This window comes from Silvimonas amylolytica, from assembly GCF_014645555.1.
GTDB lineage: Bacteria > Pseudomonadota > Gammaproteobacteria > Burkholderiales > Chitinibacteraceae > Silvimonas > Silvimonas amylolytica.
Genome location: NZ_BMLY01000002.1, coordinates 483711 through 599053, shown reverse-complemented (window position 1 = coordinate 599053; position 115343 = coordinate 483711). Strand labels below are relative to the sequence as shown.

General features: G+C 59.0%; 97 protein-coding genes, 1 tRNA gene, 1 pseudogene and 5 riboswitches (2 of these 104 cut by a window edge). Of the genes and pseudogenes, 68 read left to right on the top strand and 31 right to left on the bottom strand.

Going from position 1 to position 115343, the window contains the following annotated elements:
- Nucleotides 1-1084 carry the 3' portion of a methyl-accepting chemotaxis protein gene (locus IEX44_RS09035; protein ID WP_188692062.1) on the top strand. The gene continues 527 nt to the left of window position 1, outside the view, so only the last 1084 of its 1611 coding nucleotides appear in the window; the start codon falls outside the window, past its left edge; it ends in the stop codon at nt 1082-1084.
- Here the strand turns inward: IEX44_RS09035 and IEX44_RS09030 are convergent.
- The 7 genes from IEX44_RS09030 to IEX44_RS09000 all read right to left on the bottom strand — a co-directional run bounded on the left by IEX44_RS09030 (nt 1081) and on the right by IEX44_RS09000 (nt 7811).
- Nucleotides 1081-1731 (bottom strand): tetratricopeptide repeat protein, encoded by a 651-nt coding sequence (locus tag IEX44_RS09030; protein WP_229678853.1) that lies wholly within the window; start codon nt 1729-1731, stop codon nt 1081-1083. The two genes, IEX44_RS09035 and IEX44_RS09030, sit on opposite strands and share 4 nt — an antisense overlap.
- A gap of 65 nt (nt 1732-1796) precedes the next feature.
- Complete coding sequence (locus IEX44_RS09025) at nt 1797-2777, bottom strand: Csu type fimbrial protein (RefSeq protein ID WP_188692058.1); 981 nt, start codon at nt 2775-2777, stop codon at nt 1797-1799.
- A 13-nt stretch (nt 2778-2790) separates the two neighbouring features.
- On the bottom strand, nt 2791-5139 hold the full coding sequence (locus IEX44_RS09020) for a fimbria/pilus outer membrane usher protein (protein WP_188692055.1): 2349 nt from the start codon (nt 5137-5139) through the stop codon (nt 2791-2793).
- 75 nt (nt 5140-5214) lie between these two features.
- Nucleotides 5215-5991, bottom strand: coding sequence for a fimbrial biogenesis chaperone (locus tag IEX44_RS09015; protein ID WP_188692052.1), 777 nt, complete (start codon nt 5989-5991; stop codon nt 5215-5217).
- Between the two features lie 43 nt (nt 5992-6034).
- Complete coding sequence (locus IEX44_RS09010; RefSeq protein WP_188692048.1) at nt 6035-6565, bottom strand: Csu type fimbrial protein; 531 nt, start codon at nt 6563-6565, stop codon at nt 6035-6037.
- Nucleotides 6566-6632: 67 nt separating this feature from the next.
- On the bottom strand, nt 6633-7166 hold the full coding sequence (locus IEX44_RS09005; protein WP_229678851.1) for a Csu type fimbrial protein: 534 nt from the start codon (nt 7164-7166) through the stop codon (nt 6633-6635).
- A gap of 102 nt (nt 7167-7268) precedes the next feature.
- Nucleotides 7269-7811, bottom strand: a complete 543-nt coding sequence (locus IEX44_RS09000; protein ID WP_188692045.1) for a Csu type fimbrial protein — start codon at nt 7809-7811, stop codon at nt 7269-7271.
- Between the two features lie 606 nt (nt 7812-8417).
- Here IEX44_RS09000 and IEX44_RS08995 point away from each other — a divergent pair.
- Nucleotides 8418-9335, top strand: a complete 918-nt coding sequence (locus tag IEX44_RS08995) for a TauD/TfdA dioxygenase family protein (protein ID WP_229678849.1) — start codon at nt 8418-8420, stop codon at nt 9333-9335.
- A gap of 80 nt (nt 9336-9415) precedes the next feature.
- Here IEX44_RS08995 and IEX44_RS08990 read toward each other — a convergent pair whose 3' ends face one another.
- Nucleotides 9416-10075, bottom strand: coding sequence for a Rossmann-fold NAD(P)-binding domain-containing protein (locus IEX44_RS08990; protein WP_188692043.1), 660 nt, complete (start codon nt 10073-10075; stop codon nt 9416-9418).
- 266 nt (nt 10076-10341) lie between these two features.
- Between IEX44_RS08990 and IEX44_RS08985 the strand changes: the two genes are divergently transcribed.
- The 11 genes from IEX44_RS08985 to IEX44_RS08935 all read left to right on the top strand — a co-directional run bounded on the left by IEX44_RS08985 (nt 10342) and on the right by IEX44_RS08935 (nt 21252).
- Entirely contained in the window at nt 10342-11403 is a 1062-nt protein-coding gene (locus tag IEX44_RS08985) for a purine-nucleoside phosphorylase (protein ID WP_188692040.1), read from the top strand.
- Nucleotides 11404-11509: 106 nt separating this feature from the next.
- The gene (locus IEX44_RS08980; protein WP_188692038.1) at nt 11510-12127 is read left to right on the top strand and encodes a DNA-3-methyladenine glycosylase I; all 618 of its coding nucleotides are present in this window, start codon (nt 11510-11512) and stop codon (nt 12125-12127) included.
- Between the two features lie 161 nt (nt 12128-12288).
- Complete coding sequence (locus IEX44_RS08975) at nt 12289-12798, top strand: DUF1993 domain-containing protein (protein ID WP_188692035.1); 510 nt, start codon at nt 12289-12291, stop codon at nt 12796-12798.
- 270 nt (nt 12799-13068) lie between these two features.
- Nucleotides 13069-13737 carry a cysteine hydrolase family protein gene (locus IEX44_RS08970; RefSeq protein ID WP_188692031.1) on the top strand — a complete coding sequence of 223 codons (669 nt, stop codon included), beginning with the start codon at nt 13069-13071 and terminating at the stop codon, nt 13735-13737.
- Between the two features lie 12 nt (nt 13738-13749).
- Entirely contained in the window at nt 13750-14601 is an 852-nt protein-coding gene (locus IEX44_RS08965; RefSeq protein WP_188692028.1) for an oxamate carbamoyltransferase subunit AllH family protein, read from the top strand.
- A 32-nt stretch (nt 14602-14633) separates the two neighbouring features.
- Entirely contained in the window at nt 14634-16169 is a 1536-nt protein-coding gene (gene fdrA / locus IEX44_RS08960; RefSeq protein ID WP_188692025.1) for an acyl-CoA synthetase FdrA, read from the top strand.
- Nucleotides 16170-16181: 12 nt separating this feature from the next.
- Nucleotides 16182-17609, top strand: a complete 1428-nt coding sequence (locus IEX44_RS08955; protein ID WP_188692021.1) for a YlbE family protein — start codon at nt 16182-16184, stop codon at nt 17607-17609.
- Nucleotides 17606-18577 carry a carbamate kinase gene (locus IEX44_RS08950; RefSeq protein WP_188692018.1) on the top strand — a complete coding sequence of 324 codons (972 nt, stop codon included), beginning with the start codon at nt 17606-17608 and terminating at the stop codon, nt 18575-18577. The genes IEX44_RS08955 and IEX44_RS08950 overlap by 4 nt, the downstream gene beginning before the upstream one ends.
- Nucleotides 18578-18611: 34 nt before the next feature.
- Nucleotides 18612-19007, top strand: coding sequence for an allophanate hydrolase-related protein (locus tag IEX44_RS08945; RefSeq protein WP_188692016.1), 396 nt, complete (start codon nt 18612-18614; stop codon nt 19005-19007).
- Nucleotides 19008-19042: 35 nt separating this feature from the next.
- Nucleotides 19043-20281, top strand: coding sequence for a cytosine permease (locus tag IEX44_RS08940; RefSeq protein ID WP_188692013.1), 1239 nt, complete (start codon nt 19043-19045; stop codon nt 20279-20281).
- Between the two features lie 62 nt (nt 20282-20343).
- On the top strand, nt 20344-21252 hold the full coding sequence (locus IEX44_RS08935) for a LysR substrate-binding domain-containing protein (protein ID WP_188692010.1): 909 nt from the start codon (nt 20344-20346) through the stop codon (nt 21250-21252).
- Nucleotides 21253-21262: 10 nt separating this feature from the next.
- Here IEX44_RS08935 and IEX44_RS08930 read toward each other — a convergent pair whose 3' ends face one another.
- Entirely contained in the window at nt 21263-21736 is a 474-nt protein-coding gene (locus IEX44_RS08930) for an Lrp/AsnC family transcriptional regulator (protein ID WP_188692007.1), read from the bottom strand.
- A gap of 570 nt (nt 21737-22306) precedes the next feature.
- On the opposite strand from IEX44_RS08930, the gene IEX44_RS08925 reads away from it, so the two are divergent.
- The 6 genes from IEX44_RS08925 (at nt 22307) to ydiJ (ending at nt 31750) form a co-directional block, all read left to right on the top strand.
- Complete coding sequence (locus tag IEX44_RS08925) at nt 22307-23269, top strand: GlxA family transcriptional regulator (protein ID WP_188692004.1); 963 nt, start codon at nt 22307-22309, stop codon at nt 23267-23269.
- Nucleotides 23270-23372: 103 nt separating this feature from the next.
- Nucleotides 23373-24593, top strand: a complete 1221-nt coding sequence (locus tag IEX44_RS08920) for an aspartate aminotransferase family protein (protein WP_188692001.1) — start codon at nt 23373-23375, stop codon at nt 24591-24593.
- Nucleotides 24594-24759: 166 nt separating this feature from the next.
- On the top strand, nt 24760-25797 hold the full coding sequence (gene astA / locus IEX44_RS08915; RefSeq protein ID WP_188691998.1) for an arginine N-succinyltransferase: 1038 nt from the start codon (nt 24760-24762) through the stop codon (nt 25795-25797).
- Nucleotides 25794-26822 carry an arginine N-succinyltransferase gene (astA, locus tag IEX44_RS08910; RefSeq protein ID WP_188691995.1) on the top strand — a complete coding sequence of 343 codons (1029 nt, stop codon included), beginning with the start codon at nt 25794-25796 and terminating at the stop codon, nt 26820-26822. Before astA (IEX44_RS08915) ends, astA (IEX44_RS08910) begins: the two co-directional genes overlap by 4 nt.
- Nucleotides 26823-26841: 19 nt before the next feature.
- The gene (locus IEX44_RS08905) at nt 26842-27885 is read left to right on the top strand and encodes a DUF1338 domain-containing protein (RefSeq protein WP_188691994.1); all 1044 of its coding nucleotides are present in this window, start codon (nt 26842-26844) and stop codon (nt 27883-27885) included.
- 820 nt (nt 27886-28705) lie between these two features.
- The gene (ydiJ, locus tag IEX44_RS08900) at nt 28706-31750 is read left to right on the top strand and encodes a D-2-hydroxyglutarate dehydrogenase YdiJ (protein ID WP_188691990.1); all 3045 of its coding nucleotides are present in this window, start codon (nt 28706-28708) and stop codon (nt 31748-31750) included.
- A gap of 40 nt (nt 31751-31790) precedes the next feature.
- Here ydiJ and IEX44_RS08895 read toward each other — a convergent pair whose 3' ends face one another.
- Nucleotides 31791-33578: a DUF885 domain-containing protein gene (locus IEX44_RS08895; RefSeq protein ID WP_188691986.1), complete on the bottom strand. Its 1788-nt coding sequence runs from the start codon at nt 33576-33578 to the stop codon at nt 31791-31793.
- A gap of 142 nt (nt 33579-33720) precedes the next feature.
- Nucleotides 33721-34197, bottom strand: a complete 477-nt coding sequence (locus IEX44_RS08890) for an Lrp/AsnC family transcriptional regulator (RefSeq protein ID WP_188691983.1) — start codon at nt 34195-34197, stop codon at nt 33721-33723.
- Nucleotides 34198-34335: 138 nt separating this feature from the next.
- Between IEX44_RS08890 and phhA the strand changes: the two genes are divergently transcribed.
- Together phhA and IEX44_RS08880 are read left to right on the top strand one after the other, a co-directional pair.
- Nucleotides 34336-35226, top strand: coding sequence for a phenylalanine 4-monooxygenase (gene phhA / locus IEX44_RS08885; RefSeq protein WP_188691980.1), 891 nt, complete (start codon nt 34336-34338; stop codon nt 35224-35226).
- A 10-nt stretch (nt 35227-35236) separates the two neighbouring features.
- Nucleotides 35237-35533 (top strand): 4a-hydroxytetrahydrobiopterin dehydratase, encoded by a 297-nt coding sequence (locus IEX44_RS08880; protein WP_188691977.1) that lies wholly within the window; start codon nt 35237-35239, stop codon nt 35531-35533.
- A gap of 63 nt (nt 35534-35596) precedes the next feature.
- Here IEX44_RS08880 and IEX44_RS08875 read toward each other — a convergent pair whose 3' ends face one another.
- Nucleotides 35597-44293: a glycoside hydrolase family 94 protein gene (locus tag IEX44_RS08875; protein ID WP_188691974.1), complete on the bottom strand. Its 8697-nt coding sequence runs from the start codon at nt 44291-44293 to the stop codon at nt 35597-35599.
- Between IEX44_RS08875 and IEX44_RS08870 the strand changes: the two genes are divergently transcribed.
- Nucleotides 44283-44504 (top strand): hypothetical protein, encoded by a 222-nt coding sequence (locus IEX44_RS08870; protein WP_188691972.1) that lies wholly within the window; start codon nt 44283-44285, stop codon nt 44502-44504. The genes IEX44_RS08875 and IEX44_RS08870 overlap by 11 nt on opposite strands.
- A 243-nt stretch (nt 44505-44747) precedes the next feature.
- Nucleotides 44748-45977 carry a phosphoglycerate dehydrogenase gene (gene serA / locus IEX44_RS08865; protein WP_188691969.1) on the top strand — a complete coding sequence of 410 codons (1230 nt, stop codon included), beginning with the start codon at nt 44748-44750 and terminating at the stop codon, nt 45975-45977.
- 3 nt (nt 45978-45980) lie between these two features.
- Here the strand turns inward: serA and IEX44_RS08860 are convergent, their stop codons facing one another.
- From IEX44_RS08860 to IEX44_RS08835, 6 genes are all read right to left on the bottom strand, one after another.
- A complete protein-coding gene (locus IEX44_RS08860) occupies nt 45981-46706 on the bottom strand; it encodes a GNAT family N-acetyltransferase (RefSeq protein ID WP_188691968.1) in 726 nt (241 codons plus the stop codon).
- On the bottom strand, nt 46703-47347 hold the full coding sequence (locus IEX44_RS08855; protein ID WP_188691965.1) for a 4'-phosphopantetheinyl transferase family protein: 645 nt from the start codon (nt 47345-47347) through the stop codon (nt 46703-46705). Before IEX44_RS08855 ends, IEX44_RS08860 begins: the two co-directional genes overlap by 4 nt.
- Before the next feature lie 212 nt (nt 47348-47559).
- Nucleotides 47560-47706: a hypothetical protein gene (locus IEX44_RS08850; RefSeq protein ID WP_188691962.1), complete on the bottom strand. Its 147-nt coding sequence runs from the start codon at nt 47704-47706 to the stop codon at nt 47560-47562.
- A 250-nt stretch (nt 47707-47956) separates the two neighbouring features.
- The gene (locus tag IEX44_RS08845; protein WP_229678847.1) at nt 47957-49321 is read right to left on the bottom strand and encodes a sigma 54-interacting transcriptional regulator; all 1365 of its coding nucleotides are present in this window, start codon (nt 49319-49321) and stop codon (nt 47957-47959) included.
- A gap of 2 nt (nt 49322-49323) precedes the next feature.
- Nucleotides 49324-49890 carry a hypothetical protein gene (locus IEX44_RS08840; protein WP_188691959.1) on the bottom strand — a complete coding sequence of 189 codons (567 nt, stop codon included), beginning with the start codon at nt 49888-49890 and terminating at the stop codon, nt 49324-49326.
- Nucleotides 49877-51304, bottom strand: coding sequence for a sensor histidine kinase (locus tag IEX44_RS08835; RefSeq protein WP_188691957.1), 1428 nt, complete (start codon nt 51302-51304; stop codon nt 49877-49879). The genes IEX44_RS08840 and IEX44_RS08835 overlap by 14 nt, the downstream gene beginning before the upstream one ends.
- A 316-nt stretch (nt 51305-51620) precedes the next feature.
- Here IEX44_RS08835 and IEX44_RS08830 point away from each other — a divergent pair, with 316 nt between their 5' ends.
- Nucleotides 51621-52823 (top strand): cation:proton antiporter, encoded by a 1203-nt coding sequence (locus IEX44_RS08830; protein WP_188691954.1) that lies wholly within the window; start codon nt 51621-51623, stop codon nt 52821-52823.
- A 98-nt stretch (nt 52824-52921) separates the two neighbouring features.
- Nucleotides 52922-54046, top strand: coding sequence for a YbdK family carboxylate-amine ligase (locus tag IEX44_RS08825; RefSeq protein ID WP_188691951.1), 1125 nt, complete (start codon nt 52922-52924; stop codon nt 54044-54046).
- A gap of 10 nt (nt 54047-54056) precedes the next feature.
- On the opposite strand, the gene dinB is transcribed toward IEX44_RS08825, so the two are convergent.
- Entirely contained in the window at nt 54057-55112 is a 1056-nt protein-coding gene (gene dinB / locus IEX44_RS08820; protein WP_188691948.1) for a DNA polymerase IV, read from the bottom strand.
- A gap of 150 nt (nt 55113-55262) precedes the next feature.
- Between dinB and IEX44_RS08815 the strand changes: the two genes are divergently transcribed.
- Nucleotides 55263-55967 carry a glutamine amidotransferase gene (locus tag IEX44_RS08815; RefSeq protein ID WP_188691945.1) on the top strand — a complete coding sequence of 235 codons (705 nt, stop codon included), beginning with the start codon at nt 55263-55265 and terminating at the stop codon, nt 55965-55967.
- Nucleotides 55968-55974: 7 nt separating this feature from the next.
- Here the strand turns inward: IEX44_RS08815 and IEX44_RS08810 are convergent, their stop codons facing one another.
- Entirely contained in the window at nt 55975-56598 is a 624-nt protein-coding gene (locus IEX44_RS08810; protein WP_229678845.1) for a putative metalloprotease CJM1_0395 family protein, read from the bottom strand.
- Nucleotides 56599-57058: 460 nt separating this feature from the next.
- Here IEX44_RS08810 and IEX44_RS08805 point away from each other — a divergent pair, with 460 nt between their 5' ends.
- The 10 genes and pseudogenes from IEX44_RS08805 to IEX44_RS08760 all read left to right on the top strand — a co-directional run bounded on the left by IEX44_RS08805 (nt 57059) and on the right by IEX44_RS08760 (nt 70328).
- The gene (locus IEX44_RS08805; RefSeq protein WP_188691940.1) at nt 57059-59431 is read left to right on the top strand and encodes a HAMP domain-containing protein; all 2373 of its coding nucleotides are present in this window, start codon (nt 57059-57061) and stop codon (nt 59429-59431) included.
- A gap of 46 nt (nt 59432-59477) precedes the next feature.
- Nucleotides 59478-59843 carry a response regulator gene (locus tag IEX44_RS08800; protein WP_188691937.1) on the top strand — a complete coding sequence of 122 codons (366 nt, stop codon included), beginning with the start codon at nt 59478-59480 and terminating at the stop codon, nt 59841-59843.
- 530 nt (nt 59844-60373) lie between these two features.
- Nucleotides 60374-60640: pseudogene (locus IEX44_RS21310) on the top strand (methyl-accepting chemotaxis protein); the annotation flags it as partial.
- A gap of 5 nt (nt 60641-60645) precedes the next feature.
- On the top strand, nt 60646-61206 hold the full coding sequence (locus IEX44_RS08790) for a hypothetical protein (protein WP_188691935.1): 561 nt from the start codon (nt 60646-60648) through the stop codon (nt 61204-61206).
- 130 nt (nt 61207-61336) lie between these two features.
- A complete protein-coding gene (locus IEX44_RS08785; RefSeq protein ID WP_188691932.1) occupies nt 61337-61489 on the top strand; it encodes a hypothetical protein in 153 nt (50 codons plus the stop codon).
- 129 nt (nt 61490-61618) lie between these two features.
- Complete coding sequence (locus IEX44_RS08780; protein ID WP_188691930.1) at nt 61619-62674, top strand: OmpA family protein; 1056 nt, start codon at nt 61619-61621, stop codon at nt 62672-62674.
- A gap of 372 nt (nt 62675-63046) precedes the next feature.
- Nucleotides 63047-64141 carry a non-hydrolyzing UDP-N-acetylglucosamine 2-epimerase gene (gene wecB / locus IEX44_RS08775; RefSeq protein WP_188691928.1) on the top strand — a complete coding sequence of 365 codons (1095 nt, stop codon included), beginning with the start codon at nt 63047-63049 and terminating at the stop codon, nt 64139-64141.
- A 15-nt stretch (nt 64142-64156) separates the two neighbouring features.
- Entirely contained in the window at nt 64157-66394 is a 2238-nt protein-coding gene (nfrB, locus tag IEX44_RS08770) for a cyclic di-3',5'-guanylate-activated glycosyltransferase NfrB (protein ID WP_188691925.1), read from the top strand.
- A complete protein-coding gene (locus IEX44_RS08765) occupies nt 66391-69432 on the top strand; it encodes an NfrA family protein (RefSeq protein ID WP_188691923.1) in 3042 nt (1013 codons plus the stop codon). The genes nfrB and IEX44_RS08765 overlap by 4 nt, the downstream gene beginning before the upstream one ends.
- A complete protein-coding gene (locus tag IEX44_RS08760) occupies nt 69432-70328 on the top strand; it encodes a DUF4434 domain-containing protein (protein ID WP_188691919.1) in 897 nt (298 codons plus the stop codon). Before IEX44_RS08765 ends, IEX44_RS08760 begins: the two co-directional genes overlap by 1 nt.
- 18 nt (nt 70329-70346) lie before the next feature.
- On the opposite strand, the gene IEX44_RS08755 is transcribed toward IEX44_RS08760, so the two are convergent.
- On the bottom strand, nt 70347-71477 hold the full coding sequence (locus IEX44_RS08755; protein ID WP_188691916.1) for a Card1-like endonuclease domain-containing protein: 1131 nt from the start codon (nt 71475-71477) through the stop codon (nt 70347-70349).
- Nucleotides 71478-71583: 106 nt separating this feature from the next.
- A riboswitch (yybP-ykoY riboswitch) is annotated at nt 71584-71801 on the top strand.
- Between the two features lie 2 nt (nt 71802-71803).
- On the opposite strand from IEX44_RS08755, the gene IEX44_RS08745 reads away from it, so the two are divergent.
- The 7 genes from IEX44_RS08745 (at nt 71804) to IEX44_RS08715 (ending at nt 79908) form a co-directional block, all read left to right on the top strand.
- A complete protein-coding gene (locus IEX44_RS08745) occupies nt 71804-72802 on the top strand; it encodes a sodium:calcium antiporter (protein WP_188691912.1) in 999 nt (332 codons plus the stop codon).
- Between the two features lie 221 nt (nt 72803-73023).
- A complete protein-coding gene (locus IEX44_RS08740; RefSeq protein WP_188691909.1) occupies nt 73024-74052 on the top strand; it encodes a LacI family DNA-binding transcriptional regulator in 1029 nt (342 codons plus the stop codon).
- A 34-nt stretch (nt 74053-74086) separates the two neighbouring features.
- Nucleotides 74087-75574 carry a sugar ABC transporter ATP-binding protein gene (locus tag IEX44_RS08735; protein WP_188691906.1) on the top strand — a complete coding sequence of 496 codons (1488 nt, stop codon included), beginning with the start codon at nt 74087-74089 and terminating at the stop codon, nt 75572-75574.
- On the top strand, nt 75555-76556 hold the full coding sequence (locus IEX44_RS08730) for an ABC transporter permease (RefSeq protein ID WP_188691903.1): 1002 nt from the start codon (nt 75555-75557) through the stop codon (nt 76554-76556). Before IEX44_RS08735 ends, IEX44_RS08730 begins: the two co-directional genes overlap by 20 nt.
- Nucleotides 76557-76648: 92 nt before the next feature.
- Nucleotides 76649-77611 carry a substrate-binding domain-containing protein gene (locus tag IEX44_RS08725; RefSeq protein ID WP_188691902.1) on the top strand — a complete coding sequence of 321 codons (963 nt, stop codon included), beginning with the start codon at nt 76649-76651 and terminating at the stop codon, nt 77609-77611.
- 72 nt (nt 77612-77683) lie between these two features.
- Nucleotides 77684-78733, top strand: a complete 1050-nt coding sequence (locus tag IEX44_RS08720) for a sugar phosphate isomerase/epimerase family protein (protein ID WP_188691899.1) — start codon at nt 77684-77686, stop codon at nt 78731-78733.
- Nucleotides 78734-78756: 23 nt separating this feature from the next.
- Entirely contained in the window at nt 78757-79908 is a 1152-nt protein-coding gene (locus tag IEX44_RS08715; RefSeq protein WP_188691896.1) for a Gfo/Idh/MocA family protein, read from the top strand.
- Nucleotides 79909-79925: 17 nt separating this feature from the next.
- Here the strand turns inward: IEX44_RS08715 and IEX44_RS08710 are convergent, their stop codons facing one another.
- Nucleotides 79926-80942 (bottom strand): bile acid:sodium symporter family protein, encoded by a 1017-nt coding sequence (locus IEX44_RS08710; protein WP_188691893.1) that lies wholly within the window; start codon nt 80940-80942, stop codon nt 79926-79928.
- Between the two features lie 107 nt (nt 80943-81049).
- On the opposite strand from IEX44_RS08710, the gene IEX44_RS08705 reads away from it, so the two are divergent.
- From IEX44_RS08705 to IEX44_RS08640, 14 genes are all read left to right on the top strand, one after another.
- Nucleotides 81050-81970 (top strand): LysR family transcriptional regulator, encoded by a 921-nt coding sequence (locus tag IEX44_RS08705; protein WP_188691890.1) that lies wholly within the window; start codon nt 81050-81052, stop codon nt 81968-81970.
- A 27-nt stretch (nt 81971-81997) separates the two neighbouring features.
- Nucleotides 81998-82070, top strand: a riboswitch (Fluoride riboswitch).
- Between the two features lie 75 nt (nt 82071-82145).
- Nucleotides 82146-83411, top strand: a complete 1266-nt coding sequence (locus IEX44_RS08700) for a voltage-gated chloride channel family protein (RefSeq protein ID WP_188691887.1) — start codon at nt 82146-82148, stop codon at nt 83409-83411.
- A 91-nt stretch (nt 83412-83502) separates the two neighbouring features.
- A complete protein-coding gene (locus tag IEX44_RS08695) occupies nt 83503-83958 on the top strand; it encodes a DUF1090 family protein (protein ID WP_188691885.1) in 456 nt (151 codons plus the stop codon).
- A gap of 179 nt (nt 83959-84137) precedes the next feature.
- A complete protein-coding gene (gene ssuE / locus IEX44_RS08690) occupies nt 84138-84731 on the top strand; it encodes an NADPH-dependent FMN reductase (RefSeq protein WP_188691881.1) in 594 nt (197 codons plus the stop codon).
- Between the two features lie 166 nt (nt 84732-84897).
- Complete coding sequence (locus IEX44_RS08685) at nt 84898-85830, top strand: sulfonate ABC transporter substrate-binding protein (RefSeq protein ID WP_188691878.1); 933 nt, start codon at nt 84898-84900, stop codon at nt 85828-85830.
- 13 nt (nt 85831-85843) lie between these two features.
- Nucleotides 85844-86776 (top strand): sulfonate ABC transporter substrate-binding protein, encoded by a 933-nt coding sequence (locus IEX44_RS08680; protein ID WP_188691875.1) that lies wholly within the window; start codon nt 85844-85846, stop codon nt 86774-86776.
- Between the two features lie 31 nt (nt 86777-86807).
- Nucleotides 86808-87962: an FMNH2-dependent alkanesulfonate monooxygenase gene (gene ssuD, locus IEX44_RS08675; RefSeq protein WP_229678843.1), complete on the top strand. Its 1155-nt coding sequence runs from the start codon at nt 86808-86810 to the stop codon at nt 87960-87962.
- An 87-nt stretch (nt 87963-88049) separates the two neighbouring features.
- Nucleotides 88050-88829, top strand: coding sequence for an aliphatic sulfonate ABC transporter permease SsuC (ssuC, locus tag IEX44_RS08670; protein ID WP_188691872.1), 780 nt, complete (start codon nt 88050-88052; stop codon nt 88827-88829).
- A gap of 18 nt (nt 88830-88847) precedes the next feature.
- On the top strand, nt 88848-89657 hold the full coding sequence (locus IEX44_RS08665) for an ATP-binding cassette domain-containing protein (RefSeq protein ID WP_188691869.1): 810 nt from the start codon (nt 88848-88850) through the stop codon (nt 89655-89657).
- A gap of 133 nt (nt 89658-89790) precedes the next feature.
- Entirely contained in the window at nt 89791-90006 is a 216-nt protein-coding gene (locus IEX44_RS08660) for a TOBE domain-containing protein (protein WP_184101788.1), read from the top strand.
- Nucleotides 90007-90205: 199 nt separating this feature from the next.
- On the top strand, nt 90206-91216 hold the full coding sequence (locus tag IEX44_RS08655; protein ID WP_188691866.1) for a sulfate ABC transporter substrate-binding protein: 1011 nt from the start codon (nt 90206-90208) through the stop codon (nt 91214-91216).
- Between the two features lie 168 nt (nt 91217-91384).
- Nucleotides 91385-92218 (top strand): sulfate ABC transporter permease subunit CysT, encoded by an 834-nt coding sequence (cysT, locus tag IEX44_RS08650; protein ID WP_188691863.1) that lies wholly within the window; start codon nt 91385-91387, stop codon nt 92216-92218.
- A 3-nt stretch (nt 92219-92221) separates the two neighbouring features.
- Nucleotides 92222-93088 (top strand): sulfate ABC transporter permease subunit CysW, encoded by an 867-nt coding sequence (gene cysW / locus IEX44_RS08645; protein ID WP_188691862.1) that lies wholly within the window; start codon nt 92222-92224, stop codon nt 93086-93088.
- Between the two features lie 26 nt (nt 93089-93114).
- Nucleotides 93115-94209 carry a sulfate/molybdate ABC transporter ATP-binding protein gene (locus IEX44_RS08640; protein WP_188691860.1) on the top strand — a complete coding sequence of 365 codons (1095 nt, stop codon included), beginning with the start codon at nt 93115-93117 and terminating at the stop codon, nt 94207-94209.
- 45 nt (nt 94210-94254) lie between these two features.
- Here IEX44_RS08640 and IEX44_RS08635 read toward each other — a convergent pair whose 3' ends face one another.
- The 5 genes from IEX44_RS08635 to gcvT all read right to left on the bottom strand — a co-directional run bounded on the left by IEX44_RS08635 (nt 94255) and on the right by gcvT (nt 100188).
- Nucleotides 94255-94722, bottom strand: a complete 468-nt coding sequence (locus IEX44_RS08635; protein ID WP_188691859.1) for a DUF1203 domain-containing protein — start codon at nt 94720-94722, stop codon at nt 94255-94257.
- An 89-nt stretch (nt 94723-94811) separates the two neighbouring features.
- The gene (locus IEX44_RS08630) at nt 94812-95144 is read right to left on the bottom strand and encodes a hypothetical protein (RefSeq protein ID WP_188691857.1); all 333 of its coding nucleotides are present in this window, start codon (nt 95142-95144) and stop codon (nt 94812-94814) included.
- 229 nt (nt 95145-95373) lie between these two features.
- Complete coding sequence (gene gcvP, locus IEX44_RS08625; RefSeq protein ID WP_188691855.1) at nt 95374-98232, bottom strand: aminomethyl-transferring glycine dehydrogenase; 2859 nt, start codon at nt 98230-98232, stop codon at nt 95374-95376.
- Nucleotides 98233-98509: 277 nt separating this feature from the next.
- A complete protein-coding gene (gene gcvH / locus IEX44_RS08620) occupies nt 98510-98896 on the bottom strand; it encodes a glycine cleavage system protein GcvH (protein ID WP_188691853.1) in 387 nt (128 codons plus the stop codon).
- Between the two features lie 209 nt (nt 98897-99105).
- Nucleotides 99106-100188, bottom strand: a complete 1083-nt coding sequence (gene gcvT / locus IEX44_RS08615; RefSeq protein WP_188691850.1) for a glycine cleavage system aminomethyltransferase GcvT — start codon at nt 100186-100188, stop codon at nt 99106-99108.
- Nucleotides 100189-100235: 47 nt separating this feature from the next.
- Nucleotides 100236-100339, bottom strand: a riboswitch (glycine riboswitch).
- 35 nt (nt 100340-100374) lie between these two features.
- Nucleotides 100375-100471: riboswitch (glycine riboswitch) on the bottom strand.
- Nucleotides 100472-101425: 954 nt separating this feature from the next.
- Nucleotides 101426-101494: riboswitch (S-adenosyl-L-homocysteine riboswitch) on the top strand.
- A 114-nt stretch (nt 101495-101608) separates the two neighbouring features.
- On the opposite strand from gcvT, the gene ahcY reads away from it, so the two are divergent.
- Together ahcY and IEX44_RS08605 are read left to right on the top strand one after the other, a co-directional pair.
- Nucleotides 101609-103027 carry an adenosylhomocysteinase gene (gene ahcY / locus IEX44_RS08610; RefSeq protein WP_268238886.1) on the top strand — a complete coding sequence of 473 codons (1419 nt, stop codon included), beginning with the start codon at nt 101609-101611 and terminating at the stop codon, nt 103025-103027.
- Between the two features lie 111 nt (nt 103028-103138).
- A complete protein-coding gene (locus IEX44_RS08605; RefSeq protein ID WP_188691848.1) occupies nt 103139-103621 on the top strand; it encodes a GNAT family N-acetyltransferase in 483 nt (160 codons plus the stop codon).
- Between the two features lie 62 nt (nt 103622-103683).
- Here the strand turns inward: IEX44_RS08605 and IEX44_RS08600 are convergent, their stop codons facing one another.
- From IEX44_RS08600 to mutM, 4 genes are all read right to left on the bottom strand, one after another.
- Nucleotides 103684-104301 carry a hypothetical protein gene (locus tag IEX44_RS08600; RefSeq protein ID WP_229678841.1) on the bottom strand — a complete coding sequence of 206 codons (618 nt, stop codon included), beginning with the start codon at nt 104299-104301 and terminating at the stop codon, nt 103684-103686.
- A 265-nt stretch (nt 104302-104566) separates the two neighbouring features.
- Nucleotides 104567-105325, bottom strand: a complete 759-nt coding sequence (locus IEX44_RS08595) for a copper homeostasis protein CutC (protein WP_188691846.1) — start codon at nt 105323-105325, stop codon at nt 104567-104569.
- Nucleotides 105326-105447: 122 nt separating this feature from the next.
- Nucleotides 105448-107457 (bottom strand): dynamin family protein, encoded by a 2010-nt coding sequence (locus IEX44_RS08590; protein ID WP_188691844.1) that lies wholly within the window; start codon nt 107455-107457, stop codon nt 105448-105450.
- Nucleotides 107458-107569: 112 nt separating this feature from the next.
- Nucleotides 107570-108385 (bottom strand): bifunctional DNA-formamidopyrimidine glycosylase/DNA-(apurinic or apyrimidinic site) lyase, encoded by an 816-nt coding sequence (gene mutM, locus IEX44_RS08585; RefSeq protein WP_188691842.1) that lies wholly within the window; start codon nt 108383-108385, stop codon nt 107570-107572.
- 227 nt (nt 108386-108612) lie between these two features.
- On the opposite strand from mutM, the gene IEX44_RS08580 reads away from it, so the two are divergent.
- The 9 genes from IEX44_RS08580 to IEX44_RS08540 all read left to right on the top strand — a co-directional run.
- Nucleotides 108613-110379: a tetratricopeptide repeat protein gene (locus IEX44_RS08580; RefSeq protein ID WP_188691840.1), complete on the top strand. Its 1767-nt coding sequence runs from the start codon at nt 108613-108615 to the stop codon at nt 110377-110379.
- Nucleotides 110379-110933: a lipoprotein insertase outer membrane protein LolB gene (gene lolB / locus IEX44_RS08575; protein ID WP_229678917.1), complete on the top strand. Its 555-nt coding sequence runs from the start codon at nt 110379-110381 to the stop codon at nt 110931-110933. Before IEX44_RS08580 ends, lolB begins: the two co-directional genes overlap by 1 nt.
- Nucleotides 110921-111823: a 4-(cytidine 5'-diphospho)-2-C-methyl-D-erythritol kinase gene (gene ispE / locus IEX44_RS08570; RefSeq protein ID WP_188691837.1), complete on the top strand. Its 903-nt coding sequence runs from the start codon at nt 110921-110923 to the stop codon at nt 111821-111823. The genes lolB and ispE overlap by 13 nt, the downstream gene beginning before the upstream one ends.
- Nucleotides 111824-111846: 23 nt before the next feature.
- Nucleotides 111847-111923, top strand: a tRNA-Gln gene (locus tag IEX44_RS08565).
- A gap of 63 nt (nt 111924-111986) precedes the next feature.
- Nucleotides 111987-112937, top strand: a complete 951-nt coding sequence (locus IEX44_RS08560; protein WP_188691835.1) for a ribose-phosphate pyrophosphokinase — start codon at nt 111987-111989, stop codon at nt 112935-112937.
- 151 nt (nt 112938-113088) lie between these two features.
- The gene (locus IEX44_RS08555; RefSeq protein WP_188691832.1) at nt 113089-113670 is read left to right on the top strand and encodes a 50S ribosomal protein L25/general stress protein Ctc; all 582 of its coding nucleotides are present in this window, start codon (nt 113089-113091) and stop codon (nt 113668-113670) included.
- 162 nt (nt 113671-113832) lie between these two features.
- Nucleotides 113833-114426: a hypothetical protein gene (locus IEX44_RS08550; RefSeq protein WP_188691829.1), complete on the top strand. Its 594-nt coding sequence runs from the start codon at nt 113833-113835 to the stop codon at nt 114424-114426.
- Between the two features lie 84 nt (nt 114427-114510).
- Nucleotides 114511-115119 (top strand): aminoacyl-tRNA hydrolase, encoded by a 609-nt coding sequence (pth, locus tag IEX44_RS08545; RefSeq protein ID WP_188691826.1) that lies wholly within the window; start codon nt 114511-114513, stop codon nt 115117-115119.
- Nucleotides 115116-115343, top strand: the start of a protein-coding gene (locus IEX44_RS08540) for a nucleotide-binding protein (protein WP_188691822.1). Its footprint extends 423 nt past the window's final position; only the first 228 of its 651 coding nucleotides appear in the window; the start codon lies at nt 115116-115118; the stop codon falls past the right edge of the window. The genes pth and IEX44_RS08540 overlap by 4 nt, the downstream gene beginning before the upstream one ends.

Genomic DNA, 115343 nt, shown 5'->3' with positions numbered 1-115343 from the left:
CAGTTTCTGGAACCAGGCCGGCGTAATGCTGGTGGTGGTATGTGTGGTGCTCGCTATCGTCGCGGCGCTGCTGATCAGTATGTCTCGCCGCATTATTGGCCAGTTGGGCGGCGACCCGGGTTATGCGGCGGAAATGGCCACCGCCATTGCCGCGGGCGACCTCACCCGCCGGATCAAGGTGGAGGGCCGCAGCGACAGTCTGCTTGGTGCCATGAGCCGCATGCAGGATGGCCTCAGGGATATGGCGCAGCGTTTCAACGACGCCGCCAGCAGTCTGGCGCAAGCCGCCTCCTCGCTAACTCAGCAGATGAACCAGATCAGTGAAGGTTCGCGCGCGTCCTCCGAGTTCACCGCCAGCACGGCTGCAGCGGTCGAAGAAATGACCGTCAGTATCAACCATGTTTCTTCCAACGCTGGCGACAGCGCGGGTAGCTCGCAGCACTCGGTCAAACTGGCGACCGATGGCGAGCGACTGGTGCATGAAGCTGCGGGCGAAATCCGCCAGATTTCGCAAAAGGTGGGCGATGCCACCGGCCAGATTCATGGCCTGGTTGAGCGCTCACGAGAGATCGACGGCATTGCCCGCGTGATCCGTGAAATTGCCGACCAGACCAACCTGCTGGCTTTGAACGCCGCCATTGAAGCCGCCCGTGCCGGAGAACAAGGTCGTGGTTTCGCCGTAGTCGCCGACGAAGTACGCAAACTGGCCGAACGCACGACAGGCGCCACCCAGGACATCACCCGGACCATCGAAGCGGTGCAACGTGATACCGAACACGCTGTGACGGGCATGACGCAAGTGACCTCTCAGGTCGAACATGGCGTCGGTCTGGCAGAACGTGCGGCCGCGTCGTTGCAGGAAATCAGCCAGGCCGCCGAGAACACACTGGACAAAATCCGTGAAGTTGCCGGCGCCACGCGTGAGCAAAGCGAGGCCAGCAACAGTATTGCCGGCCATATCGAACGCATTGCCCAGATGGTGGAAGCGTCGGATCACTCGGTCCACAGTGCGCTCGAATCAGTGCGCAAACTGGAAAGCCTGGCCCAGGAACTGCGCAGCACCGCCGGACGTTTCCGCGTTTAAGGCCGGGAAGCCGCCCCCGCCATTCGCAAGCGCTGGCCGAGATCGCGCGCGCGAATGGCGGCGGCGGGGTCGCCTTGCAGGGCGGCGGCTTCATACCAGCGCCACGCTTCTGCCAGGTCCTGGGGCTGACCATCTCCTTTTTCGTACATGGTTGCCACGATGTACTGTGCGCCCACATCCCCGCCTTCTGCCGCTTTGAGGTACCAGCGGGCCGCTTGCACCATATCCTTGGGCGCACCCCGCCCGAGAAAATACTGCGTTGCGACGCTGGTTTGGGCATCCGTATGGCCTTGCTGCGCAGCCAGTAAAAACCAGTGGGTCGCATCGGGTTGAGAGCGCGGTACATGCGCTCCGTTTTCGTACAGCAAACCCAGAGCGTACTGCGCTTGAGCAAGATGGCCGTCGGCCGCCTTGCGCAACCAGAGCACCGCTTCGTCACGCTGGACCGAGGTGCCCTCGCCCCGCCAGAGCATCATGGCGTAGTTGTACTGCGCCAGTGGTTTACCCTTTTGCGCCGCCGCGCGATAAGCCGGAAGCGCCTTGACGTAATCCCCTTTCTGATAGGCCTGCCAGGCAGCGTCATGGCCCGCTGCAACGGCGTGACCAGCCAGCAAGACCGCAACAATGGGCAGAAAAGAGATACGCACGAGACGAGATCCAGCCGGAACGTGATGCTTGCAGCATAGTGCCCGGCTCGTCCCGGTGCGACCCGTCAGAAACCGATATCCAGCGTCACCAGGTCTGTGTAGCTGCCTGTGGCCGGCGTCGTCTGGGTCTTGATAATGCTGGCGCGATAGTTATAGCTCTGAGTGGTGACGGAGTCGTAAATGCCGGCATTGATATCCGCAGCCGCACTACTGCGCCGGTCTGTGCCCGTCGGTCCCCACCGAGTGCCATCGGGTTTGTAAATGTCATACTGCAAAAGACCACCCGCAGTACTCTTCATTTGCCGCACGGTGCCTGAATAATTGTTGCCGTTGGACATACCCACGGTATAGCTGGCGCCTTTGGTACACACGACTTGAACGGACTGGTTGATATCGGCAAAGCCACTGACCAGGGGCGCCGCGCCAAACTGCACATCCGGGGTCGTCAGCACACAATCGTTCGCGACGCCCAGGGTCACGGTCACCGTAGATGTGCCTGAACCTGAAACCACAAGGCACAATCCGGCTACGCCCAGATCACACAGTTGCCAGGTCCAGTTCAGCGTTAATGTATCTGTGTAGTTATTGGCGGCGACGCGCGCCCCGGTCAGCGAACGTATATAGAGCGGCAGGCTGCCGTCGCTGCTGTTGAACAGTCCCAGCAAACCCAGCAACGTGGTGCTGCTCCAGGTGATCGTGTTGCCCATGTTGTAGACAGAGCTGCACCCGGAATCTTTGCAAATGACGTAGGGCACGTAGTCCGTACCGCTGCGCATACGGGCCTGCGTGCCGGTCTGATTGGTAGAACTCTGGAGCGTCACCGTGACCACGTTGGTACCCAGCAAAGACACCAGTGACCCGGTACATTTGAAACCGCTGGTGGCCGTGGACGACAACTGTGTGTTGTATACCGTGAATGAGCTGACCGATGTGCCAAGCGAGGCAGTCCCGTTACTGGCCGCGCAACCGGCCGCAGCCATTGCATGGCCGGTACCGCAACACAACAGGATCAACACGCAGCGGGTCAGCCAGTCACTGAATTTCATCTTGTGCTCCTTGTTACGTATGCGGGCCCGCAGGCACGCATACCAGCGGTCCAACCACTGCGGCCTGGTTCAAACGAGAGTTCGCCTGGAATGAGAGTTCGCAGAAACGATCGTCCGGCAGTTCTACGCGGATGCGGTTGTCTGACTGCAAATCATCGAAATACGCTTTGCCATCCCACCCGACAAATGCCACGCGGTTCACGGCACCGTTTTCCATCAGCGTGACACGTGTCCCGATCGGCAAAGGGTGCCCCTGGCCATCGACCAGCGTGATGATTGCCGCAACGATGTGCCGTACTTCAAACTCCAGCAGATAACCGCTGCCGGCCTTGACCGCGACACGCTGTTCAACAGTGGGCGTGTCGTAATCCGGGGGCAGGTTAAGCGGGTCGATGTCGTAATGCGCGGGATACCAGGAGGTGGTCCACGGCACTAACAAGTGGCCATTGCGATCGGTACTGCCCACGTACTGGTTTTCATAGTGCACAGGCAGATTAGGCTGGCCCTCCGTACTGACCAGCACAAAGGATTCATTCACGCGGTTGGTCAGGAAGAAATCCGTATCCATCAGCACCAGTGCACCCGTCGCTTCGCCCCAGCGGGTGTAATTTCCTGAGCTACCATAGGCGCCACCTTGCAGTTGCGTATAGCGATTGCGCCAGGTGAGATCGGCCTGGTGATAGGCCGCCGCACTGGTGCTCCGGCTTTCATTCAGTGTCCAGCCCAGCCCGCCTTCTGCCGGCACGGCACGACTATAGTTCAGCTGCTCCTGGTTACCCGCGTTGGGTACATGTTGCATGCCGGCGGTCACCGTGCCCCAGGTGTCCAGCGGCACGACCAGTTGCGCTGCGCCAGACCAGGTTTTCTCGGTCAGGTCTCGATTGAGCGAAAAATAGATACTGCTGCTGCCCCACAAACCCAGACTCCAGGACAGATTCACCAGCCGCGTTCTAGAGCCATCTGATGATTTGACATCAAAATAACCGGCACCCGCGTTGCCAAACCGGTCTAGCGAGACATTGGCAGTGATTTGCGTACTGGCCCGCGAAAAACTACCCAGCTTGACGTCATACGCAGAGAGGTCGCCATATTGGGCACTACGTCCGATGTAGAGCGCGTTGAAACTGAAGCGCCGGTTGCTGAACTGATACCCCGCGCTCATCTGGTTCCCGGTCTGACCGTTGAGGTGACTACCCGAGGCCGAGATGTTGATCACGCCGGCCTGATCCAGTTTGAGCGCCATGCCGCCGCCGGCCATGCCAAAAGACGGCGCGCCTTCAGCGTGGGCTTCCAGGGTCAGATTGTTGGTCACGCCGGCACGAAAGGTGCCACTTGCCGCACCGTCACCATAAGAAAAACTCTTCAGTCCGTAATCCATCCGCAATTTGCCGGCGGCGACAGAAAAATCTGTCTCGCCCGGCCGCAGCAAGGTGGTGGCCACATAAAACGGGATGATGGTGGAGACCTGCCGGCCCAGTGCATCTGTCGTCACGACCACGGCTTCGCCCGCGCCATTGATATAGGGCACATTGGTCAGTGCAAACGGGCCCGGCTGTAGTTGGGCACTGCTGGATTTATAACCGTTGATGAAGAGGTCAACGGAGGTCGGCACGGCGGTTTCGCCCGCAAAGCGCGGCAACGGGTAGGTGATCACATCCGGGCGGATCGAGAAGTCACGCGCGACTTGCCCGCCGCCCAGCCGTACGGCACTGGTCCACGGCAGCGAGTTGGTCACGACGTCGCCCGCTTGCCAGGTCATCATTGTGTCTTCATCGGAATGCGTCAGCGTGGTGTCGTAGCGAGTGTAGCCATCTGCGCTTTGCGCCTGCCCGGCAAACGAGCGATGGTATGTGCCCGTGCTGGAAAACACGCCTTCGTCATCGAATGCCCGGAACTCATGCCAGGCCGAAACTCCGCCAGCGCCAATCTGCGGTTTGTTGGCATACACATCGTAGTTGAACAACAAACCCGGGCTGGCCTTGGCCGGCGCATGGACACTGGGTACCGCCGGCCCGACATTCTGTGCAGGCAGCCAGTCCGGTGGCACGTCAATCAGCAGTTGCTGGGTAGACTGGTGATAGGCCACTTTGACGCCAGGAATGGTATCGACCGCTGCCCGCCCCTCAATCACATCAAAGCGGATGCCACCGGGAAGATGCAGGCCGGACAGGTCACCCAGCGCGACATAAAAGTGACCGTCCCGATTCTCCACGGGCACCACCTTGCCTTCAGGTAATTTGTTGATGACCAGTTCCAGATAAAGCGCAGTGTCGGCGGGTGTCGACAGTGTTCTGGGTGGCGGTGGCAAACCGGTATTGGCGGACTGGGCATCAGGGCTGGCCATCGCCAGCATGCTGAGCATCAGCCAGCCAGTGCATCGCGCAAACCCTGTTTTGCAAACCGGTGCAGGACAAACATCTGAAGCGGTCCGCATGGATCAATTGGCAGAGGTAATAACACCTGGCTGGCCAACGCCATTAACCGTCGCGCGCATGACCGCCCGGGGTGCAACCGGCTGCGGCATTGGCCAGCGCATGATCCCGCCTGCCAGCACGTACCCCAGCAACCCGTCCACCATGTAGGGTTGCTGGCCCGGGACCCCAATCGAGACCTCGGTCAGCCGTGCATGCACAACACCCTGATTGCTGATCTCCAGCCAGTTTTTGCCAGCTTCATGAACTGCGCGCCAACTGAGTTTGGGCACGCCTTGTTCCGCTGCCACCCGCTTCTTGCGCGGGTCCTCCTTTTGCCAGAGATGGTCGCCATATACAAAGAGCGGCACCGAATACCGCATCTGGAAGGTGATACCGGCAGACTGCGCATCGCTGGCAGAGTCCGGCTGGGGCGTCGCGGGAATTTCATCAATCAGCAGCCGGTAGGCTTCTTCCGTCCCGGCCTTGGGGGGCTGGACGCGGGTTAGCCGTACCAGTTGCCGCTCACCCGGAGGAATAGAAGCAAAAGGCGGGCTTGCAATCACGGACGACTGCTCCGCGTAGGTATCCTCTTTGCCATTCTGGCCCCAGGCAAAAATGCGGATCTGCAGCGTCACGGCATCTGCACCGCGGTTTTCCAGCCACAGCGCCCCGGCATGGGCATCACTTTCAATCACGGGATCAATGGGCCAGATCAGGACAGAGCTGCCCGCGCAGGCAAGGCTGCAAAAGAGGGAGGTCATCAGCGCAATGGCCAGTCGCCACGCGTTCCGTACAACCATGAGGTGCTCCGCAAGATTTGTCAGGTTCAAATTGCTGTCCGGCTCACCACTGCAAGGTCACAATGACTTGATCCTGATACGTGCCGGGACGCAAATTTCCCGGCAATTGCACACGGCCATAAATCGGCACCTGGATGCTGGCCGAATTACTGTAGGTGATTCCCGTTGCCGTATTCACGGGGATCGCCGCACTCATGGCCGCGTTGCTGTACAACTGGTACGCCACCGTATCCGTATTGCTGACGCGCTTAAGCCGCCGACCCGATGCATAATTCTGGCCACTGTCCACTTGCATACTCAGCGCCACGCCCGGTGTACACGCCAGGGTGATGGATGCACTCTGGTTCAGGCTGCTGGTCACCGTCGCCGTCGACAACGCCGACTGCGTACCGAAATCCAGCGTACCCAGGGCACCCAGGCTGGCGGGTGCGACGGTGTTGTTCACCTGGCAACCCGCCTGCACCGTGGCATTCACCTGGAAAGTCGACGTAGTCCCCGCGCTGGCACAGGCTGCCAACCCTGTCCACAAGGCGAGCAACACCGCACCGCGCCGTAGCGGCGGCAAGCAGTCCATCGCGCATCTCCCGGCTGGCTTGTGGCGTGCAGGTCAAAGGTGCGAGGTGAATCTGGCGATCAGCCGGTCAGAAATTAAGCTGGACGGCAATCACGTCGGAATAGGTACCGGGAGTCAGCCCGGCCACACCGACAGCGCGTCCATAGATATTGACGGTCTGGGTTGTCCCGTCTTCCGTGATGTTGACTGATGAACCGGTGGCCAGCACATTGCTGTAACCGGCGTCAGAATAAATGTCGTAGGGGATGAATTTACCAGCACCGTTGGCCATGGCACGCGTACCGCCGGTGACTTGGGCATCATGCTGGCCAGCCTGGAAAGTGAGCGTGGCGCCGGAGCCTGGCGAGCATTGCACCGCAATGGCGCCGCTGCCCCCGTTAACCTGCGCCGACGCCGTGCTGAACAGCGTGGTCTGGCTACCGAAGTTCAATGAACCGAAGTTCACCCCGGTCGTCGTGGTGCTGCCATTCACCTGGCACGCGGCGGTCAGCGTCATGGTCGAGTTCACCTGGCCGGTCGTAGTACCGCCAAAAGCCATGCTGGAGACACCCAGCGCCAACACTGCACAGGCTCCAAGCATCATCTGGACAAGGTGTTTCATCACAACCCCCTGCGGTCGATATACGCACTGGCCCCAAGGGCCACCTACATGCTTTCGTTTTCCCTGCCGGTATGGCGGGCAAACGCCCGCTACCGTGAACAATCAAAAATTCAACGTCATCAACAATGTATCTGCATACGTCCCCGCCACTTTGGCGGTCGACGGGTTTGGCGTCACTGCGCCGTAAATCGGTACCGTAACGGCTGATCCGTCTTGCGGCACATTGAATGTCTTGGGCGTACCGATGGGGTAAGTCACGCTACGCGCCGGGTTCTGAAAAACTTCATACGCCACCGTGTTCTGCGCATAACCCAACGTGCGATTGCCACGCAGGCCACCGTCTACCGTTACCGTAAATGCTGTAATGCCCGGCGCGCAGGTCACCTGCAATTGCCCGGAGGTACCCTGACCGGAGAGATTGGCCGCCAGCGGGCTATTCCAGGTGGGAGAGACAGTCCCAAAATCCAGCGTGCCCAGATTACCAATGCTGTCGTTACCGCTAGCCCCGTTCGTGACCTGGCAACCACTGGATACCCGCAGCGCCACTGAAATCTGACCTGTGATGGAACCGGCCTGTGCAACCGTGCTCCACGCCCCGAGGCCGGCCGTGGCCAGCATCATCATGCTTGTCGTGGAACGCCACATGAGCAAACTCCCGTAGTCGTTGTGCCTGAGCTTTTCATGCGGTCGGGCACGCAGACTACTTTTAACAGTCTGATAACCGGTTTCTGGCACCAGCGTTGGCAATGTGCAAGCAAAAACCTGGCTAGTTCGTCTCATCCTGCAAGTTTTGACAGGTAAATACGCCGTTCCGAAGATGTTTATTCGGTATATTTGCAACGGAAAAACTTGTGAAAATCAAATAATTAGCCTGCAGTATGGATGCACTGGCTCATGCCTGCACGTCCCGCGTCATCGCGCTGATCTGATGCTTTCCTGCGTCAAAACCGACCTGCCAGCGGCCCATTTTTCATCGCGGCACTTCATCCCCAAAAAACCCAAGCCACTGAAAACAAAATAGTTTTCTCCCACATCCCGGGTTTTTTCTCACATATAGCAAAATATTATTTAATAAACGTTTGTTATTCCGTTTAGATTGTACTGGACGCTAGTACTACGGTTGAGCAGAACCATGACACTACTGGCGTAAACCGGTCTCCATGCTGTTTGCAACGCAGTCTGATTCATGAATAAACCGGGCCCGGCACAGTCGGGCCCGTCTCTTAATGACGTATCAGGAAGGAACCCATCATGAGCGAAATTACCCTTCACCCTGTTGCCGGGCGTATTGGCGCTGAAGTCCGTGGCGTGCAACTGTCTGGCGACCTTTCGGCCGACACGGTTGAATCCATCAAGGACGCATTGCGTCAGTACAAGGTGATCTTTTTCCGCGGGCAAACGCTGGATGACGCCGGCCAGCAAGCCTTTGGCCAATTGCTGGGCGATCCGGTTGCCCATCCGACAGTGCCCAGCGTGGAAGGCACCGATTACGTTCTGGAACTCGACTCAGCCCACGGCGGGCGCGCCAACAGCTGGCATACCGACGTGACGTTTGTCGACGCCTACCCCAAGGCCTCGATCCTGCGGGCCATCAAGGTGCCCGAAGCCGGTGGCGACACGGTCTGGGCCAATACCCACACGGCCTACACCGATCTGCCTGAACCACTGCGCCAACTGGCCGACAATCTGTGGGCCGTCCACAGTAACGAATATGACTACGCCGCTTACCGCACCGATGCCAGTGCCGAAGCTCTGGCGCGCTACCGCAAAGTGTTCACTTCCACCTTGTATGAAACCGAACACCCGGTGGTGCATGTCCACCCGGAAACCGGCGAGCGCCACCTTTTGCTGGGACACTTTGTCCAGAAGTTCAAAGGCCTGACCACGCATGACTACAACCACCTTTTCGCCGCGCTGCAAAGCCATGTCACCCGTCTGGAGAACACCATCCGCTGGCGCTGGCAAGCCGGCGATGTGGCGATCTGGGATAACCGCGCCACTCAGCACTACGCCATCAATGACTACGGCGACGCGCACCGCGTCATGCACCGCGTGACCGTGGCCGGCAACGTACCCGTGTCGCTCAATGGAGAAAAGAGCCGCACCTTGCACAAGACACCAAACCCGGCCGCCAACGCTGACGAGGCGCAGCAAGAACACGCAGCCTGAATCTGTCTGAATTGAGCAGGACGCCATCAGCACCTGGCCGGGCTTGTCCCGGCCTTTTTTCATGCACGCAAACGGCGGACTCAGAGGCGGTTGATGTCGGCGCTTTCCAGCACCTTGTGGGGGTAGCCCTGACGGGCCAGTTTGAGCATGACCTGGCCAATCTGTTCAGTCGTGCTGATCTGGTTGGGCAAGAGCTTGCGCAGCACCGGCAATACAGGCCGGGCCAGTGAATAGAACATGCGGTAAGACCTGGTTTTGGAGGTCGCACCATGCAATGGCTGGATCACGCCCGGCCGCAACATGTAGGCGCCCTTGAACGGCAGCGCCATCAGGGCATTTTCCGTCGCGCCTTTCACCCGCGCCCACATCACACGGCCAGACTCGGTACTGTCCGTCCCCGCGCCAGACACATAGATAATCGTCATTTGCGGGTTTAGCCTGGCCAGCAGCGTGGCCACGGCCAGCGTGTAGTCGTGGGTAATCTTGCGATAGTCCGCTTCGCTCATGCCGCTGGATGACACACCCAGGCAAAAGAAGCATGCGTCATAACCACTGAGCGAGGCTTCATGCAAAGCCAGTTTGCTGGCGTCCGGCACCTGCAATTCGCGCAATTTGGGGTGAGACTGGCCCAGCGGGCTGCGGCCCACACTCAGGATCTGCGTGACGTCTGCGGCATTGAAACACTCGCGCAGCACACCTTGCCCCAACATGCCGGTGCCGCCAAAAACCATGACTTTCATCCGCTTGATTCCCTGTGCAATGGTTGCCGACCTCATCTGGCTGATCGTCGTAGCCCATATGGCGACTGACCGGCCCTTTTAAAGTACGGTGGATCATCTACATTGGCATATTTGCAAGGCATAACAAGCAGGCGCAGTGGATGATCGCCATGCGCCAGGAGCATGCCTGCTATATCGATAACCCCATAGCCAAGGCCCATTGCGCTGATTAGCCTTGACGCAAACCTCATCGTAACCGGCTCTGTGCCGATCCCCATGGACACCGCATGCCCAGATTCGCTCTGACCCCGCTTGTATCCACCTTCTTTGCCGCCGCCCTGGCCGCTTCGGTCTGTTCCTCCGCGCTTGCCGCCAAAACCAAAGCGCCGAAAACCCATGGCCAGCCGGTCAAGGTCATGATCATTTCCATGTTCGGCCCCGAAGCACAGGTCTGGCACGATCACCTCAAGTTCGACCGCAAAGTGGCCATCCCCGGATTCTCTCCTGACTACCCGGCGGTCGGCTGCACCAGCGATGGCATTTGCCAGATGACCACCGGCATGGGCCATGCCAATGCGGCCGCTTCGGTGTCCGCGCTCATCTGGTCACGCCAGTTTGACCTTTCAAAAACATATTTCCTGATTGCCGGCATTGCCGGTATCGACCCGCAACAAGGCACAGTCGGTTCCGCCGCCTGGGCGCGGTATCTGGTGGACTTTGGCATCCAGTGGGAGCTCGACGCTCGCGAAGCGCCGGCCGACTGGCAAGGGGGTTATCTCGGCATCAATACCAAATCCCCTGTCGAAAAACCACCGCTGGATTACCGCACCGAGGTCTTCCAGTTGAACGAGACCCTGCTGCAACGCGCTGTCGCGTTGTCCAAGGGTGTGGAACTGGTCGACAGCAAAGAAGCCGCCGCCTTTCGTGCCAAATACACCTACGCCCCGGCTAACCAGCCGCCATCGGTGATCCAGTGCGACACCCTGGCTGGCGACACCTGGTTTTCTGGTACTCGGCTGGGGCAGCGTGCGCGTGATTTCACCAGGATCATGACGGATGGCAAAGGCACCTATTGCACCACCCAGCAAGAAGACAACGCGACGTATGAAGCACTTAAGCGCGGTGCGGCATCTGGCCTTGTTGATCTGAACCGGATTGCCGACCTGCGCACGGCCTCTGATTTTGATCGCCCGCCGGATGGGATGTCTGACGTCGACAATCTGTTGAAGTATCAGGAACAAGGCGGCTTTGTCCCCGCCGTGCAAAACTTGTACCGTGCCGGTTACCCCTTGGTGCACGCCATTGTTAGCGATTGGGCCCACTACAAAGACGGCGTGCCCGCGCAGTAAGTGGTATTGATCCATCACCCCGCGTGTTTGACCGCAACAAGCGGAGTGCCGCACTGGCGGCCGCGCGGGATGATGTCCGGTTTTCCATGATCCCCACAGGTTTGCCATGACCACCGCTCTACCCGAACTGACCCGTTGTGCATGGTGCATGGGTTCAGCCGACTATCAGCATTACCACGATCACGAATGGGGTTTTCCGGTTGATGATGACCGGCGCCTGTTTGAAAAGGTGTGTCTTGAAGGGTTTCAGTCCGGCTTGTCCTGGATCACCATTTTGCGCAAACGCGAGGCCTTCCGCGCTGCTTTTGCCAACTTCCAGGTTGAACAGGTCGCCCGCTTTGCGGAGACAGACATCCAGCGCCTGTTAGCCGACGCAGGCATTGTGCGGCACCGGGGCAAGATTGAAGCCACCATCAACAACGCCCGGCGCGCGCTGGAACTCCTGGAAAAAGAAAACTCGCTGGCCGCGTATTTCTGGCGCTTTGAGGCCGCACCCGGCAGCCGCCCCGCCGTGATCACGCCAGAGTGGCTTCGTCAACAGACGACGTCGCCTGAATCCATAGCCCTGTCACGCGATCTGAAAAAAAGGGGCTGGCGTTTTGTGGGTCCCACCACCATGTATGCCTTGATGCAGGCGATGGGCCTCGTTAACGATCATGCCGAGGATTGCATCACTCGCCGCAAAGCGCTGGATGCGCGCGCGGCATTTACCGTACCGCAGTAAAACGGCGCCTTCTGCACGCTGCCCGCTGGCTATTACGCAAGGCCCGTGTGAAACATGTCATTCAGTGTCGTCGTGCCAGACAAGCACTGACAGACGAATCAGATCATCTGCAGATACAGTCACTCGTCTCATTCAAAAACCAGAACAGGAAGCAGTCAGTCATGTCTATTTCGCTTTACGCGTCGTCAGTTCCCGTTATCAAACAAATGCTGGCCAGCCTGGATCACATTCTGGCCAAAGCCGAAGCCCACGTGACGGCCACCCAATCCAACCCCGCTGACCTGACTACTGCAAAACTTTTCGAAGACATGTTCCCGCTGACCCGCCAGGTGCAAATCGCCTGCGATTTCGCCAAAGCCATGGCCGGGCGTCTTTCCAGCAGCGAAGTCCCGCGTTTTGACGACAGCGAACAAACCCTCGCCGAACTGCGTGCCCTGGTCGACAAAACCCTGACCTACGTCAGCAGCATTGAGCCCAGCCGGTTTGAAGGCGGCGAGCAACGTGAAATCGTCATCCGTCCGGGCACCGAACACGAGCGCAAATTCAACGGCCAGACGTACCTGTTGTACTACGCCATGCCGCAGTTCTACTTCCACATCACCACCACCTACGACATCCTGCGCCACAAGGGCGTAACACTGGGCAAGAAGGATTTCCTGGCGGGTCAGTGACAGCCTGACAATCGGGATTGTCGACGAAAAAGCAGCGGGCAATATGCCCGCTGCTTTTATTTGTAACCGACCCCTTACATCCATACATTTCTGATTATTTAAATCAGCCAATGCCTGAATTTTATTTGTATTAATTAAATCCAAATCAAATTCTATTCGCCATCAAAATATTTGCGCGCAAAGCAGAAATCATTCCGTTCTCTGCCCCTGTGAGGCTCTTTAAAATCAGTAAAAACAAATGTTTCCTGATTTTACAAAGGAGTCTTGCAAATGAAATCAACCGCATTTAAAGCCGAGCCTTTTGCCCTGCCGTTCAACTCGGCCACGACGGCGCTTGTCATGATCGACATGCAGCGCGATTTTGTAGAGCCCGGTGGTTTTGGCGAAGCTTTGGGCAACGATGTGAACTTTGTCCGCTCGGCTATTGGGCCCTGTCAGCAAGTGCTGGCCGCCGCCCGTGCCGCAGGCATCATGGTGATTCACACCCGCGAAGGCCATCGCGCTGATCTGACAGACTGCCCGCCCGCCAAGCTGACCCGTGGCGGCAAAACCTTTATAGGTGAGCCTGGCCCCATGGGCCGCATTCTGGTCCGCGGCGAAAAAGGTCACGACATTATTCCGGAACTGTACCCAATCGCCGGTGAGCCAGTGATCGACAAGCCAGGTAAGGGCGCGTTCTATCAGACCGACCTGCAACTGGTGCTGCAAAACCGCAATATCAAGACCCTGATTGTCTGTGGTGTCACCACAGAAGTCTGCGTGACCACCACTGTGCGTGAAGCCAATGACCGTGGTTATGAATGCATTGTGCCGCAAGATTGCGTGGGCTCTTACTTCCCGGAATTCCAGAAATACGCGCTGGAAATGATCAAGGCTCAAGGCGCGATCTTTGGCTGGGTGAGCGACGCCAAGTCCATCGTTGAGTCCCTGGCTGCCTGATGCAATTGCGCCATGCCAGGTATCACGCTTTCCGTTTGCTCGGCTGGCTATCTGCTGCAGGCCGACCCGTCGCATAGGCAAGGCTGGCGGGTGCACAGCCGGTTTGCGCGTGTACTCAACCTGGTGGATGACCACGGCGCTTTATGCACGCTATTACCGCATGAAGCGCCCAACCAGCCCACCGCTATGCGCCTGACGTTGCCTGAGGGTTGGGACTGGCGCACGCAGTGTGATCTCGCCGCGCCGGTGCTATGGCAAGCGGGCTGGTTGCATAGCCCAGGCTGGCAGTGCCACCTGACCCCGGCGATGATCTGGCAACCGCAGCAGCTGCAAGCTAGCGCAGATACCCGGCGTTGCCGGCTGGAACAAGCCTTGCTCAAGGCAGTAGTACTGCAAGGCGTGTCCACCCGCATCGCGGCGGGGACTCCAGAATATCTGGGCCAGCTGATCACTCAAGCCGATGCCAGCGGGCATGCATTACTCACCGCCAGGAACGTCAACGCGCTAGTGGGTTATGGACAGGGGCTAACGCCGGATGGGGACGATTATCTGGTGGGTTATCTGGCCGCGCTGCAACGCATTGGCCCAGTGCTGGCTGCGCATACCGCAGCAATCGGGCAGCAAATAAAACAATGTCTGGGGAATACCAATCAGATCAGTGCCCATTATTTGCAATTGGCAATATCGGGCCACTTTTCAGAATCAATACATCAATTGCGCAGTGCATTGATCGAGCACGCCCCACCCGACGTACTGGTGCACCGCGCAGAACACCTTCTGCGTTATGGCGCGACCTCTGGTTTAAGCACGCTGGCCGGTTTTTTACATGGCCTGCGTGCCATTACGCCGTATTGCCTGGATTAACAGGAAATCAGAAATACAAGGAATTGCAATTTATGAATATTAGAAATCGGATATTCCCGAACATGTACCAGGACTCGGTCTCGCTGATGCAAATTTCAGCGCAGATTGCCGGGCTGGATGGCATTGAACAAGCTTCCGTCGTCATGGGTACGCCCGCCAACATCATCCAGCTGCAAGATGCTGGCTTGGGCCAGGACTTCAAAGCCGGCCCCAATGATCTGATCATTGCCGTGCGGGGCGCGGCCGCCGCGTGCGATACCGCATTGGAACTGGCACAAACCCGACTGACCGCCAAACCGGCCAGTGATGAAGGTGACATCCGCAAAGTGGCGCCGGCAAGCCTGGCGATGGGCGTGGAAACCATGCCGGAAGCCAGCCTTGCGCTGATTTCTGTCCCGGGTGATTACGCTGCGGCAGAAGCCATCAAGGCATTGCAACTGGGCTTGAACGTCATGATGTTCAGCGATAACGTGCCCATGGCGCAGGAAGTAGAGATCAAGCAACTGGCCAACCGGAAGAACCGCATTGTGATGGGGCCAGATTGCGGCACCGCCATCATCAACGGTATTCCGCTGGGTTTTGCCAACGTGGTCAAACGCGGCGCGATTGGCGTTGTTGCGGCCTCCGGCACCGGTCTGCAAGAAGTGACCTGCCGGATCGACCAGTTGGGCGAAGGCGTTTCTCAGGCGCTGGGTACGGGCGGGCATGACCTGCACGAAGAAGTCGGTGGCATTTCCATGCTATACGGCCTGCAAGCGCTGATTGAAGACGCCGCCACCAAGGTGATCGTGCTCGTCTCCAAACCGCCAGCACCAGCCGTCGCAGACAAAATCATGGCTCGCGCCAGCGCCGCCGGTAAACCGGTGGTGGTGCACTTCCTGGGTGCCCCGCGTGACGCCCTGGCACCGCAGGGCATCACTTTTGCCCACACGCTGGGCGATGCCGCCGAAGTCGCCGTTGCCAAACTGCACAATCAGCCCGCACCAGCCAGTATTGCCCGCCTGGCCGATGCCGACGCCGCAAAACTGACCGCTCTGTGCGCGGTACTCCCCGCCAGCCGCAAGGACATCCGTGGCGTATTTGCCGGGGGCACCTTCTGCTTTGAAGCCCAGTTGATCTGTCAGCAAGCCGGTTTTGTGGCTTCCTCCAATACGCCAGTCGCCGGTAACAAGACACTGGCCGATCTGTGGACCGGTCATGGTCACACCGTAGTGGATATGGGCGATGACGCCTACACCCGTGGTCGCCCGCATCCGATGATCGACCCCACCCTGCGCAACGCCCGCATTTTGTCCGACATGGCAGACCCGGCCACCGCCGTGGTGCTGTTTGATCTGGTGTTGGGTTATGGCGCTGCCGCCGCCCCGGCTGATGCCCTGTTGCAAGCCCTGCAAAGCGCCCCGCGCGGCCCCGTACTGGTGGCGCTTGTCTGCGGCACAGAGGCTGACCCGCAAGTACGTCAGCGTCAGGTCGATGCCCTGCGCGCCGCTGGCGTGCTGGTGGCTGGCAGCAATGCCGAAGCCGCCGTCTGGGCCAGTAAAATTGCTCGCCAACAGGCCAACCGGTAAGAGGAAAACACCATGAATACCCTGTTTAGCCAACCGCTGAACGTCATCAACGCTGGCCTGGCCGGCTTTGCCGACAACATCCGCCACGCTGGCGGCGAAGTCACCCATCTGAACTGGCAACCGCCTGCCCAGGGCGATATTACCGCCGGGCTGGCACTGGCCCGTTTGCTGAACCACCCGCTGGTGGAAGCCGCCAACAAACAAGCCATGGATCAATACCTGGCGGCCCAGCCCGTGCTGGTTGACGTGCTACCTGCCCGTGAAGCCATTCCGGCCATGGCCGAGCACAAACTGATCTTGCATGCTGGCCCACCTATTTCGTGGGACGATATGTGCGGCCCGGTGCGTGGCGCAATCATTGGCGCAATCCTGTTTGAAGGCTGGGCGAGCGATCATGCAGCGGCCGAGCAAATGGCACGCAGTGGCGGCGTGGCCCTGGAACCTTGCCACCATTACGGCGCCGTCGGCCCCATGGCCGGCATCATCAGCCCATCCATGCCGTTGTGGGTAATCCAGAACAAAACCAACGACCAGCGCACCTTCAGCAACTTCAACGAAGGCCTGGGCAAGGTACTGCGTTTTGGCGCCAACAACGACGAAGTGCTGCAACGCCTGCACTGGATGCGCAACGAGCTGGCCCCGGCCATGCAAGCTGCCGTGCGCCAACTGGGTGAGGTCGAACTCAAGCCCTTGATGGCGCAAGCCCTGCACATGGGCGATGAAGTCCACAACCGCAATGCCGCCGCGACCGGTCTGTTGATCAAGCGTTTGCTGCCTGCTTTGCTGCAAACCAGCATGCCGCTCTCCACCTTGCAAACCGTGGTCAATTTTATTGTCGGCAACGATCACTTCTTCCTGAACCTGTCCATGGCGGCCTCCAAGGCGATGATGGATGCCGCGGCCAACGTGCCGTTCAGCAGCATGGTGTCGGTTATGGCGCGCAACGGCGTCAATTTCGGCATCCGCGTATCCGGCACGGGTGATCAATGGTTCCAGGCGCCAGCCAACCCGGTCGAAGGCTTGTTCTTCCCCGGTTATGGCGTGGCCGATGCCGCTGCCGACCTGGGTGACAGCGCCATTACCGAAACCGCAGGCCTGGGCGGCTTTGCCATGGCCTCGTCCCCGGCCATCGTCAAGTTTGTCGGCGGCACCCCGGCCGATGCCACTGCCAACAGCCTGCGCATGCAGAGCATCACCATCGGCAGCAACCCGGCGTTTACCCTGCCAGCGCTGAACTTTGCCCCGACCGCAGCCGGCATTGATATCCGCAAAGTGGTTGACCGCAACATCCTGCCCATTATCAACACCGGCATTGCCCACAAAGAGCCTGGCGTTGGCCAGATTGGCGCCGGGATCACCACGGCCCCCATGCCCGGCTTTACCGAAGCGATCAAAGCACTGGCCGAACGCATTCAACAGTATGAGGAAGGCCAACAATGAGCCAGCAAGCCAACAAACCCCTGGCCGTGATTGCGGTTGGCGGCAACGCGCTGATCCGCGACGACGCGCACACCAGTATTCCCGACCAGGCTGCGGCAGTAACCGCGACGGTTGAACACATTGCCGACCTGATCGGCGCAGGCTGGCGTGTGGTCATCACCCACGGTAATGGCCCGCAAGTGGGCTTTATCCTGCGCCGGTCCGAGCTGGCCGCCAGTGAAGTCAACCCGGTGCCACTGGATTACGCCGTGGGCGATACCCAGGGCGCCATCGGCTACATGTTCCAGCGTGCGTTGGGCAACGCTCTGGCGCAGCGTGGCCTGTTGCAACCGGTGGTCAGCGTAGTCACACAAACCCGCGTCAGCCCGGCAGATCCGGCCTTCGCCAAGCCGGATAAACCGGTAGGCGCATTTATGGATGAAGCCACCGCCAAAGCCCGTGCCGCCGAACTGGGCTGGACCATCATGGCTGATTCAGGCCGTGGCTGGCGCCGCACTGTGGCCTCGCCCCAGCCGCAAGAAATTGTGGAAAGCGCGGTCATCAGCAAACTGCTCGATAGCGGTGCCGTGGTCATTGCCTGCGGCGGCGGCGGTATTCCGGTTGTGCGTGATGCGTCCGGTCAGTTGCAAGGGGTAGAAGCCGTGATCGACAAAGACCGCGCCTCTGCCTTGCTGGCTGGTCAACTGGGTGCAGACCTGTTGCTGATCCCCACCGGCGTAGCCCAAGTGGCGATCCGCTTTGGCAAGCCAGACCAGCAATGGCTGGACCGCCTCACCCTGGAACAAGCCGACACGCTGATTGCCAGCGGCGAACTGGGCGCAGGCAGCATGCAACCCAAAGTGGAAGCCATTGCCGGTTTTGTGGCGCAAGCCCGTGCCCATGGCAAAACCGCCCAGGGTCTGATCACCAGCCCGGAATGCATTCTCAACGCGCTGGAAGGCCGCACCGGCACCTGGATCAGCGCCTGATCATCCGATTTCCAGCCCGATACAAAGGTAAACCATGACCAAAAAAACAACCCTGCTCGCCGTGAACGGCACCCTGATGCGCGGCCTGGGGCTCAACCCCAATCTGACCAACGTCGGCGGCACCTTTGTGCGTGAAGACCGTACTGACGCGCACTACCGCGTGTGGAGTATCAACGATCGCCACCCAGGCATGATCCGCGTAACCGAAGGCGGTGCCCATGTGGCGCTGGAAGTCTGGTCGCTGCCGCTGGATGCCTTTGCCACGGTGCTTTCCAACGAGCCGGCCGGCCTCTCCATCGGCAAGGTCAAGCTGGAAAACGGCGAAGAAATGCTGGGTGTGCTGGCCGAACCGTGGCTGGTAGAAGGCCAGCGCGAAATCACTGCCACCGGCGGCTGGCGTGCTTACACAGGCCATCACCACATCGCCTGATCAGTTTGATCATCAAACCTTGAAGGAAGCGGAAAATGCGCAAGACCGATCCAGCTTTAAACACCGCCCCTGGCTACAAGATCGCCATGATCCTGCTGGGGATTGCCGTCACACCGGTGCTGTTGTCCTCCTCCAGTCTGGGCAGCCAGTTGGCCAGTTCAGACCTGATGACCGTGGTTGGCCTGGGGGGTCTGATCCTGACCATCCTCGCCGGCATGACTATCTGCGTGGGCGAGAAAGCCCGTCTGCCGACTTACGGGATTGTGAAATACCCGTTTGGCGAGCGCGGCGCCATTGCCATTAACGTCTTGATGGCGGTCAGCCTGTTTGGCTGGATTGCCGTCACCGCCAGTATGTTCGGGCACTCCGTCCATGATCTGTTAGCCGGTTACGGCATTAGCGTGCCGGTATCTGTGCTGGTTGCGATCGGCTGCGCCATATTCGTGGCTTCTACAGCCTTTGGCTTTGCCATTCTGGGGAAGGTCGCGCAGTTTGCCGTGCCGGTCATCGCGCTGATGGCCTGCTACGTTCTGTACGTGGCCAAAACCGGCAGCGTTGCCGCCCCCGCCGCCGTGCATGGCATGAACGTGGGCGTGGCCGTGTCGTCAGTGGTCGGAACCATCATAGTGCTGGTCGCCACCCTGCCGGACTTCGGCGCCTTTGTGCATAACCGCAAACACGCACTGATTGCCGCCGTGCTCACCTTCTTCGTGGCCTACCCGCTGCTGTACTGGATTGGCGCCACGCCTAGTTCGCTGACCGGCCAGGGCTCACTACTGGCCGCCATGGCCATGTTTGGCGCTGTCCTGCCCACCGCGCTATTGCTGATCTTCGCAACAGTCACCGGTAACGCAGGCAACATGTTCCAGGGCACGTTGGTGGTGTCTACCTTGCTGACGCGCTTTCCCAAGTGGCAGATTACCGTCGCGCTGGGTATCCTGGCCGTCATTGTGGGCAGCATGGACATCATGAACTGGTTCATTCCGTTCTTGCTGTTCCTCGGGGTGGCCACGCCGCCGGTTGCCGGCATTTATATTGCAGACTTTCTGTTCTGCCGCCGCAACGGTTACGACGAAGCCGCCCTCAAGCGTGATCCGGCCATCAAGCTGACCACGTTCGCGATCTGGCTGCTGGCCTCTGTCGTGGGCTTCATGACGGTCAAGGGCTTGTTCACCCTCACCAGCATTCCTTCAGTAGATTCAATCCTGGTGGCTTTTGCTGGCTATGCCCTTCTGGCCAGATTGACCACTCGTCCTGCTTTGGCCAATGTCTGATCGACGCTGCCCTGCAAAACCCGCACGCTGTGCGGGTTTTTTTATGCCCGGTCAGAACATTGATGTTTATCTCCAGCGAAACCCTGCGCATTGTGCGTCTTGTAGCCAAATATCAGAACATTACCGCCGCTGCGGACCGCATCAACAAGGTGCCCTCGGCCATCAGTTACACCGTCAAAAAGCTGGAAGAAGCCCTCGGTGCCACGCTGTTTGAACGGCGCGGCAGCCATATCTGCCTGACCGAAGCGGGCGAATATTTCATCCGCCACAGCAAAAACATCATCGACGACATGGACGCCCTGCAGCGCAATACGCTGCTGGTGTACGAAGGCATCGAGCGCGAGCTGCGAATCGCCGTGAACAACATCATTCCGCAAAATGTGCTTGTCACCCTGATCCAGTCTTTTGAAGAAGCCTTCCCCACCACCCAGCCAGTGCTCCAGCGTGAGGTCTACAACGGCTGCTGGGATGCGCTGTACAGCAAACGGGTCGATCTGGTCATCGGTGCGCCGCACGCCGTGCCTTACCCCGAAGGCATCGTCAGCGAGCCCCTGGGCAAGATGGAATGGGATTTCGTCCTCAGTCCGCGCCACCCACTCGCCTGCGTACCCACCCCCTTGCGCACGCATGAACTGCGCAAATATCCAGCCATCTGCATCCGCGATACTTCAATCAACTTCAGTCCACAGCAAGCGTGGCTCCTGGACGCCCAAAAACCTTTGTTTGTGCCCGGTTTTGGCGTTGCCATTGCACTGATCGAAGCAGGCTCAGGTATCGGCTATATCCCCCGCCACCTCGCTGCCGGCCCCGTTCATGCCGGGCGCCTTGTGGTCCGCACGGTAGAAGAGCAAAAACACGCCACTCACCTCTTCCTGGCCTGGCGCCCGGACGGCATGGGCCGCGTCCGGCAATGGTGCGTGGATTATTTGCTGCGCCCGGAACGACGGCGGCAATTGTGTGGTCAGGATTAAGCCAGCGGTATCACACCTGCACCGACGGAATACTCTTCATACACCGCAGCGCAAACATCGACCGGCTATGGCGGATGCCAGAGATCCGGTAGAGCTTCTCGCGCAGAAAGCGCTCGTATCCTGCCGTGCCGTCCACCGCCAGTTTCACCAGGTAGTCGTACTCGCCAGAGACCAGATGCGCTTCCAGCACTTCGGGCAGGGCAGCCAGTTCTTCGCCAAAGCGGATCAGCGTGTTTTCTTCGTGGCTATCCAGGGTGATTTCCACCAGCACGATGTCGGCGAAGCCCAGTTTCTTCTGATCGATGAGCGCGACGTAGCCGCTGATATAGCCGTCTGTTTCCAGTTGCCGGGTGCGGTTCCAGCAGGCGGTAGCACTCATGCCAACCTGTTCGGCCAGTTCTGCATTGGAAAGGCGCGCGTTCTGTTGCAGGGCGCGCAGTATCTTGCGGTCTTGCTGATCCAGCAGGCGATTGCGTGAGTTCATGGCTTTTCTGAAGAATGTTTCTATCAATGCATATTATCAGAAATATTCTTCTGCTTACGGTACCAAATCACCCCAAATCAGAAAGCCTTTTCAGCGTCCGCCCTGGTATATTTTCTGTACTGTCACGCCCCGCGCCAGCCACCGGATCATCACGTCTGCTGGCGCAACCGGCCCGCCACAAGCGGCCCCGGCGGCGAGCCCGGCGTTATGATCGCCGGCAGGATGAGCGCAGGCCAACCCACTGCCGCGCGTTGCATTCAACGGGGATGATGGATTGTGTCGGCCTGATTCTCTGGTCGGTGCGGTAAAAGCTATTTCGCAAAAGCGACAAGAACTTGCCAAAGCGGGAAGTCCGCCCTGTCTTGCCTTGATGGCTTTTCTGGCCACACCATCAACATAAGCATCTGAAATAAAAAGAAATTTGTAGATCACACTCCATGACATTGGCCTGAACCGCGCCACCACCCCGCCAAAACCCCGCATTGCCGCCCGCGTGCTTTACTGAAACCATCCGCACACCTTGCGCCTGCCACCCTGGTTGCGCGCCTGCTTGGGTTCAGACCTGGTCCGATGAATTTGCCCGCCCACATTGCCGTGTTGCTGGTTCCGCCGTGCACTTTGCTGCAGGTGGGCGCTGTGACGCGCGTGTTTGCCGAGGCCAATCGTCACGCGGCAGTACCGCTGTATGAGGTGCGCTTTGTGTCTGCCGATGGTGCGCCGGTTATGCTGGAAAACAACCTGCCGCTGGCCGTGACCGGGGCTATCCAGAGTATCCAGCCACATGAAGCACTACTGGTTCTGAGCGATGGCATTGGCAAGGCCGACGCGCTCTGCAACGCCTTGCAACAACGTGCGAACCAGCCGCTTCTGGGCGGGCTTGGGACTGGCGCCTGGTGGTTGGCGCAGGCCGGTTTGCTCAATGGCTACCGCGCCACGCTGCACTGGCCGCATCTGCCCGCGTTCAACGAGCGCTTTTTGAAGGTTATTGCCACGCAGCATGTATTTGAGCTGGATCGGGACCGTTTTACCTGTGGCGATGGCGTGGCCTTGATTGACGGCCTGCTGGCGCTGATTGGCCGGCAACAGGGTACGGTGCTGACCGAAGCCATTGCCAGTGCCCTGTCCATGGAACGCATCCGCAACGGCGAAGATCGCCAGCGCGTGCCTTTGTTGGCGCGGCTGGGCGAGAAACAGCCACGGATCACTGAAGCCGTGATGCTGATGGAAGCCAATCTTGAAGAACCGCTGACCACCGATGAACTGGCACGTCTGACCGGGCAATCGCGTCGCCAGCTAGAGCGCTTGTTCAAGCAGCATCTGGACATGGCGCCGACGCGCTATTACCTGCAATTGCGGCTGGAACACGCGCGCCATTTGCTGCGCACCACTGGTAAATCGGTGATCCAGATTGGCTTGTTGTGCGGGTTCTCTTCCGGCGCGCATTTCTCCACCGTGTACCGCGGGCATTTCGGCATGGCGCCACGGGAGGAGCGGTTCAAGACATTGGGCGATGCGCGTTCCACTCATATTTGATCTGTCTCAAACACGCAGATGCCTGTCGTTCCCACGCAATTGTCGTTTTTGACCCCGCCCTAGAATGAGCACTCCTTTATCCCGTTCGATCCGGAGTGTTTCCATGTCTGCCGTAACCCGTAAAACCTTTGATGAAGTGATGGTGCCCAATTACGCACCGGCCGCGTTCATTCCGGTATCCGGCCTGGGTTCGCGGTTGACCGATCAAGACGGCAAGGAATATATCGATTTCGCCTGCGGTATTGCGGTCACCAGCCTGGGTCACCGTCATCCGGAGTTGACCGCCGTGCTGCATGATCAGGTCGATCATCTGTGGCATTTGTCGAACACGCATACCAACGAACCCGCGCTGCGTTTGGCCCGCCGCCTGACCGAAACCACCTTTGCCGAACGGGTGTTTTTCTGCAATTCCGGCGCTGAAGCCAACGAAGCCGCGCTCAAGCTGGCGCGCAAATACGCGGTGGATCGCAACCCGGAAAAAACGCAGATTGTTTCCTGCAAGCAGTCTTTTCACGGTCGCACACTGTTTACCGTGTCGGTCGGCGGCCAGCCCAAGTACACCGAAGGTTTTGGCCCGCTGCCAGGTAACCTGGCGCATATCCAGTTCAACGACATTGCCGCTGCAGAAGCCACCATTCACTGGGGAACGGCGGCGGTCATTGTTGAGCCCGTACAGGGCGAAGGCGGCATTACGCCCGCCAGCAAAGCGTATCTGCAAAAGCTGCGTGAACTGTGTGACAAACACGGCGCACTGCTGATTTTTGATGAAGTGCAGATTGGCGTGGGCCGCTCAGGCTCGCTGTTCAGCTATATGGAATACGGCGTGACGCCGGATATCCTGACCAGCGCCAAAGCGCTGGGAAACGGCTTGCCGATTGGCGCCATGCTGACCACCAAAGAGATTGCCGCCACCTTCGTCGTCGGCACACACGGTTCTACCTACGGCGGCAACCCGCTGGTCTGCGCGGTGGCCGACAAGGTGATCGAGATCGTCAGCCGCCCGGAAACCCTGGCCGGTGTTAAGCAGCGCCATCACTGGCTGGTCGATGGTTTGAAAGCCATCAACCAGAAACATCACGTGTTTACCGACATTCGTGGCCAGGGCTTGTTGATTGGCGCAGAACTGATCCCCGCGCTGCACGGCAAAGCCAAAGATGTGCTGAACGCCGCGGCAAAACACGGTCTGGTGACGCTGGTGGCCGGGACCAACGTCGTGCGCTTTGCGCCGTCGCTGGTGATCCCGGTGGCAGACCTGAACGAAGGCCTGAAGCGTTTCGAACTGGCCGTCGCAGAGATTGCCGCGCAAGTGACGCAAACCGCCTGATCGACACCCATTGAGATGGCAAACCCGCTGCTACCCGCGCCGGGTTTCAACACCGCGCGACGCGACCACCGTCGCGCGGTTTGCCTGTGTAACACCGTCACAGAGAACGGTGCCAGGCAACTACAATCATAAAAAACCAACAACATCTACCCCCATTGGAGCCGCCATGCTGTTTGTCCGCCCCGGCAAACCGTCAGACCTGGAAGAACTGGAGCACATGGCGCGCGAAACCGGCCCGGTGCTGCATTCCTTGCCGCCTGATCACCAACGGCTGGCGCAGCATGTGCAGCACTCCATCGATTCGCTGGAAAGCGATATCGAATACCCCGGTGAAGAAACCTACTTGTTTGTGCTGGAAGACTCGGTCACTGGCCGCTTGCATGGCACCGCCAGCATTGTCGCCATGGCCGGGTTCTCTGAGCCCTTTTACGTATTCCGCAATGAAGTGGTCGTGCATGCCTCCCGTGCACTCAAGGTCAATCACCGCGTGCATGCACTGGTGCTCTCGCACGAAATGACCGGTCGTACACGGCTGACCGGTTTCTATGTCGATCACGCCACCCAGCAACACAGCGCGCTGGCGGCGCACTTGTTGTCGCGAGCGCGCATTTTGTTTGCCGCGCAGCACCGCGAACGCTTTACCCACGAAATCTTCGCCGTGCTGCCTGGCATCACCGACGCGCAAGGCCATTCTCCTTTCTGGGAAGGTGTCGGCTACAAGTTCTTCAAGCGTGATTTCAAGCAGATGGAGATCGAATCCGGCGGGCGTAGCCGCACCTTCATCGCCGAGATGATGCCGGTTGATCCGCTCTACGTACCGCTGTTGTCTGAAGATGCCCAGCGCGTCATGGGTGAGCCACATACCGATGCCCTGCCCAACTATGAATGCCACCTGGCAGAAGGGCTGGAGCCCGACAAGTTTGTCGATATTTTCGATGCCGGCCCGGTGCTGACCGGTGTGCTGGATGTCTGCCAGTCCGCACGGCTGGGCAGCGTACGCCATGCCACGCGTGGCAAGGTAGATGCCGGCAGCATGCCGTGGCTGGTGAGCAATCTGTACACCACCGACTTCAGATGCGTGATCGTGATGCTGCCAGAAACGCCGCCCGCGACACTCACTCTGCCGCCAGAGGTGTTTGATTTGCTGGACATCCAGGAGGGCGATCTGGTGCGCTGCGCCCCGGTGGGAGGGCTGCCCGCATGATCGTGATGCGACTTTGCACTCCGGCTGATCTGGACGCGTTGATTGATCTGGCCAACAAGGCCGGCCCCGGCATGACCACGCTCAAGCCCGACCGGGACGTCCAGGGTGCGCGGCTGGACCGCGTGCAGCGTACGGTAGAAGGCGTTGCCGCGCTGGCCGATCAGGGCTATCTCTTCATGATGGAAGACACCAGCACGGGCGCTGCCGTGGGTGTGTGCGGACTGGAAGTCGCCGTCGGCCTGGAACAACCCTTCTACACCTACCGCATGGACACGTTTGTGCATGCAAGCCGCGAGATGGGCCTGTATACGCGCATGGATAAACTCCACATGTCGCACGGCCTGACCGGGTATTCCGAGCTATGCACGCTATTCCTCAGCCCGGACTGGCGCGTGAATGGCAACGGCGCGTTGTTGTCCAAATCCCGCTTCATGTTTATTGCCCAGTTCCCGGCACGTTTCTCTGAACACTTGTGTGCCGAAATGCGCGGCCATTTTGATGAACACGGCGAATCCCCGTTCTGGCGAGCCCTGGGTGCCCATTTCTACCGCATTGGTTTCAACGAGGCCGATCAACTGGTGGCACAGGGCAAGAAGTCATTCCTCGCCGAATTGATGCCGCGCTACCCGGTGTATGTGGATTTTCTGCCCGAAGACGCCCGCGCCTGTATCGGTAAAACGCATATCGACACCGAGCCCGCCCGCCGCCTGCTGGAAAGCGAAGGCCTGCGCGCCGAGCAACATATCGATATCTTTGAAGGCGGCCCGGTGCTGGAAGCACGCATCGACAGCCTGCGCGTGATGCATGACAGCGCGCTTTATACCATTGAGATAACCGATTCCCCGGCGACCTCCGACACCCGCTGGATTGTCGCCAATAGTGAGCTGGCGGATTTCCGCGTCATGCTCACCCGCAGCGTGCCACACAACGGCGTGCTGCCCCTGACGCCCGAACAAGCCGCCGCGCTGCATGTCACAGCGGGTAGTTCTGTGCGGGCCATGACGCTGAACCCGGCGCCGCGCTGATTCTCATAAGGATTGCCCCATGACCGCATTCGACCCTCGCCACAGCCAGCTCTGGCAATTGCTGGAGGCCACCATTGGCGCCGACGCCACGCAAAAGCTGTTCGACATGATTGATGTCGACGACACCTTGCTGACCGCCCCGGTTGCCAGCGTGCCTCGCGTATTGATCGCGCAGGCCATGAACATGCAATTGTTCGCCAAAAACCTGGATGCCGTGCCGGAAGGCAAACGCTATGTGGATGCCAAACTGGCTGCGGGCGAGAAAGTTGTGTTCGATCATGGCGCCCTGCGTACCGTCACCGCCGCCAACACGGGCGCCTTGCCGCAAGGCGAAGCGGCCTTCAAACGTATCCTGGAGCCGCTGGGTTTCAGTGTCGCCGCCGTGTACCCGCTAGCCCGCCTGAAAATGACCGGCCGCGCGTATTGCCATGATGATGCGCCAGAGATCGTGGCCCAGTTTTTTGTCTCTGAACTGCATGTCGACCAGTTCTCCCCGACGTTTGGTGCAGCGGTCGATGCCGTGGTCAGCAGCAGCCATGACCCGCTGACCGACGAGCACAAAGCCCTGCTCGCCAAACTGGCCGCGCACCGCGCCCTGCCACTCAACGACGCCTTCAAACTGCTGCCAGCGCTGGTGGCTTGTTTTAACGTACAGCACGACACCCCGCCCCTGGCTGCCTACGAAACGCTGCTGACCGAATCAGCCGAAATGGCGTGGATTGCCACGGAAGGCAACAGCTTTAACCACGCGACCGACCGCGTGCCGGATGTGATAGCCCTGGCCGATCAGCTCCGCGCGCAGGGTGCGCCAATCAAAGACAAAGTGGAGATCTCTGGTGCCGGGTCTGTGCGTCAGACTGCCTTCAAGGCAGCGATGGTGGAGCGTGCATTCAAGACCGCTGACGGCGGTGTGGTAAAGAAAGTGGTGCCGGGGTCGTTTTATGAGTTTATTTCGCGTGATTTGCTGACGGGCGAGGCCGGGCAGACACATCTGGATTTGCGGTTTGATAGCGGGAATGCGCAGGGGATTTTCAAGATGACTGCGGCGCAGGCGCCAGGGTAAGGTTTTTTGCGGGAGTGGTTGGCGGCGTTTGGCTAGCTGGTGCCTGCAAAGCACTGAAAGCCCAAACCCCTGTTAGCGCCTTCGGCGCGAGTAAAAGCATTTGATACCGGGGGTGCCCGGAGCACGGTACTTTCTTTTGGGTCGCCAAAAGAAAGTACCCAAAGAAAAGGCGACCCCAGCCTGGCGGCCCTCCGGGCTGCCCTCAGTCGGTCGGGAGCCTAAGGTCTCCCTCCATCCTTCGGCGCTTGGCTTTAATGGGGGAACGTCAAAAGCAACGGCAACAGCCAAATCGTCTGGGCGCGGGTTTGTAGGGTGGATTCGGAGCGAAGCGACAATCCACCAAAGGCAGCCCGTTGGGCTGCGGACTGGATTCCCGCCTTAGCGGGGGCCCGCCGAGGGGAATGACGAAGTGGTGGAATCACCAGGCCATTCTTGCAAACAGACGGTTTGCGGGGTTGCAGTTGCTTTTGACTTGCCTCCCCTTGACTGCGCCGAGCATCGCAGTGAAGTCCGGGGTTTCGGCGTAAGGGTGTTTGAGGGCTTTAGCCCGAGTTCCCTGGAGCCAGCCGGACTTCGCGAGAAGCGCAGGGAACCCACGAAGTGGGCGCCGTCGCAGGGGTCGTTTTTCTTTGGTGCCTTTCTTTTGGCGCCCCAAAAGAAAGGCCCTTGCTGTCGGGCAACCCCCGACATGTAAACAACGCGCCGAAGGCGCTGAACAAAGAGGTTTAAAAGGTTTTCAACCCGCGAACCCCAACCTCCTGAACACATCCAACTATTTTTAGTGTTCAATCACCCTAACCCCACCCGCGCAGCAAAACATATGATCCCGCGCCTGGCCGAACGCCCCCTCTCCAATCCACTTTACCTGGATTTCATCACCGAACTCCGCACCCGTGGCTTCGAGGGTGAGCTCTCGGCCAGTTACGCTGACCGCACCGTTGCTGCCACAGACAACTCCATCTACCAGATCTGGCCCCAGGTCGTGGTCACGCCAAAACACGCCGACGACATCATCCGCGTTGTCAAAGTGCTGGCCGAGGAGCGGTTCCGGCATCTGGTGATCAGCCCGCGCGGCGGGGGTACGGGAACCAACGGACAATCGCTCACCCAGGGCGTGGTGGTTGATCTCTCCCGTAATATGAACCGCATTCTGGAAATCAATCCCCAAGAGCGCTGGGTACGGGTAGAAGCCGGTGTGGTGAAGGATCAATTGAACGCCGCACTCAAACCGCACGGGCTGTTTTTTGCGCCGGAACTCTCCACCTCCAACCGCGCCACGATTGGCGGCATGGTCAATACCGATGCCAGCGGCCAGGGTTCCTGCTTGTATGGCAAAACGCGGGATCACGTCCTGGCGCTGGATACCGTATTGCTGGACGGCACGCATTGGCATTCAGAACCGCTGCCAGCAGATGAACTCCTCAGTATTCAGCAACGGGGCGATCTGGTCGGAGAAGTCCATCGACTGCTGGACAGCATTGCACGCGATCAAGCCGATCTGATTGCGGAACGCTTCCCCAAACTGAATCGCTGCCTCACCGGTTATGACCTGGCGCATATCCGCAATGCCGATGGCTTGTTCGATCTGAACGCCATTCTGTGCGGCGCGGAGGGCACATTGGGCCTCGTGACCGAGGTCAAACTCAACGTACTGCCTATCCCCAAATTCAGCGCGCTGGTGAACGTACGCTACACGACATTTGATGCCGCCTTGCGTGACGCCCCGCGTCTGATGGCCTTGCAGGCTGCGTCGATTGAAACCGTCGATTCCAGAGTACTGGCGCTGGCGCGGCAGGACATCATCTGGCACGGCGTCGCGGAGTTCTTCCCGGATGACGATGGCCCGGAAGCGTTGGGTATCAATCTGGTCGAATTCATTGCCGATGACGAAGTCGCGCTTGAAGCCAGACTCACCGAAGTCACCGGCATTCTGGATGGTCAGGGCCAGGCGCATGGGCGCAATGGCTATACCCTGGCCCGAGGTGAAGCCGCAGTCGGCCGACTGTGGAATATGCGCAAAAAATCCGTTGGCCTGCTGGCCAATATGCAAGGCGAGCGGCGGCCGATTCCCTTTGTCGAAGACACCGCCGTGCCACCCGAACACCTGGCAGATTACATTGCCGAATTCCGCGCGCTACTCGATAGCCATGGCGTGGTTTACGGCATGTTCGGGCATGTCGATGCTGGCGTGCTGCACGTGCGCCCGGCACTGGATATGAAAAACCCGGAAGACGAACAACGCATCCGCACCATCAGCGATGGTGTAGTTGCACTGACGCAGAAGTACCACGGCCTGTTGTGGGGCGAGCATGGCAAGGGCGTGCGTTCTGAATATGCACCGCATTTCTTCGGGCCGCTCTACCCCACACTGCAACAGATCAAGGCGGTGTTTGATCCGCATAATCAGCTGAATCCGGGCAAGATTGCCGCCCCCACGCCCGATGGTTTACTGCGCATTGATGGCGTACCCACGCGCGGTCAACATGACCGGATCATTCCCATTGCGGTACGCGAACGCTACGCTGAAGCGATGCACTGCAATGGCAACGGCGCGTGCTACAACTTTGATCCGGATGACGCCATGTGCCCGTCCTGGAAGGGCACGCGTGAGCGGCGGCACTCGCCCAAAGGCCGCGCATCGCTCATCCGGGAATGGTTACGGCAAATGACGCTGGCCGGGGTCGATCCGGTATCTGAAAGCGCCAACCTGCGCAGCGGCAATGTCTGGTTGATGTTACCGGCGCGACTGGGCAACACGTTGGGTCGGCGGCGCGGCGAAGCAGATTTCAGCCACGAGGTCATGGAAGCCATGCAGGGGTGCCTGGCGTGTAAATCCTGTGTGGCGCAGTGCCCGGTGAAGGTGGATGTCCCGGAGTTCCGCAGCAAATTCATGGAGCTGTATTACGGCCGCTATCTTCGCCCGTTCAAGGATTATCTGGTTGGCAGCATGGAAAGCACCCTGCCGCTGTTCGCCCGCTGGCCAGCGTTATACAACGCGGTCATGGGTAGCAAGCTGGGCCAGAGCATGCTGGCAAAGCTGAACCTGGTGCACAGCCCGTTACTCTCGGGCACGCACCCGGTACAGGCCCTGCAGCAACGCAACTTCAAGCTGGCAACAACCGAAGTATTGCAAACGCTGGATGACACCGCCCGCGCCAATGCAGTGATCGTGGTGCAGGACGCCTTCACCAGTTATCTGGAAACCAGCTTGCTGCTGGATACCTTTGAACTGCTGCAGCAACTGGGCTTCACCCCACTGCTGGCCCCGTTTGCGCCCAATGGCAAACCACTGCATGTGCACGGTTTTCTGGGCCGGTTTGCCCGTGTTGCCGGCAAAAACGCCGATCACCTGCGTGCGCTGGCCGCATCGGGTATCGCACTGGTCGGCCTGGAGCCATCCATGACCCTGGCGTACCGCGCCGAGTACGTCAAAACGCTCGGCAAAGACGCAGCCCCAGCCGTACAGTTGATTCAGGAATGGCTGGCAGAGCAACTGTCCCGCTGGCCAGAGGTCCGCGCCAGTGGCGAAACATTGACGTTGTTATCTCACTGCACCGAGAAAACCAGCGTACCCACCGCACCTGGCGACTGGCAAAAGCTGTTCCATCACTTCGGTATCACACTCAATACCCAGGCGACCGGCTGCTGCGGCATGGCCGGGACATACGGGCATGAGGCATCCAACCGGGCGATGTCTGAACACATCTATAGCTTGAGCTGGGCACCCATTATTGCGGCGCATGGCGAGGCGCATGATGTGCTGGCGACCGGTTATTCTTGCCGCTGCCAGACGAGGCTCGTCGATGACGTGAGCTTGCGGCATCCGGTGCAGGCCTTGCTGCAGGCAGTGCGTTCAGCCCAATAAAAAACGGCCCGTCAGGGGCCGTTTTTTTAGTCTGGCACGCTTACTTGCTGGCGTTTTTGTTGCTAGCCCCGCCCGCCGCCAATTGTGTCGGTACAAAGCTTTCCAGTACCGCTTTGCGCATCAACTCTGGTGGCAGCAATCCTTGTGACACCACAAAATCATTGAACGCCTGCAGATTGAACTGCGGCCCCAGCAGCAAGCGGGTTTGGGTCAACAGCGAACGCAGTTGCGTGTAGCCGTAATAGTAAGCGGTCGCCTGTCCCGGGCTATTGAAGGCGTAGCGGTCGATCTCTGACTGCGCCAGGGGTTCGGACAGCACCAGGTCATCCATCAATACCTGCTTGGCGCGCGCCGGGGTAATGCGGCCGGTGTTGATCATCGGATCAAGGAAGGCTCGCGCCACCCGCATCAACCGGGCGTCGAGCGAGATCAACTGCCCATCCAGCGGCATATAGGGCTCAATCGTGGCTTCGCAGTACACCGCCCACCCTTCCACATTGGCGCTGTTCTCGGCAAAGATGGCACGGGCAATCGAAGTCCCGTTTTCCACCATGCTGGAGAACTGCAGTTCGTGGCCCGGTCGGGCTTCGTGGGCGGTGAGTGTCCAGGACGCGGCTTCAAAACTGTCGTCATCCATCTTGGCATCAGACTTGGCATGCGGGTTCTGCGCCACGATGACGAACTCGCCGTACTCCCCCGTGTTGCCGATCAGGCGCGGCGGGCTCATGAACGGCGAGCCAATACTGGCAGCTTCTGCGTCCGTCGCCATCCGGATGTTGGCTGCGCGGTTGGGCAAGGTCACCAGATGCTGTTCGCGGATGATGGCCTCAATCTGGCCAAGTCGCTGCCGATAATGCGGCAACATCTGATCCGGGGTGATCACCTGTTTTTTCAGCTCACGGATGACATCACGGTAATTGCTGGAAGAAAAATGTCGTTCTGCCGCGATCTTGTCCGCAACAGCCTGCATCTGGCCTTGAACTTCCAGAAAATCCGCACCAGCGCGCTGGATGAGCTCATCCGGACCAATCTCTACGCCGTACATGCGCAGGTTGTCGGCGTAAATGGCTTCAGGCGGGCGGGCTTCTTGCCGGGCGTGCGGCACCAGCGTGGTCCGGGCCCAGTTGCCGTAATCGCGCAGTTGCTGGCTGAACACCGCCAGCGGTTGTTCCCAGCCCTTGATGCCGGCACGCGTGAAGTCATCACGCATGCCGTCAATCATCGTGTCGATGTTGCTGAGCTGCGTTTTGATGTCTTCTACATACGGGCCGGTCAGCCCACTCCGCTTCAGGTCTTCTTCCGTGCGTTCCCGCGCCAGATCGGTCAGCGGACGGTAGCCCGGTTCCAGCCCGGCGTAGCGCTTCAGGCGCACCAGTGCGTGAGCCTGTCGTTCGGGCTTGTTACGTGGCTCAAGCAGCCCATCGAGGCCGTAATAGGCAATTTGCGGCACATTGATGTACTGCAGCAGGTACTGGTGATTGAGCTTGAGCGTGGTGGCCTGCGCCTGGACCGAGTGAATGAGGATGTCCAGATCCTCTTGCACTTTCGGGTCATGCTCAGCGGCGCGGCTGGCTTTCAGACGCTTTGTGAGCCGGGCGGCATCCGCTTGTTCGCGCTCATACAACCCCGGGCGCAAATCGGCGACCTGCGTATCGAATTCTTCATCGCCACTGCTGGAGGCAGATTCCGGATCAAACACGCCCTGGGCATGCAGGATGGGCTGGGCAAACTGGTTGCTGCGTGTCACCCAGGCGGGCGGTGAACCGGCGAAAACGACAGGCGCAGCAAATGCCAGCGCCAGCAAGAGCGCAGACGGGCGCTTGGGCATGGAGGTCTCCGGATAGAAGAAGTAGAAGGCCGGCACCTGATAGATGCCGGTCAATCAGCTACAAGGGGCTGACGTTATGGGCGGGGATGACGAGCGTCAACTTTGTATGAAACGAAGGTGACATATAGGTTGCACTGGGGCTCTACCCCTTGCCGGTGGGCATGGGTAACGGCAGCGATGCCGTGTGCTTCACCGGCGCCAGCGCCACGCTGGATTTCACGCTGCGCACGCCTGGCAGACTGGTGAGCTTGTGCATCACAAAGCGCGACAGCGCCGGCAAATCGGGCACGATCACCCGCAGCAGGTAGTCCGCATCCCCGGTAATGCCAAAGCCTTCCAGGACTTCTGGCATGGCTTGCACGGCAGCCGCAAATTCGCGAATCGCCGCTTCGCCGTGGCGCTCCAGAATCACGCTGACAAAGGCCTGCACCGATAAGCCCAATAGTTCCGGATCCAGCGTGACACGATAGCCACGGACTACGCCAGACTCTTCCATGCGCTGAATGCGCCGGCCGATCTGCGAAGGGGATAAGGGCACATGCTGGCTGAGTTGCTGGTGAGAGGCACGCGCGTCTTTCTGGAGTTGTTCCAGAATCTGGTAATCGAACTTATCAAGCATATTTTGCGTACTTCCTGCATGAGTAGATCAATCATTGCATGATTTACGCATTCCCTGAGAAAAACCAGGGCTATTTTGCGCAAGTTGCGCGCGTCATCGGCCGTAGACTGTATTCATGGCGCAAACAGGAACAACACCATGAACCAGGCTGAAGAATTTGTCGTGCCTGACATCACCGTCCGCAAAAACGCGGGGCTCAGTCACGATACCGACTACACCATGCCCCAGCCGCTGGACCGCTACACCGAGGCCGACCACGCCACCTGGGCGACGCTGTATGCGCGTCAGGTAGCGCTATTGCCGGGCCGCGCCTGCGATGAATACCTGGAAGGTATTGCCGCCCTGCAAGTCAGCCCGGATCGTATCCCTGATTTTGGCGAACTCAACCAGCATCTGATGGCCGCTACCGGCTGGCAACTGGTGGCGGTGCCCGGTCTGATCCCGGGAGACATTTTCTTTGAGCACCTGGCCAATCGCCGCTTTCCGGTCACCTGGTGGATTCGTGAGCCAGACAATCTGGACTACCTGCCAGAGCCCGACATCTTTCACGACTTGTTCGGTCACGTGCCACTGCTGATGAACCCGGTGTTTGCCGATTATGTGCAGGCCTACGGCAAGGGCGGTGTCAAAGCTGACAGCCTGGGCGGGCTGGACATGCTGGCACGGCTATACTGGTTTACCGTGGAGTTTGGCCTGATCAATACACCCAAAGGCCTGCGGATTTATGGCGCCGGGATTTTATCTTCCAGCTCGGAGTCCCACTATTGCCTGGACAGCGACAGCCCCAACCGGCTGGGGTTTGATCTGCAGCGGATCATGAAAACCCGTTATCGCTATGACTCGTTCCAGAAAACGTACTTTGTGATCGACAGTTTTGAACAACTGTTCAAGGCCACCGAACCCGATTTTGCGCCGCTGTACGCGGCCATTGCCCCCAAGCCTGAGATCCCCGCTGGCGCAATTTTGCCTGGCGATACAGTGCTGCATCAGGGCACGGGTGAAGGCTGGCCGGACACTGAAGATGCCTGAGGAGCCCGACATGACCACACACAAGCTACCCGACGCCGAACGCGTCAGCGCCCTGCACGGCCTGCCCGGCTGGCAAAACGTGAAGGATCGCGACGCGATCAGCCGCAATTTCAAGTTTCAGGATTTCAACACCGCGTTTGGCTTTATGGCGCGCGTGGCGCTCAAGGCCGAGCAGATGAACCATCACCCGGAATGGTTCAATGTCTACAACCGGGTAGAGGTTGTACTGACCACGCATGATGCCAAAGGCGTGTCGGCGCTGGATATTGAAATGGCACGATTTATGGATGAGCTGGCGGGGCAGTAGTCATACCCCCGCCTCTGCCGCAGGATTCAAAAAGGGGATCGCACCGCGATCCCCTTTTCAATTTCACTGCTGTCCCAACTGCAGTTCCACCCAATGCTCTGCGTGGTCATCTTTCAACGGCAGTACCGGGCTGTCCTGTTCCTCGCCATCCACCGTCAACCGCACGCCGGGCTGGTCGGCACGACGGATGTGGATACGGTAAGTACTCTGGCCAAAGTGGTAGGTTAGCTCGTACCCCGGCCAGTCTGGCGGTAGTAACGGCGTGAGGCGCAAGGTATCGGCTTCACGGTGAACACCCAGGAGTGACTCCACAATCAGCCGGTACATCCAGCCGGCCGAGCCCGTATACCATGTCCAGCCGCCGCGCCCGGTGTGCGGGGCAACGCCATAGACATCAGCCGCTGCCACGTAGGGCTCGACCTTGTATTGCGCCACTTCAGCCGCATCCCGCGCGTGGTTGATCGGGTTGATCAAGTTCATCAGTTCCCAGGCATTGCGCGTATCTCCCATATGCGCAAACGCCATGGTCGTCCAGACAGCGGCGTGGGTGTACTGACCCCCGTTTTCCCGCACGCCAGGCACATAACCCTTGATGTACCCGGGCTCCAGATGACCTTTGTCGAAAGGCGGATCCAGTAACTGGATCAGCTTGTCGGGCCGACGCACCAGGTTTTCATTGAGCGACTGCATGGCACGCTGTGCGCGAATCGGGTCACCGGCACCGGAAAGGACGGACCAGCTCTGTGCGATCGAGTCAATGCGGCATTCGGTGTTGGTGGCGGTGCCCAGCGGCGTGCCGTCATCAAACCAGGCGCGTTTGTACCATTCGCCATCCCAGGCATGGGTTTCGAGTGATTGCTGCAACTGGGCGGCTTCCTGGGCACAGCGTTCGGCAAACGCGGCATCCCCATACTGCCGGGCCAGTTTGCCGTACTGGCACAAGACTTCATACAAGAAGAAGCCCAGCCACACGCTCTCCCCCACGCCGTGTTCACCGACAAGGTTCATGCCGTCGTTCCAGTCCCCCGAGCCCATCAGCGGAATGCCGTGCGGACCATAACGCAAGCCATGCAGAATGGCCCGCATGCCGTGCTGGTAGACGGGCTCGCGGATATCGCTCACGCCCGGCAGGTCGTACCAGTTTTCTTCATCCGGGTTGAGGGGACGTCCGGTCAGATACGGTACGGTTTCATCCAGAATGGCCATATCGCCGGTGGTTTCTACATACCGGCACAAGGCCATGGGCAACCACAAGTAATCATCGGAGCACCGCGTACGCACGCCTGCCCCTGTCGGTGGGTGCCACCAGTGCTGCACATCGCCATCCATGAACTGGCGGCTGGCGCATAACAGCACGTGCTCACGCATGCGGACGGGCTCAGCGTGGACCAGCGCCATGGTGTCCTGAATCTGGTCACGGTATCCGAACGCGCCGCCAGACTGGTAATACCCGCTGCGGCCCCACAAACGGCACGCCAGCACTTGATAAACCAGCCAACCGTTTGCCATCAGGTTGATAGATGGGTCTGGTGTCTGTACCTGCACCGCACCGAGCACGCGTTGCCAGTATTGCTGCACATGATCAAGTACATCGGCAGCAGTGGTATTCCCGCGGAAACGCGGCACCAGCGAGTCCGCTTCAGTGACGTCCTGACCGGCGCCGAGGCGGAAGGTCATTTCACGTTCCTGCCCATCAACCAGCGCAAACGGCACCTGAATGGCACCGCACGGGTCGAGCGCAGCGCCAACCCGGCCGGAAAGCCGCGTTCGTTCCATCGCCGCCGGGCGCGCATGCGTCCCGGCGCGACCAATGAATTCACGGCGGTCAGCCGTGATTTCACGCAGTGGATCGTCCACATCAAAGAACGCGACCTGGGTGCCAGCGGCAGCCGTGTAGCTGTTGCGTGCGTAGAGCGCACCGGTCGCGGGCGAGATCTCTGTCACCACAAACGGCGCTGTTTTTGCACGCAAGTCGCCCAGCACCCATTCCACATAACCGGTCACCGTCAGCTTGCGGGTACGCCCAGAAACGTTACGGATTTTCAGGCGCGAAAACTTCACCGGCGCATCCAGCGCGACGTACACCCACAACTCCGTGCGGATGCCGTTCTCTTCATGCTCAAACACGCTATAGCCGAAGCCATGACGCGTGATGTATTCACCCGTACCGCGCGCCGGCAGCGGCGTCGGAGACCAGAACTTGCCGGTTTCTTCATCCCGCAGGTAAATCGCTTCGCCGCCGGTATCCTGAACCGGGTCGTTATACCAGGGTGAAAGACGGAACTCGTGGGCATTGCCACGCCAGGTATAGGCCATACCGCTTTCAGAAATCATGGTGCCAAAATCACTGTTGGCCAGCATGTTGGACCACGGCACAGGCGTGCGTTGCGTATCGCGGGTACTGATGATGTATTCACGACCATCTGCCGAAAAACCGCCCGTGCCGTTGTGATACTGCAAATCCAGCGTTTGCCGGCGTGGTGCTTCCGGTAGAGGCACGATGCTGCTGCTATTGACCGGCAATGGCGGCGGCGCAACGCTGAGGGCGCCACGGCGCGTCACCTGATCCTGCAAACTGCCGCGCGTATCGGTAATGATGATGCGTGCCACGGTTTGCAAGAGCGTGCGATCCTCCATCGACATCTGTTCGCCATTGCGCACGAAAACCCCGCCAGGTTTGTCGTTGGCGCTGGCTTCCACGCCCGCGCTGATCAAACCCATGATCTGGTCTTGCAGCGCCTGACGGTAACCTGCGTGGTCTTCATTCAGAATGACCAGATCAACCGCCAGCCCTTTCAGCCGCCAATAAGCGTGGGCCTGGACCAGTTGCCGGACCAGATCAATACGGCCCGGATCAGCAATACGCAACAGCACAATGGGCAGGTCACCAGAAATGGCATATCCCCACAGGCCAGACTGACCGCGCCGGTTGTTCATCAACACCGCCACTTCTGCCCGTTGTGCCGCGTTCGGATAAAGGATGGCGCCGGCCATGCGGCCATACAACTGGCCATCGGCCTCACTGGCGTTGATCTGCCGCAGCAGCACCAGATTGTGCGTCCAGGCCAGATCAAACACCCGGTCCGCCAGACGCCGGTCGCGGTATTTCTCAATCAATGCCAGCGCGCCGTCACGCGTATCAGACATACCCAGCACCAGATCAAGCGTGACCGTCGCCTCAGGCTCCAGAACAATGTGATGACGCACCGAGACCACCGGGTCCAGGACGGCCCCTTGAGTATTGGAGAGATGACCGGTCGCGGTCAGGGCCACCGGGGATGCCAGCGTATTGCCACGACCGATAAACCGCGCGCGATCGGTCTCGCAGCTGAAGTGATCGACATCTGCACCGTGCACCGCCATCAAGTGCAACAGATAAGGCTGTGGTTCTTTTTGTTCGCGCTTGCGGCGGTGACACAAAATGGCTTGTTGTTCCGGCAGGATTTCGCTTTCAACAAACAGCTTGCTGAATGCCGGATGAGCGTTATCGGCACTGACTGGTGCGATCACCACTTCGGCATAGCTGGTGACTTCCAGAATGCGCCGACGGCGGGCACGGTTGGTAATGCGGATGCGCCGCAATTCAATGTCATCTTCCGGTGAAACGACGATCTCGCTGCGGACGTCATAACGTTGATCCTGCCGATGGAACTCAGCATGCGCTTCGGAAAAGATGGCGCGGAAGTTCTCACCCGGCATACCGCAAGGGCGCGATGACGACGACCAGAACAAACCTGTTTCCAGGTCCCGCAGATAGCAATACACGCCCAGTTGATCCAGCGTTGAGTCTTCTTGCCATCGCGTCACCGCCATGTTCTTCCAGCGGCTGTACCCACTCCCGGCGTTGTTCACCATCACGTGATAACGGCTGTTGGACAGCAGTTGCACCTCGGGCGCCGGGGTATCGGGGCGGTCGAACTCCCGGATCGACGCCTCAAGGGTTTCGGCCTGCGCACTGCTATTGGCAAACTGGCCAGCCCGGGCGTACACCGCAATGGTCTTGGGCACGCGCTCCTGCAACAACAGCATGGTGGCCTGGCATTGCGGGTCAGCGCCAAAGCGCTTGAGCATGGGCTGACCCAACAAGGCATAAGACAGCGATAAAAACGCCATACCCTGATGGTGGGCCATGAACGAACGCACCATGGCATGCTTTTGGCCACGCGGTAAGCGGGCGAGGGTGTAGTCGATGGCCTCGTAATAGCCATACGCACCTTCCGCCCCCATGGCACTGAGCTTTTGCAGGTTCTGGCATGCGGCAGTCGGCGCGACCATCAATGCCATCACCGTGGCATATGGTGCAATGACCAGGTCATCGACAAGCCCGCGTTTCAGCCCCAGTCCGGGCACGCCAAAAGCGCGGTACTGGTAATTGAGGTGCGCGTCAGTCGTGTTGTAGCCCGATTCTGAAATCCCCCAGGGCACGTCAGCCTGTTTGCCGTAGGTAATCTGCGCACGCACGGCGGCACGGCACGTGGTATCGAGCAAGGTCTCGGGGTAGGTGGGCATGACCAGCATGGGCATGAGGTACTCGAACATCGAGCCACTCCAGGACACCATTACCGGTTCGTTATCAACCAGCGTCAACAAGCGGCCCAGGGCAAACCAGCTTTCCTGCGGTAGTTGACCCTGGGCAATCGCCACAAAATTACACAGGCGGTTTTCCGAGGTCAGCAAGTCATAACGGCCGCTGTCACGCCGGTTGTCGTCGCAGTTGTAGCCCACGGCCAGCAAATGCACAGAAGGGTCGTACAAAAAGCCGTAATCCATCTGCGCCAGTTCCAGCGCCTGCACCGCAAGCGCGTTCATCAGCGAGAGCCGGTCCCGCGCGTGACGGCTGGCGGCTCCGACTTGTTCGGCCAGGTCGGCCGGCAAGTGCCATTCATCTGTAGCAACACTGGCAAAGCCCGGCAGATCACGCAGCAAGGGAATGCGGTTTAACGACACCACCTGCGCACGTTGCTCCGCCGACCAGGTTGCCCACGGCATCAGGTGTTCGATTTCACCCAGGGTGGCATGACACTGGCGCTGCACCGAGGCCGCGGCGCGGCGCAGTTCATTTTGCTCGGCATCGTCCGGAATCAACGCACACAGCGTATCCACATCCTGGGTCAGATTCTTGAGCGTGCTGTATGCATCTGCCGGGCTGGCCGGCGGCACCAATAGCGCGCCGCTGATCTGCGATTGCAACTGGACCAGTGGCTGGGGCGCTTCTGCCAGCCACAGGCTTGTTATCAGCTTGATCCCGTCATCCAGACCATGCCACAGCATCGGGTGGATAAGCGGGTCTTCAGTCAGTGCCAGCAACCCCTGGCGCAGGGTGATCAAATGCCCGGCCAGGTTGCCGCTATCTACGGTCGACACATAACGCGGTGCCAGCGGTTGCAGGCTGCGGGTGTCGTACCAGTTGTAGAGATGGCCCCGATAACGCTCCAGGCTGAGCATGCCATTGAGCGTGTTGGTGGTGCGCTCCAGCATGGCGCCACCGCACAAGTAACCGAAATCATACGCGGTCATGTTGGCCAGCAAAGAGAGGCCGATATTGGTGGGCGAGGTGCGATGCGCGATGATGCCTTCGTCCGGCACCTCCTGGAAATTATCAGGTGGTAGCCAGTGTTCCTGCGCGGTGACAAAGGTCTCGAAGAAAAGCCAGGTTTTGCGTGCCGTCCGGCGCAGCAATGTGGTTTGCTCGGTGTCCAGTTCCGTCGCAAAGGCAGCGGGTGGCTGGCTGATCCACCAGGCCAGCACCGGCGACAATAGCCACAAACCGGCCAGGATCGCCGCAAAGACCAGCCAGGTGACATCAATCAGCGGTGCGCAGACCAGGATTGCCACTGCGGCCACCGGGCCGATCCACATGGCGCGGATAAAAGTCTTCAGGTCATAACGCGCCGTCGTGCGGGCCACTTCAGAGGTCGACCACTCCAGCAGATGCTTGTGGGTAAACCACTTGCGCCAAAGCGTGCGCAAAATGGCGCCCGTGGTGACCCAGGTTTCGTGCGGCAAGGTCGCGAGGCGCAAGCCCAGTTGTGTGGCCTGGACCCAGATCAGGTGGCTATTGGTAAACAGATGCTGGCGCCAGGTAATACCACGCGGCTTGCGTGCCAGATCCAGCAGCGCAGACAGAATGGTCGGCAACCACAACACCGTCAGCAATGTGCCCAGCCACAAGCGCGGCATGGGCAAGACGGTAGCACCCAGTACGGTCAGCACAACCAGCGACAGTGGCACCAGACTGCGGCGCAGATTGTCCTTGAGCTTCCAGCGCGACAGAATGCTCAACGGGTTGGGGATACGTTCGCCCTGCTCGTTCTTCACCTTGAAGAACAGCCAGTCAGACAACTGCCAGTCACCGCGCACCCAGCGCGTGCGGCGTTGTATGTCCGTCAGATAGTTGTCGGGTGAGGTCTCGTAAAGCGCGACGTCGCTCAGCAAACCAGAACGGGCGTAGCAGCCTTCCAGCAAGTCGTGGCTGAGCACGGTGTTCTCCGGGAAACGCCCGGCCAGCGCTTGTTCAAACGTGGCGACATCATAAATACCCTTGCCAATGAACGAGCCTTCACCAAACAAGTCCTGGTATACATCTGAAACCGTGCGTGTATAGGGGTCGATGCCCGGCTCGCTGCCAATCAGCCGCGCGTACATGCTGGGGCCACCCGGTGGCAGGCTCTCTGCCACGCGTGGTTGCAAGATGCCGTAACCTTCGACCACGCGGCCCAGTTGCTCGTCGTACCGTGGATGATTGAGCGGGTGCGCCATGGTGCCGACGAACTGGCGTGCAGCATCCCTGGGGAGTTGGGTGTCGGTATCGAGCGTGATCACATATTTGACGTTGGACAACACCGCCGTATGACCGATCACCGTTGAAAAGGGCTCCGTCACGCCATCACGCAACAGCATGTTCAACGCAGCCAGTTTGCCGCGTTTGCGCTCGTAGCCCATCCATTTGCCTTCGCGCGGGTTATAGCGGCGCGGCCGATGGAACAGAAAGAACGTATTACCCCGCGGTGACGGGTACTGGCTGTTGAGTGCATTGATGCGGGAGGTCACCAGCGCAACCAGCGCCTGATCGTCCGGCATGTGTTCTTCAGATGCGTCGGTGAAATCGGTCAGCAGGGCAAAATGCAAATGCGGATCACGATTACCCAGGAAACGCACTTCCAGATCATCGACCAGCCGCTCGACGCCCTCCACGCTGCTGAGCATGCCTGGGACAACGACCAGTGTGCGTAACTCAGGTGGAATGCCCCGGTTGTAATCCAGCCGAGGCAAGAAGCGCGGTACGGCCAGGTGTGTGGCAAACAAGTTGATCAACGCCACGCCCAACTGGCTAGCCGCCAGCAACAGGGAGACCGTCAGCACCACCCACAATACGGGATTGGTCAGACCGGCTTGCCACACCTTGTACAACATGGGCAGCGCCACACCCAGGGTGATTAGCGAAATCGCCCCCAGGTAGCAGGCAACCGGTGCACGGGCAAATCCGCGTTTGCACTTCAACCAAAACGGCAATTGCGCCTGGCAGGCTTGTTCCAGCCGTACCAATCCGTCACCAAACAGATAAAACCCGACGTGCGCTTTACGGTCAGTGTGGATCGGGGAGTCGATCAATGGCCCGCTGCTGGCCGCAGCAGCCGCCAGATCGATAGCCTGACGGGCCACTGCGCTTTCTGCCATGTGCGCGCGGCGAGCAGTGCGTTCGACCGTATGCCGGTACTGATCACGCGTGGAAAAATCCATGTGCGTGTACATGCCAGCCGGGTCGCTGATCAAAATCTGTTCAACCACGCTCAGGGTTTCAACAAACTCACGCCAGTTGGTCGCGCCCAAAAGGCGCAAGCTGGAAATACTGTTGCTGATCGATAACTGATTGGCCGACTGCTGGCGGTTTTCAGCCAGCACCATTTGCTCGATGGTCTGGCCTTGTTCGGCCAGCACTTGTTCGATCCACGTCAGCGGCAATGCCAGCTGCGCACCTTGCCCTTGCAACCGGCGAGCCAGCTCTGCCACAAAGGTGTGTCCCATCACCGGGCCACTGCGAGCCATATCCGCGACCAGCAAAATCAGGCTTTTGGGGTCTTCTTCAGACGCTTTGATCATGCGGCTGGCCCATTCAGCCGCCAGATTGCGATCCGCGCTATCCGTCGCAATACTGGCGCTGACGCGCCGCAGGTTCTCGATCAACGCCAGCCGCAACATGATCGGAATCGCCCACAACTCACCCAGGGTCAGTTCAGAGACCTGCTGATAGGCAGAGACATACCGGCTGAGGCTTTCCAGATCCCAGCGACCATCACCATGGGCAATGGCCTCCAGCGCGATTTCATACACGCGCGGCATGCCGGCAGATTCGCCCTCAGCCAATCTGGGCAGACCGCGCCCGTACCCCTTGGGAAAGTGACGCTTGGCGGTGCGGATCTGTTCTTCGATCAGGTAGAAGTTATCCAGCAACCACTCGCCAGCCGGGGTCAGCCTGGTGGCGTTGGTGGTATTGGTCAGCACGCGACAAGCATTCACCAGAATGGCTTCGTTTTCAGCCAGGCGGGCAAGCAGCTGATCTTGCTGATAACCGGCACCGATGCGGTGAGATGCCGCCAGGATGCGGCCATGCCGCTCCATCTGATCCGCGCTGAACAGCTCCGCCCTGAGCGGTGCCTCGGTTGCGGCAAATCCTCTCAGATCGTTTTCATCTTCTTCTAGCGTGGACTTGTTCCACAGGCGCCCGGCCTGCCGGGCGTAAGACTGGTCGATGCTGGCCAAGGTGCATGCCTCCCTGCTGGTGCGCCTGCAGGCAAGCCTGCTGGTGCGTGCCGGTGAACGACGAAGGGTGAACTTTCGCCCGAACGGCAGACCGCAAGGACTGACGCGTTGCGCCAGTCGTCAAACGTTCAGCCTGGCGCAAAGCACGCGCCTGGGCATGGCGGGACTGCATGCTCGTCCGCCAGCCGGTATCCGGGGTGCCGACGTGTGAACGCCGACACTGGCAATCAGTGTGAAGCGGTGATATCGCGACGTCTGTCAGCGAGTCAGGGCATGCATGTCAGCGCGTTCCTACCCTGCTAAACACGCAGGCAGACTGCTAATCGGTATTTATTGTCATGGGTGGGCACTTGTCTGATGCCAGGGTGGCCCCATCCTCATCTGGATAGTCCGTTTGATTTCAGGTTTTCCTGAGCGCAGCCGCGCGTTCACAGCCCATCCAAGGTGAGACTTCATGAGCAAAACTTCTCTGGAAAAAGACAAGATCCGCATCCTCCTGCTGGAGGGTGTTCACCAGAGCGCAATCGATGCATTCAAAGCTGCTGGTTACACCAATATTGAAGCCTTGCCCGGTGCACTCAGTGGCGATGAACTCAAACAGAAAATTGCCGATGCCCACTTTGTCGGCATTCGCTCTCGTACGCAGCTCACGGCCGACGTGCTGGAATCCGCGCAGAAACTGGTCGCAGTAGGTTGTTTCTGCATTGGCACCAATCAGGTAGATCTCATCGCTGCGCAAAAATTGGGGGTGGCCGTATTCAATGCGCCGTATTCCAATACGCGCTCGGTCGCAGAACTGGTACTGGCTGAGGCCATTTTGTTATTGCGGGGTATTCCGGAGAAAAACGCCAGTTGTCACCGTGGTGGCTGGATCAAATCGGCCAGTGCGTCATATGAAGTGCGCGGCAAACAGTTGGGGATCATCGGTTACGGGGCGATTGGCTCGCAGTTGTCAGTCCTGGCCGAAGCTCTGGGCATGCGCGTCGCGTTTTTTGATACGTCATCCAAACTGCCACTGGGCAATGCGCAACAGGTGGCTGATCTGCATACCTTGCTGGCGCACTCAGACATTGTGACGCTGCACGTACCCGAAACAGCCTCGACCAAAAACATGATGGGCGCAGCACAACTGGCTGCCATGAAACCGGGCGCCGTGCTGATCAACGCTGCCCGCGGTACGGTCGTGGACATTGATGCGCTCGCTGCGGCAATTGAAAGCAAACATCTGGCCGGCGCCGCGATCGATGTGTTCCCGGTCGAGCCCAAAGACAACAAGGAAGAGTTCGCCTCGCCGCTGCGCCAGTTCGATAATGTGATCCTGACCCCGCATATCGGGGGGTCAACCGTCGAGGCACAGGCCAATATCGGAGTGGAAGTCGCTGAAAAGCTGGTGAAGTACAGCGATAACGGCACGACCACGTCGTCGGTCAACTTCCCGGAAGTGGCTTTGCCACAGCAAGCCAGCAAGCGCCGTGTGCTGCACATTCACCGCAATATCCCGGGTGTGCTCTCCGCCATCAACAGCGTGCTGTCTGCCGACAAGATCAACATTGCCGCGCAGTATCTGCAAACCAATGCCGAGATCGGCTATGTGGTCATCGACGTAGACTCTGACTACAGCGATACCGCACTCAAGAAACTGGCGGGCGTGGAAGGGACGATCCGTTTCCGGGTACTGTTCTGAATCTTATCGTTGACCGGTGACGGCCAGCGATGCGCCGTTGCCGGGTGCGCCCCGATAGCGCATCCGCCGCGCAAACAGGTGGTCTGGCACCCCGGCCGCTGCAAAGGGACGGGTGCTGATCGTCACAAAACCCAGTTTGCGGTAAAGCGCCATGGCGCTGATGTTGCTGGCCAGTACATCCAGAATGATGTCCTGCCCCTTGCGTACCGGAATCAAGCCCCGCCCCAATGCATCCTGAAACAGCGCCCCGAACACCCCTTGCCGCCGCCATCTGGGGGCCGTGGCGCAATGGGCAATCAAGGTCTGGTCTGGTTGCGGCACCGGCACTTCGCGTTGCAGAACCAGTCCACGCCGCAAGATGCCCGCGGTTTGGCGCCAGCCAAAGTACTGCATCAGCTGCATGGCCAGATAAGGGCCATTCAATAATCCGCCGCGCCCATCCTGCACCCCCATGACGGCCACGGGCTGGTCCGCCAGGGTAGCCACTCGCAAGTGCTGCCAGGAGAAATGGCCCATCGGTTCAGCCAGTGCATGCTGCAGAAAGGCAACGGTTTCCGCGGCGGGTGCCTCAAACAACCAGGCAAATTCCGTCTGCGCCGCCTCGTGGATTAACGGTGCCAGCAACCCGGCATCTGCGGCAGAGGCCTGCCGAAAACGCAGCGCCGATAAATCCAGCACCGTCAGCGCGCTGGGATCGGGATAAGCAATCGATTCTTGCGCGGCGTTCACAGTGAAAGCTCCGGCCACGCAAAATGGATATCAACCGGTTGATTGCAACTCACCGCCCAATAGAGATTTTCAGGGAGCACGCCGCTGTGGTGGTCCGGCTGCGGTTCGGTGACATAACCATGCATTGGCGGTGCACCATAAACATGTTGGCGCAATCCACCTTTGTAGGCCGCCTCACGCAGTGTCCACAGTCGGTAGAAGCGATCACCGCGGGTATCGTCATCTGCCGCCGCAACCCAGGCCAGATCAGCCTCATCGCAGGCGTGCCGCGCCAGAGCCAGAATCTTGCGTGGGCGTGCTTGTTCCACATCCAGCCCCAACTGCAGTCCAGCCCCATGTGCAACGGCCACGCCCAGCCAGTTCGCGGTATGTGAAATGGATACGGCCAAGGTCGGCCAGCCCGCAAAACATGGACTGGCTTCGTCGCGCTCGACCAGATCAGCCAGGCCTAGCGTTGGGCCAGCCAGCTGGCGTGCGGTATCGAGCAGCAGTACACGCCCCAGCATGAGTTGTCGCTGTCGCGGAACATGACTGATCTCAGCCAGACGCGCGCGCGTCGCGGCTGACCATGGCAACGCCAACAAAGCGTCATGGGACAGGGTGTGGGAGTCCTGAAAAAGGGCGATGGTGACAACAGGCATGGCTGGCAGTTTACACGCAGCCCGACGCGCCTGGACTTCAGGCACCTGTTCAGCGTCGTTTCGCGTTTACCTGGGGCGCATAAAAAAAGAGGCCCACCCCAGATGGGGCGGGCTTACGTGGGTGCTGGGGGGGGGTAGCACCCATCGTCAGACCCACGCCAGCCACCATTGCGGTGGCCAGCGCAGGGTCAGTCGGTCACGGGAGATGAGCCTTAACGGGTCAGACTCTGTGGCGAGCTGGCCGGCGGATTATCCGCCCCGGTAGAGGTACCGGAAGTACCAGCAGCATAGGCACCTGCGCCCAGCAAAACGGTACCAGCGATCAGCGCGACATTCACGAGAGTTTTACGGATTTGCATCGTGTACTCCTTTCCAGTGGTTAAAACAAAAAACCTCAAAAATCTCTGGGAGGTGATGGAGTTAATGCAAGGGTCGTGCCAGCTTTGCAAAAGCCAGCAATATCAAGGATTTGCGAGGAAGAGGTTTGAAATCGGTGTCAATGGACACCGAAAATCAAGGTAAAACGTCGTGAAATCACGACGCCATCTGACTGTCAAACCCGGCAACGCCAGGTTTGACGGACGTTGCAGCGCAATATGGTTGTCGCTATCAAGCGACGCCCTCTCCGCCTTGCCTGAATAACCCGGGGTTCAGGCCATGTTTTTGCAACAGGCGATAGAACTCGGTACGGTTGCGACCCGCAATGCGTGCGGCATCCGTGACATTGCCATCGGCCACTTTCAAAAGCTGGGTGAGGTAATCACGTTCAAAACGGGACTTTGCATCGTTGTAGTTGAGAATCCCCTGCGCTGGCAGCCGCAAGGCGCGTTGAACCAGCGACAGCGGAATAATCGGCGCGGTAGCCAGCGCGCAAACCTGTTCGACCACGTTGTACAACTGGCGCACATTGCCTGGCCACGCCGCGGACACCAGCGCCTCCATGGCATCTGGCGCATAGCCAGTCACCGACTTGCTGTAGCGTGTGGCAATCTGGGTGAGGAAATGGTTGGCCAGTAGCGGGATATCCTCGCGCCGCGCCGACAGGGGCGGCAGCGTCAACGACACCACGTTGAGGCGATAGTAGAGGTCCTCGCGAAACTGACCCGCGGCAATGGCGGCATCCAGATCACGGTGCGTGGCAGAGATAATGCGCACGTCGACCGCCACGGCCTCGCTCGCACCGACCGGGCGTACGGCCTTTTCTTGCAGCACACGTAGCAGTTTCACCTGCAGCGGCAAAGGCATATCACCAATTTCATCCAGCAGGAGCGTGCCGCCGTTGGCTGCCTGAAACAGCCCGCGGTGATTGGCCAGCGCGCCGGTAAAGGCGCCCTTGATATGGCCGAAAAGTTCGGACTCCAGCAGTTGCTCTGGAATCGCCCCGCAGTTCACCGCCACAAACGGCCCACGACCGCGCGGGCTGGCCCGGTGCAGCGCGCGCGCCAGCACTTCCTTGCCGCTACCACTCTCCCCCTGGATCAGGACGCTGGCATCGCTGGCGGCCACAAGACGTGCCTCACCCAACAGTTCTTCCATGATCTGGCTACGGCTGATCAGGCCGCCCCGCCAGTCCTCGCCCGCCTGCTGCTGCGCACTGCCCGCCGAGGACGTCAGATTAAGTGCCTGGGCGATTTTCTCCAGCAGCACATGGGCGTCAAACGGTTTGGTCAGATAACAGAACACGCCGCGCTGCATGGCTTCTACGGCATCCGGAATCGTGCCGTGCGCGGTCAGCAGGATCACCGGCAAACCCGGATGGCGCTGACGGATTTCCTCAAACAGCGCCATGCCATCCTGACCGGGCAGGCGCACATCACTGATCACCAGTTGCGGGCATTCCACCGCAATCTGGGCCAGCGCTTGTTCGGCCGAAGCCACAGTCGTGGCGCGGTAACCGCCAGCCTGCAAACGCAATGCCATCAGCCGCAGCATGTCGGCGTCATCATCCACAAACAGAAGGTGTGGCTTTTCCATGGTTATTCCTTGCGGGCCGGCGCAGATGCTTTGTCGCCGGCCATGTCTTTCTCGATATTCTTGAGTGCGTCCAGTTGCGTCTTGATCTGGTCCGCCCGCCGCTGCGCTTCTTTGGTCGCTGCGGTTTGTTTATCCAGTTGATCTTCCAGCCGGCGCCGATCATTCCATTGCTGGCTCAGCATCTGCGCCGCGCCGCGTAAGGGGTTATCGGTGCGTGCAGTGTTGTCGGCCAGGCTGATGGCGCGGGCCAGATCCGGCGGGTTGCGGGTTTGCGAGAGCAAGATCGCCTGTTTGAGCATCGTTTCCGGCGTTTGCACGCCGTTGGCGAACTCCCCCGCACGCTTGGTCAATTCAGCGGCGGGCATGGCTCGGGTAAAGCTGTAAAAGTCGATCAGCAAGCGGACCGGATCAGGCGGCGGTGGTGGCGGCTCGGGAGTCGGTGTCGGGGTCGGCGTCACGACAGGCGGCGGCGCATGCCGAAGGCCCCAGCCCTGCGCGCACCCACCCAGCAGGCACACCGCAAACAGCAGCGCCAACGGAGCAAAAGAACGGGGATTAATGCGATTCATCGGGTAATGTAATCCTGAAGCGGGCACCCGGGCCCGCAGCGACAAGTTCAACGACGCCACCATGCGCTTCGACAAGCTCGCGCACAATGGATAATCCAATACCGTGTCCGGGTGATGCGACGGCTGGCTGGCCTCCGCCCCGGTAAAACGGCTCAAAGATGCGCGCGGCCTCAGAGGCCGGAATCCCCGGCCCATCGTCCGCGCATTCGATAATGGTGCTGCCATCGGCCTGCATGCAGGAGAGCGCCACGGTCCCACCTTCCGGACTGAAGCGAATGGCGTTGGAGAGCAAGTTACCCACCACCATGGCCAGTTTCTCGCCATCTGCGGTGATCACCGCGTTGGGGCCGGTGATGGTCACCTCGAGATTGCGCGCTTGCCATTGCAGTTTCTGGTCTGCCACCGTGTTTTCAAGCACTTCTCGCACATCGACCGCCACGCGGGTCAGCCGGCGGGCCTGCCAGGCAATGGTCTGATAGCGCAGCAAGTCTTCAATCCGCGCCTGCAAGGTCAGCACGTTTTGCTGCAGTATGCCGGTGATCTCGCGCTGGCGTGGTTCCAGTGGCCCGATAATGCCTTCGTCCAGCAGCGCCACACCTTCACGCAAGGCGGCCAGTGGCGTTTTGAGTTCATGCGACACATGGTGCAGCACCCTGGTTTTTTCTTCGTCTGACGACAACAGTCGCCGGCGCAACCAGTCCAGTTGCACACCGAGTTGGCGCAAGTCCCCTGGCCCTGCAATGACGACAGGATCGGCCAGGCGGTTCTCACCCAACTGATGAATGGCATCCACCACCCGGCGCAATGGCCGCGCAAAACCCAAGTGCCAAGCCACGATCAATACGACTGCAATGCCACCCACGGCGATCAATTGCCACATCAGCAAGGTGCGCTGACGGTCCAGTTCGTGCAGAAAGTTGTCATTACGATTGGCAATGCCAATGCGCACATCCTGGGCGATCTCGTCATTGAGTTCACGCAGATGCGCAAGTTGGGCAAACAGAAAGCGCTGCTGTTTCTCGGCTTCATCAAACGAGCGCGCCAGCACCGCGCCTGCGGTCTCGGAGGTATCCAGCCATTCGTTGAACACCGGCTGGTGCAAGCCTGAATTCGCCTTCACTGCCCGTAGCGCAGACTGGGCTTCTTTCCAGGCATCCATATAGCGATCACGGAAACTGGTGTCGTTCAGGATCAGAAACTGCCGGGCGCTGCGCTCCATGGTGAGCGTACGTTCTTGCAGACGCTGGGCCTGCTCGGTCAGCGTGGCCGCACTTTGCGCAGCGGTGCGGCTCTGGCGCCCCAGACTTTCCATCATCCACAGTGCGTTGACCGAGGTCGCACCCAAGAGGGCCACCGTGGTCAAAAACAAGGTGACGGACCAGAATCCCAGCGATTGCGGAAACAGTTTCAGCATGAACAAGGCTCCGCCAGGGATGCCCTGGCATACTGTTTTGCACCGGCGCATTCACCCGCCGTCAAGCTCCGCCCCGCCTGGCTTTGCGCCAGTTCTGCACTGTCCGCACGCGGCATCTGACGCAAAAACTGCGCGACACCGGCCCGTTTTTTGTTCTTTAATCGTAAAACTCCGGGCGCACCAAAAGCTGCCCGTCTACCTTGTCTGATCTCACGGCACTGCCTCATTGGCAATCCGTCTCTTTGTTCCTGCCGGCGTGGTAACTGCCCGGCATCCTGGAGCCCAACCCGGCCCGAATCCAACCGTGGAGCCTGGCATGCAAGATCTGGATTTTCTGCCATCCTTTCCCTTTGAATTCAATGTAGTCGCTCTTTTCGGCATTTTGCTGGTCGCCGCGTTTGTTGCTGGCGGTGCCGTGCATAAATCCGGCCTGTTGCCGCGCGTAACCGGTTTTACGCTGGTGGGCATGCTGCTGGGCAACAGTGGTCTGGATATCATCGACAGCGCCACCGTGCTCAAGTTGCGCCCATTGCTGGATATCGCATTGGGCGTCGTGTTGTTCGAGTTCGGCCAGCGGCTGGATTTTAAATGGTGGCGGCAAGATCGCTGGCTTGCAGTCAGTTGCATCACTGAAAGCATCCTCGGTTTTGCGCTTGCCTTCGGTGCGCTGCTTTATCTGGGCCAGCCCCCACTGCTGGCAGGCATGGCGGCAGCCATCGGTATTTCAACCTCACCTGCCGTGTTGTGGATGATCACCCGTGACACTCACGCCGAAGGCCAACTGACCGATCGCGCCATGAACCTGGTGGCTGCCAACGGCGTGATCGCGTTTATCACGGTGTCGATGCTGCTGGCGTTTTTGCATCTGGATCAGGGTGCGCCACTGCGGTTGGCCTTGTTGCATCCGTTGTGGGTAGTAGCGGGATCGATTGTGCTGGGTTTCATCGGTGCCCGCAGCACCTTGTGGCTTGCCGGTCTGACCAGCAAGACAAGCGACAGCCGGCTGGCGATTGTACTGGGCATGGTACTGACGGCCATTGGTTTTGCGTCCGTGCTGCATTTTTCAGTGCTGATCACGCTGCTGGTGTTTGGTGTGTTCATCAAGAATATGGATCACGAACACCGCGTCGCGGCGGTGGATGTCGGCCGCTACGCTTCGTTGTTCCTCGCTGTGTTGTTTGTGATTGCCGGCGCCAGCTTGTCCTGGCATACGCTGATGCTGGGCGGACTGGCCGCCCTGGTCTATACGCTGGCGCGTTTTGCCGGCAAGTTTCTTGGCGTGTTGCTGATCGCACCGTTCTCAGGCCTTGGGGTTCAGAAATCAGCGTGGCTGGGCCTTGTTTTGTTGCCCGTGTCGGGCACGGCGTTAGTCCTTGCTGAAGATGTGGCGCGGTTGTACCCCCAGTTTGGCGAAACACTGCGGGCCATCGTGCTGGGTTCCGTGGCTTTGCTGGAGCTGATCGGCCCAATCACCACACAACTGGCATTACGCATGGCGCGCGAAACCCGCCAGACCTGAGAAACGGCAACTGGCGGAACGAAACACACAGGTTAGCGATCCAACACAGCCAGCATGAAATGATGCGTGTGCCCGGTCAGGGTGCCTGGAGGAGCAAGATGGACGAGATGGACTTTCAATCCTCGCCCCATATGTCCATGGGGGTGGAACTGGAGCTTCAGGTACTCAACACCCGGGACTACAACCTGACCCGCGGCGCCCCTGATCTGCTGCGATTGCTCGGCAAAACACCGTATAAAGACTTGATCAAGCCCGAAATTGCGCAAAGCATGATCGAGCTTAATTCATCCATCCATCACCGCTATGACGAGTTGTTGCTGGAGCTCAAAGCCCTCAGAGATGAAGTCAGCCGGCAATGTGGCAAGCTGAATCTGGCCGTAGCCGGCGGTGGCACCCATGCGTTTCACCAGTGGAGCGAGCAACGTATTTTCGACATGCCGCGCTTTCACCAGCTGTCCGAGTTATATGGTTATCTCGCCAAACAATTCGTGGTGTTTGGCCAGCACGTGCATCTGGGCTGCCCCAATGGAGACGACGCCGTCTATCTGGTGCATATGCTGTCACGCCACATCCCGCATTTCATTGTGCTCTCCGGTTCATCGCCGTTCTCTCAGGCAGAAGACACCGCTTTTCACTCGGCGCGCCTGAACGCGATCAACGCTTTTCCGTTATCCGGCCACATGCCCTTCGTGCAGAGCTGGGCCGAGTTTCGGGCTTTTTTTGAGCGCATGAAGCAGTTCGGCGTGGTCGGCAGCATGAAGGACTTTTACTGGGATATCCGCCCCAAGCCAGGCTATGGCACGGTGGAACTGCGCATCTGCGACACGCCGCTGACGGTAGAAAAAGCCGCCGCCCTGGCGGCCTATGCACAGGCTCTGGGCCAGTACTACCTGACGGAACGCCCGCACCAACCTTCATCTGACGTGTATGAGCTCTACACCTACAATCGCTTTCAGGCCTGCCGTTTTGGCGCACAAGGCAATCTGATCGACCCGTACACCGGTCGTCACACAGATATTGGCAGCGATATTCTGGCCACCTTGCAGCGTGTGATGCCTTATGCCGAACAACTGCAAGGGCAAGCCGGGCTGAAAGTGCTGCAACGGGAAATCGAAGAAAACGGCTCTGACACACGCTGGTTACGCCACACGCTTGAGAAAGAGCAATCCATCAACGATGTGGTCCGGCTCCAGGCAAAACGCTGGATGACCCCGGCCAGCTAGGCCGCGCGGGCTATAGCAAAGACAAACTCATAGGCCCGGTCTGCGGGTTGTCGGCATAGCGCACGCCGATACCCAGCAAACGCACGGGCTTGCCGCCACGTGGCCAGGCTTGCGCCAGCAACTGGGCAAAAATCTCCGCACTGGGTTGATGACAAACGCACTCCATGGTGGTCTGTGTGAAGTCGTGATACTTGATCTTCACAAAACTTTTGTGCGGCGGTTCATCGCCCCCGCTGCGCGCAAAGCGGCGGCCAAAGTCTTCCAGCAAAGCAGGCAGTTTTTCCATGCAGGCCGCCAGGTCGGGCAAGTCCTGGTTGTAGGTGTACTCCACCGAGAGCGATTTGCGCCGGCCATCGCGCTGGACCGGGCGATCATCCAGCCCGCGGCACTGCTTGTGTAGCGAAGCACCAAACTTGCCAAAGGTGGCCACCAGTTTTTCCAGCGGCCACGTTTGCAAATCGGCGCAGGTGATCGCGCCCATGCTATTGATTCTGGCCGCCGTCACCTTGCCTACACCCCACAGTTTGGCTACCGGCAAATCACGGATGAACCCGGTCACTTGCTCCGGTCGCACTACAAACTGGCCGTTGGGTTTGTTCCAGTCACTGGCGATCTTGGCCAGCAGCTTGTTGGCCGCAATACCGGCACTGGCAGTAATGCCCACCTCGGCCTCGATGCGGCGCCGGATTTCCTGCGCGATCAGCGTCGCACTGCCCTGAAAGTGCGCAGAACCGGTGACATCCAGATAGGCCTCATCCAGCGAAAGGGGTTCGATACTGTCTGTAAAGTCGGCAAAGATACGATGCACCGCCCGCGAGGCTTCCCGATAGCGATCAAACCGCGGTGGAACCAACACGAGATCGGGGCAACGTTTGAGCGCCGTGGCGGTTGCCATGGCCGAATGAATACCAAACTTGCGCGCCGGATAGTTGCACGTCGCCACTACGCCACGCTGATCCGCGGCCCCACCTATGGCGAGGGGTACATCGCGCAGCGCCGGGTTATCACGCATTTCAACCGATGCGTAAAAACAATCGCAATCAATGTGGATGATCTTGCGCTGCATGGCGGCAAGGCTGAGTGGTCAGAATGGCGATATTGTACGATCGTTCTATATGGCACTCAAGAACCGGCTGGCGATTGGCGTTCCCGTGCCAATGTGCTTGAATAGCCACGTTTGCTGCAACGCAATATCCAGCCAGATAACGGATTCGCCATGAAAACAGCCCTGATCATCCAGCACGTTGCATTCGAAGATGCCGGCTCACTAGAGCCAGAACTGCAACGCGCGGGTTATGCCATTGAGCACTGTGATGCTGCAACCGCCACTTTGGGCTGGATCGACCCGCTCGCGTGGGATCTGATCGTGGTGCTGGGTGGGCCAATCGGGGTGTATGAGCAACATGACTTCCCCTTTCTCACGCAGGAAACCGCGCTATTGCGAACGCGCCTGGCTGCCCAGCGCCCGACACTGGGCATTTGCCTGGGTTCGCAACTGATGGCCGCGGCACTGGGTGCGCGGGTGTATCCCGGAACAGACGGCAAGGAGATCGGCTGGAAACCGCTACACGCAGCGGCACAGAGTGCAGATTGTCCGGCCATCGCGCATCTGTTGCAGCCTCCCGTGCCCGTGCTGCATTGGCACGGTGATACGTTTGATCTGCCAGTCGGTGCCAGTCACCTGGCGGCGACCGATCAGTACCCCAATCAGGCTTTTTCCTTGGGCAACTGGGCATTGGGCTTGCAGTTCCATCCGGAAGTCTCCGCCGCCGGGCTGGAACGCTGGTATGTCGGCCATGCCAGCGAACTGGCCCATGCCGGGATCAATGTCTCTGGCTTGCGACAAACCAGCCAGCTCCATGCACCGGTGTTGACGCAAGCTGCGGCGCAATTCTGGCGTGCGTGGCTCGCGGCGCTGTAACGCGGTTTCAGGCCACGGCAGAAAACGAAGACACCGAAGGCAGTTCTGGCTGGTAGGCACCCGCCACCTGAGCGCTCTGGGGTGAACGTTGCGCGATCTGCGCTTGCGCCTTGGCTTCCATGGCGCTCGCTTGCGCGGCGACCGACAAATCCTGCGCAGAGGGATCCACCGGCGCCAGGGCGGCGGCCTGGATAATACGCGCCTTGCGCACGGTTTCTTCTGGCGTGCGGCCTTCGCTCACGTCAATCTGGACATCGCCTCCGTTGGCGTACTGCTTGCCGTCCGGGCCGGTGGTTAGATTGTAGTTGGGGCCACCGACGGCTAATCCACCCGCAGCGGCAAGGTGAGCTTGCTCATGCGTACGCGTGTCTTTGTCGATTTTTACCAGCTTGTCGACTTGCTGCTGCTGCTGCAGCGTCAGTGGTTTGCCATCGGTACCACGGGGGGCACTGGCATTGCCGGGGTTGCTGCCATTGCTGGTGGACGTGCTGGTGGATGAACTGGCGTTCTGGCCGGTCTGGCGAGTGGTCTGATTGTCACTTTGTTGCTGGGTATTGTTGCCCGATTGCTGGACAGCCGTACCCGTTTGCGCGGCAGCGCGCACCAGCGTACTGGCAACTGAGCTGTTCACGGCAACCATGGCTGCGACAAGAAGATACAAGTGATTGTATTAAGGCCATTTTCTTACTGATGAGTTCAGCCCGGCAAGCGTTGGGCGATATGCGGCCGCGCGCCGCAGCATGGCTCGCGCTGGCCGAATTGCTCACGACCTTTCCTGATGCGTTCTGCGCGCTCCCACCGCGCCCTCCCGCCGAAATAAAACAAAACTTGTCAGCATTATCATAAATACAAGAAAGCACTTCTCAATAATTCATTCATAACCATCTACTAATATGCAGGCCTGTTTACCGCCTGTCCTCTGACAGGCTGGACCGAACACACTGCAGACCACGCTGATTTTTCCCGCATAAACAAACAGATTTTCTGATCAAACCGGCACCTAACCTAGCCGGACATCCGGATGAATGGCATGCAAGGCGCGCGTTTGCAGAACCTATCGTTTGTAAGCAAACACCAAAAAGGTGAGTAAGATGACCATCCGGCAACGCATTATCCTGCTTGTCATGCTGACTTTTGCGGCCATTGCCGCCATTGGCGGTTATGCAGTGCTGCAATCCCGCGCTAACGCGAAGGAGGTCCGCCTTGTCACCGAGGGCGTCGTGCCCAGCACGCTGGCCTCTGCCGATTTGATGGCGCGACTCAAGGATGTCCAGCAAACCACAATGTCTTTGGTGTTCGCGCCCGATGACAACACTGCCGCACAAGCCGCAGAGGTACTCAAACAACAGCAGTCTGCATTGAACCAAAGCTTGCAACAGCAGCAGCGCGAAGCCAGTTCGGAAACGCAGACAAAGCTGGTGCAACAAGCCCGGCAAAGTATGGCCAACTACTTCTCGGCCATTGAAGACACCCGGAATTTCAAGCAATCCGGCCAGCAAGAAATCGCTGCCGCGACCCTGTTCGCCAGCGTGGCGCAGTATCAAGGCGAACTGGAACAGATTGTGCAAACGCTGCGGGTTGAGAAAAACCGCAGCAAAGATGCCGCGATCAGCGCGTTGAACCATAACCTGGCGCGCACCGTCAGCACCATCAGTGGTGTGACATTGGCGATGGTCATCATCCTGACCGCGATCGGCATCTTGTTGTATCGCCAGATTGCCCGCCCCATCGGCCAGATGCAGACGATGATGTCGGATATTGCAGCCAGCCAGGATTTCAGCCAGCGACTGCCGGCAGATCGCAAGGATGAGATTGGCCACTCCATGGTGGCGTTCAACGTCATGATCGAGCAAATCCAGACCAGTTCTGTACTGCTGCGCCAAAAGACCGCCGACATCCAGTCCATGCTGCAACACATGCCTCAAGGCATTCTGACGGTGCAAAGTGGCAGCATCATCCACCCGGAATATTCGGCTTATCTGGCGACCATCCTTGAGACCGAACACATTGCCGGCCGCGATGTCATGGAGGTCGTTTTCAGTAATACCAACCTGTCGGCCGATGCGCTCGCCCAGGTCGACGCCGTGTGGGGCGCTTGTATCGACGAAGACGTGATGAACTTCGAGTTCAACCAGCACCTGATGGTGGGCGAAGTCGAAAAGACCATGGCTGATGGCCGGGTGAAGGTGCTGGATCTGAACTGGTCACCCATCACCGACGAACACGGCATGACCGCCCGCATGATGCTGTGCGTGCGCGACGTGACAGAACTGCGCAAGCTGGCACTGGAGGCCAGCGACCAGCGCCGCGAACTGGAAATGATTGGCGAAGTACTCGCCGTACGCCAGGACAAGTTCCACGACTTCATCATCGGCACGCTGCGTTTTGTCGACGATAACGAGATCCTGATCCGGGAAAGTGCAGAGCGCCAGATTGCGGTGGTTGATCAGTTGTTCCGCAATATGCACACCATTAAAGGTAACGCCCGTACTTATGGTTTGAACCACCTGACCAGCGTGGTGCACGAGGTCGAGCAAAGCTACGATGCCCTGCGCCAACCGCAACCAGCCATTGTGTGGGATCAACAACAACTGCTGGTGGAACTGGCTGCAGTGCGCACGGCGGTAACGCACTACGCCCGCATTAATGAAGTCAGCCTGGGCCGCAAGGGCTCCGGCCAGGCCGCGCCAGCGCAGGACCGCTACGTGATGGTCGACAAGACCCAGATTCAGGACACCCTGCACCGCCTGGAACACGTCAACACCAATAACCTGCATGAATTGATTGCCGCTCGCGACGCCGTGCGCAAGACCCTGCGTTTGCTGGGTACAGAAACGCTGCCGCACATGCTGTCGAGCGTGACCGACTCTCTCCCGGACCTGGCGCACGAACTGGAAAAAGCTGCACCGCTGGTGGTTTACGCCGACGAGGGCTACGTCATGCCAGCCCATGCGGGTTATCTGTTGAAGAATGTGTTCATGCACTTGATGCGCAATGCGCTCGACCATGGTCTGGAAGGCCCTGATACCCGCCTGGCGCTGGGCAAACCGGCGACCGGGACACTGGCGGTCGGCGTTACTGTGCAGGCTGGCAAGCTGCACATCACGCTGGAAGACGACGGTCGTGGCCTGGCACTGGGCAAGATCAAAGAGATCGCCGCCCGCAAGGGGTTGATCGCCCCCGATACCATGCTGAGCGATGAAGACACCGCCCGGTTGATCTTCCTGCCAGGTTTCTCGACTGCGCAAACCGTGACCGAAATTTCGGGTCGTGGCGTGGGCATGGATGCCGTGCGCGATTTCATCAAGCGCGAACACGGCGATATTGCCATTCGCTTTACCGACCAAAGCGAAGGCGCCCCATTCCGCCAGTTTGCCACCGTGGTGACCTTGCCTGAGAGCTTTGTGGTGCAGATCGACGCCCCGTTGTCACGCCCGCCCGAGCGCGAATCGGTCCCCGTCTGACCCGCGCCCTTACCCTTTTTTACTACTGATCATCTGGAGTTTTTACATGGCACAAGTATTGATCGTGGACGATTCGAGCACTGTCCGCACCGAAGTCAGCGAGTTTCTCAAAGCCAGCGGCATGACCGTCACCGTCGCCGTGGATGGTAAAGATGGCCTGGACAAGCTGCGCGCCGACAGCGGCATCAAACTGGTAGTCAGCGACGTCAACATGCCCAATATGGATGGCCTGACCATGGCCGAGAAAATCCGTGGTGAACTGAACAACAGCGCGGTGAACATCATCATGCTGACCACGGAAAACAGCCCGGTCATGAAAGAGCGCGGCAAGGCTGCCGGTATCAAGGGCTGGATCGTCAAGCCATTCAATGGCGCCTCTGTCGTCGCCACCTTCAAGAAGCTGGCAAGCTAAGCGCAGGGCCTGGGATACACATGGAAATCTGGTTTTACGCGGTCTTCTGGATAGTGGGCGCCATCATGGGCGCGGGCGTCATGGGTTGGCGCGCCCGCCAGCGCCAGCAAGACTTTGATCTGCTACAACGCGCACAGGATCGCCGGATTGCCGAACTGGCAAGCCGCCCCAGCGCCGACGATGTCGCCCGGCAGCAGCGCCACTGGCAACAACAAGTAGACGAGCTGCAACGGGCACTTGATGAGACTGCTGCCGAGCACAGCGCCAACCAGCGTGACTGGATGGATCGTGAAACCGCATCTCACCAGCGTGCCATTGACCAGCTGCACCAGCAGCAGACTGAGCGTGCTGCACAACTGAATGCGACGCTGGCCGAAGAACACGCACTACTGCGCCAGGACATTGAATCTTTGCTGGGCATTGTGCAGGTGGTGGAACGCTGGCACGACGAGTTACAGGTGATCCTGGTCAACAACCGCGAACTCAAAAGCCAGAACGAAGAATTCGCCCGCATCGTCAAAAACGTAGTCATGCTGGCCCTGAACGCGGCCATTGAAGCGGCCCGTGCGGGCGAGCACGGCCGCGGCTTTGCGGTCGTGGCCGATGGCGTGCGCAATCTGGCGCTGACCAGTGCTGATGTCGCTCGCCAATACCAGCAAAACCTGCACAAGAACGACCTGATCACGACCACCACCTTTCAGGACATGCAGGCCAGCGGCAATATGATTCGCAACGCCGTATTCGGGCTGCGCGCCGCCGCAGCGAAGATCGACGCGGCTATGGCAACGGCGGGTTAAGCACCATGTTCACTCCCGGTGCCATCGCGGCGATCAGCCAGCTCTTTGAAAACGCCCTTGTCGAGCACAGCCGCAGCCGGCCAGAGGACGATGTCCGCATTGAACGCGCCAATATCACGACTGCAGGTGCGGGCCACCTTGTTGTACTGAATATCTCGTCTTATCTGTTTCGAATTGTGGCAGTGTTTGATTTCGGTACTGATGACGCCAGTTGCGCGCATATGGCTCGTCTTGGCCGAAGTTCGTCTCTTCAACTGGATGGGCAAGCGTTGCACGATGCCTGCTCAGAACTGGTCAACATGATCTGTGGCGCGGTCAATCGCAACCTCTGTACCGGCTTTCGCCACGTGGGGATGTCGACGCCCTTTGTGCTGGAACGCAATTGCCGCGATTACCTCTCCGGTATCAAACCGGCAGAGGTCGTGTCTTTGGCGGTATCCGTCAACAATGACATGCAGTTCGGCCTCACGCTGTGCTTTTGCCCGGATCACTCCGCACAGGTGGATTTTGTCGCCCCGGTCACGGTGGAAGAAGATACCAGTGCGGGCGAACTGGAGTTGTTCTGAGTTGCACTCACGCCTTCACACGGCAAATTTACAATCGGCCACATCCTAATTTGTGTAATCCGACCGTGTGCGCAAGCAAAGCCAGGCGGCATGATTTGCGCACACTCTTTTGCCCTTGGGAAATCCGATCATGAACCCGTTACCCGAACAAGCTGACCTTCCTTTGTCCGGCGTCCCGGAGGCCAGCGACGACTACACCGCTTTTGAGGTTCGCAATCCGGACGCATTTGCCTGGCTGGTTTGCGCTACGCCTGACAATGACACCCCGCCAAAGCAGCCGTGAGTTGCAACCGCACTCAAAAGACCATACATATGACCCAGATCACCCCATTTTGCAGGCAAATCTTATAGTTGCACTTCGTTGATCCTTGCATCATCCGGCGTTTTCAACGTAACGCAGCAGGGATGAACAATGAAGAAAACCGCTTTCGCGCTGGCCGTTGCAGCCACGCTGGCCAGTGCACAAGGTTTTTGTGCCGATGATTTCACCGGTTTCTATGCAGGTGGCAAAGCCGGCGTGAATTTGTCCCGTCTGACTGGCAATACACTGGATACGACTCAGGAAGCCACAGCGACGGGTGGTCTGGAAGCCGGTTACAACGCCGAAATCGCCCGGGACATCATTCTGGGCGTGGATGCCTTCTACGACTACAACGGCAAAACCGACCACGATTTCAAACAATACCCGGATTACTACGCTCATTTCGGTAGCCAGGTTTACGGTGCCGACCTGAAACTGGGCATGCAGTTTGACAAACTGATGCCGTACGCCAAGGTGGGTTACGCCTGGACCGATCCCAGCGGTGATGTCGAGGGCCGGGTTGGCGGTCTGCATGCAGGCCTGGGTGTTGAATACAAGCTGACACCGAATCTGGGTTTGACCGGCGAGTGGACCATGGCCCGGGCCAAAGATGATTACGGCAGCAAACTGACCAATAACAATTTCACACTGGGCCTGAATTACTACTTCGGTGTCCGCGAGACAGCAATGGCCGCGCCAGTCGCCGTTGCAGCAGTGGCGCCAGCGGTGGTTCACACCGAGCCCGCAGTCAAGGTTGCTGAAACCAAAGCGGTTGCGCCGGTCTGTCACGATGTCTCCACCACCACGCCAGTGCGTATTGACGGCGCCAGCTTCACGACGGCCTCGGCCAAAATCAAGCCGGGCGCTTACGGCAAGCTCAATACGATTGTGGATGCCGCCAAAGCCAGGCCGGATGTCCGTTTTGAAGTTGCAGGCTTTACCGATAACCGTGGCAGCCTGAAGCTGAACCAGAAGCTTTCGCAAGCACGTGCTGTGGCCGTCAAACAATATCTGGTCAGCCACGGCGTGGATGCCAGCCGTATTACCGCTGCGGGCTACGGCCCTGAGCAACCGGTTGCCGACAATGCGACTGAAGCAGGCCGTGCACAAAACCGTCGTGTGGAAATTCGTTTCAACAAAAACGAAACCTCACAGCGCTGTAACTGAGCGCGCTTGCAAAGCGTTCCAGAAACCGGGCCTTCGTGCCCGGTTTTTTTATATGTATCAGTGCTGCCCGCTTTGCACCACCCCCTTTTTGATACAACGCCACGCCTTGCTGCTTTGCAATCTGACATCTAGTTTGTAAATGACGCGCGCGTGCTGTATTCGAGATGACGGCAGATTTTATGAAACAGTCAATTCGTCGCGCGCACCGCTCCTCTCTTCGCCTGCCAGGCCGGAATCGCCGCGCAATAGAACCGTCTACTAATACTCGAAAATGTACAGACAATAGTTGCCAGGTCAAATATCACCTATTTAACTAGGTTCACTGACGGATTAGCGGTTTCATATGGGCAGGTAATTTTTAGGAATATTCCTATGGGAACCTCCGCTCGAAACCTGCTGCTTATTTCCGGCACCCGACCCGAAATCATCAAGCTGGCCCCGCTCTACCACGCGCTCAAAGCACGCCCGGATACACGGGTGCAGTGGTTGCATACTGGTCAGCATGGCGATATGGCGGACCAGATCCTGGCCTGCTTTGATATCAAGCCGGATATCAGCCTCGCGCGGCGCGGCAGTACGCTGGCCGAGTTCTCCATCGGTTGTCGGGCCCAGCTTGAACAAGTCATGCAAGAGCCCTGGTCGCTGGCCGTGGTGCAGGGTGATACGGAAAGCGCCTTCCTGGGCGCATTGACCGCGTTTTATCACCACGTCCCGGTCGCTCACGTTGAAGCTGGCCTGCGCACCTATAACCCGGAGCGACCGTTCCCGGAGGAAATCCTGCGGCAAATGATCGGCCGCCTGGCACGGTTTCATTTCCCGCCAACCGAGCGCGCCCGTGAGGCATTACTCAAAGAGAATATTGCCGACAAACTCATCACGCTGACCGGCAACACCGTGGTCGATGCGCAGAACTGGGTCATCGCCAACCGGGGAATAGGCCGCAAGATTGAGGGCCGCGGGCATTTACTGGTCACCACGCACCGCCGTGAAAACTGGGGCCACGACATCAACGAGGTCTGCTATGCCATCGCGACCATTGCCCAACGCCACCCCGAGCTCCAGATCTTGTTTCCGGTTCACTTGAACCCGGTCGTGCAACAGCCCGTGCACGCTATCCTGGATCATGTCCCCAACGTCACGCTGGTCAACCCGCTCGATTACCTTGAGATGCAACAAGCGCTGGCCGACGCCTGGTTAGTGCTGACTGACTCAGGCGGTTTGCAAGAAGAAGCGCCCACCTTTGGCGTGCCACTTCTGGTGTTGCGCGAAGAAACCGAGCGCCCGGAAGCCCTGGAAGCCGGATGTGCACGGCTGGTGGGCACCCAACGCGACAAGGTGGTCGATACCGTCGAGGAGCTCTGGCAGAACCACGCCACCTGGCAAGCCATGGCCCGCGCAGGCAATCCGTTTGGTGATGGCAAGGCCTGCGAACGCATCATGAAGACTCTGGAACGCGACCTGATCTGAGCTTTGGGATAAACCATGTCATTGCTGGATATTTTTTCCACGTATCTGTATGGGCTCAAACTGATCGCCATTACCGTGGCCGTGATGATGCTGGTCAGCGGTATCGACGATTTGTTCATTGACGTTGTGTACTGGTGCCGCCGCTTCTGGCGCTGGGTCACCATTTACCAGGAACACCGGCGACTGGATTACACCGCGCTCTACGAGCCCGATGAAAAGCCGCTGGCAATCATGGTGCCGGCATGGCACGAGACAGGGGTGATCGGCCAGATGGCCGAACTGGCCGCGACCACGCTCGACTACGAGAACTACCACATCTTTGTCGGCACATATCCCAATGACCCGGATACCCAGCGCGATGTGGATGAGGTCTGCGCACGGTTCCCCAATGTGCATAAAGTGGTGTGCGCCCGCCCCGGCCCCACCAGCAAAGCTGACTGCCTGAATAACGTGCTTGATGCCATTTTGCAGTTTGAGCGGCGCGCCAGTTTCGAGTTTGCCGGGTTCATCTTGCACGATGCCGAAGATGTGATTTCCGACATGGAATTGCGCCTCTTCAACTACCTGGTCGGGCGCAAAGACCTGATCCAGATTCCGGTCTACCCGTTTGAGCGGCACTGGACCAATTTCACGAGTCTGTCTTATCTGGATGAATTTGCCGAACTGCATGGCAAGGACGTCCCGGTGCGTGAGGCAGTGGCTGGCCAGGTGCCCAGCGCCGGTGTTGGTACATGTTTCAGCCGCCGCGCGGTGATCGCCCTGCTGGCCGAAGGGGATGGTATTGCCTTTGATGTACAAAGCCTGACGGAAGACTATGACATCGGTTTTCGTCTCAAAGCCAAAGGGATGGAAGAAGTCTTCGTGCGCTTCCCGGTTTTGCGGGATGACAAAAAACCCGGCATCGCCCGCCGCTTGCTGGGTCAAACCGCGCGCGATTCCACGGTGATCTGCGTCCGCGAGTATTTTCCGGATACGCTCCAGACGGCGGTACGGCAAAAGTCGCGCTGGATCATCGGCATTGTCTACCAGGGGTTCAAGACCCATGGCTGGACACGCAACATGACGCTTAACTATTTTTTGTGGCGCGACCGCAAAGGCGCCATCAGCAACTTCGTGAGCTTTATCGCTTCGCTGATCCTGATCCAGCTTTCTGCATTATGGCTCTACCAGCATTGCTGGCCGGATGCCTATCGCTTCCTTTCTATCTTTGAGGGCGATCACTGGCTGGTGCTGCTGCTATGGATCAACTTTTTCCTGATGGCCAACCGCATGCTGCAGCGGATCATCTTTGTCACCGCCTATTACGGTATAGGCCAGGGTCTGATGGCGATCCCGCGGCTGTTCTGGGGCAACGTCATCAATTTTCTTGCCAACTGGCGTGCGCTCAGCCAGATCATTGCCCAAGGCGATCCGCGCCGGGTGGCCTGGGACAAAACCACGCATGATTTCCCTAGTGTGGGTGGCGAAAACCGAGCTCGCCGACCGCTGGGCAGCATCCTTATTGAACAAGGTGCAATCACCGAAACACAGCTGGCCACTGCGCTGGCTCACCACCGCGCCGAGGGTTTGAAACTGGGTAGTTGGCTGGTCCATAAAAGCTGGATCAGCGCGGAACAACTGGCCCACGCTGTGGCAACGCAAAGTCATGTGAAGGTCGAATCCGTCGACGCCTGGCAACTCAAACCCGCCTTGATCAAATTGATCCCGGCCAGTGTGGCTTTGCACTACGCCATTTTGCCGGTCCGGGAAGAAAACAAATTGCTGGTGGTCGCCAGTGAGTCAGACATTGACCCGGTCTCATTGGCCGCGCTGTCGCGCAAGCTGGCTCGCCCGGTGAACTACGTGATTGCGCTGCGGGGTGAAGTGACGGTCGGCCTGCGGCACTGGTACGTCCCCTACACCCAGGAAGATCCACGCGGTTTGCTGGATGCCACGTTGCGCGCCGGCTTGATGACGGCCGAACCCGCCAGCCAGCTTTGGCAGCGCTATGTGCACCAGCAAGTGCTGTTTGCGGAAATCCTGATGTCGTTGGGGCATATCGATGCAGCTGCACTAAAAGCCTTGCTGCTACGACATGAACGCACGTCCGAGAGTTTGGGCGAGTTTCTGGTCGGGCAGGGCGTGATCAGTGCCGAAATCCTGCAGCAGGCACTCCATTTGCAGCACGAATTGCAATCCACCATGCCAGCGCTGTTGCTTGAAGCCGGCGTGGAGGCATCCAGTCTCAAACAGATCCGTTCCACTGCCGCATGAAAACCAGACTCCGCGTGTTACCCGCCCTGCTCGCCCTTGCCCTCGCCACCCCGGTGCTGGCCGCTACTGATGCGGCACAACAGGTGGATCTGGGCAGCGAGGTCAGCAGTTATCGCCGTTTTATCATTTACCCGCACTTGCAAAAGGCATTCAGTCTGCAGCAACGCGGCGACGCCAACGGCGCCATCACCGAGTTTGCCGCAGCCCTCAAACTGGCACCGAACAACGCTACGCTCGCGCTTTATCTGGCCGAAGCCTATCAGCGTAACGGCCAGCCGGATCAAGCCATGCTCGTCCTGGACAAAGCTCAAAAAGCCAATCCGCGCGATGTGCGGATTGTGTCCGCACTGGCCGTTGTGCAAGGTACGCAAACCATGGCCGCGCCACCTGAAGACGCCGCATCGGCTCAGGCCACTGCCGACACCACCCCGCGCCAGTCCGAACCACAGCCTGCGGTGGTCAGCAACGCTGAATCCACCTCGCCCAACATGGTCCCGCCACCTGCAGGGGGCGATTGCCAGAGCGCCCCGACGCCGATCTGCAAGGCCATTGCCGGCCATGCAGCCCTGCGACTGGGCAAGCTTGCTGACGCGCAAAAAGAACTGGATGACGCCGATTTTGCAGCCACGCCCGAAGGCATTGCACTGCGACATGCGCTAGTACAACGGGCCATCTACCTGCGTGATACCGATCGCGCGCTCAATCAACTGGCCATCCTCAATACCAACAGCCAGTTGACCGTAAACGAGCGTAGCCAGTGGATCAACCTGCTGCTGGCCCAAGGTCGGTTAGGCGAGGCCGAAAAGCTGCTGAGTCAGGCCGGTACGACAAGCCCGCGCGATCAACTTGCCTATGCGCAGGCGCTGGCACAACGCGGTGATACCGCTACACTGGCGCGCTATCAACGCGATAAGCGCCCGAAGTTCCAGAGCCCCGAAGTGGAACGACAATGGATGAACCTGCTCCAGCAGGCATCTGCCGACAACAACCGGCTTTTTGCAGACTACACGCCGGTATTTTCCGTCAATCGGCAAGATCAAGCCAAAATCCTGGTGCCGCTCTTGCTGGCGCAGGGAGATGACAACGGCGCGCAACGTCTGCTGGAACAACTCCCGGCAACGGAGATGTTGCAAGAACGTTTTACGCTGAGCCTGAAAGCCAATCAGCTCGACACGGCCGGCAAACAAGCCACGGCGTTGATCGACCGCAGCGGCGGCGATTCCGCTTTGCTTGATTCGCTCAGTTACCAGTTGATTGCAGCAGGTGGCCAGCAGCAAGCACTGCATCTCTTGCTGCAGTTCTACCCGTTTGAAGAGGCCAAACCCACCCGCCGCCGCATTTTGCTGCAACGGCTGGCCGGCCTGGTCAACGATAACCCCGGCCTGCTGACCGACGCAGAGCGCGCCGTGCTGGCCAACCCGTTGTCCACACTGGGTCAGCGTGGCCACCAGGCGGCAGTGTTCGCCGGGCTGCAGGATTGCAGCAAGGTGCATGACTTGCTGGGCGATCTCTCACCGGGCTACAGCCACGACGACTGGATGCGTCTGGGCAATTGCTACATGCCTGATCAGCCCGGCCTGGCACAGTACAGCTATGAGCAAGCGTTGAAGCGGGAAGACGACGGCTACGCGCGCCGCGCACTGGCGTATGCCGCGTTCGCCAGCCAGGACTACCCGACTGCATTGCAGGCATGGCAAGCCATCAATATGGATGACCTGATGCCAGCTGAAATGATCTCCGCGGCGACCACCGCGCTGGCCGCAGGCGACAAACCAGCCGCCAGAACCTGGCTGGACAGCTACGAAGAGCGCGGTGCGGTCCGTGATGACGAATACTGGTGGTTGCGCGCACAGGATGCCACCACCCCGGCAGAGGAACGTGCCGCGCTGGAACGCGCGATCGCCTCCCGCGAAGACGCACGTTATTACGTCCGGCTCGCCACCCTGCAAAGTGCCGACAAGCAATACACCGAAGCAGTCGCCTCACTGAAAAAAGCCGAAGTCCTGACGCCGGATGACTCTGATCTGCAAGCCTCCCTGGGTTATGCCTACTGGTTTGCCGGCGACGCCCCTCATTCTCGCGCGGCACTGGAAAATGCCCGCGAGACCTATCCGGACGATATCGGCATTACCCAGCAGCTGGTCTATAGCAGTCAGCGCATGGCAGACAACCCGGCCGCCCGCGCCTATGCGCGTGATGTGATTGATTGGTATGAAACCGTTCCGTACGGCGAGCGCAGTGATCACGAACGGGACGAAGAATTTGGTTTCAAGCGCCTGCACGAAGACCTGGGCCGGCGCTGGAGCTTTTCTGCCGGCGCGTTTGCCGGCACCAACGCGGGCTCTATTGCCAATGCGCCCGAACCAGGCAATGCCTACCGCAGCTACTCTCAGGTCGAGGCCGATTACCGCCTGGGCGACCCGGCCATTCGCGATGGCAAAACACTGGAAGCTTACGCCCGCGTCTTTGCAGGCAGTGGCAATGACAACGACAGCTATCAGGCGCTGCCCATCTACTCCCCCATGCTGGGCACTGGCCTGCGCTGGAAACCCTTCCGCGACTGGACGTTTTTTCTGGCTGCCGAATACCAGACGCCGATTGATCGCAGCCGCGATACCGTTTCTGACTTCATGTTCCGCGCCAGCGCGTCACTCTTGAATGACGGCAAGTTCAGCGATGACTGGCATGAATCCGGAACCGGCTGGGTGGCGCAGAACCTGTATCTGGATGCCGCGTATTACCTGCATCAGGAACGTACCGCGGCCACCGCTGACTACCGCGTGAGTTACCACCAGAAACTCGAGCGCGGTCAGACCATCGAACCGTATACGCACTTCCAGTACAACCTGATCGATCAGCACGCCTACAGCCGCGACGTCCGCGCAGGCCTGGGCGTGCGCTGGAACTACTGGTACGGCGAAAAACGCTACGACGCCTACCCCAGCAAGATCAGCGTGGGGCTGGAATTCCAGCATGCGTTCAACACCTATCTGAACGAAGACAACACCGTGTTTCTGACCTTTGGAGGACTGTGGTAATGCGCGCCGCCCGACTCGCCCTGCTGGCTTTGCTCTGCCTGTCCGCCACGGCCAACGCCATGACCGCTTTGTTCTACCAGCCGCAAACACGCGACCAAGGCGTTCCGGACGCCTCCTGGCCTGGCATCTTCAGCAGTGTGCGCGGTGCGGGATTTGATACGCTGGTGATCCAGTGGACCCAAAATGGCGACGCTTTCGCCGCACCGCAAGACAAAGACTGGCTGGCCGCACGCATGGTCAACGCCCGTGCGGCAGGGTTGCACCTGGTAATTGGTCTCAACGGCGATCCAGACTTTTTCATCCGCCAGCAACAGCCGGTGCGCATTCTGGACACCTATTTTCGCAGCCACGCCTACGCCGATGCCGCGCTGGCGCAGTACTGGGTGAAGCGCCTGGGGACGGATGCGATCAGTGGCTGGTATTTACCCCTGGAAATTGACGATGTGCGTTGGCGTGACAACGAAGCGCGCACCAGCCTGAATGGCTGGCTGATCCGCGCCAGCAAACTGATCCGGCAGCAGGCCGACAAACCGGTGTACGCCAGCAGTTTCTTTGCCGGGCATATGGCGCCACAGCAATACGCCGAGATGGTCGGTCAGGTGACATTGCAAAGCGGTGTGAAACTGTGGATTCAGGATGGGGCGGGCACCGGCAAACTCAACGTCGCAGAGCGCGGCGCGTATCTGAACGCGCTGGCTGACTGCGCCAGGCCGTCGGCGCAGGGCGTGGTGTATGAGATTTTCCGCCAGACCGGCACCGATGAAGCCTTCCAGGCCGAACGCCGGCCCGCCGAAGAAGTACGCACGATGTTGCAACAACGCGCGGCGTGTCAGGGCGATAGCCTGTTTTTCTCTTTACGCTATCTGCCCTTTATTGATCCTGCCTTGCCGCATTAGGCCGGGTTCGGAGCACGATCAGGAGTCGGTCTGGGCCAGCCACTCGCGCAGGCGTGCCTGCACACTAGTGAGCTCATCGCCCGCCACAATGGCGATCTCCTGGGCCTGGGCGCGACTGGCTTCGCGCAGCGTGGGCAAGGACAAACTGGCCAGCATGGCTTCTGCCCGCATACCGCCCAGGCCAGACACGCTGTCGAGCTTGAACAGCGTGGTCAGCCCCACGCCCTTGTCGGCCATACCGGCATTGATGGTTTTGGCTTCAATCACATAGAGGTGGTTGTTGCACAAAATGACCACATCGAATTCATTGGACACCCCGTTGGGCAAGCTCACCCGCACACTGGCTGCGGCGTCCTGAATGGGTAAATCACCCACCAGCGTTTCGACCTGCCGCAACAACCACAACTCAAACCAGCCGCCTCCCAGAAACTGGCGCGCGTCAAACTGATCCAGCTTCAGACGTAAATCCGGCAGGATCTGGCACAGACCGGTAGCGCGCAATGCAGAGATCAGCGCTGGTTCATTGGGAATCGGCAGGCGGGTTTCGTGTTCACTGGTCAAAAGTGAACACACACCATTGAGCTTGTTGATCAACTCCGGGTGATCCACCGACAAATGCGCCAGCACATCGGCCGCGGCATCCATCTGTGCCTTGGGCCGATGCAAACGACGGCTACACGAAACAATACCGATGCCATACACCGCAAAGTAGCTTTCCAGTGTCAGCCGGTCTTCCACGTTGCCATCATCGCTGGGCAAATCATGCGGTGGATATGCCAGCCAGTGAATCTGGTCGCTGGACGGGTTCACCACAAACGCCGGCACCTGATGCCCCAGCGCTACTTCATGCGCAATAGCGCTGTGGATCGGATTGGCACCAGACAAGTTGAACACGTACGGCAACTCGCCACCGGCGATGATTTCCTTGAGGCGTACGCGGATCGGCTCCGGGTGCCAGCCATGCGGGATCGGCATCACTGACGTATGCAGATTGGCCTCCCGGCAAACACTGGCCATGTAGTTGGCACGCTCGATATGCGTGGCATCTGCCAGCAGCGTGACATTGCGGATCTTGAAACGCTGATCCAGCGCGGGGGTGATCAGATCAGGTTCAGGTGCGTCAGCAAATGCGATCAGATGGCGGTGCATCGGGCTGGGTATCCTTGGCAGGCTGCGGGGCTGCCAAAGCATATATCGCAAAATGCCCAATGTCGCTTACACGGTTGCTTGATGCGACAAACGATGTACAATCCGCTCCGTTGTCATTGGGGAGTAGCTATCTTCCTGCAGGCTGATGCCTGTCAGAGAAGAGGTCACGTCAACAAACTTGAAGCCCTGCTTCATGGCGTGATCAGTACCGGGTTCTCCACCCGGTTGCCCGGCGAGACCTTTGGCCACGATGCGCTTTGCCACGCCGGGCAAGCCGTATCGTTGCGCCATTGGTATATCTTGCTTGCCCGGCCGTGCGTGCTCTCATGCTCCTCACAATCATCTTGTTTTTTGCATCCGCGCTCGCCATTTACCTGGCCTGTGAATACTTCGTGAACGGCATTGAATGGTGCGGCCGCCACATGAAACTGGGCGCCACCGCCGTCGGTACCGTACTGGCCGCGTTTGGCACTGCCTTGCCTGAAAGCGCCGTCACCTTTACCGCCGTGGTTTTCGGTCAGACCGACAAAGCCAAAGATATTGGTGTCGGGGCGGCCATGGGTGGTCCGCTGGTGCTGGCGACCGTCGCCTACGCCGTGGTTGGCGGCGCTCTGTGGCTGAATCGCCGGCGCCTGGGCAGGCCTGATCGCACCGTGCAGGTTGATAGCCAACGGCTGGCCGGTGACCAGTTGTCGTTCTTGTCCATCTTCGTTTTCAAAGTGGCCCTTGGTCTTGTTGCCTTTGCCATCAAACCGTGGCTTGGCGTGTTGTTCCTGGCCGCCTATGCGCTTTATGTCTGGCGTGAAATCAACGCGGCCGACACCGCACCGGAAGAAGAAGAACTGGAACCGCTGAAGTTCCGCCCGAACGACGCCACCATGGGCTGGGCCGCGTTTCAGTCGCTGGTTGCGCTGGGTGTCATCGCCGTAGCTTCACACACCTTTGTGGCACAGCTGGAGACCATCGGCATTGCGTTCGGCATCGCCCCGCATATTGTTGCGTTGTTACTCAGCCCGGTAGCGACCGAGCTGCCGGAAATCATGAACACACTGATCTGGGTGCGCCAGGGTAAAGAGCGGCTGGCACTGGCCAATATCTCTGGCGCCATGATGATCCAGGCGACCATTCCCAGCGCGCTGGGTATCTTCTTCACACCGTGGATGTTTGATGCACCGCTGCTGGTGTCTGGCTTGATCACCGCTGCAGCGATTGTGTTTTTGTGGAACATCTTCCGCCGCGGGCAGGTGGATTGCAGCCGGCTCGTGATGGTGGGGGGGTTGTATCTGGCGTTTGCGGTTTATGTGGGGGTGCATTTTTATGGGTAAGCGGTATTGAAATGCGGGTGCTAGCGCCTGGCTGTGCGGGTTTTTTTAAGGGCATTTGATACCCGCGGTGGCGGGTATCAAAACCACCGCGCCGCCAGGCGCTGACACCTATTGCCACAGTGGTATCCCCCTTCCCCCTTTGCACTGCACCATCGAAACTTCTTGTATCCGGCAAGCATGCCTTCTAGAAATGTAATCGATTACATTCAACAGAAAAATCCATGCCGCAGCGTGCATCAGATACGCCTCAGACCGTTTCGATCTCTGCCGTAGCGGCGCATGCGGGTGTATCTGTCGCGACCGTATCGCGGGTGCTCAACGGCCAGTCCGTGGTCAAACCGGCCACGCGCGACAAGGTCATGGCGTCAGTGAATGCACTGGGTTATCGCATCAATGAACTGGCGCGCAATCTGCGTACCGCAGAAAGCCGCTTGCTACTCACCCTGGTGCCTGATGTCGGCAACCCGTTTTATGCGGAGATCGTACGCGGCATTGATGCGGTGGCGCGGGAGCACAACTATTTTGTGCTGTTGTGCGATACCGGCGCCGATAGCGGTCGGGAGCAAAGTTACTTCGAGTTGCTGCAGCGGCGGCGGGCGGACGGCGCAATCTGCCTTGATCCGGATACCGTGCAGCACGCATTGATAGAAGCCTCGCCAGGATTGCCCTGGGTGGCGTGCTGCGAATTTGATCCAGGCGTGGCGGTGCCCTACGTCGGCATTGATAACCGCCGCGCCGCGTATGACGCGGTCACGCATTTGCTGATGCAGGGTCATCGTCATGTCGCGTTGATCAACTCAGATGAAACCTGGCTGTATGCACGGCAGCGCAAGCAAGGCTGGATCGATGCACTCACTGGCCGGGGAATTACGCCGGAACCGGACTGGTGCGTAAACGTAGCCGGACTGGATTACGACACGGGCAACCGCGCGGCGCAGGCCCTCATGCAACGTGCCAAGCCGCCTACCGCCATTTTTGCGGTGTCAGACACGCTGGCCATTGGCGTACTGGCCGGTTTACGGACAGCCGGAAAAAGGGTGCCGCACGATGTGGCGGTGGTGGGGTTCGACAACATCGCGCTAGCGGCGCAGGTAGAACCGGCGCTGACCACCATCGCGCAACCCATGCGTGAACTGGGCATGACCGCAGCGCGCTTGTTGTTGCAACGGCTGGCGCAGCCGGAACAGAACGTGCCGGGTTTATTGCTGGCTCATCAGCTCGTAGTACGACAAAGCAGTCAGACGACGTAACAGACAGTCCGGATCAACCAGAACAGGCTCGATCATGAGTGTTTCAGTACGGTTTGATGAAATTTACAAGGATTTCGGCCCGGTGCGCGTGCTGCACGGGGTGAGCTTTGAGCTGCCGCCCGGTCGCATTTACGGTGTACTGGGCGAGAACGGCGCAGGCAAATCCACGCTGATGAAAATCCTCTCTGGCTATGAGCATGCCAGTGCCGGAGAAATCCATCTGGATGACCGTCTGGTCAGCTTCAAATCATCGCGCCAGGCGGAAAGCGAAGGCGTGGTGCTGATTCACCAGGAGTTCAACCTGGCAGAGCATCTGACCGTGGCACAGAACATTTTTCTGGGTCATGAAAAACGCAAAGGCTGGCTGCTGGATGACCGCACCATGCGTGAGGAATCCGCGCATTACCTCAAGCAAGTGGGGCTGGTGGTGAACCCGGATACGCCAGTACGCAATCTGATCGTGGCTGAAAAACAGCTGGTTGAAATTGCTCGCGCGCTCTCGCGCCACGCCCGCGTGCTGATCATGGATGAACCCACGGCCACACTCACGCCGACTGAAACCCAACGGTTGTTCGGGTTGATGCGGCAACTGAAAGCCGATGGCGTCACGCTGGTTTATATCTCGCACAAGCTCGACGAGATTGAAGCCATCACCGATGAAATCGTCGTGATGCGTGATGGCCGCTTTATCACGCGGGCGCCAACAGAGAGCCTGAGCCGTCAGCAAATGGCCAATCTGATGGTCGGGCGCGAATTGTCTGACATGTTCCCCGACAAAACGCCGCCAGCGCCGGATGCGCCTGTCGCGCTGGCTGTAAGTGATCTGAGCGTACCTGGCTGGTCCGAAGACATTTCGTTTGAGGTTCGCTCAGGAGAGATCCTTGGCTTTGCGGGGCTGGTCGGCGCGGGCCGTACCGAGACCTTCGAAGGTTTGCTGGGTCTGCGCAAACGCAGCAGTGGTGCGGTCAGCATGAATGGCCAACCCGTCAGCCTCAACACCCCTCAACAAGCAGTGAAACTGGGCGTGACCTACCTGAGCGAAGACCGCAAAGGCAAAGGCCTGCACGTGAGCATGGGCCTGGCGCAGAACCTGACCATGCTGATGCTGGATCACTACGCCCACCCGCTGCTGGACCTGAACGCCGAGCGCGCCGCCATGGCGCACGCCAAAGACGAGTTCGGCATCCGTACCGGCAACCTCGATGCACGGGCGCGGGCGCTGTCGGGCGGCAATCAGCAAAAACTGGCTTTGGCCAAATTTCTGCATCCGGACCCGCGGGTGATCATCCTGGATGAACCCACCCGCGGCGTCGATGTGGGCGCCAAGCGGGACATCTACTTCCAGATCCACGCTTTGGCGCAAGCCGGGCGCGCCGTGATTGTGATTTCCAGTGAACTGATCGAGCTGATCGGCCTGTGTCATCGCGTGGCGGTGATGCGTGGCGGCAAGCTGCAAACCACGCTGGGCATGCACCAGCTGACCGAAGAGGAACTGATCGCCCATGCAACCGGCACTCACTGACACTCCGCGCCGTTCCGCCCGCTGGCTGGCCCGCTTGCAGGCAGTCGGGCCGCTGATCGGGCTGATCATCCTGTGTGTGGCGGGTACGGCGCTTAACCGCGATTTCGCTACCATCGACAACATGATGAACGTGCTCACCCGCACGGCCTTCATCGGCATCATCGCGGTCGGCATGACGTTTGTGATCATCTCTGGCGGGATCGATCTCTCGGTGGGTTCGATGGCCGCACTGATTGCCGGCAGCATGATCGTGCTGATGAACAAGCTGGCGGGCAGTGGCATGGCGCCATTGCTGATTGTGCTGCTGGGCATCGTGCTGGCCCTGATTCTGGGCGCGCTGTTCGGCCTGATGCATGGCTTGCTGATCACCAAGGGACGGATCGAGCCCTTTATTGTCACGCTGGGCACCCTGGGCGTCTTTCGCGCTGTGCTCACCTGGCTGGCGGATGGCGGCGCGCTGACGCTGGATGATTCGCTCAACAATCTGTACGGGCCGGTGTACTACGCCAGTCTGCTGGGCGTGCCGGTGCCCATCTGGGTGTTTTTGATCATGGCTGCCGGCGGGGCGTTGATCCTCAACCGCACGGCCTTTGGCCGACATGTGCAGGCGATTGGCTCCAACGAACAAGTGGCGCGCTATGCCGCCATCCGGGTCGATGTGGTCAAGATCGTGACCTACATCTTTCTGGGCTTGTGCGTAGGCGTGGCCACCGTGTTGTACGTGCCGCGCCTGGGTTCTGCCACACCCACCACCGGTTTGTTGTGGGAGCTGGAAGCCATTGCCGCCGTGGTGGTTGGCGGCACCGCGCTCAAAGGGGGTGAAGGCCGTGTGATCGGCACCGTGATCGGGGCGATTCTGCTTTCTGTCATCAACAACATTCTTAACCTCACCAGCATCATCAGCGTGTACCTGAACGCGGCTGTTCAGGGCGCGGTGATTATCGTCGTGGCCTTCCTGCAAAGAGGACGCCGCAACGATTGATTGAGCCAGATAAGGCTCGCAAGCCAGCACCATCGGCGACTCTGCAAGACCACAAGGCGCATCGCGCGCCAGCCAAGAGGAGTAACTGCACCATGAAACGCTTTACCCTGGGATTGAGCGCCGGTGTCCTGGCGCTGGCCGCCCTGATGACGTCCCCGGCCCGTGCGGCCGATCCGGTCACATTGGGTGTTTCCATTCCAACGGCCGACCACGGCTTCACCGGCGGCATTGTGTGGTGGGCCAACGAGGCAAAAAAAGACCTTGAGAAAGCCCATCCGGGCTTGAAGATCATCGTCAAAACCGCCGCCAATGCGCCGGAACAGGCCAACCAGCTGCAAGACCTGGTGACCGTGAACAAGATCAACGCACTGGTGATCTTTCCGTATGAATCGGCCTCGCTCACGCAGCCGGTCGCGCAGGTGAAGAAAAAGGGCGTGTATGTGACGGTGGTGGATCGCGGCCTGACCGATACCAGCGCGCAAGATGCCTATGTGGCCGGGGATAACACGGCGTTTGGCAAACTACCCGCTGAGTACATCGCCAAAAAGCTCAACGGCAAAGGCAATGTCGTCGCCTTGCGCGGCATTCCGACCACGCTGGATAACGAGCGTTTTGATGCATTCTCTGGTGTACTGAAGGCCTATCCGGACATCAAGATTCTGGATGCCAAATATGCCAACTGGAATCGTGACGATGCCTTCAAGGTCACACAGGATTACCTGACACGCTTCAAGAATATCGATGCCATCTGGGCGGCGGACGACGATATGGCGGTCGGCGTACTGAAAGCCATTGATCAGGCCAAACGCACGGACATCAAGATCGTGTTTGGCGGTGCGGGCTCCAAGGGCATGGTCAAGACGATTCTGGATGACAGCAACAAACTGATCCAGGCCGATGTCTCGTACTCGCCCAAATTCATCTATGACGCCGTCAAACTCACTGCCGAAGCACGGCTGAAAGGCGAGGCGCTGCCTGCTACCACCATCATTCCGTCAGTCCTGATCACCAAAGAAAACGCCAAGCAATTTTACTTCCCCAACTCGCCATTCTGAGCGGGGCGATGCATGACGCGCGGGGCGGTCCTTACAGCCCCGCGCCTTCTTGAATTTTCAGGACAGCCCATCATGAAAACCATCAAAGGCCCGGCGATTTTTCTGGCGCAGTTCATGGGCGACAAACCACCTTTTGACACGCTGCCGCGTCTGGCGCATTGGGCAGCCAGCCTGGGTTACGAGGCCATCCAGGTCCCCGCTGACCCGCGCCTGATTGATCTTGCCACCGCCGCCACCAGCCAGACCTATTGTGATGAGCTGATCGGCATGCTGGCCGGTTACGGCATCCAGATTTCAGAACTCTCTACCCATCTGCAAGGGCAACTGGTTGCCGTACACCCTGCCTATGACACCTTGTTTGACGGCTTTGCCGCAGAGCACGTGCGTGGCAACCCGACGGCGCGTACCGCATGGGCTATCGAACAACTCAAGCTGGCGGCCAAGGCGTCTCAACGACTGGGTTTGAACGCCCATGTGACGTTCTCTGGCGCGCTGGCCTGGCCATATTTTTACCCGTGGCCGCAGCGGCCAGCGGGGCTGGTGGAAACCGCATTTGCAGAACTCGCCCGTCGCTGGCGGCCCATTCTGGATGCCTTTGCCGATGCAGGCGTCGATGTCTGCTATGAACTTCACCCCGGCGAAGACCTGCACGACGGCGTGACTTTTGAGCGTTTTCTGGATGCAACCGGCCAGCACCCGCGCGCCAACATCTTGTACGACCCCAGCCATATGGTGCTGCAACAACTCGATTACCTGGCGTTTGTGGATATCTATCACGCGCGTATCAAGGCGTTTCATGTGAAAGACGCCGAGTTCCGCCCCGATGGCCGTCAAGGTGTCTACGGCGGTTACAGCGGCTGGGTGGAACGCGCCGGGCGGTTCCGGTCTCTGGGTGACGGGCAGATCGACTTCATCGCGCTCTTTTCAAAAATGGCGCAATACGATTTTCCCGGCTGGGCCGTGCTGGAGTGGGAATGCTGCCTGAAACACCCGGAAGTGGGCGCGCGCGAAGGGGCGGCATTCATCCGGGAACACATGATCCGCGTCGCCGATCGTGCATTTGATGACTTCGCTGGCAGCGGCGTCGATCAAACCCAATTGAACACACTGATGGGTCTTTGACCCACATCCGAAGGACGCAAGCCATGACGCAAGCACGTTTGAAACTGGGCATGGTTGGGGGCGGCAATGGCGCCTTTATCGGCGCCGTACACCGCATGGCGGCACGACTGGATGATTGCTACACGCTCATCGCCGCGGCCTTGTCATCTGACCCTGACCGCGCCAATCAGAGTGCCACCAGTCTGGGGCTGGACCCGGCCCGCAGCTACACGGATTTCCAGCACATGGCCACGGCAGAAGCGGCCCGAGAGGATGGCATTGATGTGGTCGCCATCGTCACGCCCAATCACCTGCATGCGCCCGTCGCGACCGCCTTTCTGCAAGCGGGCATTCATGTGATCTGCGACAAACCGTTGTCCGTCTCGCTAGATGAAGCACTGGCACTGCAAGCGTTGTCCCGGCAGCAAAAACGCCTGTTTGCGCTGACACATACCTATTCGGGTTACCCCATGGTGCGGCACGCACGGCAACTGGTGGCCAGCGGCGCGCTGGGGGACATCCGGGTTATTCAGGTCGAATACGCGCAAGACTGGCTATCAGAACCACTGGAACTGACCGACAACAAACAGGCGCTATGGCGGGCCGATCCTTCCCGCGCCGGACCCGCAGGTTGCCTGGGGGATATTGGCACGCACGCGTATCACCTGGCTGCCTACGTCAGCGGCATGACACCCGACAGCCTGAGCGCCGAGGCTCATACTTTTGTACCAGGCCGGCGACTGGATGATCACGTCCAGGCCATGATGCGTTATGCCAATGGCGCACGCGGCATGCTGTGGGCCAGCCAGGTCGCAGCAGGCGAAGAAAACGCGCTGCGCCTGCGCATCTATGGCACCAAAGCCAGTTTGTCATTCGACCAGCAAAACCCCAATGTCTTGCAGCACACGCCCCTGGGTGGGGCCACCCAACAACTGACGCGGGGCCGGGTTGATAGCGAAGAAGCCCGTCACGCCACCCGCGTGCCGCCCGGCCATCCGGAAGGGTATCTGGAAGCCTTTGCCCAGCTTTATCTGGATGCCGCACTACAAATCAACGCGCTGGACAGCGGACAGCCCATCCCCAAAGTCAGCCAGTTGCTGACCACCGTGGATGATGGCGTTGCGGGGATGCAGTTTATTGCAGCGGTACTGGCCAGCAGCAAAGCCAACGGCCAGTGGACCGATATCGATCGCTAGCTGAGGGTTAGCGTGGTTTATTTGGTGACCGGCGCAGAGACCGGTGTGCCGCTGTGCGGAACAATGCGTTCGCTCTTGCGCCGCGCATAGCGCTGGGCGAGGACTGCGCACGTCATCAACTGAATCTGGTGAAACAACATCAGTGGCAGCACGATGGCACCCACGGCATGGCCGGCGAACAGCACGTTGGCAATCGGCACCCCGCTGGCCAGGCTCTTTTTAGAGCCGCAGAACACGATGGTGATTTCGTCTTCCTTGTTAAACCCCAGGGTACGGCTGCCCCACGTAGTCAGGAACAACACCACGGCCAGCAGCGCAATATTGATCACCACAATGGCAGCCAGCGCAGAGACAGGCGTGTTGTGCCACAAACCTTGCACCACCGCTTCACTGAAGGCCGAGTACACCACCAGCAAGATCGAACCCTGATCCACGTACTTGAGCACGGCCTTGTGCTTGTCCACCCAGCCACCAATCCACTTGCGGGCAATCTGGCCGGCCACAAACGGCACCAGCAACTGCTCCACAATGCTCAGTACCGAGTTAAACGAAAACCCCGCTTTGCCCGTGCCACTGATCATCAGTCCGACAATCACCGGCGTGAGGAAAATACCAAACAGATTGGATGCCGAGGCACTGCAAATGGCTGCCGGCACATTGCCGCGGGCCATGGAAGTGAACGCGATGGATGACTGCACGGTGGAAGGCAGTGCACACAGAAACAGAATGCCCAGATAAAGATCCGGTGTGACCAGCGGTGACAACAACGGTTTGAGCGCCACACCAATGAGCGGGAACATCACAAAGGTAGAGAGCATGACCACGCCATGCAGGCGCCAGTGGGTCGCGCCAGCGATGACTGCCTCTCGCGAAAGTTTGGCGCCATGCAAAAAGAACAGCAGTCCGATCGCAAAATTGGTCACCCAGCCAAACGCGACGGCCGTATGCCCCTGCACTGGCAAAAAGCTGGCCAGCGTCACGGTGGCAATCAGTGCCAGGGTGAAATTATCGGGCAGGAAGCGCGGGCGTTTCATGATGCAGTCCGGTTATGCACGTGGCATTGAAGAATCGATAAACCATTGAAACAAAAAGGCAGATAAACTACAAATTCATTTATCTGATCAATTCATGATTTGAACGTATGAATGTTTCTTTGCGCCAGTTGCGCGTCTTCCTCGCGGTGGCCGAGCATCGCAATTTCAGCCGGGCCGGTGATGTGATCGGCCTGACCCAGCCTGCCGTCAGCCGTTGTATTCGTGAGCTGGAAAACGAGATCGGTATCCGGCTGCTGGATCGCACCACGCGAGAGGTCCAACTGACCACAGAAGGCGCCAGCCTGGTGGGTGAAGTCGGCCGGTTGCTTGACGAGCTGGAAACCACCCTGCAAGCCGCCCGCAATGTCGGCGAACAACGCCGGGGCCGGGTCCGAGTGGCCAGTAGCCCCACTATTTCTGCCAACCTGATGCCGGCCTGTGTGGCGCAATCACTACAGCGCTACCCGCACATTTCGCTTGTACTGCATGACCAGGTACAGCGTGCCAACATCATCAGCGTCCTCAATGGTGATGTAGATTTCGGTGTCATCGTTGAGCCCCAGCAGGTGGAAGAGCTCTTTACCGAATCAATCATGGAAGACCCTTTTTGCCTGATCCTGCCCCAAAACCACCCGCTGACCGCCAAAACCAGCGTGCATTGGCAAGACCTGGACCGGCAGAAGCTGGTTTTACTGGATTACGCCTCCGGCAGCCGCCCGCTGATCGATCAGGCGCTGGCGCGGCAAGCGGTCACTTGTGATGTGGTTCAAGAACTGGGCCACCCGACCACGGTGTTTCACATGCTGCAAACCGGTATCGGCATCGCCGTAATGCCCCGCCTGGCGTTGCCGCTGCCGGCGGAATCCGGCCTGACGGTGCGAGCACTCACGCCCACCGTCACGCGCCATATCATGCTGGCACGGCGTCGTAACCGCTCGCTCTCCCCCGCTGCACAAGTGGTGTGGCAGTTGATCCGGCAAATGGCGGCGACGTTGTATCCGCCGCAAACCCCGGTCAGCGTGTCTTGAGCGCATGCCAATGTGCTCGGTATACTTGGCCACTCGGGAGATGGCATGCCTCCCTGAACCGCCCGGCCGTCGCTGCGGGGCTGATGATGCCTGTGGACGTTCCGGAACGGAGCTGATCGACAGGCACGCCTATCCATCCGGGACATATGCATAACAATATTTGCCCGGATCTCTGATGAAACACCATCCCTTTACCCATTTTGCCCTTGAGCTGCGCGGTCTCGTGTTTTACAGCGTGAGCTGGACTTGCATGGCCATGATCGTCGGCGCACTCAGCGGCAGCGCTTCCGCATTCTTTTTGTGGGCGCTGGATCAATGCACCAATACGCGTCTCGCCCACCCGTGGTTACTGGCGCTCTTGCCCCTGGCCGGTTTCGTAGTGGCCTGGATCTACCTCAAGTATGGTTCCAGCGTTGAAGCCGGCAACAATCTGCTGATTGATGAAATCCACGATCCGCGCAAGATGATCCCGCTGCGTATGGCACCGTTTGTGCTGGGCGGTACGCTGGTTTCGCATCTCGTCGGGGCCTCTGTTGGCCGTGAAGGTACGGCGGTTCAGATGGGTGGCGCCCTGGCCGATCAACTCACCCGTATCTTCAGACTCACCCCGGAAAACCGCCGCATTCTGTTGATGAGTGGTTTGTCTGCCGGTTTTGCATCCATTTTCGGCGTGCCACTGGCGGGTGCCTTGTTCGGACTGGAAGTCCTGGCTATTGGCCGTTTGCGTTATGAAGCGTTGTTCCCATGTCTGATCGCTGCCGTCGCCGCCGACCAGATCTGTCTGGCCTGGGGGGCGCATCACACACACTATGTGGCCGGCGTGATTCCGGCATTAACCGTCTGGAACATGGCCGCCACGCTGATCGCCGGGGCGCTGTTTGGCCTGGCCGGGATGGCTTTCGCCCGCAGTACTCACGCGCTGACTGCTGCCCTCAAGCAAGTCTTCCCGTATTCACCGCTGCGCGCGCTGGGTGGCGGCGCGGTGTTTGCGCTGGTCATGTGGATCACGCATGCCGAACGTTATATGGGTCTGGGTGTGCCGGTGATTGTGGAGGCCTTCCAGCACCCGGTGTTGCCGTGGGACTTTCTGGCCAAGGGTGCCGCGACCGTCTGGTCACTGGCCAGTGGCTTTAAAGGCGGCGAGGTCACACCGTTGTTCTATGTCGGCGCGACGTTAGGCAACGTGATTGCGCCGTTGCTGCATATGCCGATCGGCCTGTTTGCCGCGCTGGGCCTGGTGGCGGTGTTTGCCGGTGCGGCCAATACGCCCATCGCCTCGGCGGTCATGGCGGTCGAACTCTTTGGTGGCGAGATCGGCGTCTATGCAGCAGGTGCCTGCGTGATGGCCTGGCTGTTTTCCGGCAATACCGGCATCTACAAGGCGCAGCGGCCCGGCGAAGGCAAATGGCGGCGACATCACACTATTGCCGAAAGTAAATAACTACGGGAACACCGCGTGCTCCTGACGGACTTTCAAATCATCGCGCCAACATTTTGCGAACGGCGCCCACTTTTGACACCGTCAGGACACCATGAAAAAACAACTTGCGACCACCCTCTTCGCCAGCGTGGCGTTCAGCCCGCTGGCCATGGCAGATGACAGTTGTCTGGAACGCCAGCAACACATCAACCAGCAACTGCGCTATGCCCAAGCGCACCACAACACCCAGCAGGCGGCCGGCCTGCGTACCGCGCTTGATCAAGTGAACCGTTATTGCACGCCTGAGCGCATCGCGGCAGAGCGTGCCCAAAAACTGGACAAACTGCAGCGCAAAGTGGCTGAGAACCAGCGCGAACTCTCCGAAGAGCAACAAGAACTGGCACGGTATCAACGCGATCTGGACCAAGCCCGCGCTGCGGGTGATGAACGCCAGGTCCGCAAACTGCAAGGCAAGGTCATGGATGCGCAAGACGATGTTGCCGAAGCCCGCACGGACCTCAACCGTGCCCAACAGGAACTTGATGCCCTGAAGCATCAACCGGCTTGATTGATCAGCAGCGCCGCACACCGACGAGGGTTTGTGGCGCATGTTGATATAACCATACGTCATCTTATCTCTTTATAGAATAAAAAGAACATCCAAAAGTCTTTGTAGAAATAAGACTCGCACTTTAAATTCCCAATTCGACAGATCAAACCAACTTGATAGCTCGAAAAGGAATTTAAATGCCCGTAGTCGTGACTCTTTCCGGTAGTCCCAGTGCGCGCTCCCGTTCCCAGGGGCTGTTGAACCGCGCCGCTCAGGTGCTGGTACAACAAGGCATCACCATCCAGTCGTTTTCGTTGTCCGATTTCCCGCCGGACGCACTGCTCTACGCGCAGTTTGATCACCCCAGCATTGCCCGCCTGCAAGACGCGATTGCCGGTGCCGATGGCGTCCTGGTCAGCACGCCGGTTTACAAGGCAGCCTATAGCGGTGCGCTCAAAGTCGTCCTGGACGTTTTGCCAGAACGTGCCTTGGCACACCACGTGGTCTTGCCACTGGCCACGGGCGGTAGCCCGGCGCATATGCTGGCGGTGGATTACGCCCTCCAACCGGTACTGACCGCACTGAAAGCACGCCATGTGCTCGGTGGCATCTACGCCACCGACAAAGAACTGACCTGGGAAGGCGACATTCTGCAGCTCTCGCCCGAGATCGACGATCGCCTGCATGTGGCGCTAGCCCGCTTCATTGCCCATCTGCCCAACCCCGGCCACGTCCAGCTCGACCCGGACACCCTGCATGCGCAACTGCGCCTGGGCCGGGTCAGCCTGTAACACCCCCAATGATAAGAGTGGCTAACAAAACCCAGCGTAGCGGTGCCGACAAGGCGTGCGAAACGAAGACAGTACGAGTTAGTACGGCAAGTGAGCACAACGCAGTCGTGCAGGGTTTTGTTAGCCGCTCTTGAAAACCAACAACATCAACGCTCCGGAGAAACACATGCTACGCAAACTCTTTGCCGTCCTCGCACCACTGGTGCTGGGCCTGGCCCTCACCAGCCCCGCCCAGGCGGCCGACCAGACCTTGCGCATTGGTTATCAGAAATACGGTGTGTTCACGCTCTTGAAAGCGCGTGGCACGCTGGAGAAAAAACTGGAAAGCCAAGGCTGGAAAGTCACCTGGACGGAGTTCCCGGGCGGCCCACAATTGCTGGAAGCCTTGAACGTGGGCGCAGTGGATTTCGGCCTGACGGGCGAGGCCCCGCCGGTCTTTGCCCAGGCCGCTGGCGCGCAACTGGTCTACGTGGCCTATGAGCCGCCCGCACCGACGGCCGAAGCCATCCTGGTGCCCAAAGACTCCGCCATCAAATCAGTCAAGGATTTGAAGGGCAAAAAGGTGGCGCTGAACAAGGGTTCCAACGTGCATTACCTGCTGGTGCGCGCCCTGGAAGAAGCCGGCCTGAAACCGTCTGACATCCAGACCGTGTACCTGCCGCCCGCCGATGCGCGCGCTGCTTTTGCCAAAGGCGCAGTCGATGCCTGGGTAATCTGGGACCCCTATCTGGCTGCTGCAGAAGCCCAGTTGCCGGTGCGCACGCTGCGTGATGGCAAGGGTCTGGTGAACAACTATCAGTTCATCCTGGCGGCGCGCAAATTCATCACCGCCCAGCCTGGCATTACCAAAACGCTGCTGGCTGAACTGCAAACGACGGACCAATGGGCTAATGCCAACAACGCTGAAGCCGCCAAAGAACTGGCCGGACAGATTGGCTTGCCCGTCGAAGTGGTCAACGCCACCTTGCCGCGTAACACCATGGGTCTGCAACCCATCACCCCGCAAGTGGCTGGCCAGCAGCAAAAAATCGCCGACACCTTCCACGATCTGGGGTTGATCCCGGTGGCGGTGAAGGTACAAGACGCGCTGATCAAGTAAGAAGAACCGGCCCATGACCCTGTTGACCCAACCTGGCCGCTGGCTGGTGATCGCAACCCTCACGCTCGTGGCCGCTTTGCCGGCGCGGGCGGAGGAGCTACGCATCGGCTACCAGAAAAGTTCTTTCAACCTGATCGTGCTCAAAAGCCGTGGCGTGCTGGAACAAAAACCAGGCTTGACCGTGAAATGGGTGGAATTCCCCGCTGGCCCGCAGTTGCTGGAGGCGCTCAACGCCGGCTCGGTCGACTTTGGCATGACGGGCGACACGCCGCCGCTGTTCTCGCAAGCTGCCGGCAGCAAGCTGGTCTACGTGGGTTATGAGCCGGCCAAACCGCAAGCGGCAGCGATTCTGGTGCCCAGATCATCTGCAATCAAACAGCTGGCAGATCTCAAAGGCCGGCGCATCGCCCTGCAAAAGGGTTCCAGCTCTCACGCCTTGTTGCTACGGGCGCTGGATAAAGCCGGGCTGAAGTGGGATGACATCCAGCCCGCTTACCTCGCCCCGGCCGATGCCCGTGCAGCGTTTGAACGTGGTGCAGTCGATGCTTGGGCGATCTGGGACCCGTACTTTGCCGCCGCCGAGAAAACCGGCGCGGTGCGGGTGCTGGCCAGTGGTGAAGGCCTGACCAGCAATCAGACGTTCTATCTGGCCAGCCGTGATTTCGCGCAAAAGAACAAAGCACTGCTCGACGCCGTGTTCGACGCGCTGACTCACAACAACGATTTCATCGCACAGCACAACGCCGAAGCGGCCCATTTGCTGTCGGCATATGTCGGTCTGGATCAATCGACCTTTGAACAGGTGCTGGCCCGCCACCCGGATTACCGCGTGCGCTGGCTGGACGACAAAACTATTGCAGAACAACAAAAACTGGCCGACCGCTTTGCCACGGAAGGGTTGATTCCGCACCCCGTCAACGTGGCAGACATTGTGGTGCGCCACTGACCGCCCCCTGGATACCCACAAGGAACACATCATGAGTTTGAACGTCTTCTGGTTTCTGCCCACCCATGGCGATGGCCGCTACCTGGGCACCGGCCACGGCGCACGCAGCGTCAATCACCATTACCTCAAGCAAATTGCCCAGGCCGCCGACGAACTGGGCTATTACGGCGTGCTGATCCCGACCGGTCGCTCATGCGAGGATGCCTGGGTTGTCGCCAGCAGTCTGGCGCCGCTGACAGAGCGCCTGCGTTATCTGGTCGCGATTCGTCCCGGGATCATCTCTCCTACCGTATCGGCGCGCATGGCTGCCACGCTGGATCGCATCTCCAACGGCCGCGTGCTCATCAATGTGGTGACGGGCGGTGATCCAGACGAGCAGGCCGGCGATGGCATCTGGCTGGATCACAACGAACGCTATGAAGTCACCGACGAGTTTTTGAAGATCTGGCGCGGCGTGCTGGAAGGCGAATCCGTTGATTTCGACGGCAAGCACCTGAAAGTCCAGGGCGCCAAAACGCTCTACCCGCCGGTGCAAACGCCTTATCCACCGCTATATTTTGGTGGCTCGTCTGACGCCGCCGTAGACCTTGCCGCCGAGCAGGTCGATGTCTACCTGACCTGGGGCGAACCGCCCGCTGCCGTGGCCGAGAAGATCGCTGTGGTGCGTGAAAAGGCCCAAAAACTGGGCCGTACCGTGAAGTTCGGCATCCGGCTGCATGTGATCGTGCGGGAGACCTCTGAAGCCGCCTGGGCCGCTGCGGATGAATTGATCAGCCACGTCACCGACGACACGATCGCCGCAGCGCAAAAAGCGTTCTCACGGTTTGATTCGGTGGGCCAGCAACGCATGGCCGCCCTGCATGGGGGCCGCCGCGACAAGCTGGAAGTCTCGCCCAATTTGTGGGCAGGCGTTGGTCTGGTACGGGGCGGGGCGGGTACCGCACTGGTCGGCAGCCCGGAAGAAGTCGCCGCGCGGATCAAGGAATACGCGGATCTGGGCATTGAAAGCTTCATCTTCAGCGGCTACCCGCATCTGGAAGAAGCCTATCGCTTTGCAGAACTGGTCTTCCCGTTGTTACCCCTGTCCGAACAAACCCGTGCGCCCGTGAAGGCGAATTTGACTGGGCCGTTTGGCGAGATCGTGGCCAATGATCTGCCGCCGTCGGTGAAGGTGGCGGCCAGTTGACGTCATGGTAGCCGGGGCCCACATGGCCCCGGCCTCCATGTCTGGCACGCAGCAAGAATCAAATGAACACATCGACGGAGTGACCCCATGTCGAGCAAATCATCCAGTCGACACCTCACCAACACGCTCCTGCCCTGGCTGGTGCCCCTTTTGATCATCCTGGCCTGGCAAGCTGCCGCCAGCGCGGGCGAAATCGACAACCGCGTCATGCCATCGCCACTGGCCGTCCTCAAGGCAGGCAAGGATCTCGCCGCCTCCGGCCAACTCTGGCTGCATCTGAAAATCAGCTTTGTCCGCGCCATGATCGGCTTTGCCATCGGTGGGGGTATTGGCCTGGCGCTGGGCTTGATCACCGGTTTGTCTCGCCGCGGTGAGTTGCTGCTGGATAGCACCGTTCAGATGATCCGCACCATTCCGCCGCTGGCACTGATCCCGCTGGTCATCCTGTGGTTTGGCATTGATGAGAGCGCCAAGCTCTTTCTGGTGGCCTTTGGCACGCTTTTTCCGGTGTACATCAACACCTACCACGGTATTCGCTCGGTCGACACCGGCCTGGTGGAGATGGCCCGCAGCTACGGTCTCAAAGGCTGGCCGCTGTTTCGCGATGTCATCCTGCCAGGGGCATTGCCCTCCATTCTTGTCGGCGTACGTTTTGCACTCGGCTTCGCGTGGATTTTGCTGATCGTGGCCGAAACCATCTCAGCCAGTACCGGCATTGGCTACCTCGCCACCAACGCGCGGGAGTTTCTGCAGACCGATGTCGTTGTGCTGTCGATCTTGCTGTATGCCCTGCTGGGCAAAGCCAGTGATGCCGTTGCGCGCCTGCTGGAGCGCCGCTGGCTGCGCTGGCATCCGGCCTATCAATAAATGAACCGGAGCAACCCCATGAATGCCCCTTTTTCTGTGAATGGCGTGGCGCTGCAACTGACCGGTGTCGGCAAACGCTATGACAGCAAGATTGTGCTGCATGAACTGGACCTGACCTTGCATGCCGGCGAATTCGTCGCCCTGGTCGGCCGTTCCGGCTGCGGTAAATCCACATTGCTCCGGCTGATTGCCGGGCTCGATACAGCCAGTGCAGGCGCAATTGCGGCCGATGGCAAACCTCATATCAACCTGCAGCAAGATACCCGGCTGATGTTCCAGGACGCTCGGCTGTTGCCCTGGAAAACGGTCCTGCAAAACGTAGGCCTGGGTTTGTCAGGAGACTGGCAAAGCAGGGCGCAAGAAGCGCTGGCCGAAGTGGGCCTGACTGAACATGCTGACAAGTGGCCCGCCCAGCTTTCCGGCGGACAGCGCCAGCGTGTTGCGCTGGCACGTGCGCTGATCCACCGCCCACGCTTGCTGCTGCTGGATGAGCCACTAGGCGCACTGGATGCGCTAACCCGCATCGAAATGCATCAGCTCATTGAACGTCTATGGCAGCACCACGGCTTTACCGTGTTACTGGTCACGCATGACGTTCAAGAAGCGGCGGCACTGGCCGACCGGGTCATCCTGATTGAGGAAGGCCGCATTGGTCTTGATCAAGCCATTGATCTGCCCCGTCCGCGCGCTCGCGGCACAGCCGCCTTTGCGGCCCTGGAAGAACGCATTCTCAACCGTGTGCTGGCACTACCGGGCCATAGCGAAGAACCTGCCCCGCCCCTGGCCTTAGAACCCGTTGTGCCAGCGGCATTACGCTGGGCTCTTTAATTACACAATGGAATATAAAACAAATATCAAATTACTTTGATGTATAAAAAGCTGCTGATACGCTGAGTCTGTCATCACCTGAAAACACCCGGCCTCACCGGCACACGACAACATTTCATTGGAGCACTACACCATGGCCATCCAGCAAATCAACGTTCGTAACCAGTTCCGCGGCACCATCAAAGAAATTATTGAAGGCCCGGTACTGTCTGAAGTCGACGTCACCACCCCATCCGGCATCGTCACCTCCGTGATCACCACCCGTTCCGTCAAGGAACTGGGCCTCAAGCCAGGCAGCGAAGTGATCGCCTTCGTGAAGTCGACCGAGGTGTCGATTGCCACGTTGTAATTGCTTTTCCGGTTTGAGAAAACAAACAGGGCGCTATTAGCGCCCTGTTTGTTTTGCAAGCTGATCGCCACAAAAACCCCGAAACCCGCGCCATTGTTGGCTTTTCTGCAACCAGATATATACAAGTAGCAAATCAGCCTTTGTGGGAATATAAGAATCGGAGAGAATTCTTCTCAAATATCATACCCAGAGGTTTTTCATGTCCCGCCTTGTCACCCGCCTGATCGTTGCCGCCGTCGCCGTGGCCATTACCGTGCCGGCCTTTGCCGATGTCACCTTGCTGAACGTTTCTTATGACGTGATGCGTGACTTCTACAAGGATTACAACCCGGCGTTCCAGAAGCACTATCAGGACAAGTTCAAGGAAAAGGCGACGATCCAGATGTCGCATGGCGCATCCAGCAAGCAGGCGCGTTCGGTGATTGATGGCCTGGAAGCCGATGTGGTGACCATGAACCAGCACAACGACATCGACGCGATTGCCGACAAGGCCAAGCTGTTGCCACCGGACTGGGCCAAGCGCCTGCCGGATAACTCCGCGCCGTTTACCTCTTTGCAGGTGCTGATCGTCAAGAAGGGCAACCCCAAGGGCATCAAGGACTGGAACGATCTGGCCAAGCCGGGCGTGCAGGTGATTTTCCCCAACCCGAAAACATCCGGTAATGGCCGTTATACCTTCCTGGCCGCGTGGGGCTATGCACTGCGCCAGCCGGGCGGCAATGAGCAAAAGGCTGCTGATTTTGAGGCATCCATTCTGAAGAATGTGCCGGTGCTGGAAGCCGGTGGCCGGGGCGCGACCACCACCTTTATGCAACGCGGTATTGGCGATGTGCTGGTGACGTTTGAAAACGAAGCCGAAATGATCGCCCGCGAATTTGGTCGCGGTAACTTTGATGTGGTGTACCCGTCGGTGTCGATCGAAGCCGAGCCGCCGGTGGCCCTCGTAGACAAGGTGGTCGACAAGAAAGGCACCCGCAAAGCTGCACAAGAGTATCTGTCCTGGCTGTGGAGCCCGGAAGCCCAGGAAATCGCGGCAGACAATTATCTGCGTCCGCGCGACAAGGCCGTGTTTGCCAAGCATGCCAGCCAGTTCCCGAACGTGAAGCTGTTTGGTATCAACGACTTTGGCGGCTGGCAAGCGGCCCAGGCCAAGTATTTTGCGGATGGCGGTGTGTACGACAAGATCGCCGCATCGGTTGCCAAGAAGTAATACGTCACGCGTAGGGTGGATTCGGAGCGGTAGCGACAATCCACCGTTGCAATGGTGGATTGCTGCCCCACTGCCACTGTCACTAGTACCTGACAACGGCTTTGTGGGCCCCCCCCAAGGGGCACGAATCCACCCTACATAACACCTGCTCCTCTCAAGGAATCCACCTTGGCTTTCAAACAACACAGCGTGCTGCCGGGCTTTAACCTGGCGCTGGGCTACACGCTGCTCTACTTATCGGTGATCGTGCTGATCCCGCTGGCGGCGCTGATTTTAAAAAGCACGCAAATGCCGGTGGCGCAGTTCTGGCACACCATTAGCGACCCGCGCGTGGTGGCGTCGTACCAGCTGACGTTTGGCGCGTCGCTGATTGCCGCGCTGCTGAACCTGTTTGGCGGTTTGCTGATTGCCTGGGTGCTGGTGCGTTACCAGTTCTTCGGCAAGCGCTTTATCGATGCGATGGTCGATCTGCCGTTTGCGCTGCCCACCGCCGTGGCGGGTATCTCTCTGGCCACCATCTATGCCCCCAATGGCTGGGTCGGCCAGTTGTTTGCGCCGTTTGATATCAAGATCGCCTTTACCCGGATCGGTGTGGTGATTGCGCTGACGTTTGTGACGCTGCCCTTTGTGGTGCGCACGGTGCAGCCGGTGCTGGAAGACCTGGAAAAAGAACTGGAAGAAGCCGCCGCCAGCCTCGGCGCAACCCGCTGGCAGGTCTTCGGCAAGGTCATCCTGCCGACGCTGTTGCCGGCGCTATTGACCGGTTTTGCGCTGGCGTTTGCCCGCGCCATTGGCGAGTACGGTTCGGTGATCTTTATCGCCGGCAATATGCCGTTTGTATCCGAGATTACCCCGCTGATGATCATCTCCAAGCTGGAGCAATACGACTACGTCGGTGCAACAGCGATTGCCGTGGTGATGCTGGGCGTGTCGTTCACCTTGTTGCTGGTCATCAATGGCCTGCAATGGTGGGCGGCCAAACGACTTGGGCGGAGGAAATAAGCCATGGCGCAAAGTCCCCGTTCTATCGTCACCACCGAATCCAAACCAGTCCGCTGGTTGCTGACCACGCTGGCCCTGTTGTTCATTGCCCTGTTCCTGGCGTTGCCGCTGGTGTCGGTGTTTACCGAAGCGCTACGCAAGGGTTTTGATCTGTACTTTGAAGCGCTCAAAGAGCCGGATGCCTGGTCTGCGATCAAACTGACCCTCATCGCCGCCGCCATCTCGGTGCCATTGAATCTGACCTTTGGTGTCGCCGCTGCATGGGCCATTGCCAAGTTCGATTTCAAGGGCAAAAGCGTTCTCGTCACACTGATCGACTTGCCGTTCTCGGTATCGCCCGTGGTGGCTGGTCTGATCTACATGCTGATGTTTGGCGCGCAAGGCTGGCTGGGCCCGTGGTTGTCTGATCACAACCTGAAGATTGTGTTTGCCGTGCCAGGCATTGTGCTGGCGACGGTGTTTGTCACCTTCCCGTTTGTAGCCCGTGAACTCATCCCGCTGATGGAAGCGCAGGGCTCAGAAGAAGAACAAGCCGCGCTGAGCCTGGGCGCTTCGGGCTGGCAAACTTTCTGGCGCGTCACGCTGCCCAATATCAAATGGGGTTTGTTGTACGGCGTGATCCTGGCCAATGCCCGGGCGATGGGTGAATTTGGCGCGGTATCGGTGGTGTCTGGCCATATCCGTGGCGAGACCAACACCATCCCGCTGCATGTCGAGATTTTGTACAACGAATACAACTTTGTCGGCGCCTTTGCCTGCGCTTCCATCCTGGCCTTGCTGGCACTCGTCACCCTGGCGGTGAAGAGCTGGGTGGAATGGCGGACTGAACAACTCGCAGCACGTGATCGTGCCAACGCGGTAGACGGCTAAGGCCGCATCCTCACAGGTAACACACCATGAGTATCGAGATTCGTAATATCGCCAAGCGCTTTGGCAACTTCACGGCGCTGGACAACATCAACCTGGAAGTCAAAACCGGCGAACTGCTGGCCCTGCTGGGCCCATCCGGCTGCGGCAAGACCACACTCTTGCGAATCATTGCCGGTCTGGAAACGCCGGATGACGGCCAGATTCTGTTCCACGGTGAAGACACCACCGAGAAACACGTGCGCGAGCGCAATGTGGGTTTCGTGTTCCAGCATTACGCCCTGTTCCGCCACATGACCGTGTTCGAGAACGTGGCCTTTGGTCTGCGCGTACGCCCGCGCAACCAGCGTCCGTCTGAGGAAGAGATCAAAAAGAAGGTGCATGATCTCTTGAACCTGGTACAGCTGGACTGGCTGGCTGATCGCTACCCGGCACAGCTCTCCGGCGGGCAGCGCCAGCGGATTGCCCTGGCACGCGCGCTGGCGGTCGAACCCAAAGTGCTGCTGCTGGATGAACCATTCGGCGCGCTCGACACCAAGGTGCGCAAGGAACTGCGCCGCTGGCTGCGCCGCCTGCATGACGAAATGCATATCACCAGCGTGTTTGTGACGCACGATCAGGAAGAAGCCCTGGAAGTGGCTGACCGTGTCGTGGTCATGAACAAGGGCAAGATCGAACAACTGGGCTCGCCAACCGAGGTTTACGACAAACCGGCCACGCCGTTTGTGTATCAGTTCCTGGGTGACGTGAATCTGTTCCATTCCCGCGTGCATGAAGGCTGGGCGCAAGTGGGCGATACGCGCTTTGCCGCGCCAGAAAGCGTGGGCGACAAGGCCATGGTGTACGTGCGCCCGCATGAGATCGACCTCGTGCGCGAAGCCGGCCCCGGCGCACTGCAAGGCACCATCCAGCATATCCGCCTCTTGGGTGCGACGGTACGGCTGGAGCTGGATGTGGCCGATCAGGACGCCGTTGAAGTCGAACTCACGCGTGAACAGCAACAGATTGGTGCGTGGCAAGTGGGCGAGTCCGTCTACCTGCAACCGCGTGAAGCACGCGTGTATATCCCGGAGCACCGTGCTGCCACGCCGACCGCAGAATGGAGCGCGGGCGGCGGGATCTGATTGCCTCTGGTGCACGTTGAAAAGGCCACCTTGCGGTGGCCTTTTTCATGCGCGGTCGATCCGCGCTGCAAAGCAACCGTATTTGGCAAAATGCGCATGCAAGTACCACACATTGGGCATGGCCAGATAGCGCTGGATCAGTACGGTCAGATCATGGCCGGATGCAATATCCGCCGCCGCGATCAAGTCATCCCCATCAAACGCCCGCAATGAGATCAACCGTTTACTGAGGTACTCCGGCACCCGGTTATTCACAGTGACGGTTGTCTCTGCCCCTTCCGCAATGAAGACTGCATGACTGGACTGGTACGGACTATTGGCGGGCTGGTGAGTGAAATTCACCAGCAGCAAAGACTCGCCAACCGTCGCATCGCGCATTTGCGTGCGCTCCGGAAAACCCGATGGCCCAGTGGCAACACGGCGCAGGGCTTTGTGTTGTTTCAGGGCTTCATCGGGCAAACCATACAGATGAACAAACGGGCCGGGGTCAACGCCGGTGATGCAATAGGACATGGTGGGCTCCTCAGGATGAATGAGGAGATTGTTGCCTTACCAGCGTTGCCCTGATATCTGCTTGTTGCTTTTGAATTCAGCCCTGCACGTCAGGTCATCAGTGCGCCTGGCACCACCTGCACGGATTTCACCGCGGTGTTCGCTGGTCTGTGATAAGTGATCGAGACATTCACCATAAAGCTGAAGACCGCGCCAATAATAAGCGCGTGCACCCACTTTGCATCCATGACGATCACAATAGACAGTGTGAACACCAGCAGTTTGACAATGAAGCCCAACAAGCCGCCGCCCAGAACGCCACTGACCGCCAAGCCGTAAGCCACACAAATACCCAGAAAAACAGCCACGAAACATTGCCCGTAGCTTCGTTTTTCAATTCCGAGTACGGTGGCAGCCCCTTTCAATAACAGCGCTTCAATCAACGACAGCAATACGGCAAAAAACAACACGGACCTCTCCCTCGATGCAAAAACCTGTTCGCAAGATAGTGCGGTTGCAACGGCCCGTTTGCCGGGTCTGATAAGCAACTGGCGGGATGTTAGAGGCCCTGTCGGGCCAGCGCAATTTCAGCACTGACATCTGTTGCAAGCATGTTCAGAAAAAAAGCCCGCATCAAGCGGGCTTTTTCTTTTCCTGGCAACCATCCTCTACTCAACCGTAATTATCGGTACTCGGGCAGCTGCATACCAGGTTACGGTCGCCAAATACGTCGTCGATGCGCTTCACGGTCGGCCAGAACTTGTTGTCGGCCACATACGCCAGCGGGAACACCGCTTCCTGGCGGCTGTAGGGGTGGGACCACTCGCCGGTGACATCGGCCTGCGTGTGCGGGGCGTTACGCAGCGGGTTGTCTTCCTTCGGCCAGACGCCATTCTGTACTTTGTCAGCCTCAGCACGGATGCTGATCATGGCGTCGATGAACCGGTCCAGTTCGGCTTTGGATTCAGACTCGGTCGGCTCGATCATCAGCGTACCGGCTACCGGGAAGCTCATGGTCGGGGCGTGGAAACCATAGTCCATCAGGCGCTTGGCAATGTCGACTTCCGTTACGCCGCTGGCTGCCTTGAGCGGGCGCAGATCAATGATGCACTCATGGGCCACACGGCCGTGGCTACCGGTGTACAGCACCGGGTAATGGCCGGCCAGGCGGGTGGCGATGTAGTTGGCATTCAACAACGCCGCTTCCGTGGCCTGGCGCAAGCCATCTGCACCCATCATGGTCACGTACATCCAGGAAATCGGCAGGATGCTGGCACTGCCAAACGGTGCTGCGCTGACCGCACCCTGGCCGCTCTGCGCGCCCGGTACCGGGGTAACAACATGGCTGGCCATGAATGGGGCCAGATGCGCCTTCAGGCCGATCGGGCCCATGCCCGGGCCGCCGCCGCCGTGCGGAATGCAGAAGGTCTTGTGCAGGTTCATGTGGGAGACATCCGCGCCGATATCGGCCGGGCGGCACAGCCCCACTTGCGCGTTCAGGTTGGCGCCATCCATGTACACCTGGCCGCCATGCGCGTGGACCAGGTCGCACACTTCTTTCACGGCTTCTTCAAACACGCCGTGCGTCGACGGGTAGGTCAGCATCAGTGCGGCCAGATCGGCAGCGTGTTCTTCCGTCTTCTTTTTCAGGTCAGCAATATCGATATTGCCTTGCTCATCGCAATCAACCACCACCACTTCCATACCCATCATCTGCGCGGTGGCCGGGTTGGTACCGTGGGCGGAGCGCGGGATCAGGCACACCTTGCGCTGCGTGTCGCCACGGCTTTCGTGGTAGCGGCTAATCGCCAGCAGACCCGCGTATTCACCCTGCGCGCCGGAGTTCGGTTGCATGCTGATCGCGTCAAAACCGGTAATGGCTTTGAGTTGCTCCGCCAGACCATCAATCATTTCCAGATAACCACGGGTTTGATCGACCGGGGCGAACGGGTGCAGCTCGGCAAATTCCGGCCAGGTGATGGGGATCATCTCGCTGGTGGCGTTGAGCTTCATGGTGCAAGAGCCCAGCGAGATCATCGAGTGATTCAGTGCGAGGTCTTTGTTTTCCAGCTTTTTCAGATAGCGCAGCATCTCGTGCTCGCTATGGTGGGTGTTGAACACCGGGTGCGTCAGGATGGCGGACTGACGTGCGAGGCCCGCCGGGATGAAGTCCGTTGTCACGGCGGCATCCAGATCGGCCAGATCAAACACTTTGCCGGTGAACAGCCCCAGCAGCGTTTCCAGATCACGCTCGGTGGCTTTTTCATGGAAGGCCACGCCCAGTACGCCCTGGCCGGCACGGCGCAGGTTGATGCCGGCGCCCAGCGCCGCTTCATAAACGGCATCCGCCTTGTTGCCCAGATCAACCTGGACGGTATCGTAGAAGCTTTCAAATACCAGCTTGCCGCCGGTTTGCTTCACGCCCGCAGCAAACAGGGTGGCAAGACGATGGATACGCGCAGCAATGCGCTTCACGCCCACCGGGCCGTGGTACACGGCGTACATACCGGCAATATTGGCCAGCAGCACCTGGGACGTACAGATATTAGAGTTGGCTTTCTCGCGGCGGATATGTTGCTCACGCGTTTGCAGCGCCATGCGCAACGCCGGCTTGCCAGCGGCATCAATCGACACCCCAATGATGCGGCCCGGTGCCGAGCGCTTCATTTCATCCTTGAACGCAAAGTACGCAGCATGCGGACCACCAAAGCCCATTGGCACGCCAAAGCGCTGCGTATTGCCGACCGCCACATCCGCGCCCATTTCGGCCGGGGATTTGAGCATGACCATGGCCATCAGGTCGGCAGCGACGATCGCCACAGCACCCTTGGCCTTGGCGGCGGCGATATGCGGGGTCAGGTCGAGCAGTTGACCGTTTTCGCCCGGGTACTGGAATAACGCGCCGAAGTACTCTTCGGCACCGGCGCCTTCCGGGTGTCCGCTGACTAACTCAAAACCAAAGTAAGTGGCGCGGGTTTTCAGCACATCCAGCGTTTGCGGCAGGACGCGTTCATCGACAAAGAAGCGGTTGGATGCCGCTTTGGACACACGGCGGGCCATGGCCATGGCTTCAGCTGCGGCGGTGGCTTCATCCAGCAAACTGGCATTGGCCAGTTCCAGGCCAGTCAGGTCGATGATGACTTGCTGGTAGTTCAGCAGTGCTTCCAGACGGCCTTGCGCGATCTCAGCCTGGTAGGGCGTATACGCGGTGTACCAGCCGGGGTTTTCCAGCACGTTGCGCAGAATGACGTTCGGCAAGCGTGTCGGGTAATAACCCAGGCCAATGTACGATTTGTTGACGCGGTTCTTGCCGGCAATCTCTTTCAGGCGGATCAACGCCTCGGTTTCCGAGATGGCATCAGGCAGCGCCAGCTTCTGGTTGAAGCGGATGCCGGCAGGCACGGTCTGGTCGACCAGTTCGGCGCTGGATTTCAGGCCCAGTGTTGCCAGCATGGCGGCGGCATCAGTGGTGTCGATGCCAATGTGGCGATCGATAAAATCGCCATGGTGAAACAGTTCAGAGAGCGTCATCGTGCGTTCCATCGCCGCTCACCCAAACACACTGCGGCAACAGTGCGTTGGGGTGAGCGGCCATTTGAGTCAAGCTGTGAGTCGGGCAAGTGCGAGCGGTACTGCGGGTGAAGCTGGCGGCGGATCGGGTTGTTGATCCACCGCGTATAAACAATCTCATGGGCGTAGCGAGCGCTCGCAGATTGAGCACCGCCTGCGCACAGCGACCGGAACGTACAACTGGTACTGAGGATCGCGAGCACAGCCGGGGTTCAATCTGCGAACGCGCAGTAGCCCATTACGCGCCGAGTTCGCGCGCGTAGTCTTCTGCGCTCAACATGCCATCAAGGTCAGCAACGTTGGCAGGCTTCAGGCGGAAGAACCAGCCACCGGTGTACGGCTCGGTGTTAGCAATTTCCGGAGCGCTTTCCAGTTCACCGTTGATGGCAACGATTTCGCCCGCAATCGGGGCGTACACGTCAGAAGCCGCCTTGACCGACTCAACCACGCCGGCTTGTTCGTCCTTGGCCAGGGTCGCGCCCACCTTCGGCAGTTCGACAAACACCAGATCGCCCAGCAATTCCTGGGCGTGATGGGTAATGCCCACGGTCACGGTGCCGTCGGTTTCCAGACGCATCCACTCGTGGCTGGCGGCGTATTTCAGTTCTGCAGGGATATCCAGCATGTTGGTTCTCTCTTGATCAGATAGTTTGGTTCAATGCACCGCGATCAGCGGCCTGCTCTTGCCGGAGCGGGCCGCGCGATGCACCAGGATAGTTTCGAGCCGCTAACACAACCCAGTGAAACGGTGCTGGCCAGGCACGTGAAACGAAGACAGTACAAGTCGTACGGCGAGTGAACGTAACGACGCCAGCAGGGTTGTGTTAGTGGCTCTTATTCGAAAACTTGCTTGCCGTTGCGCACAAAGGGCAGCTTGACCACGCGCACAGGCGTGAGTGTGCCACGCAGATCGACCTCTGCGGAGCTGTCAGTGCTTGCCGGTACCCGGGCAATGGCAATGGAATGTTTCAAAGTCGGGGAGAACGTGCCGCTGGTAATGACGCCATCACCGTACGGCGTGGCGACGCGCATGCCTTCGCGCAGCACGCCACGCTCGGTCAGTACGAGGCCCACTTGCTTCATGGCGACGCCGGCGTTTTTCTCAGCTTCGATCACGCTGCGGCCAATGAAGTCTCGCTCGGCAGGTGCCCAGGCCACGGTCCAGCCCATGCCGGCCTGGAGTGGGCTGATGGTCTCGTCCATGTCATGACCATAGAGGTTCATGCCGGCCTCCAGACGCAAGGTATCGCGCGCGCCCAGGCCAATCGGGGCAACACCGCCCTTGATCAGTTCAGCAAAGAACACCGGGGCATCCGTGGCGGGCAGCATGATTTCCAGACCGTCTTCGCCGGTGTAACCGGTGCGGGCGACAAACCACTCGCCAAACGGCAGGCCCTGAAAAACCTTGAGGCCACGAATCGCATCAGCCCATTGCGGCATGATGGCGCAGACTTTATCAATGGCATTGGGGCCTTGAATGGCCAGCATGGCCAGATCGTCGCGCACGTTCAGTTGTACATCGCGCCCGGCACTGGTTTTGGTCAGCCAGGCCAGATCTTTCTCACGCGTGCCGGCATTGACCACCATGCGGTAGCCGGTTTCAGACAGGTAGACGATCAGATCGTCAATGACAGTGCCCTGTTCCGTCAGCATGCCCGAGTACAGCGCCTTGCCCACAAAACCCAACTTGGCAACGTCGTTGGCCAGAATGTGCTGCAGCCAGGCTTTGGCATCACCGCCCGTGATATCCAGCACCACCATGTGGGAGACATCAAACACACCGGCATCAGCGCGTACCGCTTCGTGTTCTTTGAGTTGGGAGCCGTAGTGAATCGGCATGGACCAGCCGGCGAAATCAACCATCTTCGCGCCAGCGTCAACGTGGGACTGGTACAGCGGGGTTTGCTTCTGCGTCATCGGACATTCCAGGTGCGTGGATTACAAGTACGGCGTACTTGTGGGTACCACACCCCTCTGTCCCGGCACCTGAGATTTTCAGGCTGGCATCGCCAGCCCTTAGCCCCTTCGGTGTGTGCCCTGTATGGCACAGCTCTCCAGAGTTTTTCGTGCGAAATGACCGGGTTGGAACCGACATTGGCACTCAAAGGTCACGCAGTCCTTTTGCCTGAGCGATTGCGGGTGCGCTTGCGCCTTCGGCGGCCTTCCCGTTGCGGGTAAGACGCTCTCCTGCATGACGGCGCGATTATGCGGATGGGGTGGGGAGTTGGCAACTGCCGTTCGTACGGGTTATGGGAAATACAACGGGTGGTATGCCTGCATGGTTAGCCACCTTGACTGGCCCTGGCTTGCAAGATCCCAACTGCAAATCCTTGAACGCTTGTTAGCGCCTTTGGCGCGGGTTTGAAATGCGTTTGATACCCGCGGTGGCGGGGGCACCCTACTTTCTTTGCTTCGCCACCTCGGCGGCCCCAAAGAAAGTAGGCAAAGAAAGGCGACCCCAGCCTGGCGGCCCTCCGGGCTTCCCTCGGTTGGTCGGGAGCCTGGGGTCTCCCTCCACGCCCTCGGCGCTTGGCTTTTACGGGGGAGGAAAATCAAAAACAACCTACCCCAACGGCAACGGCAACGGCAACGGCAACGGCAACGGCAACGGCAACGGCCAAATTGTCTGCGTGCGGTTTTTGTAGGGTGGATTCGGAACGTAGTGACAATCCACCACAGGCAGCCCGCTGGGCTGCGGACTGGATTCCCGCCTCCGCGGGAATGACGAAGTGGTGGGCAAGGTAAGTCATATCTATTCGGGCAGATGGTTTGCGGGGTTGGGGTTGGGGTTGGGGTTGGGGTTGGGGTTGCTTTTGATGTTGCTTTTGACTTGCCTCCCCTCCGGCAGCGCCGAGCATCGCAGGGAGGGCCGGGGTTTCGGCGTAAGGGTGTTTGAGGACTTTAGCCCGAGTTCCCTGGAGCCAGCCGGCACTCACGAGAAGCGCAGGGAACCCCGAAGGGGCGCTGTCGCAGGGTCGCCTTTCTTTTGGTTACTTTTCTTTGGCGAAGCAAAGAAAAGTAACGTGGGCCCGGCACCCCGGGTATCAAAACACCGCGCCGTCAGGTGCTAACACACCCTGCGACGCTGGAGCGTCGCTACCGCTCCAGCCCCCCACCCCGCGCAGCAAAATATTATTTGCTATAATCCGCCCACTTCCGGGGAGCGCTGCGAGGCAAAATCCCATCTGCCCCAGGCCCGGAGTCTCAACGGCGCTCACCTGATCAACCGTGCCGGACACGGGCTCTACCTGCCAATGATCGATCATCATGCGTGCAGGTTTTCAGGTGATGACTCACCCCGCCCCTCTTCCGGCCACATCGCAAAGGACGTATCGCTGTGGCTGATAACTTCACTGATTTTAAAGTTGCTGATCTCTCGCTGGCCGATTGGGGCCGCAAGGAAATCCGCATTGCTGAAACCGAAATGCCTGGCCTGATGGCCGTGCGTGAGGAAGGCCGCGCCAGCCAGCCGCTGAAGGGCGCTCGCATTGCCGGTTCGCTGCATATGACCATCCAGACCGCCGTGCTGATCGAAACCCTGCAAGAATTGGGTGCCGATGTACGCTGGGCGTCGTGCAACATCTTCTCGACGCAAGACCACGCTGCTGCCGGTATCGCCGCCAATGGTTTCAAGGGCAAGGGCACGCCGGTGTTCGCGTTCAAGGGCGAGTCGCTGGAAGAATACTGGCAGTTCACTCACCAGATCTTCGAATGGCCAAATGGCGAATTCGCCAACATGATTCTGGATGACGGCGGCGACGCCACCCTGCTGCTGCATCTGGGCGCACGTGCCGAGAAAGACATCAGCCTTGTTGGCAACCCGACCAACGAAGAAGAAACCGTGCTGTACGCCGCCATCAAGGCACAGATCGCCAAAGATGGCAGCTGGTACTCCACGCGTCTGGCCCACATCAAGGGCGTAACCGAAGAAACCACCACCGGTGTCCACCGCCTGTACCAGATGCACGAGCAAGGCCGCCTGGCTTTCCCGGCCATCAACGTGAACGATTCGGTCACCAAGTCCAAGTTCGACAACCTGTACGGCTGCCGTGAATCGCTGGTGGACGGCATCAAGCGTGCAACCGACGTGATGATCGCCGGTAAAGTGGCGGTAGTGCTGGGTTATGGCGATGTGGGCAAGGGTTGCGCGCAATCCCTGCGCGGTCTGGGCGCCACAGTCTGGGTTACCGAAATCGACCCGATCTGCGCCCTGCAAGCAGCCATGGAAGGCTACCGTGTCGTGCGTATGGATGACGTCGCTGGCCAGGCAGATATCTTCGTGACCACCACCGGTAACGTCGGCGTGATCGCGCATCGTCATCTGCAAGCCATGCGTAACAACGCCATTGTTTGCAACATTGGTCACTTTGACAGCGAAATTGAAGTGGCTTCGCTGCGCCAGTACCAGTGGGAAAACATCAAGCCGCAAGTCGACCACATCATTTTCCCGGACGGCAAGCGCATCATCTTGCTGGCGGAAGGTCGCCTGGTGAACCTGGGTTGCGCCACCGGCCACCCGTCGTTCGTGATGTCCAACTCGTTTGCCAACCAGGTGCTGGCCCAGATTGAACTCTTCGCCAAGCAGTCACAATACCCGGTAGGTGTTTACGTGCTGCCCAAGCATCTGGACGAGAAAGTCGCTCGCCTGCATCTGGCCAAAATCGGTGCCAATCTGACCGAACTGTCAGACGAGCAAGCCAGCTACATTGGCGTGCCCAAGAACGGCCCGTACAAGCCGGCGCATTATCGCTACTAAGCATTCGCGCATGTGCTTGCAACACAAAACCGGCCTTCATTGGCCGGTTTTTTTATGGTGGGTGTTCACGTGATAAGGTCTGCGCTTTGGGTTTACACCTGCCTCCTTACCATGAATGTCGTCGTGATCCGCCCCGCCACACTCGAAGACCTGCCGGCCATTTGCCGGCTTTCAGACGAAATCAATCATGAACATCATGCAGGGGCACCGGATGTGTTCGTGCCTGGCCAGTCGGGTGACCCTGCCACGCAAACGTGGTGGCGCAATACGATGGATGCTGCCGACAGCATTGTGCTGGTTGCACAAAGTGGTGAAGACGTTTGCGGTTTTATCTCTGCCAAAGTGACCGAGCCGCCCGTTCCGCCATTTATTCGTGCCCGGCGCGAAGCACGGATCGGCACCATCGTCGTTGCCAGTAGTCATCGGCGCTGCGGGATGGGTGAACAATTACTGCGTGCCGCACGTCACTGGGCGAAGGAACAGGGCGCAGTAACACTCTACCTGCAGGTATTCAGCTTTAATGAAAGCGCCATCCGCTTCTACGAGAAACACGGCCTCAGTGTGCAGTCCGTGTTCATGAATACACCATTGTGAGCATCCAATAAAAAAACCCCCTCACGTGAGGGGGTTGGCGGGTGCCTTGGCCTTCAGAAAACTTAGGCCTTCTTGGCAGCGTGCTTCTTGGCGTGATGCTTTTTGGCTTGTGCCTTTTGTGCAGCAGAGGCAGCGGATGCCTTCTTGTGCTTGGCTTGTGCCTTTTGAGCGGCAGAAGCAGCAGATGCCTTCTTGTGCTTGGCTTGCGCCTTCTGAGCGGCAGAAGCAGCGGATGCCTTCTTGTGCTTCTTGGCTTGCGCCTTTTGTGCGGTCGAAGCAGCAGATGCCTTCTTGTGCTTCTTGGCTTGGGCCTTTTGTGCGGTCGAAGCAGCGGATGCCTTCTTGTGCTTCTTGGCCTGGGCCTTTTGTGCGGTCGAAGCGGCGGATGCCTTCTTGTGCTTCTTGGCCTGCGCCTTTTGTGCGGTCGAAGCGGCGGATGCCTTCTTGTGCTTCTTGGCCTGCGCCTTTTGGGCTACGGTCGAAGCGGCGGAAGCCTTTTTGTGTTTCTTGGCTTGCGCTTTTTGTTCGGTGGTCGAAGCGGTTGCCTTCTTGGCGTGATGCTTCGTGCTCTTGTGATGAGTAGCCGTTGCAGCGGTCGCCGGTGCGCTAGCGTCAGCGGCAAAAACCGGGGTACCGAACAACAGGCCAGCAGCAGTAGCGATTGCGATCAGGGCTTTCATGGGTATTTCTCCTAAGGGTCAAACTTGTCTTTGGGCTCGGGCCGGGTTGTATCTGGCCCGTCCACGATCACAGAATTACACTGCGCGCCCGGCTTGTATGTGAGGGCGTGTTTTGCAGGCGAAACAATTGGTAATGATGTCAACCATTTCAGATTTACCCCGTTGTGCGTCTTCGTGTCCGTTGTTATCTGACAGCGGCCCTTGCTCTGCCAGGCAATAAAAAACCCGCCAATATGGCGGGTTTTCTGTTTCTGGCGGACTGCGATCAAGTCAGCGCACTGCGGGCGTTGGCCAGAATTTCTTGCACCAGCGGGGCGGATGTTTCAACGATGGCATATTCATCCTGCCCGGGCGCACCCATTTTGACGCGGTCATTGCGGTAACGCATGCCACTGGGGAAAGGCGCGCGACCCGAGGTGTGAAACTCGCGGCACCCCGTGGCACGAACCAGTTCAGCGATATTGTTCACACGTACACCTGCCCCCGGCATCACCACCAGTTTGTTGCCGGCTTGCTCACGTAATTGGCAGATCAGTTCGGCGCCTTCAGGGGCGGTCGGTGCCTGGCCCGAGGTCAGCAAACGGTTACACCCGGTGCTGATCACATCCTTCAATGCCTGCACTGGGTCACGAGCAACATCAAACGCACGGTGGAATGTCACCTGCATAGGCATGGCCAGTTCAACCAGTTGCTTGGTGCGCGCAACGTCGATATCCCCATCGGCGGTTAACAGGCCGATCACCACCCCATCCACGCCCAGTTTTTTGCAGGCCAGAATGTCACGCCGCATCACTTCGAACTCAACGTCGGAATACAGAAAGTCGCCACCGCGCGGCCGAATGATGACATTAAGGGTAATCCACAGACGATCACGCGCTGCGGCAATAGCGCCATAAGATGGCGTTGTACCACCTTCCAGCAGGTTGTCGCAGAACTCGACCCGGCTTGCCCCGCCTTCCTGTGCGGCAAGACAAGAGGTCACAGAGCCAGCGCAGATTTCCAGCAGGATGTCTTGATGGGCCATAGCGGTCGCTCAGTTGTGTTGTCGGGCAAGCGTAAACGAATCGGTCGCCGGGCTCAAATCAGCAACCTGCCAAAACAAAACGCCCGCGTTTCAGGCGGGCGTTTTTTTGGCTCACGGAGCGCTTACGCAGCTAAACGCGAAATCTCGCTGTTGAGCGCGGCCAGCACCTGACGGTGACATTGATCCAGGTCATCCATCTGGCTGGTCAGTTGCCGATCCATGTCTTCCAGTTCTTCAATCCGGCCTTCCAGCGTGTCGGTTGCCTTGTGGATGCGCTTGATGCTTTCCAGGCGACGACGCAGTTGCAGTTGATGCTCGCGCACCTGGGTTTCCATCGGTGCCATCACGGCCTTGAGCCAGTTTTCCACATCACGGTTGGCCACTTCAAACACGTACACCACACGGCTAGCGACGGTTTCGAAGAACTTGCGGGTGATGCGGCTCTGGCTGGTAGTCAGCAAACGGCCCACGGTATTGAAATGCTCACGGAAGGACTTCTCCAGACGGGCGATTTCCTTGTGATACTTGAGCGTGGAGAACGGCGGCGGTGTCACCTGCCCCAGGCCGTGTTCTTCGCTGAACTTCTTGTACATGGCCGCCATCATGGCCTGGATTTCCGCCACTTGTTCGGCAGAGCTGGCGATGTTGGCGTTGGTGTCCTTGAAGAAGCGCTCCATGGTGGCGCGCAGGCCGCCTTCACCAAACGAGAACCAGCTGCGTTCCATTTCGTCGCGAATACGGGCGATCTCTGCCTTGAGCGAATCCATGCCCAAGAGCGTGAGCAACTGATTCGTTTGCTGGCTGAAAATGCTGCGCAATGCCTGGAAGCGCACCAGACCTTGTTCGAAATGACGCTTGTCGGTCTGCACTTTGTCCATCATCTGCATGACCACGTCCTGGTTTTTGCCCCGCAAGCGGGCCAGTTCGTCCAGTTGTTCAAGCAGGCTGGTACGACGCGTGCCCAGCAGGCTGCGAGTCGCCATGACAATGTCTTCGACTTCGGTGATCGTGCTGTCGCGCACGATGTCTTGCTTGGCGGGCAACAGTTCGCCCGACAGCGCGGCTTCCAGATCCATCAGATGCGCGCGCTGCAGCAGCGCTTCGTCGTGTTGTACCTTGGCGACCAGCGCTTTTTGTGCGGAGACCGGGAACACATGGTTGGCGTTGACGCCCAACAGGCTGGCGGTCGTGACCACCTGGCGGTCGATCTCGGCTTCAATCTGTGCCGGCGTCTTGAGCTCATCCCACAGACCGTCGATCTTGTTCAGCACCACGAGACGGCCGCGCGAACCTGCTTGCGCCTTGCCAATATGGTTGCGCCAGACATCAATATCGCTCTTGGTCACGCCGGTATCAGCAGACAAGATGAACAAAATGGCATGCGCGTTAGGCAGAAGGTTCAGCGTCAGTTCCGGTTCGGTACCGATCGCGTTCAAACCCGGGGTATCCAGAATGACCAGGCCTTGTTCCAGCAACGGGTGCGGGAAGTTGATCACGGCATGACGCCAGGCCGGGATTTCTACCGTGCCATCTGCACCCACGGTGATTACCTGATCGGGATCATCCTCATCAAACAGGCCAAAGCTCTTGGCAACTTCCGTCGACACGCGCTTGGTATGCCCCACCTGGCCCAAAGCGGCCAGCATGGCGTCGGCGTTGTCGATCTCCAGTTCAGTGGTGGCCCATTCTTCGGTGTACCGACGGTACTCGCTGGTGGTCACGTTCTGCGCACGGGTTTCGATCGGCAGCAACTGGATCGACGGCGGACGCGTTGGGTCGAACAGGATTTCAGTCGGGCACATGGTGGTGCGACCAGCCGAAGACGGCAACACGCGCTTGCCATAATGCGCAAAGAAAATGGCATTGATCAGTTCAGATTTGCCGCGAGAAAACTCGGCCACAAACGCGATATTGAGTTTGTCGTCCTTGAGTTTTTCCAGCAGCGTCTGAATGCGCAGCTGGGTTTGGGCGTCGTCCAGGTCTTGCTCAGACAGCCAGCGCGACAATTGCGCCACGCGTTGCGACAACTGGCCGCGCCAGGCGCTATAGGCCTGGAAGTCGCCGGCAAGGCGGTCGTTGCTGTCTACATCGTTGGCGGCTATCTCGTCACGATGGAGGTAGTCGGTGCTCATCTCGGTCCTCACGCCCTTTTGGGCTCTCTTAAGCGCAGGCCATGCGCCTGGCGCCTGCATGTGTACGGACGGCGTTATCGCACGTTCCGGACACTAATGATAATGGAATCAATTATTTCTGGCAGTTCGGGCAGAAGAATGTTGCGCGTTGACCCTGGCGGATTTCCGCAATCGGCTTTGTGCAGACCCGACACGGGTCTCCGGCGCGATCGTAGGCGTAGGTCTGCAACTGGAAATACCCCGTGTTGCCGCTTGAATCAACATAGTCACGCAGTGTGGTGCCCCCTGCCCGGATCGCATCCGACAAAGTGGCTTTGATGGCGTCAACCAGGGCGTCGATTTCACGTTTCTTCAGTGTGGCCGCAGGCCGTTCCGGGTGTATCCGCGCGCGGAACAAGGCCTCGGAAGCATAGATATTGCCCACACCAACGACGACATGTTGATCCATGATGACGAGCTTGATCGCGGCCTGCCGACGGGCGAGCTGTTGCTTCAGATAGCTGGCGTCAAAGGTGTCAGACAACGGTTCCGGCCCCAGTGCTGCCAGCAAGGGGTGGGTTGCCGGGGAGGCCTCGTGCCAGAGCATGCAACCAAAACGACGGGGATCGCGGTAACGCAAAATGCGGCCGTCTTCCAGCATCAGATCAATATGATCATGTTTTTCAACCGCGCGAGCGGCAGTGACAACGCGCAAGGTGCCACTCATGCCCAAATGGACGATCAGCGTACCGTGCTCAAAGCCGATCAGCAGATATTTGGCGCGACGGTCCACCGAAAGAATGCGCTGCCCTTGCAGCAGCGTATGCAAGGTATCAGGCACCGGCCAGCGCAGACGCGGATCGCGGACAGTGACCTGAGCAACAATATTGCCGGTCAGAATATCGGCAATGCCGCGGCGCGTCGTTTCGACTTCGGGTAATTCAGGCATGATCCAACCAGTGGGTGAAAGGCAGATGGAACATAGATTGTCATTTGCACGTCATAACACAACGCGGTTAAAAGTTGCGCAAGGCCCATCACCTTGCGGCTTGGACTTCGCGACGGAATTTACCTTAATATGAAGTAGCACGGGCCTGTATGTCATCCCGTGCCAAAAATGCCGCGGCGTCTGTCATTGCTTGCGACACAACACTCCACCACCCGCCGGACTTTGCCATGCCTTTTCCGTTTTCCCGGAAACCTCTCCTGACTCTTGTATGCCTGAGCCTGACGGTTCTTGCCGGTTGCGCCACGGTCGGACAACCCACGGCAGCCAGCAAAGCGCCCACGGCCAGCGCGCCGGCGGCAGATGACAACGCGCAAGATCCCAACGCGGCCGACGGCCCGCTGCCCAACGAAGAGTTAACCGACGAGCTGGTGTTGCGTTTCCTGGTGGGTGATATCGCCTTGCAACGCGGACAAGCCACGCTGGGTGCACAAACCTGGAATGATCTGGCCAAACGCACGCATGATCCGCGGGTAGCCAAACGCGCTACCGAAGTCGCTATTGGTGCGGGTCAGTTGAACCTGGCCATGGATTCAGCCAAACAATGGATCGACGCCTCGCCCAATGCCGTCGGCCCACAACAAGTCATGCTGAGCCTCTTGTTGCGCGCCAACCGCCTGGACGAAGCCAAACCGCACCTTGAGGCGCTGCTCAAAGCCAAACCACAAGACGCGCCGTCGTTCTTCCTGCGCATGCACACGCTGTGGGATAAAAACACGGACCGCAATGCAGCGGCCAAGCTCACCGAAGATGTCACCGCACCGTACCTGAATCTGCCAGAAGCGCACTTTGCGCGTGCAGTGGCTTACGCCAACACCAACCGCGTTCCCGATGCCATCAAGGAAGTGGATGCCGCCGAAGCATTGCGTCCGGGCTGGGAACCGGCCGTGCTCTACCGCATTCAACTGATGTCCGATCGGCCTGGCCAGGAGCGTATTGATTATCTGCATTCCGCCCTGCGCAAAAATCCGGATTCGCTACCCATCCGTAACGCGCTGGCGCGTGAACTGGTCATCAACAAGCAGATGAAAGATGCGCTGGACGAATACAACGGCATTCTGAAGATTCAGCCGGATAATCTGGAGGCGCTGGTCGGCTCCGGTCTGGTCTCGATGGAATTGCGTGATTTCGATACCGCCCAACAACGCCTCAGTGCTGCCGTCCAGAGAAACCCGCGCAACACCAACAACCTGCGCCTGTACCTGGGCCAGATTGCCGAAGCACGCGGTCAGAACCAGGACGCCATCGCCTGGTATCAAAGCGTGGAAGGCGATATGCATGACGCCGCTGTCGAGCGCTTGATCCGTTTGTATGCCCGCACGGGACAGCCGCAAAAGGCCATTGACCTGATCCATGAAAACGTTGCGCTGACCACCGAACAGCAAACTCGTCAGACCTTGCTGGAATCGAGCGTCTGGCGCGAGGCCAAGAACTACGACAAAGCCTGGTTCGTACTGACGCTGGCCATCAGCAAGGATCCGAAAAACGCGGACCTTCTGTACGAACGCTCGCTGATTGCTGACTTGCAGCACAACGTACCGGCCGCCGAAGCGGATCTGCACAAGTATCTGGAACTGCAACCGGATAGCGCCCAGGGGCTGAATGCGTTGGGTTACACGCTAGCCAACCGCACCGATCGCTACGATGAAGCCAACGGTTATCTGGAAAAAGCCAACACGCTCGACCCGGACAACCCGGTCATCATGGATAGCCTGGGCTGGTTACGCTACAAGCAGAACCGCCTCGCCGAAGCGCGTGATTTGCTGACCCGCGCATATAAAGCCATGCCTGACCCGGAAGTCGGTGCTCACCTTGCGGCCACTCTGTTCAAGCTGGGCGAAAAGAGTGATGCCCACAAGGTCATGGCGCAAGCGCAAAAGCTGGACCCGGACAACGAATCCGTCATCGCCATCGGCCAGGAAATCGGCCAGCCGTGATGCGTCGGATCGCCGTTTTCTACTTGTGGCTGGCAACGTTCTGGCTAGCTGGTTGTGCCACGCCACCGGCGGCACCCTCACACACCGGTGAACTCGTTGCCACCGGGCGGGTCGCCGTGCGCCTGCCCAATGACTCGCAGATTGCCAACTTCACCTGGCGTGACGATGGTCAGGAAGCGGCGCTGGACCTGGGGACACCGCTGGGTCAGACCGTTGCGCGGCTGACCTTTGATACCCACGGCGCAAGATTGAAAGACACCAGCGGAACGGATACCGTTGCAACCAGCCCGGAAGTGCTGCTGCAAAAACGCACAGGCTGGCAGTTACCGGTGCAAGGCATGCGTTGGTGGCTACGGGGCAAGCCTGATCCCGCCACGCCTTCCGTGGTCACGCCGACGGCGGAGGGTATTCATATCTCGCAAAACGGCTGGGAAATCGACGCAACCGACCTGCGCGATGCAGGCCGGGAAGGTAAATTACCCTGGCGTATTCACGCCGCCCAGAATGGGCTTGATCTAAAAATTGTGGTGTCTGACTGGCAATGGCTTCCGTAACACATTCTGATTCCGGTTCATCCGCGCTTGATCGCTTCCCCGCCACATCTGAAGGCTGGCGCAGCTTTCCGGCCCCGGCCAAGCTCAATTTGTTTTTGCACGTGATCGGCCGCCGTGCAGACGGTTATCACCTGCTGCAATCTGTATTCCAGCTGGTTGATCTCCAGGACACCATTGAACTGCGTGTCCGCGGGGATAACCAGATTGAGCATTACAACCCGTTGCCCGGCGTCGATCCGGAAGATGATCTGACCGTGCGCGCGGCACGTTTGCTGCAATCACACGCAAACATCACCGCCGGAGTAGATATCCGCGTGACTAAACGCATCCCTATGGGCGGCGGCATGGGCGGCGGTAGCTCTGATGCGGCCACAGTCTTGCTGGCACTCAACCAGTTGTGGGGTGTCAACCTGTCACGCCAGGCGTTGATGACCCTGGGCCTGAAACTGGGCGCAGATGTGCCTTTCTTTATCTTTGGCCGCAATGCATTTGTTGAAGGCGTGGGCGAAATCATGACTGCGCACGACACGCCAGAAACCTGGTTTGCGGTGCTGCACCCACAAGTGCATGTATCAACGCCCGCAATTTTTAAAGATGAACGCTTGACAAGAGATACACCCTCCATCACAATGCGCGACCTCAACGTTGCTGCGACGCGAAATGATTTGCAGCCAGTAGCGCTGAGTCAGCAGCCGCGTATTGCTGAAAGTCTGAAATGGCTAAGCCAGTTTGGACCAGCGCGGATGACTGGATCAGGAAGCTGCGTGTTCACAATATGTGCTTCACAAAGCGAAGCGGATCGTGTAGTATCGCTGGTTCCTGAAGAGATGACCGGTTTTGTTGCAAGGTCACTCCAAAAGCACGAGTTAAGCGAATTTGCTGAGCAGTAATTTCAAGTTCCAGCAGTTTCGATAGGGGAGTCGCCAAGTTGGTTAAGGCATCGGATTTTGATTCCGACATGCGAAGGTTCGAATCCTTCTTCCCCTGCCACTTCTAAAGACAGAAAAGCGTGTACACCAGTTACACGCTTTTCGTTTTTCCAGGGCGCAGAAAATGGCTTACGACAGCCTCATGGTATTTACCGGCAATGCTAATCCCAAGCTTGCCGAAAGCGTCGTCAATCACCTCGACATTTCTCTGGGTCGCGCCACAGTGGGTCGCTTCTCGGACGGTGAGGTGACGGTTGAATTGCTCGAGAACGTTCGCGGTCGCGACGTTTTCGTCCTGCAATCGACTTGCGTTCCGACTAACGACAATATCATGGAAGTCATGCTGATGGTCGACGCGCTCAAACGCGCTTCGGCTGGTCGCATTACTGCGGCGATTCCGTATTTCGGTTACGCCCGCCAGGATCGTCGTCCACGCTCTGCCCGTGTGCCGATTTCGGCCAAGGTCATTGCCAACATGCTGCAGGTTGCAGGTGTTGACCGTGTCCTGACGGTAGATGTTCACGCCGACCAGATTCAGGGTTTCTTTGATATCCCGGTCGACAACATCTACTCCACACCGGTGCTGCTGGCTGATATCCGTGCCAAGAACCACGATCAGTTGATGGTGGTGAGCCCGGACGTTGGCGGTGTACTGCGAGCGCGTGCCATGGCCAAGCAATTGACCGTGGACATGGCCATTATCGACAAGCGTCGCCCGAAGGCGAACGTGGCTGAAGTCATGCATATCATCGGCGATGTATCCGGCCGTACCTGCGTGATCATCGATGACATGATCGATACCGCCAACACGCTGGTCAAAGCCGCCCAGGCCCTGAAAGCCCACGGTGCCGCCCGCGTGATTGCTTATGCAACCCACGCCGTGTTCTCCGGTGCAGCCGTTGAACGCATTGTCCAGTCTGAACTGGATGAAGTGGTAGTGACCGACACGATTCCGTTGTCGGAAGCTGCCCGTCAGTGCGAGCGTATCCGCATTGTCTCGATTGCCGGTTTGCTGGCTGAGACCATGCGCCGCATCAACAATGAAGAGTCGGTCTCTTCCTTGTTTGTGGACTGATTGCACGACGTAGCAACAAACAGATTTACAAGACGGTGAAGCGGGCCAGCCCCACTTCACCGTTTACGCTATTTGGGGGAATGGTCCCCCGGGTCCTTTGCCAGTCCTGGTCGCGGGTGGCGAAGTGTTTAACTGAGATGGAGTAACAACCATGACTTTCGAAATTCAAGCACAAGCCCGTGCTGCGCAAGGTACTGGTGCGAGCCGCCGCCTGCGTAACAGCGGCAAGCTGCCCGGCATCATTTACGGTGGCAGCAAGACCCCTATTGCGGTCGAATTCGACCACAACAGCATGTGGTACACCCTGAAGGATGAAGCCTTCCACACTGCTATCGTCAAGGTAGTGGTAGATGGCGCCACCGAGCAGGTTCTGCTGCGTTCGGTGCAATACCACCCGTTCAAGCAACTGATCCTGCACGTAGACTTCCAGCGTGTTGATGACAACACCAGCGTTGAACTGAAAGTGCCGCTGCACTTCAAGAACGCTGATGTTGCTCCGGGCGTGAAGATGGATGGTGGTTCCATTGGCTACATCCTGAACGAAGTGGTTGTGCGTTGCGCCGCCACCAAGCTGCCGGAATTCATTGAGGTTGACCTGGGCAACCTGGGCGCCGGCAATGCATCCGTTCACTTGTCCGACCTGAAGCTGCCGGAAGGCGTTGAGCTCAAGTCCCTGGTTCGCGGCGAAGATCTGGCCGTTGCAACCTACAACGCACCGAAGGGCGGCGACTGATTCGCCACGCTTCAAACGCGTTTTAAAAAAGCCGGCGGGGAAACCTGCCGGCTTTTTTGTATCTATCACGTCAGTTCCAGTCTGTTTTAGCTGGCATAGACCTTTTCTGCTGCTATTGTTTGTCTTACTTATAAGGCAAACAATGTACGTGGAGAGAGATCGATGTATCACAGCGAACAGGAATCCGATTCCACGGTTGACTATTATCGGCGCTACCGCAGCAGCCCACTCGACTGGCTCGCGAGTATGCCGATCACACCGCGCCGTTTTCGTCCCTGGTTGCGAGGCTTTTTTGCCCTTTGTGCATTGCTGCTGGTCTCATATTGGTTTGGTCCGCGCTGGGGCGTCTCACCTTTCCATACGCGCCAGGATCAGCTTGATTACCGCCCTTATTTCACTGACGCCGGCGGCACAGTCACCAACGCCCTGCCTCATGAAAAACTGCTCTCTGCCGTCACACTCAATCTGATTGGTAACTGGCCTGGCTGGCGGGTCGAACAACATGATGGCGGTGTCGCGTATTACGATATTTCCCTCAAAGACGCACAGGGCAATCTGGTATGGATGCAGCGCTTTGACCGCAACCCCTACGCGGGCGACTGGCGTTTCTCACAACAAGATAGTGGCTGGGCCTGGTGCGGCGGATGGCGCGTCACCGTCAATTCACCGCAAATCTACAGTGATAGCGCCCTGTACCTGACCCTGGGCGGCGAACCGCGCGTCATCCGTCATATCCCGTTTATGCCACCCCGCTAGTAGCGGGCGCGAGCCCCAGCCTTTATCATCGGCTTTTGTCTTCTCTTTGCCGGATGCGTAGCCCATGCATCCGGCCATGCATTTATGTCCACCATCAAATTGATTGTCGGTCTCGGTAATCCCGGGGCCGAATACGCTGCAACCCGCCACAATGCCGGCTTCTGGTTTATTGATGAACTGGCCCGTGAAAGCGGTACCACGTTGCGCCATGACAGCAAGTTTCATGGCCTTGCGGGCAAGGCCCGTCTGCATGGCGAAGAGGTTTGGTTGCTACAGCCGCAAACTTTCATGAACCGCAGCGGTCTGTCAGTCGTAGCCCTCGCACAGTTCTACAAAATCCTGCCAGACCAGATTCTGGTCGTGCATGATGAAATGGATATCCCGGCCGGCCAGGTCAAACTCAAACAAGGCGGTGGCAATGGCGGCCACAATGGCCTCAAGGATATTCAGTCTCATCTGTCGACTCCCAATTTCTGGCGCCTGCGTCTGGGTGTGGGCCACCCAGGAGATCGCAACGAAGTGGTGAGCTTTGTGCTCAAACCGCCGCGCCGCGAAGAACAAGAACTGATTGATGCCGCCATGCTGCGTGCGCAGAATTTGTTGCCGCGCATGCTTAAAGGCGAAATGAATATCGCCATGCAGCAATTGCATACTGACGAATCAAAACAAAGACCGCATAAACCCGCACCATGACGACACCGCTGTCCATCCTGATCGCCAACCCCAAAGGGGGAAGTGGCAAATCCACACTGGCCACCAACCTTGCCGGCTATTTTGCCTGGCAAGGCGACAAAGTGGCCTTGGGTGATCTGGACCGGCAGCAAAGTGCACGTTATTGGCTGACGCGTCGCCCGGAACAATATCCGCGCATCCATGACTGGGATGCGGCCGGCGAAGATGCACCCCACGCCCCCAAA

What these genes read in the sequence shown, in the direction of transcription:
- IEX44_RS08685 (WP_188691878.1), top strand. Translation starts at nt 84,898, where the DNA reads ATGCTACGCAAACTCTTTGCCGTCCTCGCACCACTGGTGCTGGGCCTG.
- IEX44_RS08830 (WP_188691954.1), top strand. Translation starts at nt 51,621, where the DNA reads ATGCAAGATCTGGATTTTCTGCCATCCTTTCCCTTTGAATTCAATGTA.
- IEX44_RS08975 (WP_188692035.1), top strand. Translation starts at nt 12,289, where the DNA reads ATGTCTATTTCGCTTTACGCGTCGTCAGTTCCCGTTATCAAACAAATG.
- gcvH (WP_188691853.1), bottom strand. Translation starts at nt 98,896, where the DNA reads ATGCTGGATATCCCTGCAGAACTGAAATACGCCGCCAGCCACGAGTGG.
- IEX44_RS08590 (WP_188691844.1), bottom strand. Translation starts at nt 107,457, where the DNA reads ATGAGCACCGACTACCTCCATCGTGACGAGATAGCCGCCAACGATGTA.
- IEX44_RS08805 (WP_188691940.1), top strand. Translation starts at nt 57,059, where the DNA reads ATGACCATCCGGCAACGCATTATCCTGCTTGTCATGCTGACTTTTGCG.
- IEX44_RS08890 (WP_188691983.1), bottom strand. Translation starts at nt 34,197, where the DNA reads ATGCTTGATAAGTTCGATTACCAGATTCTGGAACAACTCCAGAAAGAC.
- IEX44_RS08825 (WP_188691951.1), top strand. Translation starts at nt 52,922, where the DNA reads ATGGACGAGATGGACTTTCAATCCTCGCCCCATATGTCCATGGGGGTG.
- IEX44_RS08990 (WP_188692043.1), bottom strand. Translation starts at nt 10,075, where the DNA reads ATGAAAGTCATGGTTTTTGGCGGCACCGGCATGTTGGGGCAAGGTGTG.
- IEX44_RS09010 (WP_188692048.1), bottom strand. Translation starts at nt 6,565, where the DNA reads ATGGACTGCTTGCCGCCGCTACGGCGCGGTGCGGTGTTGCTCGCCTTG.
- IEX44_RS08720 (WP_188691899.1), top strand. Translation starts at nt 77,684, where the DNA reads ATGAAAACCATCAAAGGCCCGGCGATTTTTCTGGCGCAGTTCATGGGC.
- IEX44_RS08745 (WP_188691912.1), top strand. Translation starts at nt 71,804, where the DNA reads ATGCTCCTCACAATCATCTTGTTTTTTGCATCCGCGCTCGCCATTTAC.
- IEX44_RS08895 (WP_188691986.1), bottom strand. Translation starts at nt 33,578, where the DNA reads ATGCCCAAGCGCCCGTCTGCGCTCTTGCTGGCGCTGGCATTTGCTGCG.
- ydiJ (WP_188691990.1), top strand. Translation starts at nt 28,706, where the DNA reads ATGATCCCGCGCCTGGCCGAACGCCCCCTCTCCAATCCACTTTACCTG.
- IEX44_RS08660 (WP_184101788.1), top strand. Translation starts at nt 89,791, where the DNA reads ATGGCCATCCAGCAAATCAACGTTCGTAACCAGTTCCGCGGCACCATC.
- IEX44_RS09015 (WP_188692052.1), bottom strand. Translation starts at nt 5,991, where the DNA reads ATGGTTGTACGGAACGCGTGGCGACTGGCCATTGCGCTGATGACCTCC.
- IEX44_RS08705 (WP_188691890.1), top strand. Translation starts at nt 81,050, where the DNA reads ATGAATGTTTCTTTGCGCCAGTTGCGCGTCTTCCTCGCGGTGGCCGAG.
- astA (WP_188691995.1), top strand. Translation starts at nt 25,794, where the DNA reads ATGATCGTGATGCGACTTTGCACTCCGGCTGATCTGGACGCGTTGATT.
- pth (WP_188691826.1), top strand. Translation starts at nt 114,511, where the DNA reads ATGTCCACCATCAAATTGATTGTCGGTCTCGGTAATCCCGGGGCCGAA.
- IEX44_RS08840 (WP_188691959.1), bottom strand. Translation starts at nt 49,890, where the DNA reads ATGAATCGCATTAATCCCCGTTCTTTTGCTCCGTTGGCGCTGCTGTTT.
- IEX44_RS08790 (WP_188691935.1), top strand. Translation starts at nt 60,646, where the DNA reads ATGTTCACTCCCGGTGCCATCGCGGCGATCAGCCAGCTCTTTGAAAAC.
- IEX44_RS09020 (WP_188692055.1), bottom strand. Translation starts at nt 5,139, where the DNA reads ATGCTCAGCATGCTGGCGATGGCCAGCCCTGATGCCCAGTCCGCCAAT.
- IEX44_RS08815 (WP_188691945.1), top strand. Translation starts at nt 55,263, where the DNA reads ATGAAAACAGCCCTGATCATCCAGCACGTTGCATTCGAAGATGCCGGC.
- IEX44_RS08710 (WP_188691893.1), bottom strand. Translation starts at nt 80,942, where the DNA reads ATGAAACGCCCGCGCTTCCTGCCCGATAATTTCACCCTGGCACTGATT.
- IEX44_RS08595 (WP_188691846.1), bottom strand. Translation starts at nt 105,325, where the DNA reads ATGGCCCATCAAGACATCCTGCTGGAAATCTGCGCTGGCTCTGTGACC.
- IEX44_RS08725 (WP_188691902.1), top strand. Translation starts at nt 76,649, where the DNA reads ATGAAACGCTTTACCCTGGGATTGAGCGCCGGTGTCCTGGCGCTGGCC.
- IEX44_RS08600 (WP_229678841.1), bottom strand. Translation starts at nt 104,301, where the DNA reads ATGAAAGCCCTGATCGCAATCGCTACTGCTGCTGGCCTGTTGTTCGGT.
- IEX44_RS08995 (WP_229678849.1), top strand. Translation starts at nt 8,418, where the DNA reads ATGAGCGAAATTACCCTTCACCCTGTTGCCGGGCGTATTGGCGCTGAA.
- IEX44_RS08965 (WP_188692028.1), top strand. Translation starts at nt 13,750, where the DNA reads ATGCCAGGTATCACGCTTTCCGTTTGCTCGGCTGGCTATCTGCTGCAG.
- gcvT (WP_188691850.1), bottom strand. Translation starts at nt 100,188, where the DNA reads ATGACGCAGAAGCAAACCCCGCTGTACCAGTCCCACGTTGACGCTGGC.
- serA (WP_188691969.1), top strand. Translation starts at nt 44,748, where the DNA reads ATGAGCAAAACTTCTCTGGAAAAAGACAAGATCCGCATCCTCCTGCTG.
- IEX44_RS08850 (WP_188691962.1), bottom strand. Translation starts at nt 47,706, where the DNA reads ATGCAAATCCGTAAAACTCTCGTGAATGTCGCGCTGATCGCTGGTACC.
- ssuE (WP_188691881.1), top strand. Translation starts at nt 84,138, where the DNA reads ATGCCCGTAGTCGTGACTCTTTCCGGTAGTCCCAGTGCGCGCTCCCGT.
- IEX44_RS08640 (WP_188691860.1), top strand. Translation starts at nt 93,115, where the DNA reads ATGAGTATCGAGATTCGTAATATCGCCAAGCGCTTTGGCAACTTCACG.
- IEX44_RS08800 (WP_188691937.1), top strand. Translation starts at nt 59,478, where the DNA reads ATGGCACAAGTATTGATCGTGGACGATTCGAGCACTGTCCGCACCGAA.
- IEX44_RS08580 (WP_188691840.1), top strand. Translation starts at nt 108,613, where the DNA reads ATGCCTTTTCCGTTTTCCCGGAAACCTCTCCTGACTCTTGTATGCCTG.
- IEX44_RS08935 (WP_188692010.1), top strand. Translation starts at nt 20,344, where the DNA reads ATGTTTATCTCCAGCGAAACCCTGCGCATTGTGCGTCTTGTAGCCAAA.
- IEX44_RS08765 (WP_188691923.1), top strand. Translation starts at nt 66,391, where the DNA reads ATGAAAACCAGACTCCGCGTGTTACCCGCCCTGCTCGCCCTTGCCCTC.
- IEX44_RS08880 (WP_188691977.1), top strand. Translation starts at nt 35,237, where the DNA reads ATGACCACACACAAGCTACCCGACGCCGAACGCGTCAGCGCCCTGCAC.
- IEX44_RS08925 (WP_188692004.1), top strand. Translation starts at nt 22,307, where the DNA reads ATGAATTTGCCCGCCCACATTGCCGTGTTGCTGGTTCCGCCGTGCACT.
- IEX44_RS08980 (WP_188692038.1), top strand. Translation starts at nt 11,510, where the DNA reads ATGACCACCGCTCTACCCGAACTGACCCGTTGTGCATGGTGCATGGGT.
- IEX44_RS08695 (WP_188691885.1), top strand. Translation starts at nt 83,503, where the DNA reads ATGAAAAAACAACTTGCGACCACCCTCTTCGCCAGCGTGGCGTTCAGC.
- IEX44_RS08930 (WP_188692007.1), bottom strand. Translation starts at nt 21,736, where the DNA reads ATGAACTCACGCAATCGCCTGCTGGATCAGCAAGACCGCAAGATACTG.
- IEX44_RS08555 (WP_188691832.1), top strand. Translation starts at nt 113,089, where the DNA reads ATGACTTTCGAAATTCAAGCACAAGCCCGTGCTGCGCAAGGTACTGGT.
- ispE (WP_188691837.1), top strand. Translation starts at nt 110,921, where the DNA reads ATGGCTTCCGTAACACATTCTGATTCCGGTTCATCCGCGCTTGATCGC.
- IEX44_RS08950 (WP_188692018.1), top strand. Translation starts at nt 17,606, where the DNA reads ATGAGCCAGCAAGCCAACAAACCCCTGGCCGTGATTGCGGTTGGCGGC.
- IEX44_RS08920 (WP_188692001.1), top strand. Translation starts at nt 23,373, where the DNA reads ATGTCTGCCGTAACCCGTAAAACCTTTGATGAAGTGATGGTGCCCAAT.
- IEX44_RS08605 (WP_188691848.1), top strand. Translation starts at nt 103,139, where the DNA reads ATGAATGTCGTCGTGATCCGCCCCGCCACACTCGAAGACCTGCCGGCC.
- IEX44_RS08835 (WP_188691957.1), bottom strand. Translation starts at nt 51,304, where the DNA reads ATGCTGAAACTGTTTCCGCAATCGCTGGGATTCTGGTCCGTCACCTTG.
- IEX44_RS08655 (WP_188691866.1), top strand. Translation starts at nt 90,206, where the DNA reads ATGTCCCGCCTTGTCACCCGCCTGATCGTTGCCGCCGTCGCCGTGGCC.
- fdrA (WP_188692025.1), top strand. Translation starts at nt 14,634, where the DNA reads ATGAATATTAGAAATCGGATATTCCCGAACATGTACCAGGACTCGGTC.
- IEX44_RS08940 (WP_188692013.1), top strand. Translation starts at nt 19,043, where the DNA reads ATGCGCAAGACCGATCCAGCTTTAAACACCGCCCCTGGCTACAAGATC.
- IEX44_RS08680 (WP_188691875.1), top strand. Translation starts at nt 85,844, where the DNA reads ATGACCCTGTTGACCCAACCTGGCCGCTGGCTGGTGATCGCAACCCTC.
- IEX44_RS08955 (WP_188692021.1), top strand. Translation starts at nt 16,182, where the DNA reads ATGAATACCCTGTTTAGCCAACCGCTGAACGTCATCAACGCTGGCCTG.
- IEX44_RS08700 (WP_188691887.1), top strand. Translation starts at nt 82,146, where the DNA reads ATGAAACACCATCCCTTTACCCATTTTGCCCTTGAGCTGCGCGGTCTC.
- IEX44_RS08855 (WP_188691965.1), bottom strand. Translation starts at nt 47,347, where the DNA reads ATGCCTGTTGTCACCATCGCCCTTTTTCAGGACTCCCACACCCTGTCC.
- dinB (WP_188691948.1), bottom strand. Translation starts at nt 55,112, where the DNA reads ATGCAGCGCAAGATCATCCACATTGATTGCGATTGTTTTTACGCATCG.
- IEX44_RS08715 (WP_188691896.1), top strand. Translation starts at nt 78,757, where the DNA reads ATGACGCAAGCACGTTTGAAACTGGGCATGGTTGGGGGCGGCAATGGC.
- IEX44_RS08665 (WP_188691869.1), top strand. Translation starts at nt 88,848, where the DNA reads ATGAATGCCCCTTTTTCTGTGAATGGCGTGGCGCTGCAACTGACCGGT.
- phhA (WP_188691980.1), top strand. Translation starts at nt 34,336, where the DNA reads ATGAACCAGGCTGAAGAATTTGTCGTGCCTGACATCACCGTCCGCAAA.
- IEX44_RS08845 (WP_229678847.1), bottom strand. Translation starts at nt 49,321, where the DNA reads ATGGAAAAGCCACACCTTCTGTTTGTGGATGATGACGCCGACATGCTG.
- IEX44_RS08970 (WP_188692031.1), top strand. Translation starts at nt 13,069, where the DNA reads ATGAAATCAACCGCATTTAAAGCCGAGCCTTTTGCCCTGCCGTTCAAC.
- IEX44_RS08870 (WP_188691972.1), top strand. Translation starts at nt 44,283, where the DNA reads ATGCTGGCCAAGGTGCATGCCTCCCTGCTGGTGCGCCTGCAGGCAAGC.
- gcvP (WP_188691855.1), bottom strand. Translation starts at nt 98,232, where the DNA reads ATGACGCTCTCTGAACTGTTTCACCATGGCGATTTTATCGATCGCCAC.
- IEX44_RS08740 (WP_188691909.1), top strand. Translation starts at nt 73,024, where the DNA reads ATGCCGCAGCGTGCATCAGATACGCCTCAGACCGTTTCGATCTCTGCC.
- IEX44_RS08735 (WP_188691906.1), top strand. Translation starts at nt 74,087, where the DNA reads ATGAGTGTTTCAGTACGGTTTGATGAAATTTACAAGGATTTCGGCCCG.
- IEX44_RS08730 (WP_188691903.1), top strand. Translation starts at nt 75,555, where the DNA reads ATGCAACCGGCACTCACTGACACTCCGCGCCGTTCCGCCCGCTGGCTG.
- astA (WP_188691998.1), top strand. Translation starts at nt 24,760, where the DNA reads ATGCTGTTTGTCCGCCCCGGCAAACCGTCAGACCTGGAAGAACTGGAG.
- cysW (WP_188691862.1), top strand. Translation starts at nt 92,222, where the DNA reads ATGGCGCAAAGTCCCCGTTCTATCGTCACCACCGAATCCAAACCAGTC.
- ssuD (WP_229678843.1), top strand. Translation starts at nt 86,808, where the DNA reads ATGAGTTTGAACGTCTTCTGGTTTCTGCCCACCCATGGCGATGGCCGC.
- IEX44_RS08780 (WP_188691930.1), top strand. Translation starts at nt 61,619, where the DNA reads ATGAAGAAAACCGCTTTCGCGCTGGCCGTTGCAGCCACGCTGGCCAGT.
- wecB (WP_188691928.1), top strand. Translation starts at nt 63,047, where the DNA reads ATGGGAACCTCCGCTCGAAACCTGCTGCTTATTTCCGGCACCCGACCC.
- mutM (WP_188691842.1), bottom strand. Translation starts at nt 108,385, where the DNA reads ATGCCTGAATTACCCGAAGTCGAAACGACGCGCCGCGGCATTGCCGAT.
- IEX44_RS08905 (WP_188691994.1), top strand. Translation starts at nt 26,842, where the DNA reads ATGACCGCATTCGACCCTCGCCACAGCCAGCTCTGGCAATTGCTGGAG.
- IEX44_RS08560 (WP_188691835.1), top strand. Translation starts at nt 111,987, where the DNA reads ATGGCTTACGACAGCCTCATGGTATTTACCGGCAATGCTAATCCCAAG.
- IEX44_RS08550 (WP_188691829.1), top strand. Translation starts at nt 113,833, where the DNA reads ATGTATCACAGCGAACAGGAATCCGATTCCACGGTTGACTATTATCGG.
- nfrB (WP_188691925.1), top strand. Translation starts at nt 64,157, where the DNA reads ATGTCATTGCTGGATATTTTTTCCACGTATCTGTATGGGCTCAAACTG.
- IEX44_RS09000 (WP_188692045.1), bottom strand. Translation starts at nt 7,811, where the DNA reads ATGTGGCGTTCCACGACAAGCATGATGATGCTGGCCACGGCCGGCCTC.
- IEX44_RS08985 (WP_188692040.1), top strand. Translation starts at nt 10,342, where the DNA reads ATGCCCAGATTCGCTCTGACCCCGCTTGTATCCACCTTCTTTGCCGCC.
- IEX44_RS09005 (WP_229678851.1), bottom strand. Translation starts at nt 7,166, where the DNA reads ATGAAACACCTTGTCCAGATGATGCTTGGAGCCTGTGCAGTGTTGGCG.
- IEX44_RS08635 (WP_188691859.1), bottom strand. Translation starts at nt 94,722, where the DNA reads ATGTCCTATTGCATCACCGGCGTTGACCCCGGCCCGTTTGTTCATCTG.
- IEX44_RS09025 (WP_188692058.1), bottom strand. Translation starts at nt 2,777, where the DNA reads ATGAAATTCAGTGACTGGCTGACCCGCTGCGTGTTGATCCTGTTGTGT.
- IEX44_RS08945 (WP_188692016.1), top strand. Translation starts at nt 18,612, where the DNA reads ATGACCAAAAAAACAACCCTGCTCGCCGTGAACGGCACCCTGATGCGC.
- IEX44_RS08755 (WP_188691916.1), bottom strand. Translation starts at nt 71,477, where the DNA reads ATGCACCGCCATCTGATCGCATTTGCTGACGCACCTGAACCTGATCTG.
- ssuC (WP_188691872.1), top strand. Translation starts at nt 88,050, where the DNA reads ATGTCGAGCAAATCATCCAGTCGACACCTCACCAACACGCTCCTGCCC.
- IEX44_RS08760 (WP_188691919.1), top strand. Translation starts at nt 69,432, where the DNA reads ATGCGCGCCGCCCGACTCGCCCTGCTGGCTTTGCTCTGCCTGTCCGCC.
- IEX44_RS08785 (WP_188691932.1), top strand. Translation starts at nt 61,337, where the DNA reads ATGAACCCGTTACCCGAACAAGCTGACCTTCCTTTGTCCGGCGTCCCG.
- lolB (WP_229678917.1), top strand. Translation starts at nt 110,379, where the DNA reads ATGCGTCGGATCGCCGTTTTCTACTTGTGGCTGGCAACGTTCTGGCTA.